At 74.5% G+C, this 114,960-nt stretch carries 95 protein-coding genes and 1 pseudogene (2 of these 96 only partly in view); 48 read left to right on the top strand and 48 right to left on the bottom strand.

What is annotated here, in order from left to right; translation table 11 throughout:
- Positions 1–417, top strand: the end of a protein-coding gene (gene aceB, locus ACH4SL_RS05375) for a malate synthase A (RefSeq protein WP_398442076.1). It extends 1,215 nt beyond the left edge of the window; 417 of the gene's 1,632 nt are visible here — the last part of the coding sequence; its start codon lies off the left edge, out of view; its stop codon occupies positions 415–417.
- A gap of 12 nt (positions 418–429) precedes the next feature.
- Here the strand turns inward: aceB and ACH4SL_RS05370 are convergent, their stop codons facing one another.
- The 6 genes from ACH4SL_RS05370 to ACH4SL_RS05345 form a co-directional block, all read right to left on the bottom strand.
- Positions 430–1,809, bottom strand: a complete 1,380-nt coding sequence (locus ACH4SL_RS05370; RefSeq protein ID WP_398442075.1) for an 8-oxoguanine deaminase — start codon at positions 1,807–1,809, stop codon at positions 430–432.
- Positions 1,810–1,837: 28 nt separating this feature from the next.
- A complete protein-coding gene (gene pucL, locus ACH4SL_RS05365; protein ID WP_398442074.1) occupies positions 1,838–2,728 on the bottom strand; it encodes a factor-independent urate hydroxylase in 891 nt (296 codons plus the stop codon).
- A gap of 4 nt (positions 2,729–2,732) precedes the next feature.
- Positions 2,733–3,077, bottom strand: a complete 345-nt coding sequence (uraH, locus tag ACH4SL_RS05360) for a hydroxyisourate hydrolase (protein WP_398442073.1) — start codon at positions 3,075–3,077, stop codon at positions 2,733–2,735.
- Complete coding sequence (gene uraD / locus ACH4SL_RS05355; protein WP_398442072.1) at positions 3,074–3,586, bottom strand: 2-oxo-4-hydroxy-4-carboxy-5-ureidoimidazoline decarboxylase; 513 nt, start codon at positions 3,584–3,586, stop codon at positions 3,074–3,076. Before uraD ends, uraH begins: the two co-directional genes overlap by 4 nt.
- A gap of 70 nt (positions 3,587–3,656) precedes the next feature.
- The gene (locus ACH4SL_RS05350; RefSeq protein ID WP_398442684.1) at positions 3,657–3,992 is read right to left on the bottom strand and encodes a helix-turn-helix domain-containing protein; all 336 of its coding nucleotides are present in this window, start codon (positions 3,990–3,992) and stop codon (positions 3,657–3,659) included.
- A gap of 59 nt (positions 3,993–4,051) precedes the next feature.
- Complete coding sequence (locus tag ACH4SL_RS05345; RefSeq protein ID WP_398442071.1) at positions 4,052–4,303, bottom strand: hypothetical protein; 252 nt, start codon at positions 4,301–4,303, stop codon at positions 4,052–4,054.
- Positions 4,304–4,420: 117 nt separating this feature from the next.
- On the opposite strand from ACH4SL_RS05345, the gene ACH4SL_RS05340 reads away from it, so the two are divergent.
- Complete coding sequence (locus ACH4SL_RS05340; RefSeq protein ID WP_398442069.1) at positions 4,421–5,173, top strand: N-acetyltransferase; 753 nt, start codon at positions 4,421–4,423, stop codon at positions 5,171–5,173.
- On the opposite strand, the gene ACH4SL_RS05335 is transcribed toward ACH4SL_RS05340, so the two are convergent.
- The gene (locus ACH4SL_RS05335) at positions 5,170–6,489 is read right to left on the bottom strand and encodes an amidohydrolase (protein WP_398442068.1); all 1,320 of its coding nucleotides are present in this window, start codon (positions 6,487–6,489) and stop codon (positions 5,170–5,172) included. The two genes, ACH4SL_RS05340 and ACH4SL_RS05335, sit on opposite strands and share 4 nt — an antisense overlap.
- 134 nt (positions 6,490–6,623) lie before the next feature.
- On the opposite strand from ACH4SL_RS05335, the gene ACH4SL_RS05330 reads away from it, so the two are divergent.
- Complete coding sequence (locus ACH4SL_RS05330; RefSeq protein WP_167984304.1) at positions 6,624–6,809, top strand: thiazolylpeptide-type bacteriocin; 186 nt, start codon at positions 6,624–6,626, stop codon at positions 6,807–6,809.
- 80 nt (positions 6,810–6,889) lie between these two features.
- On the opposite strand, the gene ACH4SL_RS05325 is transcribed toward ACH4SL_RS05330, so the two are convergent.
- From ACH4SL_RS05325 to ACH4SL_RS05285, 9 genes are all read right to left on the bottom strand, one after another.
- On the bottom strand, positions 6,890–8,980 hold the full coding sequence (locus tag ACH4SL_RS05325; RefSeq protein ID WP_398442067.1) for a TOMM precursor leader peptide-binding protein: 2,091 nt from the start codon (positions 8,978–8,980) through the stop codon (positions 6,890–6,892).
- Positions 8,977–9,783, bottom strand: coding sequence for an ABC transporter permease (locus ACH4SL_RS05320; protein WP_398442066.1), 807 nt, complete (start codon positions 9,781–9,783; stop codon positions 8,977–8,979). Before ACH4SL_RS05320 ends, ACH4SL_RS05325 begins: the two co-directional genes overlap by 4 nt.
- Positions 9,780–10,772, bottom strand: a complete 993-nt coding sequence (locus ACH4SL_RS05315) for an ABC transporter ATP-binding protein (protein ID WP_398442683.1) — start codon at positions 10,770–10,772, stop codon at positions 9,780–9,782. Before ACH4SL_RS05315 ends, ACH4SL_RS05320 begins: the two co-directional genes overlap by 4 nt.
- Before the next feature lie 2,090 nt (positions 10,773–12,862).
- A complete protein-coding gene (locus tag ACH4SL_RS05310; protein WP_398442065.1) occupies positions 12,863–13,954 on the bottom strand; it encodes a lantibiotic dehydratase C-terminal domain-containing protein in 1,092 nt (363 codons plus the stop codon).
- Entirely contained in the window at positions 13,951–16,749 is a 2,799-nt protein-coding gene (locus tag ACH4SL_RS05305) for a lantibiotic dehydratase (protein WP_398442064.1), read from the bottom strand. The genes ACH4SL_RS05310 and ACH4SL_RS05305 overlap by 4 nt, the downstream gene beginning before the upstream one ends.
- A 75-nt stretch (positions 16,750–16,824) precedes the next feature.
- Positions 16,825–18,453, bottom strand: coding sequence for a nitroreductase family protein (locus ACH4SL_RS05300; RefSeq protein WP_398442063.1), 1,629 nt, complete (start codon positions 18,451–18,453; stop codon positions 16,825–16,827).
- Between the two features lie 52 nt (positions 18,454–18,505).
- Positions 18,506–20,611: a TOMM precursor leader peptide-binding protein gene (locus tag ACH4SL_RS05295; RefSeq protein ID WP_398442062.1), complete on the bottom strand. Its 2,106-nt coding sequence runs from the start codon at positions 20,609–20,611 to the stop codon at positions 18,506–18,508.
- Between the two features lie 728 nt (positions 20,612–21,339).
- Positions 21,340–23,577 carry a TOMM precursor leader peptide-binding protein gene (locus ACH4SL_RS05290; protein WP_398442682.1) on the bottom strand — a complete coding sequence of 746 codons (2,238 nt, stop codon included), beginning with the start codon at positions 23,575–23,577 and terminating at the stop codon, positions 21,340–21,342.
- Positions 23,578–23,582: 5 nt separating this feature from the next.
- Positions 23,583–24,737: a BTAD domain-containing putative transcriptional regulator gene (locus ACH4SL_RS05285; RefSeq protein ID WP_398442061.1), complete on the bottom strand. Its 1,155-nt coding sequence runs from the start codon at positions 24,735–24,737 to the stop codon at positions 23,583–23,585.
- 666 nt (positions 24,738–25,403) lie between these two features.
- Between ACH4SL_RS05285 and ACH4SL_RS05280 the strand changes: the two genes are divergently transcribed.
- The gene (locus tag ACH4SL_RS05280; protein WP_398442060.1) at positions 25,404–26,150 is read left to right on the top strand and encodes a hypothetical protein; all 747 of its coding nucleotides are present in this window, start codon (positions 25,404–25,406) and stop codon (positions 26,148–26,150) included.
- 18 nt (positions 26,151–26,168) lie between these two features.
- Here the strand turns inward: ACH4SL_RS05280 and ACH4SL_RS05275 are convergent, their stop codons facing one another.
- Together ACH4SL_RS05275 and ACH4SL_RS05270 are read right to left on the bottom strand one after the other, a co-directional pair.
- Positions 26,169–27,827, bottom strand: coding sequence for an AMP-binding protein (locus tag ACH4SL_RS05275; protein WP_398442059.1), 1,659 nt, complete (start codon positions 27,825–27,827; stop codon positions 26,169–26,171).
- 128 nt (positions 27,828–27,955) lie between these two features.
- Positions 27,956–29,629: an AMP-binding protein gene (locus ACH4SL_RS05270; RefSeq protein ID WP_398442058.1), complete on the bottom strand. Its 1,674-nt coding sequence runs from the start codon at positions 29,627–29,629 to the stop codon at positions 27,956–27,958.
- Between the two features lie 140 nt (positions 29,630–29,769).
- On the opposite strand from ACH4SL_RS05270, the gene ACH4SL_RS05265 reads away from it, so the two are divergent.
- The 4 genes from ACH4SL_RS05265 to ACH4SL_RS05250 all read left to right on the top strand — a co-directional run bounded on the left by ACH4SL_RS05265 (position 29,770) and on the right by ACH4SL_RS05250 (position 33,721).
- Complete coding sequence (locus ACH4SL_RS05265) at positions 29,770–30,570, top strand: LuxR C-terminal-related transcriptional regulator (RefSeq protein WP_398442681.1); 801 nt, start codon at positions 29,770–29,772, stop codon at positions 30,568–30,570.
- A gap of 318 nt (positions 30,571–30,888) precedes the next feature.
- Positions 30,889–31,515: a LysE family translocator gene (locus ACH4SL_RS05260; protein ID WP_398442680.1), complete on the top strand. Its 627-nt coding sequence runs from the start codon at positions 30,889–30,891 to the stop codon at positions 31,513–31,515.
- 161 nt (positions 31,516–31,676) lie between these two features.
- Positions 31,677–33,209 carry an MFS transporter gene (locus ACH4SL_RS05255; RefSeq protein ID WP_398442057.1) on the top strand — a complete coding sequence of 511 codons (1,533 nt, stop codon included), beginning with the start codon at positions 31,677–31,679 and terminating at the stop codon, positions 33,207–33,209.
- Positions 33,210–33,460: 251 nt separating this feature from the next.
- A complete protein-coding gene (locus ACH4SL_RS05250) occupies positions 33,461–33,721 on the top strand; it encodes an SAV_915 family protein (protein WP_398442056.1) in 261 nt (86 codons plus the stop codon).
- A gap of 34 nt (positions 33,722–33,755) precedes the next feature.
- Here ACH4SL_RS05250 and ACH4SL_RS05245 read toward each other — a convergent pair whose 3' ends face one another.
- On the bottom strand, positions 33,756–34,601 hold the full coding sequence (locus ACH4SL_RS05245; protein WP_398442055.1) for a GntR family transcriptional regulator: 846 nt from the start codon (positions 34,599–34,601) through the stop codon (positions 33,756–33,758).
- Positions 34,602–34,874: 273 nt separating this feature from the next.
- Here ACH4SL_RS05245 and ACH4SL_RS05240 point away from each other — a divergent pair, with 273 nt between their 5' ends.
- The 6 genes from ACH4SL_RS05240 to ACH4SL_RS05215 all read left to right on the top strand — a co-directional run bounded on the left by ACH4SL_RS05240 (position 34,875) and on the right by ACH4SL_RS05215 (position 43,456).
- Positions 34,875–36,164, top strand: a complete 1,290-nt coding sequence (locus tag ACH4SL_RS05240) for an extracellular solute-binding protein (protein ID WP_398442054.1) — start codon at positions 34,875–34,877, stop codon at positions 36,162–36,164.
- A gap of 112 nt (positions 36,165–36,276) precedes the next feature.
- Positions 36,277–37,221, top strand: a complete 945-nt coding sequence (locus tag ACH4SL_RS05235; RefSeq protein WP_398442679.1) for a carbohydrate ABC transporter permease — start codon at positions 36,277–36,279, stop codon at positions 37,219–37,221.
- A gap of 29 nt (positions 37,222–37,250) precedes the next feature.
- Positions 37,251–38,108, top strand: coding sequence for a carbohydrate ABC transporter permease (locus ACH4SL_RS05230; RefSeq protein WP_398442053.1), 858 nt, complete (start codon positions 37,251–37,253; stop codon positions 38,106–38,108).
- Positions 38,109–38,207: 99 nt separating this feature from the next.
- Positions 38,208–39,728, top strand: a complete 1,521-nt coding sequence (locus ACH4SL_RS05225) for a beta-N-acetylhexosaminidase (protein ID WP_398442052.1) — start codon at positions 38,208–38,210, stop codon at positions 39,726–39,728.
- Positions 39,729–39,905: 177 nt separating this feature from the next.
- Entirely contained in the window at positions 39,906–41,330 is a 1,425-nt protein-coding gene (locus ACH4SL_RS05220) for a cellulose binding domain-containing protein (protein WP_398442678.1), read from the top strand.
- Positions 41,331–41,455: 125 nt separating this feature from the next.
- Positions 41,456–43,456: a sigma-70 family RNA polymerase sigma factor gene (locus ACH4SL_RS05215; protein ID WP_398442051.1), complete on the top strand. Its 2,001-nt coding sequence runs from the start codon at positions 41,456–41,458 to the stop codon at positions 43,454–43,456.
- A gap of 32 nt (positions 43,457–43,488) precedes the next feature.
- Here the strand turns inward: ACH4SL_RS05215 and ACH4SL_RS05210 are convergent, their stop codons facing one another.
- The 7 genes from ACH4SL_RS05210 to ACH4SL_RS05180 all read right to left on the bottom strand — a co-directional run bounded on the left by ACH4SL_RS05210 (position 43,489) and on the right by ACH4SL_RS05180 (position 51,910).
- On the bottom strand, positions 43,489–44,592 hold the full coding sequence (locus ACH4SL_RS05210; RefSeq protein WP_398442050.1) for a winged helix DNA-binding domain-containing protein: 1,104 nt from the start codon (positions 44,590–44,592) through the stop codon (positions 43,489–43,491).
- Positions 44,593–44,939: 347 nt separating this feature from the next.
- Complete coding sequence (locus ACH4SL_RS05205; RefSeq protein ID WP_398442049.1) at positions 44,940–46,262, bottom strand: MFS transporter; 1,323 nt, start codon at positions 46,260–46,262, stop codon at positions 44,940–44,942.
- Positions 46,259–46,867: an ArsR/SmtB family transcription factor gene (locus ACH4SL_RS05200; protein ID WP_398442048.1), complete on the bottom strand. Its 609-nt coding sequence runs from the start codon at positions 46,865–46,867 to the stop codon at positions 46,259–46,261. The genes ACH4SL_RS05205 and ACH4SL_RS05200 overlap by 4 nt, the downstream gene beginning before the upstream one ends.
- A gap of 101 nt (positions 46,868–46,968) precedes the next feature.
- The gene (locus ACH4SL_RS05195) at positions 46,969–48,099 is read right to left on the bottom strand and encodes an XdhC family protein (protein ID WP_398442047.1); all 1,131 of its coding nucleotides are present in this window, start codon (positions 48,097–48,099) and stop codon (positions 46,969–46,971) included.
- A gap of 42 nt (positions 48,100–48,141) precedes the next feature.
- Positions 48,142–50,550, bottom strand: a complete 2,409-nt coding sequence (gene pucD / locus ACH4SL_RS05190; RefSeq protein WP_398442677.1) for a xanthine dehydrogenase subunit D — start codon at positions 50,548–50,550, stop codon at positions 48,142–48,144.
- Between the two features lie 5 nt (positions 50,551–50,555).
- A complete protein-coding gene (locus ACH4SL_RS05185) occupies positions 50,556–51,032 on the bottom strand; it encodes a (2Fe-2S)-binding protein (RefSeq protein ID WP_398442046.1) in 477 nt (158 codons plus the stop codon).
- Positions 51,023–51,910 (bottom strand): FAD binding domain-containing protein, encoded by an 888-nt coding sequence (locus ACH4SL_RS05180; protein WP_398442045.1) that lies wholly within the window; start codon positions 51,908–51,910, stop codon positions 51,023–51,025. The genes ACH4SL_RS05185 and ACH4SL_RS05180 overlap by 10 nt, the downstream gene beginning before the upstream one ends.
- Before the next feature lie 275 nt (positions 51,911–52,185).
- Here ACH4SL_RS05180 and ACH4SL_RS05175 point away from each other — a divergent pair, with 275 nt between their 5' ends.
- Together ACH4SL_RS05175 and ACH4SL_RS05170 are read left to right on the top strand one after the other, a co-directional pair.
- Complete coding sequence (locus ACH4SL_RS05175; RefSeq protein WP_398442044.1) at positions 52,186–53,838, top strand: PucR family transcriptional regulator; 1,653 nt, start codon at positions 52,186–52,188, stop codon at positions 53,836–53,838.
- A 100-nt stretch (positions 53,839–53,938) separates the two neighbouring features.
- Entirely contained in the window at positions 53,939–54,793 is an 855-nt protein-coding gene (locus tag ACH4SL_RS05170; RefSeq protein ID WP_398442043.1) for a hypothetical protein, read from the top strand.
- Positions 54,794–55,133: 340 nt separating this feature from the next.
- Here ACH4SL_RS05170 and ACH4SL_RS05165 read toward each other — a convergent pair whose 3' ends face one another.
- The 7 genes from ACH4SL_RS05165 to ACH4SL_RS05135 form a co-directional block, all read right to left on the bottom strand.
- Complete coding sequence (locus tag ACH4SL_RS05165) at positions 55,134–56,033, bottom strand: NAD-dependent epimerase/dehydratase family protein (protein WP_398442042.1); 900 nt, start codon at positions 56,031–56,033, stop codon at positions 55,134–55,136.
- Positions 56,030–56,998 (bottom strand): cytochrome P450, encoded by a 969-nt coding sequence (locus tag ACH4SL_RS05160; RefSeq protein ID WP_398442041.1) that lies wholly within the window; start codon positions 56,996–56,998, stop codon positions 56,030–56,032. The genes ACH4SL_RS05165 and ACH4SL_RS05160 overlap by 4 nt, the downstream gene beginning before the upstream one ends.
- A gap of 311 nt (positions 56,999–57,309) precedes the next feature.
- Positions 57,310–58,806, bottom strand: a complete 1,497-nt coding sequence (locus ACH4SL_RS05155; protein ID WP_398442040.1) for an AMP-binding protein — start codon at positions 58,804–58,806, stop codon at positions 57,310–57,312.
- A gap of 318 nt (positions 58,807–59,124) precedes the next feature.
- Positions 59,125–59,865: a glycosyltransferase family 2 protein gene (locus tag ACH4SL_RS05150; RefSeq protein ID WP_398442039.1), complete on the bottom strand. Its 741-nt coding sequence runs from the start codon at positions 59,863–59,865 to the stop codon at positions 59,125–59,127.
- Positions 59,862–60,911: a 3-oxoacyl-ACP synthase III family protein gene (locus ACH4SL_RS05145; RefSeq protein WP_398442038.1), complete on the bottom strand. Its 1,050-nt coding sequence runs from the start codon at positions 60,909–60,911 to the stop codon at positions 59,862–59,864. The genes ACH4SL_RS05150 and ACH4SL_RS05145 overlap by 4 nt, the downstream gene beginning before the upstream one ends.
- Before the next feature lie 104 nt (positions 60,912–61,015).
- Positions 61,016–62,710: a protein kinase gene (locus tag ACH4SL_RS05140; RefSeq protein ID WP_398442037.1), complete on the bottom strand. Its 1,695-nt coding sequence runs from the start codon at positions 62,708–62,710 to the stop codon at positions 61,016–61,018.
- A gap of 240 nt (positions 62,711–62,950) precedes the next feature.
- The gene (locus ACH4SL_RS05135) at positions 62,951–63,616 is read right to left on the bottom strand and encodes a GntR family transcriptional regulator (protein WP_398442036.1); all 666 of its coding nucleotides are present in this window, start codon (positions 63,614–63,616) and stop codon (positions 62,951–62,953) included.
- Positions 63,617–63,779: 163 nt separating this feature from the next.
- Between ACH4SL_RS05135 and ACH4SL_RS05130 the strand changes: the two genes are divergently transcribed.
- From ACH4SL_RS05130 to ACH4SL_RS05120, 3 genes are all read left to right on the top strand, one after another.
- A complete protein-coding gene (locus tag ACH4SL_RS05130; RefSeq protein ID WP_398442035.1) occupies positions 63,780–64,595 on the top strand; it encodes an iron-sulfur protein in 816 nt (271 codons plus the stop codon).
- 189 nt (positions 64,596–64,784) lie between these two features.
- Positions 64,785–65,879, top strand: a complete 1,095-nt coding sequence (locus ACH4SL_RS05125) for a DUF2637 domain-containing protein (protein ID WP_398442034.1) — start codon at positions 64,785–64,787, stop codon at positions 65,877–65,879.
- Between the two features lie 167 nt (positions 65,880–66,046).
- A complete protein-coding gene (locus ACH4SL_RS05120) occupies positions 66,047–66,781 on the top strand; it encodes an SDR family oxidoreductase (protein ID WP_398442033.1) in 735 nt (244 codons plus the stop codon).
- Positions 66,782–66,794: 13 nt separating this feature from the next.
- On the opposite strand, the gene ACH4SL_RS05115 is transcribed toward ACH4SL_RS05120, so the two are convergent.
- Positions 66,795–67,250: an ATP-binding protein gene (locus tag ACH4SL_RS05115; protein ID WP_398442032.1), complete on the bottom strand. Its 456-nt coding sequence runs from the start codon at positions 67,248–67,250 to the stop codon at positions 66,795–66,797.
- 305 nt (positions 67,251–67,555) lie between these two features.
- Here ACH4SL_RS05115 and ACH4SL_RS05110 point away from each other — a divergent pair, with 305 nt between their 5' ends.
- Entirely contained in the window at positions 67,556–70,387 is a 2,832-nt protein-coding gene (locus ACH4SL_RS05110; RefSeq protein ID WP_398442031.1) for a fascin domain-containing protein, read from the top strand.
- A gap of 43 nt (positions 70,388–70,430) precedes the next feature.
- Here ACH4SL_RS05110 and ACH4SL_RS05105 read toward each other — a convergent pair whose 3' ends face one another.
- Both ACH4SL_RS05105 and ACH4SL_RS05100 read right to left on the bottom strand, forming a co-directional pair.
- Positions 70,431–72,173: a pyruvate dehydrogenase gene (locus ACH4SL_RS05105; RefSeq protein WP_398442030.1), complete on the bottom strand. Its 1,743-nt coding sequence runs from the start codon at positions 72,171–72,173 to the stop codon at positions 70,431–70,433.
- Between the two features lie 174 nt (positions 72,174–72,347).
- A complete protein-coding gene (locus ACH4SL_RS05100; RefSeq protein ID WP_398442029.1) occupies positions 72,348–73,517 on the bottom strand; it encodes a protein phosphatase 2C domain-containing protein in 1,170 nt (389 codons plus the stop codon).
- Positions 73,518–76,036: 2,519 nt separating this feature from the next.
- Between ACH4SL_RS05100 and ACH4SL_RS05095 the strand changes: the two genes are divergently transcribed.
- Positions 76,037–76,522 carry a DUF456 domain-containing protein gene (locus tag ACH4SL_RS05095; protein WP_398442028.1) on the top strand — a complete coding sequence of 162 codons (486 nt, stop codon included), beginning with the start codon at positions 76,037–76,039 and terminating at the stop codon, positions 76,520–76,522.
- A gap of 55 nt (positions 76,523–76,577) precedes the next feature.
- Here ACH4SL_RS05095 and ACH4SL_RS05090 read toward each other — a convergent pair whose 3' ends face one another.
- Positions 76,578–76,925, bottom strand: a complete 348-nt coding sequence (locus tag ACH4SL_RS05090) for a VOC family protein (RefSeq protein WP_398442027.1) — start codon at positions 76,923–76,925, stop codon at positions 76,578–76,580.
- A gap of 219 nt (positions 76,926–77,144) precedes the next feature.
- Here ACH4SL_RS05090 and ACH4SL_RS05085 point away from each other — a divergent pair, with 219 nt between their 5' ends.
- The 3 genes from ACH4SL_RS05085 to ACH4SL_RS05075 all read left to right on the top strand — a co-directional run bounded on the left by ACH4SL_RS05085 (position 77,145) and on the right by ACH4SL_RS05075 (position 79,205).
- Positions 77,145–77,531 carry a PPOX class F420-dependent oxidoreductase gene (locus ACH4SL_RS05085; protein ID WP_398442026.1) on the top strand — a complete coding sequence of 129 codons (387 nt, stop codon included), beginning with the start codon at positions 77,145–77,147 and terminating at the stop codon, positions 77,529–77,531.
- Between the two features lie 293 nt (positions 77,532–77,824).
- Positions 77,825–78,874, top strand: coding sequence for a LacI family DNA-binding transcriptional regulator (locus ACH4SL_RS05080; RefSeq protein ID WP_398442025.1), 1,050 nt, complete (start codon positions 77,825–77,827; stop codon positions 78,872–78,874).
- Between the two features lie 199 nt (positions 78,875–79,073).
- Positions 79,074–79,205, top strand: a complete 132-nt coding sequence (locus ACH4SL_RS05075; protein ID WP_398442024.1) for a hypothetical protein — start codon at positions 79,074–79,076, stop codon at positions 79,203–79,205.
- Between the two features lie 106 nt (positions 79,206–79,311).
- Here ACH4SL_RS05075 and rsgA read toward each other — a convergent pair whose 3' ends face one another.
- Together rsgA and ACH4SL_RS05065 are read right to left on the bottom strand one after the other, a co-directional pair.
- A complete protein-coding gene (rsgA, locus tag ACH4SL_RS05070; protein ID WP_398442023.1) occupies positions 79,312–80,421 on the bottom strand; it encodes a ribosome small subunit-dependent GTPase A in 1,110 nt (369 codons plus the stop codon).
- 304 nt (positions 80,422–80,725) lie between these two features.
- The gene (locus tag ACH4SL_RS05065) at positions 80,726–82,291 is read right to left on the bottom strand and encodes a discoidin domain-containing protein (RefSeq protein ID WP_398442022.1); all 1,566 of its coding nucleotides are present in this window, start codon (positions 82,289–82,291) and stop codon (positions 80,726–80,728) included.
- Positions 82,292–82,627: 336 nt separating this feature from the next.
- Between ACH4SL_RS05065 and ACH4SL_RS05060 the strand changes: the two genes are divergently transcribed.
- The 5 genes from ACH4SL_RS05060 to ACH4SL_RS05040 all read left to right on the top strand — a co-directional run bounded on the left by ACH4SL_RS05060 (position 82,628) and on the right by ACH4SL_RS05040 (position 89,742).
- Entirely contained in the window at positions 82,628–82,918 is a 291-nt protein-coding gene (locus ACH4SL_RS05060) for a hypothetical protein (RefSeq protein ID WP_398442021.1), read from the top strand.
- Positions 82,919–83,125: 207 nt separating this feature from the next.
- On the top strand, positions 83,126–86,611 hold the full coding sequence (locus tag ACH4SL_RS05055) for a discoidin domain-containing protein (protein WP_398442019.1): 3,486 nt from the start codon (positions 83,126–83,128) through the stop codon (positions 86,609–86,611).
- A 263-nt stretch (positions 86,612–86,874) separates the two neighbouring features.
- On the top strand, positions 86,875–87,705 hold the full coding sequence (modA, locus tag ACH4SL_RS05050) for a molybdate ABC transporter substrate-binding protein (RefSeq protein ID WP_398442018.1): 831 nt from the start codon (positions 86,875–86,877) through the stop codon (positions 87,703–87,705).
- Positions 87,706–87,776: 71 nt separating this feature from the next.
- Entirely contained in the window at positions 87,777–88,616 is an 840-nt protein-coding gene (locus tag ACH4SL_RS05045) for an ABC transporter permease (RefSeq protein WP_398442676.1), read from the top strand.
- A gap of 31 nt (positions 88,617–88,647) precedes the next feature.
- A complete protein-coding gene (locus tag ACH4SL_RS05040; RefSeq protein WP_398442017.1) occupies positions 88,648–89,742 on the top strand; it encodes an ABC transporter ATP-binding protein in 1,095 nt (364 codons plus the stop codon).
- Positions 89,743–89,751: 9 nt separating this feature from the next.
- Here ACH4SL_RS05040 and ACH4SL_RS05035 read toward each other — a convergent pair whose 3' ends face one another.
- Positions 89,752–90,276, bottom strand: coding sequence for a hypothetical protein (locus tag ACH4SL_RS05035; RefSeq protein WP_398442016.1), 525 nt, complete (start codon positions 90,274–90,276; stop codon positions 89,752–89,754).
- Between the two features lie 286 nt (positions 90,277–90,562).
- On the opposite strand from ACH4SL_RS05035, the gene ACH4SL_RS05030 reads away from it, so the two are divergent.
- Positions 90,563–91,282 carry a dienelactone hydrolase family protein gene (locus tag ACH4SL_RS05030; RefSeq protein ID WP_398442015.1) on the top strand — a complete coding sequence of 240 codons (720 nt, stop codon included), beginning with the start codon at positions 90,563–90,565 and terminating at the stop codon, positions 91,280–91,282.
- 106 nt (positions 91,283–91,388) lie between these two features.
- Here ACH4SL_RS05030 and ACH4SL_RS05025 read toward each other — a convergent pair whose 3' ends face one another.
- Complete coding sequence (locus ACH4SL_RS05025; RefSeq protein WP_398442014.1) at positions 91,389–91,880, bottom strand: GNAT family N-acetyltransferase; 492 nt, start codon at positions 91,878–91,880, stop codon at positions 91,389–91,391.
- A gap of 197 nt (positions 91,881–92,077) precedes the next feature.
- Here ACH4SL_RS05025 and ACH4SL_RS05020 point away from each other — a divergent pair, with 197 nt between their 5' ends.
- On the top strand, positions 92,078–92,830 hold the full coding sequence (locus ACH4SL_RS05020; RefSeq protein ID WP_398442013.1) for a maleylpyruvate isomerase family mycothiol-dependent enzyme: 753 nt from the start codon (positions 92,078–92,080) through the stop codon (positions 92,828–92,830).
- A gap of 9 nt (positions 92,831–92,839) precedes the next feature.
- Here ACH4SL_RS05020 and ACH4SL_RS05015 read toward each other — a convergent pair whose 3' ends face one another.
- Positions 92,840–93,226, bottom strand: a complete 387-nt coding sequence (locus ACH4SL_RS05015; RefSeq protein ID WP_398442012.1) for a MerR family transcriptional regulator — start codon at positions 93,224–93,226, stop codon at positions 92,840–92,842.
- A gap of 62 nt (positions 93,227–93,288) precedes the next feature.
- Between ACH4SL_RS05015 and ACH4SL_RS05010 the strand changes: the two genes are divergently transcribed.
- Positions 93,289–94,410, top strand: coding sequence for an alkene reductase (locus ACH4SL_RS05010; protein WP_398442011.1), 1,122 nt, complete (start codon positions 93,289–93,291; stop codon positions 94,408–94,410).
- A gap of 114 nt (positions 94,411–94,524) precedes the next feature.
- Here ACH4SL_RS05010 and ACH4SL_RS05005 read toward each other — a convergent pair whose 3' ends face one another.
- Positions 94,525–94,971, bottom strand: coding sequence for a ricin-type beta-trefoil lectin domain protein (locus ACH4SL_RS05005; RefSeq protein WP_398442675.1), 447 nt, complete (start codon positions 94,969–94,971; stop codon positions 94,525–94,527).
- Positions 94,948–96,189 (bottom strand): annotated as a pseudogene (locus ACH4SL_RS05000) (alginate lyase family protein); the annotation flags it as partial. The pseudogene ACH4SL_RS05000 and the gene ACH4SL_RS05005, both read right to left, overlap by 24 nt.
- A gap of 180 nt (positions 96,190–96,369) precedes the next feature.
- On the opposite strand from ACH4SL_RS05000, the gene ACH4SL_RS04995 reads away from it, so the two are divergent.
- The 3 genes from ACH4SL_RS04995 (at position 96,370) to ACH4SL_RS04985 (ending at position 98,984) form a co-directional block, all read left to right on the top strand.
- Positions 96,370–97,617 (top strand): ThuA domain-containing protein, encoded by a 1,248-nt coding sequence (locus ACH4SL_RS04995; protein WP_398442010.1) that lies wholly within the window; start codon positions 96,370–96,372, stop codon positions 97,615–97,617.
- 180 nt (positions 97,618–97,797) lie between these two features.
- The gene (locus ACH4SL_RS04990; protein ID WP_398442674.1) at positions 97,798–98,184 is read left to right on the top strand and encodes a VOC family protein; all 387 of its coding nucleotides are present in this window, start codon (positions 97,798–97,800) and stop codon (positions 98,182–98,184) included.
- Between the two features lie 44 nt (positions 98,185–98,228).
- The gene (locus ACH4SL_RS04985) at positions 98,229–98,984 is read left to right on the top strand and encodes a class I SAM-dependent methyltransferase (RefSeq protein WP_398442009.1); all 756 of its coding nucleotides are present in this window, start codon (positions 98,229–98,231) and stop codon (positions 98,982–98,984) included.
- Between the two features lie 19 nt (positions 98,985–99,003).
- On the opposite strand, the gene ACH4SL_RS04980 is transcribed toward ACH4SL_RS04985, so the two are convergent.
- Genes ACH4SL_RS04980 through ACH4SL_RS04970 form a run of 3 tightly spaced genes read right to left on the bottom strand, consistent with a single transcriptional unit; the run spans position 99,004 to position 101,580 of the window.
- Positions 99,004–99,546: a GNAT family N-acetyltransferase gene (locus tag ACH4SL_RS04980; RefSeq protein ID WP_398442008.1), complete on the bottom strand. Its 543-nt coding sequence runs from the start codon at positions 99,544–99,546 to the stop codon at positions 99,004–99,006.
- Between the two features lie 10 nt (positions 99,547–99,556).
- Positions 99,557–100,264: a helix-turn-helix domain-containing protein gene (locus ACH4SL_RS04975; RefSeq protein ID WP_398442007.1), complete on the bottom strand. Its 708-nt coding sequence runs from the start codon at positions 100,262–100,264 to the stop codon at positions 99,557–99,559.
- Between the two features lie 35 nt (positions 100,265–100,299).
- Entirely contained in the window at positions 100,300–101,580 is a 1,281-nt protein-coding gene (locus ACH4SL_RS04970; protein WP_398442006.1) for a YihY/virulence factor BrkB family protein, read from the bottom strand.
- A gap of 18 nt (positions 101,581–101,598) precedes the next feature.
- Between ACH4SL_RS04970 and ACH4SL_RS04965 the strand changes: the two genes are divergently transcribed.
- Positions 101,599–103,248 carry an acyl-CoA dehydrogenase family protein gene (locus tag ACH4SL_RS04965; protein ID WP_398442005.1) on the top strand — a complete coding sequence of 550 codons (1,650 nt, stop codon included), beginning with the start codon at positions 101,599–101,601 and terminating at the stop codon, positions 103,246–103,248.
- Positions 103,249–103,275: 27 nt separating this feature from the next.
- Here ACH4SL_RS04965 and ACH4SL_RS04960 read toward each other — a convergent pair whose 3' ends face one another.
- Positions 103,276–104,157: a helix-turn-helix transcriptional regulator gene (locus ACH4SL_RS04960; protein WP_398442004.1), complete on the bottom strand. Its 882-nt coding sequence runs from the start codon at positions 104,155–104,157 to the stop codon at positions 103,276–103,278.
- Between the two features lie 112 nt (positions 104,158–104,269).
- On the opposite strand from ACH4SL_RS04960, the gene ACH4SL_RS04955 reads away from it, so the two are divergent.
- From ACH4SL_RS04955 to ACH4SL_RS04900, 12 genes are all read left to right on the top strand, one after another.
- Complete coding sequence (locus ACH4SL_RS04955; protein WP_398442003.1) at positions 104,270–105,184, top strand: alpha/beta hydrolase; 915 nt, start codon at positions 104,270–104,272, stop codon at positions 105,182–105,184.
- Positions 105,185–105,480: 296 nt separating this feature from the next.
- On the top strand, positions 105,481–106,764 hold the full coding sequence (locus tag ACH4SL_RS04950) for a GAF domain-containing protein (protein ID WP_398442002.1): 1,284 nt from the start codon (positions 105,481–105,483) through the stop codon (positions 106,762–106,764).
- Between the two features lie 173 nt (positions 106,765–106,937).
- Positions 106,938–107,021: a putative leader peptide gene (locus ACH4SL_RS04945; protein WP_322899662.1), complete on the top strand. Its 84-nt coding sequence runs from the start codon at positions 106,938–106,940 to the stop codon at positions 107,019–107,021.
- A 159-nt stretch (positions 107,022–107,180) separates the two neighbouring features.
- A complete protein-coding gene (locus ACH4SL_RS04940) occupies positions 107,181–108,905 on the top strand; it encodes a nitrite/sulfite reductase (RefSeq protein WP_398442001.1) in 1,725 nt (574 codons plus the stop codon).
- Positions 108,902–109,084 (top strand): hypothetical protein, encoded by a 183-nt coding sequence (locus ACH4SL_RS04935; RefSeq protein ID WP_398178299.1) that lies wholly within the window; start codon positions 108,902–108,904, stop codon positions 109,082–109,084. The genes ACH4SL_RS04940 and ACH4SL_RS04935 overlap by 4 nt, the downstream gene beginning before the upstream one ends.
- The gene (locus ACH4SL_RS04930; RefSeq protein WP_398442000.1) at positions 109,081–109,788 is read left to right on the top strand and encodes a phosphoadenylyl-sulfate reductase; all 708 of its coding nucleotides are present in this window, start codon (positions 109,081–109,083) and stop codon (positions 109,786–109,788) included. The genes ACH4SL_RS04935 and ACH4SL_RS04930 overlap by 4 nt, the downstream gene beginning before the upstream one ends.
- Positions 109,789–109,811: 23 nt before the next feature.
- On the top strand, positions 109,812–110,351 hold the full coding sequence (cysC, locus tag ACH4SL_RS04925; RefSeq protein WP_398441999.1) for an adenylyl-sulfate kinase: 540 nt from the start codon (positions 109,812–109,814) through the stop codon (positions 110,349–110,351).
- Positions 110,348–111,283 (top strand): sulfate adenylyltransferase subunit CysD, encoded by a 936-nt coding sequence (cysD, locus tag ACH4SL_RS04920; protein WP_398441998.1) that lies wholly within the window; start codon positions 110,348–110,350, stop codon positions 111,281–111,283. Before cysC ends, cysD begins: the two co-directional genes overlap by 4 nt.
- A gap of 2 nt (positions 111,284–111,285) precedes the next feature.
- The gene (locus ACH4SL_RS04915) at positions 111,286–112,635 is read left to right on the top strand and encodes a sulfate adenylyltransferase subunit 1 (RefSeq protein ID WP_398441997.1); all 1,350 of its coding nucleotides are present in this window, start codon (positions 111,286–111,288) and stop codon (positions 112,633–112,635) included.
- 256 nt (positions 112,636–112,891) lie between these two features.
- The gene (locus tag ACH4SL_RS04910; RefSeq protein WP_398441996.1) at positions 112,892–114,046 is read left to right on the top strand and encodes an aliphatic sulfonate ABC transporter substrate-binding protein; all 1,155 of its coding nucleotides are present in this window, start codon (positions 112,892–112,894) and stop codon (positions 114,044–114,046) included.
- 49 nt (positions 114,047–114,095) lie between these two features.
- Positions 114,096–114,890, top strand: a complete 795-nt coding sequence (locus ACH4SL_RS04905) for an ABC transporter ATP-binding protein (protein WP_398441995.1) — start codon at positions 114,096–114,098, stop codon at positions 114,888–114,890.
- Positions 114,877–114,960: the beginning of an ABC transporter permease gene (locus tag ACH4SL_RS04900; RefSeq protein ID WP_398441994.1), read on the top strand. The gene runs 885 nt beyond the window's last position; only the first 84 of its 969 coding nucleotides appear in the window; its start codon is at positions 114,877–114,879; its stop codon lies beyond the right edge, outside the window. The genes ACH4SL_RS04905 and ACH4SL_RS04900 overlap by 14 nt, the downstream gene beginning before the upstream one ends.

The raw sequence follows: 114,960 nt of genomic DNA, 5'->3' as shown, positions 1-114,960 counted from the left end.
CGCGTGACGGCCGCCCAGCTCATCGACATCGCCTCGCTGGACGCCCGCCCGACCGCCGCGGGGCTGCACAACGCGGTGCAGGTGGGCGTGCGCTACATCGAGGCGTGGCTGCGCGGCATGGGCGCGGTCGCGATCTTCAACCTCATGGAGGACGCGGCCACCGCCGAGATCTCCCGCTCGCAGATCTGGCAGTGGGTCAACGCCGGGGTGGTGCTGGACGACGGGCAGAAGGTGACCCCGGAACTGGTGCGCGAGGTCGCCGCCGACGACCTCGCGGCGATCCGCGCGGACCTCGGCGAGGACGCCTTCGCGGCGGGCCGCTGGGAGGAGGCGCACGAGCTGCTGCTGCGGCTCGCGCTGGACCGCGACTACGTCGAGTTCCTGACGCTGCCCGCCTACCGGCAGCTCGCGGACTGAGCCGCCCTACCCCTACGCCAGGCCCGCCCGTTCCGCGAGACGGCGGGCCTGGACGCGGGTCAGCCGGGCGACCTGCTCCTCGTCGACCCGGGTCAGCCTGCCCTGCTCGACGACGGCCTCGCCGCCCACCAGCGACAGCGTGACGGGGGCCGGGGCCCCCAGCACCAGCGCGGCCACCGGGTCGGCGATCGACGCGTGGCCGAGCCCGTCCAGCTTCCACAGCACCAGGTCGGCGAGCTTGCCGGTCTCCAGCGAGCCGATCTCGGCGGCGCGGCCCAGCACCTGCGCCCCGCCCACGGTGGCCAGCCGCAGCGCCTGGCGGGCGGTGAGCGCCTTCTCGCCCGCGCCGAGCCTGGCCACCAGCAGGGCGTTGCGCAGCTCGGTGTGCAGCTCGCCGGACTCGTTGGAGGCGGTGCCGTCCACGCCGAGGCCGACCGGCACCCCGGCGGCGAGCATCGCGGGCACCCGGGCGATCCCGGCGGCGAGCCGGGCGTTGGAGGACGGGCAGTGCGCGACACCGGTGCCGGTGCGGGCGAAGGCGGCGATGTCGGCGTCGTTCATGTGCACGCAGTGCGCCATCCACACGTCCGCGCCGAGCCAGCCGGTGGACTCGAAGTAGTCGGTGGGGCCCATGCCGAACAGCTCGTGGCAGAACTCCTCCTCCTGCACCGTCTCGCTGCCGTGCGTGTGCAGCCGTACGCCCTTGCGGCGGGCCAGTTCCGCGGCCTCGGTCATCAGCCGGGTCGACACCGAGAAGGGCGAGCAGGGGGCGACGGCGATGTGCAGCATCGAGCCGAACGACGGGTCGTGGTGGGTGTCGATCGCGGCCTCGGTGGCCTTCAGCGCCGCGTCGGTGGACTCCACGGCGAAATCCGGCGGGAGCCCGCCGTCGCTCGTGCCGCGGTCCATGGAGCCGCGCGCGGCGGTGAAGCGCACGCCGGTCTCGGCGGCGGCCCGGATCTCCGCACCGAGCAGGTCGCCGGTGCCGCGCGGGAAGACGTAGTGGTGGTCCGTCGCGGTGGTCACACCGCCGCGGGCCATCATCGCGAGCGACCCGGCGGCGCCCGCGTGGACGATGTCCTCGTCGATCCGCGCCCACACCGGGTACAGCTCCACGAGCCAGTCGAAGAGGTTGCTGTCCTGGGCCATGCCGCGGGTGAGCCACTGGTAGAAGTGGTGGTGGGTGTTGACCAGGCCGGGCGTCACGAGGTGCCCGGTGCCGTCGACACGGCGGGCCGCGCCCTCGGCCGCCCCGGCGGGCGCGGGACCCGCGCCGACGGCCTCGATCACGCCGTCCGCGACGACGACGTGGCCCACCGCGTACTCGGTGTCCGCGGCGTCCACGGTGGCGACGGCGCAGTTCTCGATGACGACGCGCTCTGCTGCGGGCATGAGGGCCCCTTTCCGTTGTGCGGGCCGGTCAGCCGGTGACCGGGAGGCGGGCCTCGGCGCCGTCGCGCAGCACCGTGCCCTCGATGAGCCCGTAGGGGCGGTCGGCGGCGAAGTACACCTCGTCGTCGTTGGCCAGGCCGAAGGGCGCGAGGTCGGCGAGGAAGTGGTGCTTGTTCGGCAGCGACAGCCGCACCTCGTCGACCGCGGCGTCCGCCGTGCTGTTCTCGACGACCCGGGAGCCCATCGCGTACAGCGTCTGCTGGAGCGAGTACGAGTACGTGCCCGCGAAGGCCGCGAGCAGGTCGCCGCGGGCGCGGGCCCAGGCGTCGTCCCACGCCGGGGCCGGGGCGTCCCCGCCGCTCCAGGCGTAGCGCCAGCGGGCGTCGACCTCGGTGGCGAGGACGCGGTCGCGGGTCTCGGGCAGGGTGGTGTACGGGTCGCGGGCGAAGCCCCAGAATTCCGAGTCGGTGGAGTTGAGCACCACCAGGCCGGTGAGCCCGGCCACGACCTGGCACCGCTCGCCGTCGAAGGCGACCTCCGCGGTGCGCACCTCGCCGCCGCGGCGTACGAAGGAGTGGCCGGAGTCGCCCGGGGCGCGCTCCCAGGCGTATTCCTCGACGCGTATCCGGGCGTGGTGGATGGACGTCTGCGCGGTGACGAAATGCCGGGCCAGCAGCAGGCCGAAGTCCTCGGCGGAGGCGATGCCGTACTTCTTGGCGAAGGCCAGCACCGTGTTCTTCATGGTGTCGGTGGGCAGCACGGCGGCGTTGGAGCCGGACAGGTGGACGGCCTCCATCGCGCCGGACAGCGCGACCGAGACGTTGAGGTCCTTCAGGTGGTGGGTGCCGCCGTCGCGGGTGACGCGCACGACGCGCGTCTCCGCCTTGCCGTACTGGGTCTGGCCGAGCGTCGTGGGCATCTCGCTAGCTCCCTCGGTATACGGAGTAGCCGAACGGACTGAGCAGCAGCGGTACGTGGAAGTGCTCGCCCGGGGTGACGGCGAAGGCCACCGCGACCTCGGGGAAGAAGGCGGCGCCGGGCGCGGCGTACCCGGCGGTGTCGAAGGCGAGCCGGGCGTGGGTGGTGCCCGCGGGCAGCGCGGGCAGGCCCGTGCAGCGGCCGTCCGGACCGGTCGCGGCGGTGGCCAGCTCCGTCCAGGGGGCGTCCGCGCCCGCGCGCGCCGAGAGCGTGACGGGCACGTCCGCGGCGGGGCGGCCCGCGGCGGTGTCCAGGACGTGGGTGGAGACGGTGGCGGGGCGGTCGGTCATGGGGCGTCCTCCTGCGGGGCGGCCGCGAGCCTGCCGAGTCTGATGCGGTTGATCTTCCCCAGTTCGGTGCGGACGATCTCGCGTTCGGTGGCCTCGTCGTTGCCGGTACGTTCGCGCAGCGCGGCCCGTATCCGGTCGCCCGACGCGCCGGTGGCGCAGATCAGGAAGACATGGCCGTGCGCCTTCCGGTAGGCCGCGCCCAGTTCCAGCAGCTCGGCGCGCTCCTCCGCCGCCACGCCCGACTGCTCCCGGGCCGAGGCGGCGTCACCGGGCGCGGGCCGTCCGATCGGCGGGTGCGCGGCCATCGCCTCGCGCAGGTCGGCGGCGGTCAGCCGGGACATGGCCGCGTCGCTCGCCGCGAACAGCTCGTCGGCGTGCGCGTACGGCCGCCCGGCGGCCACCTGCGCGCACCACGCGGCGCTCGCGCACACCTCGCGCAGCAGGGCCGCGGCGGCGGCCGCGTCGGCCTGGTTGAGCCGGGAGAGCCCCGGCGGGGTGCGGGAGGTCACACGGGCACGCTAGGAGCCGCCGTGAAGGGGCGTCAACATTTTGTTGAAAACTTCCGGTTACGACTCGCTCTCACGGCCCCTCGGCGGGCGGCGCCGGGGCCGGGCCCTCCCGGTTGAGGTAGTTGTAGACGGTGAAGCGGCTGACGCCGAGGGCGGCCGCGACGGTCTCCACGCCGTGCCGGACGACGAACGCGCCGCGCTCCTCCAACTGCCGCACGACCTGCTGCTTCTCCTTGCGGCCCAGCTCGGCGAGCGGGCGGCCGTGGCGGCGGCGCAGGTCGGCGAGCAGGTGGTCGAGGGAGTCCGCCAGGTGCGGCAGCCGTACGGCGACGACGGGCGCGCCCTCCCAGCTCAGCACGACGTCGTCGGCCCGCGCGTCCGCCGGGGCGAGCAGCTCGCCGCCCATCGCGGCCACGAGCGGCTCCACGGCCCGCGCGAAGGGGTGTTCGGGCCCCTCGGCGCCGCTCACGCCCCGCCCTCGGGCAGCGTGCTGACCTGGAGCGATATCCGGGTCGCCCCGGCGGCGAGGGTCCTGTGCAGCAGCTCGGCGACAGCGGCGACCACCTCCTCGGCGGCCCCCTCCGCGGTGTTGCCGAACGGCCCTACCTCGACGCCCTCCAGCGTCCCGCCCTCCACCACCTCCCGCGCCACCACGGCGTGCGGCGGCGGCACGTCCAGGTCGAACGGCTCGGTCGTGAACTCCAGCCTCAGTCGCACCGGTCCCCTCCTCCGTCGGCGGTGTCGGGCGAGACCCTACGCGACGCCGTACGGCCGCGGCTTCCCGCAGGTGGGGGCGGGTCGGGCCGTCCGCGGGAGCCTGCCAGGATCGACGGCATGAACGACACCGACGCCCTCACCGTCACCCGGATCGCCGACCGCCCGCACCTGGCCGCCCGCGTCTACGAGATCGCCGACACCTGGCCGGTCTTCACCGGGCACGACCTGCTGGCGGGCTCGCTGCTGGGCCGCGTGGTGCACGACTTCCCGGACTACTGCGTCGTCGCGACGGACGGCGACCGCGTGGTGGCCCGCGGCCTCAGCGTCCCCTTCAACGCCGAGCTGGACGGCCGCGAGGAGCTGCCCGACCAGGGCTGGGACCGTGTACTGGGCTGGGCGGTGCGCGACCGCGCCACCGGCACCCCCACCACGGTCGCGAGCGCGCTGGAGATCACCCTCGACCAGGACTACCTGGGCCGCGGCCTGTCCTACCAAATGCTCGACGCGATGCGCCAGGCCGTCGCCCGGCAGGGCCACCGCTCGCTGCTGGCACCCGTACGCCCCAACGCCAAGCACCTGCACCCCCACGTCCCGATGGCCGAGTACATCCGCCGCACCCGCGACGACGGCCTCCCCGCGGACCCCTGGCTGCGCGTCCACGTCAAGGCGGGCGGCACCGTCGAGAAGGTCGCCCCGGCCTCCATGACCGTCAGCGGCTCCCTCCCCCAGTGGCGCGCCTGGACGGGCCTGCCCTTCGACCGCGACGGCGACGTGGTCGTCCCGGGCGCGCTGTCGCCCGTCCACTGCGACATGACCCACGGCCACGCCGTCTACGTCGAGCCCAACGTGTGGGTGCGGCACGCGCTCTAGGGGGTGTCAAGTGCCGTGTGCGCGGCGGCAGTCAGGGCCGTGATGCCCGTCTCCAGGGTCAGCCGCGGGTGGGGGGCGAAGTGCGGGGAGTGGTTGGGGGGGAGGGACGCGAGGCGGGATGCCGGGGTCGGGCCGGGGGCTTCGGACCAGGTGCGGGGGCCGGTCGCGCCGAGCATCCAGTAGGCGGTGCGGATGCCGGGGACGCCGTGCAGGGCGCGGCCCGCCTCGCCGTAGAGGGCGAAGTCCTCGGTGGCGAGGGAGGGTTGCCAGCGGGTGACGCGGTGCGGGCCGAAGGCGGTGTGGTGGGCGGCGCGTACGGCGGCGGTCAGGCCGGGGTCCGGGACGGTGGCGGACGAGCGGCTCAGGACGGTGAAGTCCGGCTCCGGGGGCGCCGGTTCGGGGCCCGCGGCCGCCTCGGCGAGGACGATGCGCCGCACGGCCGCGACCGCGCGGTCAAGGGCCGCCTCGCCGAAGGCCCGTACGGTGACCTCCAGGGTCGCCCGGTCGGCGATGACGTTGCCCGCGCCGGGGGCGCCCGCGCGCAGCGAGCCCACGGTGACCACGAGCGGTTCGCCGGGCGCGGCCTCGCGGGAGACGACCGTCTGGAGCCGCAGCACGACCGCGGCCGCGGTGATCACCGGGTCGGCGGCGAGCTGCGGCGCCCCGGCGTGCCCGCCGCGGCCGTGCAGGACCACCCGGAGCGTCACGCTGCCCGCGAGCAGCGGCCCTTCGGCGTGCGCGACCATGCCCGCGGGCAGCGGCACGAGGTGCTGGGCGAGGACCGCGGAGGGGGCCGGGAAGCGCGTGTAGAGCCCGTCGCCGAGCATGGCGGCGGCGCCGCTGAGCGTCTCCTCCGCGGGCTGCCCCACCGCGAGCAGCGTGCCGCGCCAGCCGTCGGCCCCGGCCGCGAGGGTTTCGGCGGCACCGGCGAGGGCAGCCAGGTGCGCGTCGTGGCCGCACGCGTGCATGACGGGGAGGGTGCCGCCGTCCGGGCCGGGCGCGGTGGCCTCGCTGGCGTACGGCAGCCCGGTGGCCTCGCGTACGGGCAGCGCGTCGAGTTCGGCGCGCAGCATGACGACGGGGCCCGGGCCGTTGTGCAGCACGCCGACCACGCCGTGCCCGCCGACGCCGGCCGCGACGTCAAGGCCCGCGCCGCGCAGCGCGGCGGCGAACCGCGCCGCTGTCCGCTCCTCCGCCCCCGACAGCTCGGGGTCGCGGTGCAGCGCTACGTACAGCTCGGCGGCGCGGGCCAGGACCTCGCGCGGCACTCCGGCCGCGGGGACGCTCGGCGGCGCGGGCAGCGGGCCGTTCGGCATCAGGTGCTCCTCGGGGGACGGGCGTGACAGCGGAGTGACAGCGGCAGGACAGCGGATCGGTCAGTGGACGCGCGTAGAAAAGGGTCGGCCGGTCCGTTCCGGGCCGCGTCCCCCGCCGAGAAGAGGGAGTCACCATGGCGATCGCCAAGCAGGACACGCCGCTCGCGTCGCTGGCCCAGGAGATCCTGGAGCTGGAGTCCGAGACCTTCGAGATCACCGACTACTCGGACGCCAGCGAGGTCATGCTCGGCTCCTCGACCAGCTGCTCCAGCACCAGCACGTGCTCCAGCACCACCAGCACCACCTCCTGCACCGCCTGACGGCTTCCTCGTCGTCCGCCGCTCCGCCACCCGCTGCGTCAGGGTGGCGGAGCGGTCGTGCGTTCCGCGCTCCCGCGGGCTCACGGGAAGGGGTGCGGCACCCGGCGTACCGCGGCTGCGGGCAGGTCGTCGGCGCGCAGCCCGCCCCGCCGCTGGGCGGTCAGCAGCCGCGGCATCGTCAGGGCGCGCTGCCGCGCCCAGCCGAAGTCGATCGGCAGCAGCCTGGGGGCGATCGTGCACACCGTGCGCAGCCCCATCGCGCGCTGCTCGGGCGCGGTCTGGTCGACCACGATCACGTCGCAGCCCGCGGCGGCGAGTTCGGCGGTGAGCCAGCGCACATCCTCGCGCAGGTCCAGGCCGCGCGGGCGCCGCTCCTCCCACTCCGCGTACAGCTCGCCGGGCGTGCGGACGCGCGGCGGCTCCAGGTAGCTGCGGACGTACTCGGCCGTGCGCGGCAGCCCGAAGAGCGCCGCGTGGTCCGGCAGCCGCCGTACGAGTCCGAAGTCGTCGGCCATGGCGTCGAGTTCGGCCGGGCGCTCGGCCACCTGCCGCGGCAGGTGCGGGAGATACGTGAGGATCTCCGACACCGCCGCCTCGATCGCGGTCTCCGGGTCGAAGGCGGCGCCCGCCGCGAAGGCGTACGTGCCGGGGCCGCCGTCGCGGCGCACGGCCAGGCCCGTGACGACGGGGACGGCCAGGTCGATGCGGTTGTCGAAGGCGTGCACGTCGTAGCCGCACAGCGCGGCGCGGTCGGTCATCGCGCGCAGCACCGGGTCGGCGCACGCGCCGAGGTCGATCTCGGTGAGCGGCGCGTTGCCGTACCAGCCGAGCAGGAAGGCGTCGCGCTCGACGAGTTCGAGCAGGCCGAAGAGCACCGCCTCCTCCAGGCAGCTGCCGGTGGCGCAGCCGTTGGAGCACTCGAAGACGAAGTGGTCGGCGGAGGTGCCCGCGCTGTAGTAGACGAGCCGGGCGGGCACGAGCACGGGCCGGTCGTCGCGCAGCGACCAGCCCTGCACCCACGGGATGGGGCGCTCGGGGTCGAAGGGCGCGATCATCGGGTCGTCGCGGTAGGTCTCGGGCGCGTAGAGCCCGCAGTCGCGCGGGTCGAGCGCGCGCTCGCCGAGGTTCGCGTACGAGTCGGTGACCACGCCGCCGCGGGCCCGGCGGTGGGTGCCCGCGTAGCGCTCCAGGCCCTCCAGGAAGGCGAGGTCGCGGCTGGCGGCGAAGGAGTGCGACTGGCCGCTCCACGTCACGTCGGTGAGGCCCGCGTAGCCGCGCATGAAGACGCTGCCCGCGACGGGCGCGGTGGTGGGCGAGGTGACGTCGCTCCAGGTGCCCGCGCCGAGCACGCCGCACACGGGGTTGGCGAGCGCGGCGAAGGGCAGTTCGTACGCGCCGGGCCCCCGCAGCCGGTAGCGGTCGGGGCCGGGCTTGGGGCGGGAGGCGGGGAAGCCGTCGAAGTCGTCGGCGGCGCCGATGGGTTGCCCGCCGGGGGCCGCGCCATGGGGCGCGTGCGGGCAGAGCGGGTCGGCCAGCAGCGGGACGGTGCTGACCTGCCCGGTCTCCAGGTCCAGCCGGGTGACCTGCGGCAGTGCGGCGCCGGGGACGACGGGCGTACGCGTCTGCGCCGGGGCCGCGTTGGCCGCCGCTGCCGCGACCGGTGCGGAATCGCCGGACCGTGGCGCCGCGCCGATTGCCGGGTCCGAAACGCCCGGCGGCGCGGGCGGGTTGGGGCCGCCCGTGGCACGCTCGCGCACCGCCGCGCAGAGCGCGGCCACCGCGTCGACGGTCCAGTCGGGCAGCACCGGCCAGGCGCCCGCGGCCGAGCGGGCCTGGCCGGTCTCCAGGGCCTCGCGTTCGGTGCGGGTGCGCAGCCGCTGCCAGCGGATGGCCAGGCAGCAGCCGCACGCGGTGTGCTCCGGGGCGCCGCCCCACGGGCCGACGAGGACGGCGTCCGCGGTGAGGTGGACGGTCGCGGCGGCGCGGACGGCGGCGGCCTGCGGGGGCTCGGGGCGCAGCAGGTCGTGCCCGCCGACGGCGGCGACACGGGGCACGGGCAGGCCCGCCGCGGCGGCGCGGGCGGTCAGGCGCGCCTCCAGGTCCGCGGCCGCGGCCTCCAGCGGCGGCAACACGGTGGCGGGGGCGGGGCGTTCGGCGGTCTCGGTCGTCATGTCCGGTTGCTCCAGCGGAAGATGCGGGCGGCGATGAGCCCGAAGACGACGGTGAAGGCGAGCAGGCCGCCGCAGTCGATCGCGAGCGACCCCAGCGAGGCGCGCCCGGCGAGCACGTCGGTCAAGCCGTCGTCGAGGTAGCGCAGCGGCAGCACCCAGGAGGCGGTGCGGATCCAGCCGGGCAGCAGGTCGGCCGGGTAGAACGCGCCGGACAGGAACGCCATCGGCACCATCACGCAGTTGGCGACGGCGGCGACCGCCTCGGGGGTGTCGGCGAGGCTGCCGACAACCAGCCCGAGCGCGAGGAAGGCCGTGACCCCGAAGACCAGCAGCGGCAGCGCGAGCGGCCAACTGCCGTCCAGGTGCAGGCCGAAGAAGGGCAGCAGCGCGACCGCGGTGAAGAGCACCGCCTGCGTCAGGCCGACCCCGATCGCGACCAGCAGCCGCGAGCCCAGCACCGTGGGCAGCGGTGTCGGGGTGCGCCAGATGAGCCGCAGGATGTCGTCGCGGCGCCAGTGCATGAGCGCGAACGCCGGGCCGAAGAGCGCCGCGTTGCCGACGCCCCACGCGAGCACGCCGGGCGCCACGTAGTTGATGTACGGCAGGTCGCCGTTGACGGACTGGCCGCGGAAGAGCAGGCCGAAGACGACGAGGAAGACCAGCGGGAAGGCGAAGGTGAAGAAGACGGTGGTGCGGTCGCGTACCGAGGCCAGGAAGGCGGCCTTGGTGAGCGTCCGGTACGCGCCCGGCACCGCCGCGGGTGCGGCGCCGTCCTTCGCGGCCAGGGTGGGGGTGGCGGTCATCGGCGCTGCTCCGTTCCCGCCGCGGCGGTCTGCGCGGCCCGTGCGTCGTCCGGGGCCGCGGGCTCGGCGGCGGGCGGCGGGCTCGCCGTCAGCCGCAGGTAGGCGTCCTCCAGCGTCGCCGTCCTGGTCTGGATCGCGTCCATGTCGACCAGCGCGGCGAGCGCGACCAGCGTGCGGTTGGCGTGGTGCGTCTCGATGACGACCTCGCCGCCCTCCACGAGCACCCGCTCGGCGCCCTCGACGCCGCGCGCCTGCTCCACGGTGATCCGCCCGGCGGGCACGAGCAGCCGGGCGGGCGCGGCCATCGAGCGGATGAGCGCGCCGGGGCTGTCCAGCGCGACGATCCGGCCGCCCGTGACGATCGCGACCCGGTCGCACAGCGCCTCGGCCTCGTCGAGGTAGTGGGTGGTGTAGACGATGGTGCGGCCCTCGCCGCGCAGGTCGCGCAGCACCGCCCACAGCGACCGGCGGGCCTCGGGGTCGAGGGCGGCGGTCGGCTCGTCGAGGAAGATCAGGTCCGGCTGGTGCACCAGCGCGGTGGCGAGCGCGAGGCGCTGCCGCTGGCCGCCCGACAGGTCGTCGACCCGGCTGCGCTGCTTGCCCGTCAGGCCGACCAGCTCCAGGGCGTGCCGGGCGGCGGCCCGGTCGGCGCCGTGCAGCGCGGCGACGGTCTCCAGGTGCTCCCACGCGGTGAGCCGGGTGAAGAACGCGGAGGTCTGCGTCTGGACGCCGATCCGGCGCAGCAGCGCGGTGTTGCGCGGCCAGGGGCTCGTCCCGAAGACGCTCACGGTGCCCGCGTCGGCCTTGCGCATGCCCTCGACGATCTCCACGAGGGTGGTCTTCCCGGCCCCGTTGGGCCCGAGGATCCCGAAGAACTCCCCCTGCGCGACGGTCAGCGACACGTCGTCGAGCGCGCGCACCTCCCCGTACACCTTGGTGACGCCGTCGAGCACGATGGCCGTCCCCTCCGGCCGCGGCTGTGCTGTCATGTGCGCCTTCTCCCGTTTCTCAGGTGTCTCGCCGTCCGGCGGGGTGGATACGTAGGGGGCTGCGCCCGCGGGGCCGCCGTGCGTGCCCGCGGGCGCGCGCGAGGTGGCGGCCGGGGACGGCGGCGCGGGTGCCGCTTCCGCGCGGACGGCGGGCTCCCCAGCCCCGGTGCTGTCGAGGGCGTCCGGCGAGGGCGCCCGCGCAAGATGCCCGCGCGGGTCGCCGTCCGGGCCCGACCCGCCGGGGGCGGCGGCCGGGGTCGCGCGCCCGGGGCCCGCACCCGTCCCACGGGCCGCGCCCGCCGGTGCGGACGCTGCGGCGGGCTGCGGGCGGCGGGCCGCGAAGCGCAGGCCGACGAGCCGCAGCAGCCAGGCCGCGGCGATCACCGCTGCGGGCAGGAAGGCCGACCAGCCGCGCCAGCCCTCCGGCAGGACGGCCCGGCACATCAGGCCGAAGCCCGCGAGCACGGCGAGCGCGAGCAGCGCGCAGAGGACGCCGTACCCGGCGTAGAGCGCGCGCAGCCGCGCGGGGTAGCGCCGCAGCTGGGCCCGGGCGTCCGGTGCTTGCGGACGCCCCGCACCGGCGGCGGGTACGGGGCCGGGCCCTCCGGGTCCACCGGCGGGAGCCGTGCCCGCACGCGGGGCGCCCGGCGCGCTCCCCGTCCCGGCGACGCCGGAACCGTCAGCCCCGCGCCCCGCAGCCGACGCGGGCGACGCCGCACCGCCTGCGGGCGCCGCACCCGGCGCGCTCCCCATCCCGGCGACGCCGGAGCCGTCAGCCGACGCGGGCGACGCCGCACCGCCTGCGGGCGCCGCACCCGGCGCGCTCCCCGTCCCGGCAACGCCGGAACCGTCAGCCGTCCGGGCGGCGGACTGCGCGGCGCCCGGCGCGGCCGGTGGTGCCCCGCCCGCGCCCGCGGGCTCCTCCAGCCCCCGCGGCGAGCGGACCGCGCGGGCCGCCAGGGTCAGGAAGGTGCGGCTCTCGGTCGCCAGGCGGAGGGTGCCGAGGGCGTAGCCGAGGGCCTTGTAGCCGTCGAGCGGGGGGAGGGGGACGAGGTTGAGGAGGGCCATCGCGGTGCCGAGGAGGAGCAGGCCGCCGAGGAAGGGGAGGGCCTGGGCGTGGTCCGGGAGCAGCGCCCAGACCGGCCAGAAGGGCACCAGGAAGAGCAGGTTGGCGACCGCGCCCGCCGCCGCCACCGCGATCTGGCGGCCGCGCCGGGTGAGGAACTGCACGTCCTCGACCTCGCAGTACAGGTACGTCATGACGCCCCACACCCGCCGCAGGCCGATCTCGCCGACCCGCAGCCCGTACGCGCGTGCGACGAGGCCGTGCGCGATCTCGTGCAGCCCCAGGCTCACCCACAGCACGCAGCCGACGGCGGCGAGCGCGACGGGCTGGTGGTACAACTCGCGCGTCTGGTCGATCAGTTCGCCGAGCCGTGCGGCAACGGCGGCGACCACGGCGAGGGACAGCGCGAGCAGCCCGGCGAGGACGGCCCGGCGGCGGGCGAAGCCGGTGGCGGCGTGCAGCCGGTCCATGAGCGCGGGGGTGTCGGCGACCATCCGCGTCCGCCCGCCGAACAGGCTCGCGCCCCACGGGCGTTGACCGGCAGGTGCGGCGGCCCCGCCCCCGTGCACGGCCCCGGCGGGGTAGCCCGGCGTGCCCGCGCCCCGGCCACCACCGCGCACGGCCCCGGCGGCATACCCCGGCGCCCCCGCGGCGGGGCCGGCGCCGTGTGCGCGCCGTCCGGGGCGGGCGGCCGAGGCGGCCTCGGCGTCGCGTGCGGCCGCCGCCGCGGACGGCACCGCCAGCAGCTGCCGCGTGCCGAGCAGCCGCATCATCCGGCCCCACTGCGCGTCCCCGAGCCGCGCGCCGAAGTGCGCGGCGTATTCCGTGCCGATCTCGCCGAGGGAGCGGGTGCCGTCGAGGCGGGCGATGATGAAGTGCTCCTTCGGGCCGACCTCCAGCCGCACTCCGGTCTCGGGGTCCTTCAGGAGGTGGACGACGGCGGGGCCGCGGGTCAGCGGGGGGCCGACGAGGATGCCGGGGCGCAGCGCGGGGCGCGCGGCGAGCAGGGCCGTGGTCGCGGCGGTCATGGCGCCGCCGTGGGGCGGGGCTCGCGCAGCGCGCGGGCCAGGACGTAGGAGAGGAAGGCCTCGTCGCGTACGGACACCGACAGCCGGTTGTTGGTCATGTGCATGTACGGCGACAGCAGCATCGGCAGTGCCTGGCCGGGGTCGTCGACGGGCAGGTCGCGCGTGCCGTCCCAGGAGCGGAAGACGAGGTCGCCGCCCTGGGCCAGGGCCACGACGCGCTCGCGCAGGTCGAGGCAGTGCTCGGCCCAGCCGGCGAGCAGGCTCGGCAGCCGCTCGGGCGCGGGCTCGGCGACAGCGGCGCGGATGTGCTGGAAGCGCTCGGGCAGCGCCTCCATCGTGCGGTAGGCGCGGTCGTAGCCGTCCTGCGCGGTGTAGTTGGTGGTGGCGAAGGCCGAATTCCAGAAGTCGTGGTAGCGGTCGAGGAAGCCGAGCAGCGCGTCCTCCTCGCGCAGCAGGCAGCCGGACATGGTCATCATCAACTGCGCGGCCACGCCCAGCAGTACGGTCCGCAGGTGCAGGTTCATCGAGCCCGCGGCGCCCGAGACCAGCTCGCTGGAGCGCTGGAAGTGCCATTCGGCCAGCTCCACCCCGGCGGGGCCGCCGTACTTGCCGTACTCCGGTTCGTAGGGCTCGGGGCTGAAGGAGTTGTTGGGCCGCAGCTTCATGTGGCCTTCGGTGTCGACCAGGCCCTCGGGCGCGCCGCCGGGGTATTCCAGCGCGAAGAGCGTCTGGTAGAGGTCGGCCATGAAGCCGCCCTTGACCTCGTAGAGCGCCGGGCGCTCGTGCAGGAAGGCATCGATCGCGGCGGTGGCCCGCTCGGCGACCGCGGCGGAGGCGTCCGGCGAGGAGGGGCGCAGCCGCAGCCGGATGTGCGGGCCCTCCAGCCAGTAGTTGATGAAGAACCAGCCCTCCAGCAGTCCTTCCGCGGTGAGTTCGGCGACCAGCGGGCGCGCGCAGCGCTGCAGGAAGGGCCGCGGGCTCGCGGCGTAGAAGACGTGGTAGGCCTGCCACGCGCCGCGCGCCCCCGGCGCGGCGGCGGGGCCGGGGGCCGTGTCGTGGGCGGCGCGGGTGGTGTCCTGGGTGGTCATACGGCGGGCTCCTGCCTTCCTGGCCGGGCCGCGGCGGCGGGGCGCGCCGTGCGGGGGACGATTTCCACGGCCAGTTCGGCGACGTGGTGGCCGCGCGGGGAGCGCACGTGCAGCTCGTCCTCGCCCGGCAGCATCTCCTCGAAGACCGCCTTGTGCCGGCCGCCGTCGGTGAGGGCGTGCAGCGCGAGGAGCGACAGCGGGCTGTCGAAGTCGACGTAGTGCGGCTTGGATCCGCCGAAGACGGCGCCGAAGCCGCCCGCGTCCGCGGCGCGTTCCTCGTGGACGGTGGCGAAGGCCCGGGCGGGCAGGCCGTGTTCGTGCCGCCAGCGCTGCCAGGCGAGGTAGGCGCCGGCCTCGTCCGTGCCCGCCGGGCGGGCCGGCAGCGCGCCGGGCGCGGCCGTCCAGGACCTGCGGTGCAGGACGAGGCTGCGGTAGCGGACCCGGGGCCGTGCCGTCACCCCGGCGCGGGCGGGGGCCTCGGGCACACCGCGCCAGGCGTCGACGGAGGCGCGCGAGGTGGGCGAGAGCAGCAGCAGGGTGCGCGGCACCTCGGGCAGCACCATGGGCACGAGATACCCGAGGTAGAGCGGGACGACCTCGGCGTCCAGCCGCCGGGAGCGCAGGACGAGCCGGTCGGCGTCGTCGTCGTGCTCGGCGTAGAGGTCGTCGAGGTCGATGCGGGCCTCGGGCGGGGCGGTGCTGGTCTCGCCGGGGCAGACGATCTCGTAGTCGGTGAGGCGGCCGTGCAGGTTGAGGTTGGTGGTGGCCGAGCCCGCGGTGATCTCGGCGAAGACCGCGCCGGGCGGCTGCCATGCGCGCAGTTGTGCGCGCAGCCGTTCGGTGAGCCCTTCGGCGGGGACGGCGTCGGGGACGCCGTGCGCGGCGGTGTCGTCGAAGCAGTGGGTGAAGCGGGTGAAGGGGAAGGCGAGGCCGCCGTAGGAGTTGTTGAGCACCACGAGCGGGTCGCCGTCGCGCCGGGCGAGCTGGAGGAAGTGGCTGTGCGGGGCGAACGGGCGTCCGAGGGGGGCGAGTTCCTCGGCAACGGCTGCCACCGTGTCCTCGTCCAGGCGCAGTTCGGGCTCCCCGTCGGGGTGCGCGGCCCAGGCCTCGCGCATGCGGCGGGTGAATTCCGCACGGGCCCGGTCGAGCGCGGCGACCTCGGGCATGCCGAGCCAGTTCTCCTCCGGGGCGGGGCTGCCGTCCGCCGCCCAGGGCGACTTGGTCGAGGTGAATTGCAGGTATTGGGTGAAGATGTCCTCGTGGAAGTCGTGGACGAGCCGCAGCAGGTCGTCGCAGCGCCCGCCGCGCCCGTGGCGGGCGAGGAAGAAGCCCTTGAGGGTGAGCCGTTGCGGGAGCGCCACGTCGAACGCCGGGAGGATGCCGTGCAGTTCGTGCAGCGGGGCGGCGGCCAGCTCCTCCCACGCGGCGAGGTCGGCGGTGACGCCGTCCTCGCGGACGTCCTCGTAGACCAGCGTCTGCGGCAGTGACGGGTTCTGCGCACCGAGGTCGGTCTGCGCGGCGAGCAGGTCGCGGCGCAGCTCGGCGAGCAGCGCGCGGCGGCCGGCGGCGTCGGCGGCCGGGTAGCGGTCGACGAGCGCCGCGGCGCCGTCCAGCCGGGCGGCGAGCGGCTCGGCCCAGGGCCGTTCCAGGGCGCGCAGCGCGGCGGCGAAGGAGCGCAAGGGGTCGGCGGTGTGGACGTCCGTCTCCAGGCCGGTCATCTGGAGGATGCCGAGGTCCAGCAGGGTGGCCGTGTAGTGGGCGGCGTCCTCGGGCGCGGCGCCGGTCTCCGCGGTGAGCCAGCCGGTCAGCTCGGCGTGGCGCAGCCGCCCGCGCGTACGGAAGAGCGCGGTCATCCGCTCCAGGGTGCCGCTGTTGCGCAGGAAGAACAGCCGGTCGTGGGCCGCGTCGAAGCTGACGGCGGCGCTGTCGTCGCCCGCGGTCACCGAGCGGCGCACGTAGCGGATGCGGTCCTCGTCGACCTCCCAGCCCGCCGAGAAGGCGACGGGCAGGTCGCCGCGCCGGACGGGGTCGGCGGCGACCAGCTCGGCGAGGCGGGCCAGCACCACGACGTTGAGCCGCGGGTGGCTCGTCCAGCCGCCGCCGGTGCGCAGCTCGGGCCCGGCGCCCGCGGTGAAGCCGCCCTCGGCGACGGCGGTGAAGGTGCTGAACGGGCTGGTCTTGCACGCCGTGCGGTAGAGGTACGCCAGCAGCGAGCGCTCCTTCTTGCGGGCGCGCTTGTCGGGGACGGGCGCGGTGTCGGCCATGAAGGCGTCGAGTTGGCCCTCCAGCGTCGGCGAGGCCAGCGCGAGTCCGAGCCGCAGCCGCTCCTCACCGGCCAGTTCGCGCAACCGGGCGCGGGCGGCGGCGAGTTCGGCGTCCACCAGCGGGCCGCCCGCACCGCCGAGTTCGCCGAGCCGCAGCCGGGCCTCCAGCCAGCGCAGCAGCAGGCCGCCGGTGTCCTCTCCGGCTTCCGCGGCGAGCGCGCGTACGGCGTCCACGTCCTGCGGCAGGCGGCCGTTGAAGACCGCGCGGCGCAGCGCGAGCACAGCGCGGCGCGGCGCGCCGTCCTGCACCGCTGTCACCAGCGCCGTCAGCGGGTCGTTCAACTCCGCCGCGAGCCGCGCCACTTCGCGCTCGGCGGCGAGCGTCCCGGCGGCCCAGTCGCGGGCTCCGGGGCTGCGCAGGGCGTGCACGGCCTCCACCGGCAGCCCCGCCACGCGCAGCATGAAGCGGCGGTGCAGCTGCCACTCCCGCGGGGTGTTCCCGCTTTCCGGCGCGGCGTCGTCGACGCTCATGCCGCTCCCTTCTGTGCCCGGGCCCGCTCGGCGGCCCGGCCCGTGTCGTCGTCGGATACGTCGCCGTACACGGCGTCAGGCGATCTCGTGGCGGAAACCGGCGGGGCGCGGGCGCTCGTGGCCGATCATCATGATCAGCAGCGGCACCTCGCCGGTCGCGTCCAGCTCCAGCTCCTCGGTGAAGGAGATCGCGTCGAAGCCGAGCGCCACCCCGCAGGACAGCCCGGCGGCGGCCGACGCGGTGTAGAAGGCCTGCGAGATACCGCCGACCACCGCGTTGACCAGCCGGTATCCGCGGTCGCCGACGGCGTCCAGCACCGCGTGGGTGCGGGCGGCGGGCACGACGACGGCGGCGGCCTGCTCCAGGTTGTAGTTGGCCAGGAAGTAGTTCTCCTGGAGGAAGGCGCCCGACGGCCCGGCCTTCAGCAGCCGCAGCGTCCCGTCCCGGGCGTCGTGCAGGTACGTGCCGGGGGCGACGCCGTCCACGTGGTTGGCGAAGACGTAGCTGCGGCTGAGCGAGCCCGCGCCCGGCGTCTCGGCGTCGCTGTCGAGGGTGCCCGCGGCGGCGACCGCGGCCAGTACCGTCGACAGGTCCTCGGCGGGCATCGGCCGCGTGGCCTGGAAGCGGCCGAAGCTGCTGCGGCGGGCGCGCAGCGCGGTGCTCACCGGGGTGTCCAGCGGGCGCGGCGCGGGCAGCGCGACGCGGTCGCCGCCGTCCGGCACCGGCGGTGCGAGCGCGGCGTCCAGGGCGCCGGGTGCCGGGCGCTCGGCGGCGCGGTCGAGGGTCGCGGCGTGCATGCGCCGCACGGTCTCGAAGGTCATGGTGACGCGCGAGCGCTCCTGGTCGGCGTGCCGCACCCGGGGGGCCGCCGCGCTCCCCGGCTCCGGGGCGGCCGCGGGCGGCGCGGCGGCGGGCGCCGGGGCCCCCTCCCAGGCGAGCGGGACGACCGCGAAGACGCCCTCCTCGTCCTGCTCCAGGCCCAGCAGCCTGCCGAGCCGCGCCTCGTCGAACCAGAACGCCGGGCCGAGGCGCAGCCCGTGGGCCGCGGCCCAGATCCGCCAGGTCTGCAGCAGCGCGCCGGTGTCCATCGTCACGACGTGGTAGCAGAAGCTGTTGTACTTGAAGGCGTTCTGCCAGAAGCGCACGCCCAGGACCAGGAAGTGGTCGTGGCCCGCGAGGCGCGCCCCGCCGCCGAGTGCCGCGCGCACCTCGCCGCTCACGTCGCCCGCGAGCAGCCGCCGCACCGCGTGGCGGGGGGTGTCGTAGTAGTAGACGCCGGGCGTGAGCGGGCCGGAGGGCCCGGCGACCCAGTGCACGCCGACCGGGTAGAGACCGCCGCCCGAGGCGCTGCCGCGCGACCAGTTGGCCTGCGTGTACATCGGCAGGGTGCCGAGGTCGGAGTTGGCCTGCACCGCGAGCCGCCGCCCGACCAGGCCGTAGGACTCCTGGAGCATCCCGGCGAGCAGCGGCAGCGTGAAGGCGCCGCCGGTGCCCGCCGGTTGGGTGCCGCCCGGTCCGAACAGGCCGCGCTGCACGCTCGCTTCGGGATCCGTGACCGCCTGCGGCAGCGGGAGGGCGGCAGCGCCGGGGAAGTGCTTGCCCTTGCGCGGCCGGTCGGCCCAGTCGGGTACGAAGTCGGCGGGCTCCATGGGATAACGGCCCCGCCGGACGATGGCGGTCGCGTACTCATGGGCGAATCCCACGGGCGTTTCCTCTCTGCGCGGGCGGTGCGGTGCGGCTGGCGGCTGGGGGCGGTCAGGGGAAGGGGTGCGGTGCCGGGTTGAGGTCGGCGGGGCTCAACTCCCGGTCGCGCAGGCCTGCTTCCCGCAGAGCCGTACGCGTACGGGGCAGGTGGCGGGCGCGCTGGCGGCGCCAGCCGAAGTCGATGGGCAGCAGGCCCGGCACCACGACGCTCACGGTGTGCAGGCCGAGGTCGCGCTGCTCGGGCATGGTCTGGTCGACCACGACAACGTCGAAGCCCGCCTTCGCGACCGCCGCGACGCACGCCCCGACGTCGTCGCGCAGGTCGGCGCCCGGGGCGAGCGCGCCGGGGCCGGTCGTGGCGAGGTCGGCGAGCGCGACGCGCGGGCGGTCGCCGCGCAGCAGGAAGTCGGCGTGGCCGGCCATCTCCGGCAGGCCGTAGAGCAGCGGGTGGTCGTGCAGCACCTGCACGCGGTCGAAGTCGGCGGCCAGCGCGCGCAGCCGCCGCTCGTCGCGGGCGGTCCTGCGCCGCAGGTTGACCGCGTCGGTGGCGATCTCGCACAGCCCGCCCGCGAGCGCGGACTCCGGGTCCAGGCCCGCGCCCGCGCCGAAGCACAGGCGGCCGAGGCCGCCGTCGACGCGCTCGGCGACGGCCGTCACGACCGGGATCGGGAAGCTGACGCGGGTGTCGAAGAAGCGGGCCCGGTAGCCGTACATCGCCAGCCGGTCGATCATCGCCCGGGTCTGCGGGCTGCGCGATCCGCTCGCGTCGATCTCCGGCAGCCGGGCCTGCCCGAACCACGCGAGCAGGAACGCGTCGCGCTCCACGACCTCCATCAGCCCGTGGTAGACGGCCTCGGCCAGACTCCCGCCCGAGGCGCAGCCGTTGGAGCTCTCCTGCACGAAGCGCCGCTCCAGGCCGCCGGGGGCGTGGTAGTAGACCAGGATCTCCGGTACGAGCACGGGCAGTTGGTCGCGCAGCGACCAGCCCCACACCCACGGGATCGGCCGTGCCGGGTCGAAGGGCCGCACGCCGGGCTCCGCGCGGTGGAAGGCGGCGTCGTACAGGCCGCACTGCCGCGGGTCCACGAGCGTGTGGGCGGCGGCGAGTTCGTCGTACGCGGCCACGACGGCGGTGCGCTTGCCGCGCGGGCGCATCCCGGCGAAGCGTTCGAGCCCCTCGAGCAGGCCGACGCGCTCGCTGGAGCGGTAGCGGGGGGTGTGCCCGCCCCAGAAGCACTCGCGCAGGTAGTCGCCCGAGCGCAGCAGGAACGAGCCCACGGTGGAGGACGTGGACGCCGAGATGAGGTCCGGCACCACGGACGGCCCGAGCATGCCCGCCGCCGGGTTGACGAAGGCCTCGAACGGCACGTCGTAGTCGTCCGCCGGGCGCCGCCGGAAGACGTCGGACGCGGGTTTCGGCGCGGGCGCGAGGTCGGGCCGGGCGCCCTCCGCGGTGTCCTGCGGGCGGACCCCGCAGTCCGGGCACTCGGCGTCGGGGACGAAGGCGAAGCGCGTCACGCACAGCGTCTCGGCGTCCACGAGGAAGGCGTACGGGTGCCGCCCGCTGCCCGGCCGCCCGCCGCCCGGTCGCTCGCGGTGCGCGGCGACGAGCGCGGCGACCGCGTCGACCCCGAACGCCGTGCCCACCGGCCCCTCCCCCGCCGCCCGCGTCGGGCCCCCGGTCTCCAGCGCCTCCCGCAGCGCCCGCGCCCGCACCCCCTGCCACCGCCGCACCAGGCACCGCCCGCACCCCGCTCCCCCGCCGGGCACGAACGGCCCGACGAGAACGAGGTGCCCGTAGCGCAGCACGCCTACGGTGCGGTGGGGCGCTTCCGCGCCGGGGGCGTCCGGACCCGCGGGCCGACCCGCGCCGTCCGCCCCCGGGGCGCGTGGTTCCGGGTCGTCCTGCGCCGACCGGCCCGTGGCCTCCGCCTGCGGGCGGGGCGCCGCCCCGTCCGACTCGGCGGTGCCGACCGCCAGCTCGTCCCGTACGCCGAGCGCGCCGACGACCACCTCGGGCCCGTGCCCGCCCGTCAACGAGCGCAGGCTCGCGGCGAGACGGTCCCCGAGGCCGCGGCAGAAGGCATCGAGCGGCCCGCCGTACCCGACACGGGCCCCCTCGGCGAGAACGACGACGTCGTCCGGCCCGCCACGCACCGCGCGTCCTGCCGCGGGCGCCGCATGTGCAGGCCCGACCGCCGCGCGGGCAGGCGCAGGCGCGGATGCTGCGGAGGCAGCCCCGGCCGCCCCGGCGGGAACGACGGCCTCGGACGCGCCGTCCGGCCCGCCACGCACCGCGCCTGCTGCCGCGGGCACCGCATGTGCAGGCCCGACCGCCTCGCGGGCAGGCGCAGGCCCGGACGCTGCGGAGGCAGCCCCGGCGGGAACGACGGCGTCGGACGTGCCGTGCGGCCCGCCACGCGCCGCGCCTGCTGCCGCGGGTGTGTCATAGACAAGCCCAGTCGCCGCGTGGGCGGGCCCGGATGGCGAGGGGGCGGGCGCCGCAGGCCCGGGTGGCGCAAGCACGAGCCCAGACGGCGCGGGCGCAGACCCTGCGGGAACGACGGCCTCGGATGCGCCGTCCGGCCCGCCACGCGCCGCGCCTGCTGCCGCAGGCAGCGCATGTGCAGGCCCGACCGCCTCGCGGGCAGGCCCGGCTGGCGCAGGCGCAGGCGCACCAGAGGCAGGCGCGCCCGGCGCAGACGCAGCCGCCGCAGGAACGGGCGCAGGGCCAGACGCCGCGGAGGCAGCCCCGGCCGCCGCAGGCCCGGCCGCCGCAGGCCCGGCCGCCGCAGGCCCGGGCACCGCAGGCGCGGACCCGGCCGCCGGGACGGCAGGGGCATCCGGGGCCACGGGACCCCCAGCCGCCGCAGGCAAGGAGCGGGTCATGCGCGGGGCTCGGGGAGGGTGAGGAGGACGCGGGCGGTGTGGATGCGGCCCGCGGTCAGGTCGGGGGTGTCGGCCGGGGTCGTGAGGATGTCGCGGCCCGCGGCGCGCAGGGCGGCGGCGGCCTCGGGCCAGGTCGTGTCGGCGGCCGGGGGCGCCTCGGCGGTCACCGCGAGGGCTGCCGGGTCGAGGTCGGCGAGCAGCGGGTCGCCGAGGTCCGGCGCGCCGGTCTGCACGGCGCCGAGCAGGTCGCGTACGGCGGCCAGCAGCGCGTCACGGCGGCGCAGCCCCGCTGCGACGGTCCAGCGCGGCGCGCCGCCCGCCGGGTCGGCGGTCCGGGCGAGCACGACCGGCAGGGCGCCGCCACCGAGGTCCAGGACCTCAAGGCCCGCGCCGAGCCCGGCGGCGGAGCGGAAGAGGAAGGTCAGCTCGGCGTCGTCGCCGTCCTCCTCCGGGGCCAGGAGGCGCACCTCGGCGGTGCCGCGCAGCGCGCGGCGCAGCGTGTCGTGGGCGAGGGCGGTGCGCAGGGCGCGGGCGACGGCGGCGGCCGGCGTCGTCCCGGCGCCGTTGCCCGCCGACGTGGCCTCGACCGTTCGCGCCTGGTTGTCCGGGCCGAACGGCCGCAACGCCGCCGCGGGCACGAGCACCGTCTCGCCGCTGAGCAGCGAGGTGACCGGGCACCAGCGCGCGACCGGCTCGGCGGGCTCGCCCAGCCCCGAGGAGATGGCGAGCGCGTCCGCCCCGACCGTGCGCCACTTGCCGCGCGCGGCCTCCAACTCCGGCCCGGTGAGCGCGTGCCGCACGGGCACCACGTGCTCGCCGTAGACCTCGGCGGCGCGCAGCAGCGCCCGCAGCCGGGCCCCGGCGACGTGGTGGATGTCGAAGGCGGTGATCTCGCGGCGCTCCCGGTGGCCGGTGCCGAGCGCCACCGTGCTCACCTTGAGCGGTGTCTGCGTCCAGTCCTCGTCGGCGTAGGCGCCGAAGACCCCGGCGCGCGGCTGGACGAGCACCGAGCGGCCGGAGATCTCGGCGAGCGCGGCCTGCGCGGCGTCCTCCTCCTCGGCGCCGCTGCCGACCGGCCCGCCGAGCGGCGAGACGGCGCCGTCGCCGGTGGCCGCGGCGCCCGGCAGGTCGGCCAGCCGCACGGGGGTCTCGGCGGTGGGCTCGGCGGGTGCGCAGTGCGGGCAGCGGGGGTGCGGCAGCAGCGGCTCGGCGACGGTGTCGAGGGAGTCGGTGTGCTGGATGAGCAGCTGGTTCTCGGTCTCGGCGGGCAGCACACCGGTGGTGCGGCGGAAGACCTCGTAGCCCAGCAGGTTGCCGACCATCGCGGCGAGCGGCCCGGCCAGGCCCTGGGCGGCCGGGTCGTACGGGCCGCCGGGCGCCGCGGCGCTCCACAGGTCGGCGGCGGCGCCCGGGTCGCCGTTGGCGCCCAGCCGCAGCGCCGCGCAGGTCCAGCAGCCGCTGCCGTCGCGGGTCATGAGCGGGCCGATGACGACGCTGTCGCCGTAGGGCCAGGCGGGCAGCACGGTGCGCCCGGCGGGGATCCCGGCGTCCAGCAGCGGGGCGAGGCGGCGCGGGCCGTGCGGCCCGGTGAGCAGCACCAGGTCGTATCCGTCGAGGTCGTCCCAGGTGGGGGCGCCGGGCGGGAGGTCGAGCAGGGTGACGTCGGCGAGGCAGCCGGCCTCGCGCAGGGCGGCTGCCTCGCCGAGGACGTCGGCGAGACCGCTGCCGGGGCGGTCGAGGGCGCGCGGTACGGCGACGGCGGCGCAGCCGTTGCGTATCAGGCTGAGCGCGGCCCAGCGGGCGACGGCGTCCTCGCCCAGCACCGCGACCCGGGTCTGCCGGAAGCGGCGGAAGCGGTCGGCGGCGCCGTCGGTGTAGTGGTCGATGTAGTCGATCTGGGCGGCGAAGCGCTCGGCGACCGTGTCGCCCACCGCGTCGGGGGCGTCCTGCGCGGGCTCGGCGGCGCGGGCGAAGCCACGCGCGTAGAGCGTGCCGACGAGCTGGACGACCATGTCGCGCTGCTTGTCGCCGAGGCCGTTGCAGAGGTCGGCCACGGTGTGGTCGCCGGTGAGGTGCGGGACGATGACGGTCGCGAAGCGGTAGGCGGAGGGCATGACGACGCTGAAGCCGCCGCGCGCGTTGTGGAAGTGCACGCCGGTGGGCGTCTGGGTGTAGAGGACGTCGCGGCGGATCCGCGGCCTGGTGCCGGCGAGTTCGTCGTAGGTGGACGCCATGTCAGTCACGCCTCCGTGGGGTGCGGTCCTGCGGCCGGGGGCCGCTGCGGTTCGGTGGTGGGGCGCCCGTCGCGGGCGGGCGCCGGGGGCACGGGGCTCCGGTCGCCGGGGGCGGCGGAGGTGCCGGGGGCTTCGGCGCGGGGTGCCGCCGGGGGGCCGGGGGGCTGCGCGACCGGCGGCGGGGCCGGGCCGGGGGTGCTCGTGGCGGGCGGGCCCGCGCCGACGCCGCCCGCCGCGGCCGCGCGGGTGAAGACCCGCAGCAGCTCGTGCACGCGGTAGCGCCCGCGCGGCCCCTCCTCCAGGAGCCCCGCGCCGACGAGGCTGTCCAGCACCAGGCCGCCGTCCACGGCCTCGTCGGGAACCGGCTCGGCGGGCCCGGGGGACGCCGCGGCGCCGGATGCGGGCGGCGGCTCCCGGCGTGGCGGCCGGGTCCCGGCGCTGCCCGGCGACTCACCGCGCAGAATGGCCAGTTCGAGCCGCTGCAACGCGGGGCCCGGGTCGACGCCCAGCGCGCTCGCGAGATGCGACTTCAGCCGCCGGTATTCCGCAAGTGCCTCCGCGCGGCGGCCCGTCCGGTCCAGCGCCTCCATCAACTGCTCGGTGAAGCGCTCGTGCAGCGGATGCGCGCGGGCGGTGGAGCCGATCTCGGCGAGCACCTCGCGATGCCTGCCGCACTCCAGTTCGAGGTCGAAGACACGCTCGATGGCGCGCAGCCACTCCTCCTGGAGCCGCGGCAGCTCGTCGCGGTGCAGCAGCTCCGAGGGGACATTGGTGAGCAGCGGCGGCTGCCACAGCGCCAGCGCGGCACGCAGCAGGCCGAGTTCGGCCTCCGGGTCGGCCGCGTCGTAGGCGGAGCCGAGGAGTTCGCGGAAGCGGACGAGGTCCAGCGTCCCGGCGTCCGCGGTGAGCCGGTAACCACCGGGCACCGCCTCGATCATATTGCCGGAGATGCCGTACTTCCCGAACAGCCGGCGTAAGCGCAGAACGCAGCTGTGCAGCGCGGACTTGCCCTGGGCGGGTGTCTCGTCGCCCCAGATGACGCGCTGCAGGAATTCGACCGAGACCACCGAATTCGCATTCAGCAGCAATGCAGCCAGCAGTGCCGCAGGCCGCGAGGGCTGAAGCACCACGGATTCGCTGCCGTCCGCCACCGCCAGCATTCCGAGTACCGTGAAACGGGTGTGACCTGCGGCTTGCGGCAGCCGCCCCGTATTCTCCGGCGCTAATCCCGTGCTGTTTTTGAGACCGTTTTCGAGCGTGTTGTGCCAGACCACCACACCACCATCCCCGTAGCCCCGTACGACCACGGCCACCGCCTCCCGGGTGTGCTCGGAGGCGGAGCGGACAACCCCGGCCGATCAGGCCGTTCGCGGTCACGGAGGACAGTACGGCAGTGCTCTTTACCTTGGCAAGCAATTGTGGCCGATTTCTTGCCGGCGATCGGCGCGATACGCGCCACCTGCCCGTTCACCGAATCCCGGTGACCAAACAGGACCAACCGGACCGCTCCGCACGGCACGGAAGCGAGTAATCGGACATAGCTCGCAGATATTACGGGCGTGTGTATGCGACGTTAACCAGCCGTTCTTCGCGCGGCGGCTTTACCGGCGGCATCACCAAGTCCCCGTCAATTCAGAGGAAGTACCCTCCGCGGCCAATTCCTAATCCTCGCCGACGGGTACGGGCGGCGGACGGGGGCGCTCGGCGGTCGCGGTCGGTGACGCAGCGTTCCGCCCGGTCGACCCGCGGTCCCGCCAACCGCTCACCCGGAGGCGGGAATTCCTGCACTATGGGGGTGACGACACCGATCGGAAGTGGTGACCGCCATGGCAGCGGAGAGCGTGCCGGTGCGCTGCCCGGCCTGCCGCCGTGACCATACGTACACGGCGCCGACCTACCCCTGCCCGTGCGGGGCGCCCCTGTGCCTGCCGGTGCTGCGCGGCGGTCCCCCGGTCGAGGTCCTGCACCGCTCGTGGGACGAGTCGTGGGTGCGGCTGCGCTGCCCGGGCTGCGGGCGCACCGACCAGTGGCCGCGGCCCGAACTCGGCTGTCCCTGCGGCGCGCTGATCCGGCTCCCCGTCGACCCCGAGGCGGCCGGCGCGCCCGGCCCGCTCCACTCCCCCGGCGGCAGCGCGCCCGCGCCGGCCGGCACCGTACCGCCGCCGACGACCTCCCGGCCGCCCTTCCGCCCGGTCACCATCCGCACCGGGCGGGACGCGCTCACGGCCGCCGCCCAGTACCTGAAGTGGCTCGGCTTCGCCGACGTGCGGCTCGCGGGCGACCGTACGGCCAACGGCATCGACCTGCGCGGCCGGGGCCTGGTCGCCCAGGTCGACCCGAGCACCCAGCCGACCGCGGTGCGCGACGTCGAGTGCCTGTGGCTCAACTGCGCCAACGAGGACGCGGTCGGCGCGTTCTTCTCGCTGGCCGGCTACGCGCACGAAGGGCGGCTGCGCGCGGACCAGTTGGGCGTGCCGCTGTTCGTCATGGACCTCACGGGGACACCGCAGCCGGTCAACCCGGCGGCCGACGCGCTCATCCAGTCCGGCCCGCCCGCGCCCGACCCGTCCTGACGCGGTGACGCCCGGCGCTCAGGGCTCCCCCGGGCCGAAGCCGGTCCGCAGCTCCACCTTGCGGACCTTGCCGCTGACCGTCATCGGGAAGGCGTCCATGACGCGCAGCAGCCGGGGGATCTTGAAGTGCGCGAGCCGCCCCTCGCAGAAGGCGGCGATGTCCTCCAGCGTCGGCGGGTCGGCCGCGTCGCGCGGGATGACGCACACCGCGACCTCCTCGCCGTACGTGGGATCGGGCACCCCGACCACCTGCACGTCGGAGACCTTGGGGTGGCCGTACAGGAATTCCTCGACCTCGCGCGGATAGACGTTCTCGCCGCCGCGGATGATCATGTCCTTGATCCGGCCGACGACCGCGAGGTAGCCGTCCTCGCGCATCACCGCGAGGTCGCCGGTGTGCATCCAGCGCGCGGCGTCCACCACCTCGGCGGTGCGCTCCGGCTCCGCCCAGTAGCCGAGCATCACCGAGTAGCCGCGGGTGCACAGCTCCCCCGCGCTGCCGCGCGGCAGGGTGACACCGGAGACCGGGTCGACGACCTTGACCTCGATGTGCGGCAGCGCCCGCCCCACGGTCGCGGTGCGGTGCCCGACCGGGTCGTCGCGCCGGGTCTGGGTCGCGACCGGGGAGGTCTCGGTCATGCCGTAGCAGATCGACACCTCCGCCATGTGCATCTCCCCCATCACCCGCTTCATGACCTCGACCGGGCACGGCGACCCGGCCATGATGCCGGTGCGCAGCGAGCTCAGGTCGTGGTCGGCGAAGCCGGGCAGCGCCAGCTCGGCGATGAACATCGTCGGCACCCCGTAGAGCGAGGTGCAGCGCTCCTGCTCCACCGCGCGCAGCGTCGCGGCCGGGTCGAAGGAGCGGGCGGGGATGACGACGCAGGCGCCGTGCGAGGTGGCGGCGAGATTTCCCATCACCATGCCGAAGCAGTGGTAGAAGGGCACCGGCAGGCAGATGCGGTCCTGCTCGGTGTAGCCGACCGTCTCGCCCACGAAGTAGCCGTTGTTGAGGATGCTGTGGTGGGACAGCACGGCGCCCTTGGGGAAGCCCGTGGTGCCCGAGGTGTACTGGATGTTGACCGGGTCGTCGCAGCTGAGCGTCGCCTCGGCGGCGGCCGGCAGGTCCTCGTCGACGTCCGCGCCCGCGGCGAGCAGGGCCTGCCACGAGCCGTCGCCGATGTGCACCGTCTCGCGCAGGTCCGGGCAGCTCCCGTGCACCTCGGCGGCCATCGCGCGGTAGTCGGTGCCGCGGTGCTCGGTGGAGGCGACCAGCAGCGAGACGCCCGACTGCCGCAGCGCGAAGGCCAGTTCGTGCAGCCGGTAGGCCGGGTTGACGTTCACCATGATCGCGCCGAGCCGGGCGGTGGCGTACTGCACCAGCACCCACTCCGGGCAGTTGACCGCCCAGATGCCGACCCGGTCGCCCTTGCGCACCCCGCGCCCGACGAGCCCACGGGCCACCTCGTCGACCGCGCGGCCGAACTCCGCGTACGTCCAGCGCCGCCCGCTCGGCACGTCGACGAGCGCCTCCCGGTCCGGGTGGGCGGCGATCGCGCGGTCCAGGTTGCGGCCGACGGTGTCGCCGAGCAGGGCCGTCGTGCCGGTGCCGTGCGCGTACGACGGCTCGGGCCCGCCACGGGAGCGCGGCGCCTCCGGGTGCTCCGGCACGTCCACCCAGGCCTCCCTCGGCTCGCCCGTCGGCCCCGGCGCGCCCGCGGTCCGCCGGTCCGGTGAACACCGTCAAGTGTGACTCGGCTCTCCCCGCCCCGTCGAGTGGAGCGGCGGACCGGCGGCCGGCGCGGTCAGCGGAAGTCCTCCTCGCGGAATTCGGCGCTGCCGTCGTGCATCGTCGCCTCCCGCAGCTCGATCCGGCGGATCTTGCCGGACACCGTCTTCGGCAGCGGCGCGAATTCCAGCCGCCGGATCCGCTTGTACGGCGCCAGGACCGAGCGGGAGTGCGCGAAGATCGCCTTGGCGGTCGCCCCGTCCGGCTCCCAGCCCTCGGCGAGCACCACGTACGCCTTGGGGACCGACAGCCGCAGCTCGTCCGGGGCGGGCACCACCGCGGCCTCCGCGACCGCCTCGTGCTCCAGCAGCGCGCTCTCCAGCTCGAACGGGCTGATCTTGTAGTCGCTGGACTTGAAGACGTCGTCGGAGCGGCCGATGTACGTGATGTAGCCGTCCGTGTCCCGGCGGCCGATGTCGCCCGTGCGGTAGTAGCCGCCGCCCATGGCCTGCGCGGTGCGCTCGGGGTCGCCCGCGTAGCCGGTCATCAGGCCCACCGGGCGGGCGGCCAGGTCGAGGCAGATCTCGCCCTCGTCGCCGGGCTCGCCCGTCACCGGGTCGACCAGCGCGACGGTGTAGCCGGGCGTGGGGCGGCCCATCGAACCGGCCTTGACCAGCTGCCCGGGGGTGTTGGCGACCTGCACGGCGGTCTCGGTCTGGCCGAAGCCGTCCCGGATCAGCACCCCCCACAGCCGCCGTACGTGCTCGATCACCTCGGGGTTGAGCGGCTCGCCCGCCGCGACGACCTCCCGCGGCGGGGTCGCGAGCAGGCTCAGATCGGCCTGGATGAGCATCCGCCACACGGTGGGCGGCGCGCAGAAGCTCGTCACCCCGCAGCGCTCCATCTCCGCCATCAGCCGCGCCGGGTCGAAGCGCGTGTAGTTGTGCACGAAGACGGTCGCCTCGGCGTTCCACGGCGCGAACAGGCTCGACCAGGCGTGCTTGGCCCAGCCCGGCGAGGAGATGTTGAGGTGCACGTCGCCGGGCCGCAGCCCGATCCAGTACATCGTGGCCAGGTGCCCGGCCGGGTACGAGGTGTGGGTGTGCTCGACGAGCTTGGGCTGCGCGGTGGTGCCGGACGTGAAGTACAGCAGCAGCGCGTCGGTCCCGGCCGTGGGCCCGTCCGGGGTGAAGCCGGGCGGGACCGCGTACGCCTCCTCGTACGCCAGCCAGGGCGCCTGCGCGCCGCCCACCGCGATCCGGGTCCAGTCGCCCAGCACCCCGTCGAACTTCGCGGTGTCCGCGGCCCGCACCACGGCGTGCCGGACCCCGCCCCGGTCGATGCGGTCGCGCAGGTCGGCAGGGCCCAGCAGCGGCGTCGCCGGGATCATCACGGCCCGCAGCTTCATGAGCGCGAGCGCGCACTCCCACTGCTCGACCTGGTTGCCGAGCATCAGCAGCACCCGGTCGCCGGCCCGCACCCCGCGGGCGCGCAGCCAGGAGGCGACCCGGTCGGAGCGGTCGGACATCTCCCGGAAGGAGATCATCGCCTCGGTGCCGTCCTCCTCCACGATCCACAGGGCGGGGCGGTCGTTGCCCGCGGCGATCACGTCGAACCAGTCCAAAGCCCAGTTGAACCGCGGCAGTTCGGGCCAGCGGAAAGCCGCCACGGCCGCCTCGTAGTCCTCACGGTGCCGCAGCAAAACGTCCCGAGCAGCCCGGAATGCCCCGGTCGCGTCCGATACGGCCATGTGTCCTCCTCATGCACGTGCTCTCGGTAGCATCGTGCGCGAGTGACGTGGGTCTCACTACCCCCGGACGGGGGTGAGGAGGTGGTGCGGTGGACGGCAGCGCCGGAGAAGCCGTGGACGTACGGGCAGCACTCCTGCGGATGCGCAGGTCGGCCATGCTGCCCGTGACGTTCGGCGGGCTGGTGTCGCAGCCCGGTGCGGCGTACTTCCGGATCACCGAGCTGTCCGGCGCCGACACCGAGTCGCTGCGCGGGCTCCAGGTGCGCACGGGCAACGGCCTCGGCGGCAAGACGCTGGCCCTGCGGCGGCCGTACGCCGTCACCGACTACGGCTCCTCGCGCACCATCAGCCACGAGTACGACGCCGCCGTCGCCGGCGAGGGGCTGCGCTCGGTGCTCGCCGTGCCGATCGTCGTCCACCGGCAGGTCCGCGGGGTGCTCTACGGGGCGCTGCGGGAGGCCTGCATGATCGGCGACCGCCCGCTCGCCGCCGCGATGGACGCCGCCCGCGACCTGGAGCAGGCGATCGTGGCGCGGGACGAGGCGCGGCGGCTGCTGGCGTCCTGCCAGCCGCCGGTCGTCACGGCCAACCCGCGGGCGTGGGAGGAGGTCCGCGACGCGCACCGCGAGCTGCGCGGGCTCGCCGTCCGCATCGGCGACCCGGGGCTGCGGCGCGAACTGCTGGCCGCGTGCGCGCGGCTGGCCTCCGCGGCGGTGCCGGCGGCGCCGGCGCGGCGCGCGCCGGTCGCCCAGCTCACCGCGCGTGAGCTGGACGTCCTCGCGGCGATCGCCTCCGGCGCGACCAACGCGGGGGCCGCTGCGCGGCTGCGGCTCCAGCCCGAGACGGTCAAGTCCTACTTGAAGTCGGCCATGCGCAAGCTCGGCGCCCACACCCGCCTCGAGGCCGTGACCTCGGCCCGGCGCTCGGGCCTTCTGCCGTAGCCCCGCGGGGCCCGCCTCCAGCCCTGCGGGCTGCCGCTTTCTGCCGTCCCGGGACCGTCCCTTTCGTCGTGGCTGGTCGCGCAGTTCTCCCCCAGGCTCCGCCCGGGAGGTGCCCCCACGCGCCCCTGATGGTTACCCTCGCTGCGCAGGGTGAGCGTTTGTAGGGGCGCGGGGAACTGCGCGACCAGCCCACCACCGGCGGACGATCGCGTATGCCACCGCACGTGGCAGCCCGTTGCGAAAACAGGGCGCGCGCAGCGGAAGAGCGCATGTAGCGTGCGAGGCGTGAGCCTCGAAAGAGTGGGCGGCTTCGCCGCGATGTCGGTCGTGCTGGTCCTGATCCCGGGACCGAGCGTCCTGTTCGTGCTCGGACGAGCACTCGCGCACGGGCGGCGCACCGCCCTGGGAAGCGTGCTCGGCAACGCGATCGGCGCCTACGTGCTGAGCGCGACCGTCGCGATCGGCCTCGGCGAGCTCGTGTCGCGCTCCGTCGCGCTGTTCGCCGCACTCAAGCTGGCCGGCGCGGCCTACCTGGTCTTCCTCGGCGTGAAGGCCTTCCGGCAGCGCCGGGTGCTGGCCGGGGCCGTGGGCGGGGAAGGCTCCGCGGAGGGGGCCCCGGCGGCGCGCCGCAGCGATGTGCGTACGCTGTGGGAAGGCTTTGTCGTGGGTGCCACGAACCCCAAGACGATGGTGTTCTTCGCCGCCGTCCTGCCGCAGTTCGTGGACCGCGGCGCGGGCCGCGTGCACGAGCAGATGCTGCTGCTCGGCCTCGTGTTCACGGTCATCGCGCTGCTCTTCGACAGCATGTGGGCGCTGACCGCGTCGGCCGCGCGCACCTGGTTCGCCTCGTCCCCGCGGCGGCTCGCGGCGGTGGGCGGGACGGGCGGCCTGGCGATGATCGGCCTGGGCGTGGCGGTCGCCGTGACGGGGCGCGCCGACTCGTAGGACCTGGTCACGGGGCATGTGATCAGGCGCACACACCGGGCGTCAGCGAAACGTTTGCGTTTCGATAAGGGCCGACGTAACGTCGTTCGAGTACGAAACCGTTTCGTTTTTCCTGCGGTACTGCCGTACAGCCCTACGTCCCAGCCCGGGAGCTCCGCCTGATGTCATCCCAGTCCGCGGCCGACGTCCCCGTCGACCGGCTCACGAAGTCCGCGCCGGGCACCTCCGGCGGCGCGCCCGCGCCCACCGAGCGGGCCAACCACCGCTGGTGGGTCCTGGCCGTCATCGCCATCGCCCAGCTCATGGTGGTGCTCGACGCCACCGTCGTGACGATCGCCCTGCCCTCCGCCCAGGAGGCCCTGAAGTTCTCCGACGGCAACCGGCAGTGGATCGTCACCGCCTACTCGCTGTCCTTCGGCTCGCTGCTGCTCGTGGGCGGCCGCCTCGCGGACCTCATCGGCCGCAGAATCGTCTTCCTCGTCGGCGTGGTCGGCTTCGCGGGCGCCTCCGCCTTGGCCGGCGCCGCCCAGAACTTCGAGGTGCTGGTCACCGGCCGCGCCCTCCAGGGCCTGTTCGGCGCCCTGCTCGCCCCGGCGGCGCTGTCGCTGCTCAACACGACCTTCACCGATGTGAAGGAGCGCGCGAAGGCGTTCGGCATCTACGGCGCCATCGCCGGCGCCGGCGGCGGTGTCGGCCTGCTGCTCGGCGGCGTGCTGACCAAGAACCTCAACTGGCGCTGGACGCTCTACGTCAACCTGATCTTCGCGGTCGTCGCGTTCATCGGCGGCATGATGCTGCTGCGCAAGGGCGCGCCCGCCGACCGGCAGCGGCTGGACATCCCCGGCACCCTGCTGGTCACCGTCGGCCTCTTCGGCATCGTCTACGGCTTCTCCAACGCCGAGACGCACGACTGGAGCTCCCCGCTGACCTGGGGCTTCCTGGGCGGCGGCGCGCTGCTGGTGGCCGTCTTCAGCTGGTGGCAGACCCGGATCGCGCACCCGCTGCTGCCGATGCGCGTGCTGCTGGACCGCAACCGCGGCGCCTCCTTCACGGTGCTGGCCATCTCCGGCGCGGGTATGTTCGGCGTCTTCCTCTTCCTGACGTACTACCTCCAGCTGACCCTGCGGTACGACGCGGTCAAGACCGGTCTGGCGTTCCTGCCGATGATCGGCGCCCTGATGGTCGCGGCGCAGCTCACCACGAACACGCTGCTGCCGAAGTTCGGCCCGCGCTGGATCGTGACGTCCGGCATGGTGCTGGCGGCCGGCGGCATGGCCTGGATGACCAACCTGGGCCTGACCAGCAGCTACGCCGCGAACGTGCTGCCGCCGCTGCTGGTGACCGGCTTCGGTATCGGCCTGGTGATGCCCGCCGCGATGAGCGTGGCCACCGAGCGGATCGCCGAGCAGGACGCGGGTGTGGCCTCCGCGGCCGTCAACACCATGCAGCAGGTGGGCGGTTCGATCGGTACCGCGCTGCTGAACACGCTGGCCGCCAGCGCGCTGACCGCGTACCTGGCCGACCACACCGGCCCGATGGCCAAGGCGAACGCGGCGCTGCACAGCTACGCCACGGCCTACTGGTGGTCGGCGGGCTTCTTCCTGGTCGGCGGCATCCTCGCGGCGCTCATGTACCGCAGCGGGCGCACCACCCCGCCGGCCGGCGGCGAGGCGGTCGCCGCCGTCCACATGTGAGCCACCGGGGCGCAAGCCCCGGGCTCCCCGGAACACCCGGTACCGCCTGAGCGGACGGTACCGGGCCGGGGGCCGGCAGCCGGGTCATCGTGGGGACGGGACACCCGGCGACACCGGCCCCCCAACACACCACCGCCCCGTCGGTCGCGTCCCCCGCGCGCCGGCGGGGCGGTCCCGTGTCCGCGGGCCCCTCACCCGGACGGCCGTCGCGCCACGGGGCGCGGCACGGGCCCGCGGCTACGGTGGAGGCCATGGAAGCCAGCGTGCGGCCGCTGTACGTCCCGGTACGCTCCGGGCCCGCCGGGCTCGTCGTCCGGCTGTGGCGCACCCCCGCGGGGGGCCGTACAGCGGTGGCCTTCACGTCGGACCGGCGGCTGCGGGCGGCGCTGGGGCCCTGCCAGCCGTGGATCCGGCTCTCCCCCAGCGCGCTGCGCCGCCTGTCGGAGCCCCTGGGCGCGACGTCCCTCACGGTGGACCCGCTGCTCTTCTCGCGGCCCGCGGGCGTGCCCTGAGGGCGGCCCTGCGGGACCGCCGCCGAGTGGCCGGCTATCCGGGCTGGACGTCCCCCGAGGTGGTCGCGGGGACCTCGCGGCGGGCACGGAGGTCGCCCGGGGGGATGCCGGGGTGGTGCTCGGCCGCGGAGAGGCGCGGGCCCGCCGCCGGGGGGCCGTCGCCGAGGGCGAGCCGGGAGACGATGCGGTAGCGGTCGCCGCGGTAGACGGAGTGCACGTACTCCACGGGGCGCCCGTCCACGTCCTTGGTGAGCCGCTCGAAGAGCAGCGCGGGCGACAGCACCGGCACCCCGATGAGCCGCGCCTCCTCCTCGTTGGTGACGGTGGGCTCGATGGACTGCACGGCCTCGTGCACCCGCACCCCGTGCCGCTCGCGCAGGAAGTCGTAGAAGTCGCCGGACTCCATGTCGCCGGGGCCGAGTCCGGGCACGAGCGCGGCGGGCACGTGCAGGTACTCGATGGCCATGGGCTCGTCGTCGACGAGCCGCAGCCGCGCGATGTACGTGATCTCCGCCGCCGGTGAGATGTGCAGCCGGCGGCCGACGCGCGCGCCCGCCTGCACGGTGGTGAACTCCAGGACGCGGCTGGCCCAGGTGCCCGACGCCTGCGGCAGGCGGTAGGCGTCGCGGGCCGGCGCGAGTTCCTGGGTGATCTTGGCGCGGGCGACGAACATCCCGCGGCCGTGCTCGCGCACCAGCAGCCCGGTGGTGACCAGTTCGTCCACCGCGGAGCGCAACGTCGGCCGGGAGACGCCGAGTTGCTCGCACAGCGTGCGTTCCGAGGGGATCGGGTCGCCGGGGGCGCAGGACTCGACGAGTTCCATCAGGTAGTCGCGGACCCGTTCGCGTTTCACCGCGGATCGCGACGGCTCGCTCACCATGACGTGTGTCCCTTCCAGTCGACAGCCCGTCGGTGGCCGACGGTGGCTTGTCCACCCTCGTCCGCCGAGGTTATCCAGATGTTGACCAGCGCGCCAGCCGCTGTGAGCAGCCGCAGCGCTGGAGACGACCGTATACGACCCGATTTTCGGGTCGTGCGCAGGGCCTTGACGTGACCAGTGGTCTATGCCACCTTCAGCGCACAGCTCTAGACCACTTGCAAGTGGTAAACACCAGCCCTGCGCTTCCGAGGTGACACCCCCGTGCGTTCTCCTGTGAGATCCAGACTTCTCCCCGCCGCCGCGCTCGCCCTCGCGGCCGCCCTGAGCCTGACCGCCTGCGGCGGCTCGTCCTCCGACTCCTCCGACAAGTCCCCGGGCTCCGCGGGCGGTTCGGACTCCCCGGCGAAGCTCACCGTGTGGTTCATGCAGGACAGCATGTCGGACGCGGTGGTCAGCCGGTTCAAGACCAGCTACGAGGCCGCGCACAAGGGCGTCACCCTGGACATCCAGATCCAGCAGTGGGACGGCATCGGCCAGAAGATCATCAGCGCCCTGGCCAGCAAGGACGCCCCAGACGTGATCGAGGTCGGCAACACCCAGGTCGCCCAGTACGCGGCCAGCGGCGGCGTCACGGACCTCACGGACAAGGTCGCCGACCTCCAGGGCTCGGACTGGATCCCGGGCCTCGCCGACCCGGGCAAGATCGACGGCAAGCAGTACGGCGTCCCGTGGTACGCCGCCAACCGCGTGGTGATCTACAACAAGGACCTCTTCGCCAAGGCCGGCATCACCGCGCCGCCGAAGACCCGCGACGAGTGGATCCAGGACACCACCAAGCTCAACACCGGCGGCAACGACGGCATCTACCTGCCCGGCCAGACCTGGTACGCGCTCGCGGGCTTCGTCTGGGACGAGGGCGGCGACCTCGCGGTCAAGGACGGCGACTCCTGGAAGGGCGCGCTGGACACCCCGCAGGCGCAGGCGGGCATGGCCTTCTACAAGCAGCTCCAGGCGCTCGGCAAGGGCCCCAAGGACGCCGACGAGGCCAAGCCGCTGCAGGCGGACGTCTTCGCCAAGGGCAAGACCGCGCAGATCATCTCGGTGCCCGGCGGCGCCGCGGTCATCGAGCAGGCCAACCCGGCGATGAAGGACAAGATCGGCTTCTTCACGATCCCCGGCAAGACCGCCGACAAGCCCGGCGCGGTCTTCACCGGCGGCTCCGACCTGGTGATCCCGGCCGCGTCCAAGCACCAGGACCAGGCCTACCAGGTGGTCAAGGCACTGGCCGGCACGGACTTCCAGACCGACATGGCCAAGGCGATGAGCTACGTGCCCAACCGCACCTCGCTCGGCTCCGTACTGGCCGGCAACCCGGGCGCGTCGGTCATGGCGGCCGGAGCGGTGAACGGCCACGCCACCCCCAACTCCCCCAACTGGGCGGCGGTCGAGGCGAACAACCCGATCAAGCAGTACATGACGCAGGTGCTCACCGGCGCCGACCCGGCGACCGCCGCCAAGACCGCCGACGACGCGATCGACAAGGCCCTCACGTCCGCCTCCTGACCGCCCGCCCGTAGGTCCGGGCCGCCCGCCCGGACCTCGGCCCCGCCCCGCCGACACCCGAGGAGTCCCCGTGTCCACCGCCCGCTCCGCCGCCGCACCACGGCCGGCCGTCATGGATCCGCCGCCGCCGGCGCCGCCGCGGGCCCGGAAGGGCCGCCGGCGGGGCCGGGCGGTCGCCGCCCTCTGGCCCTACCTGCTGGTCGCCCCGACCGTGGTGGGAGCGGCGTTCCTGCTGGCCTATCCACTGGTCAGGAACATCGTGATGTCCTTCCAGCACTTCGGCCTCGGGGAGCTGATCCGCGGCGGGGCGACCTGGGCCGGCTTCGCCAACTACCGGACGGTGCTGGACGATCCGGAGTTCTGGACGGTCGTGCGGCGCACGGTGTGGTGGACCGCGCTGAACGTCGCGCTGATCATGGTGCTGGGCACGCTGGTCGCCCTGATGCTGGTCCGGCTCGGCAAGCGGATGCGGCTGGCGGTGATGAGCGGGCTGGTGCTGACCTGGGCGACCCCGGTCATCGCCGCCACCACCATCTTCCAGTGGCTCTTCCAGTCCCGTTTCGGAGTGGTCAACTGGGCACTGGTCAAGCTGGGCTTCGACTCCTACCGCGACTACTCGTGGTTCGCGCACGGCACCGCCACCTTCTCGATCCTGGTGGTGCTCGTGGTGTGGCAGTCCGTGCCCTTCGCGGCGCTGACCCTCTACGGCGGCCTGACGACGATCCCCGCAGAGCTGTACGAGTCGGCGCGGATCGACGGCGCGGGCGCCTGGCAGACCTTCCGGCTGGTGACCTTCCCGATGCTGCGGCCGCTGTTCGCGCTCATCACCTCGCTCGAAGTGATCTGGTGCGCCAAGGCCTTCACGCAGATCTGGGTGATGAGCGAGGGCGGCCCGAACGGCGCCACGACGACGCTGCCGGTCTACGCCTTCCAGATCGCCCAGAGCCTGCACAAGTACGACCTCGGCGCGGCCGTCTCCACCCTGACCGTACTGATCCTGCTCGGCGCGCTCGTGTTCAACCTGCGCCGGATGTTCCACCAGGAGGGCGCGCTGTGACCGCTTTGACCACTGGTAAGGCGCCACAGGTGGCACGGGCGCCGCGGGCGCTCCGCCGCCGGCCGCGCGCGAGCCGGCTGCCGCTCAACCTGGCCGCGCTGCTGACCCTGGCGGTCTCCGTCTTCCCCGTCTACTGGATGGTGGTGACCGCTTTCAAGCCGTCCGCCGACATCCAGTCCGACACCCCGTCCTTCCTGCCGCTGCACCCCACGCTCGCGCACTTCCGCACCGCCGTGGACTCCCCCGGCTTCGGCACCTTCTGGCGCAACAGCCTCACCGTGACGCTCGGCGCGGTGCTGATGTCGCTGGTGGTGGCGCTGCTCGCGGCCTTCGCGGTCGGCCGGATGCGCTGGCACGGGCGGCGCGCCTTCCTGCTGATGGTGTTCGTCGCGCAGATGGCGCCGTGGGAGGCGCTGCTGATCCCGATGTACGTGATCGCGCGGGACACCGACATGCTCGACAAGCTGTCGATGCTGACGCTGGTCTACTTCATGACGACGCTGCCCTTCACCATCGTCACGCTGCGCGGCTTCCTCGCCGCGATCCCGGTGGAGCTGGAGGAGGCCGCGCAGGTCGACGGCTGCACCCGGCCCGCGGCCTTCCGCCGAGTGACCTTCCCGCTGCTCGCGCCCGGCCTGCTGTCGACGTCGCTGTTCGGCTTCATCACGGCGTGGAACGAGTTCGCCTTCGCCAACACGCTGATCATCAAGAACCAGGACGCCCGTACGCTGCCGGTCTGGCTGGCGTCGTTCAGCAACGTCTTCGGCACGGACTGGGGCGCCACGATGGCCGCCTCGTCGCTCTTCATGCTGCCGGTGCTGGTGGTCTTCCTGCTGCTCCAGAACCGGGTGACCTCGGGCATGACCGCGGGAGCCGTCAAGGGCTGAACCCTCCCCGCCGCCGCACGCCCGGCCGCCCCCGTACGCCCCCCCGTTCCGCGCTCCCCGCCGAGCGCGCGCCCCGCCCTGCCCTGGAGAGCGACTGCCGTGATCATTCCGCACCCCACCCAATTCGCCCGGATCCCCGGCCACTTCACCTTCGACGAGACCACCGCGGTACGGGCCGACGGCGCCGCGGCCGGCGCGGCCCGGCTGCTGCGCACACTGCTCGCGCCCGCCACCGGGCTGCCGCTGCGGCCCTCCCCGGCCGGCAACGTCGTGCTGGTCGTCGACGACATGCTCGGCGGGCTCGGCGAGGAGGGCTACGGCCTGACCGTCGGCCCCGACGCGGTGCTGCTGCGCGCGGCCCGCCCGGCGGGGCTGCTGCGCGGTGTGCAGACGCTGCGCCAGCTGCTGCCGCCCGAGGCGCTGGCGGCGCAGCCGGTGGCGGGGGTGCCGTGGCGCATCCCCGGCGTGCAGATCACCGATGTGCCGCGCCACCCGTGGCGCGGCGCGATGCTGGACGTGGCGCGGCACTTCCTCCCGGTGTCCTTCCTGCGCCGCTTCACCGACCTGCTGGCCTTCCACAAGCTCAACGTGCTGCATCTGCACCTCACCGACGACCAGGGCTGGCGGATGCCGGTCACCGCCTTCCCGCGGCTCACCGAGGTCGGCGGGCGGCGCGGCGGCGACACCCCGCACGAGGGCGCCTACACCGCGGCCGAGCTGCGCGGCCTGGTCGCGTACGCCGCGGAGCGCGGGGTCACCGTGGTGCCGGAGATCGAGATGCCGGGGCACACCCGGGCGGCGCTCGCGGCGTACCCGGAGCTGGGCAACGTCCCCGGGCGGCAGCTGGACGTGTGGACCGAGTGGGGCGTGTGCGACACCGTGCTCGGCGTCCACGACGAGGTGCTGGACTTCTGCCGCACGGTGCTCGGCGAGGTGCTGGACGTCTTCCCGTCCCGCTACGTGCACATCGGCGGCGACGAATGCCCCGTCACCGAGTGGGAGACGGGCGCGGCGGCGCGCGAGCGGGCGGCGCGGCTGGGCCTGGAGTCGCCCAAGGCCCTGCACGGCTGGTTCCTCGGCCAGGTCGGCGACTTCCTGCTGGCGCAGGGCCGGCTCCCGGTGTGCTGGGCGGAGGACTCGGGCGCGCCGCCCGCGGACTTCACCGTCATGCCGTGGCGGGACGCCGACCACGGGCTCGCCGCCGCCCGGCGCGGCCACGACGTCGTCATGACGCCCTACCGCTCCACCTACCTGGACTACCCGCAGGCCGCCGGCCCCGACGAGCCGCCCGGCCAGGCAGGCGGGGTGCTGGACCTGCGCACGGTGCACGCCGGCGACGTCGTCCCGCCCGACTGGGAGCCGGAGGCCGCCGCCCGGGTGCTCGGCACGCAGGGGCAGCTGTGGACGGAGTACGTGACGACCGCCGCCCAGGCCGAATACCTCGCCTTCCCGCGGCTGGCCGCGCTCGCCGACCGGGCGTGGAACCCGGCCAGCCGCTGGAGCGCCGACTTCCGCCCCGCGCTGCCCGCCCACCAGTCCCGGCTGGACGCGCTGCGCGTGCACCACCGCCGCGACCCCGACGCCGCCCCCGCGACCGTCTCCCCGGCCTCCCCGCGCTGAAGCGCCGGACGCCGCGCGGCCCCCGACCCGCCGGGCCCCGAGCCCGGCGTGCACCATCTCCCTCCCCTCGGCCCACTTGGCCACCGGACCCAACCACCCCACTGGAAAGGGATCACCGTGTCAGGTACGACCGCACGAAGCACCACCGCACGCACCCCACGCCGCCGCCCGGTCCGCATGCGCGCCGCCATGGCGCTGTGCGCGGCCGCCGGGCTCGGCTGCGCGGCCCTCACCGCGCTGCCCGCCTCCGCCGCCCAGGACGCGCTGACCGCGCAGTACCGCACCAGTGCGACGGGCGCGACCGCCGACCAGTCGGAGCCCTGGCTCCAGGTCACCAACACCGGCAGCGCGTCCGTACCGCTCAACCAGGTCACCCTGCGCTACTACTTCAAGTCCGACGGCCCCTCCGTCTCCTACCGCTTCGCCTGCTCCTGGGCCGTCAAGGGCTGTGCGAACATCACCGGCACCTTCGGAACCCTCGCCCACCCCACCGCGACCGCCGACCGCTACCTGGAGATCGGCTTCACCTCGGGCGCCGGCTCGCTGGCCCCCGGCCAGAGCACCGGCGACATGCAGCTGCGCTTCTACCGCGCCGACTGGCAGACCCTCACCCAGTCCGACGACTACTCCTTCGGCGGCAGCCAGACCTCGTACGCGAACTGGCCGAAGATCACCGTGCAGGACAACGGCTCGGTCGTCTTCGGCACCGCCCCCGCGGGCAACGACCCCACGTCGCCGCCCACCACCCCGCCGACGACCCCGCCCACCTCCGGAGGCGGCGGCGACGACCCGGGCGCGCCCGCGCTCTTCGACGACTTCTCCTACAACTCCAGCTCGGACGCGGCCATTTCGCAGCACGGCTGGACGGTCAAGTCCGGCCAGGGCGGCCCCGGCGTGGCGGGCGCGACCTGGGCGCCCGGCGACATCACCTTCGCCGCCGACGGCAGCAACCGCGTCATGGACCTCAAACTCACCACCGACGGCACCGCTTCCGGCACCCGGGAGACCGAACTCCAGACCACCGCCCGGAAGTTCAAGAACGGTACGTACGCGGCCCGGGTCCGCTTCGGCGACTCCCCGGACAGCGGCCCGGACGGCGACCACATCAACCAGACCTTCTTCACCTTCACCCCGCTCAACGCGCCCATGGATCCCGACTACAGCGAGCAGGACTTCGAGTACCTGCCCAACGGCGGCTGGGGCGAGACGCAGAACATCATGTACGAGACGTCCTGGGAGACGTACAACCCCGACCCGTGGAACGCCGTCAACACCCACGGGCAGCAGTACGGCAGCCTCAACGGCTGGCACGACCTCCAGATCACCATCGACAACACCAACATCACCTACTACATCGACGGCCAGGTCGTCGCCACGCACGGCGAGCCCAACCTGCCCGAGACGCCGCAGTGGATCGACTTCAACCACTGGCTCATCGACCTCACGGGCCAGACCAGCAGCACGTCGCGCTCCTACCACGAGCAGGTCGACTACGTCGTCTTCGTCAAGGACCAGGTGCTGACCCCCGCGCAGGTCAACTCCCGCGTCGCCGGCTACCGCACGGCGGGCACCGCGTTCACGGACACCGTGCCCAATCCGTGAGCCATGAGCCGCGCCCGGCGGGTTTCCGTTATCCGCCGGGCGTGGCACCGTCTCCTGTCCGGGGGAGGTGCCGTCCCGGACGGCACCGACGGACCATGGACGACGGAAGATCGGAACGGAGCAGCATGCGCGCAGACGGCCGTGTCGGACCCGACCCCGCGCTGGTGACGGCCGCGCGAGCGGGCGACCAGCAGGCCCTCGACCGGCTGGTCGCGCAGTGCCTGCCGCTGGTCTACAACATCGTGGGCCGCGCGCTCGACGGGCACGACGACGTCGACGACGTGGTGCAGGAGACGCTGCTGCGGGTCGTCCGCGGCCTGGACGGGCTGCGCGACCCGGCGGCCTTCCGCTCCTGGCTGGTGGCCATCGCCGTACGCCAGGTGCGCGACCGCGAGCAGGCCCGCAAGGCGTCCTGGCACCACCAGACGGCTCTCGACGCCGCCGAGCTGATACCCGACCCCGCCTCCGACTTCGCCGCCCTCACCATCCTGCGGCTCGGCCTCACCGACCAGCGGCGGGAGATCGCCGAGGCGACCCGCTGGCTCGACGGCGACGACCGCACGCTGCTCGCGCTGTGGTGGCTGGAGGAGACCGGCGACCTCGGCCGCGCCGAACTCGCGGACGCGCTCGGCCTGTCCAGGCAGCACGCGGCGGTCAAGGTCCAGCGCATGAAGGAGCAACTGGACGTCTCCCGCGCGGTCGTCCGCGCCCTCGGCGCCGCCCAGCCCTGCGACGGGCTGCGGCACGCCGCCGCCGGGTGGGACGGGGTGCCGAGCCCGCTGTGGCGCAAGCGCCTGGCCCGGCACATCCGCGGCTGCGCCGACTGCACCGCGCGGACCGGCGGGCTGCTGCCGATGGACCGGCTGCTGAGCGGGCTGCCGCTGCTGCCGGTGCCGATCGGGCTCGGCCTCGGCCACGCGGCGGGCTCCGGGGCCGCCGCAGGCTCCGCGGCCGGCTCGGGTGCCGTCGACCCCGCGGGCCTCGCAGGGCCCGCGCACACACCCCCCACCCAGGCCGCGTCCCATGCCGCGGCCCCGCGCACCGCTCCGGGGCACCCCCCACGCCGGAGCGGTGCGCGGCACGGACACCGGGCCAGGCCCCGGCTGCTGCACGGCCCCGCCGGGGTGACCACCGCCGCGGCTGGCACCGTCGCCGCGGTCGCGGCGGGCGCGCTGCTGGCCGTCCACCTCTCCGCGGGCGGCGGCTCCGCACCCGCCGCCGACGCCTCCGCCACACCGCGCCCCACGGCGAGCAGCACCGCGCCCGCCGCCGCGCCCACCAGCACCGCGCCGTCCCCCACGACGGCCACGCCCACCCCGAGCCGTTCCTCCGCCACGCCCACCCGCAAGGCCGCCACCCACGCCCCGGCCAAAGCCGCGCCGCCCGCCGCCCCCGCGTCCTCGACCCGCAAGGGCGTCGGCGTCTGGTCCTTCGACGGGGTCGACTCCGCCCTCGGCAAGTCCGGCGCGAGCTGGTATTACACCTGGTCCACCACCCACAGCGGCGTCAGCGGCCCCGGCTTCGTCCCGATGGTCTGGGGCTCGGCGAGCACCGACGCGGCCTCGCTCGCCCAGGCGAAGAAGGCCGGCCCGTACCTGCTGGGCTTCAACGAGCCCGACATGTCCGCCCAGTCCAACATGAGCGTGGACCAGGCGCTCTCGCTGTGGCCGAAGCTCATGGCCAGCGGGAAGGTGCTGGGCAGCCCCGCCGTCGCGTACGGCGGCGACACCCCGGGCGGCTGGCTGGACCGCTTCATGTCCGGGGCGAAGTCGAAGGGCTACCGCGTCGACTTCGTCGCCCTGCACTGGTACGGCGGCGACTTCCGCACCCCCGAGGCGGTCGCCCAGCTCAAGTCCTACCTCCAGGCGGTGTACAACCGCTACCACAAGCCGATCTGGCTCACCGAATTCGCCCTCATCGACTTCTCCGACGGCACGCGCTTCCCGACCGACGCGCAGCAGGCCGCGTTCGTGACGTCGGCGACGAAGATGCTCGACGGGCTGCCGTACCTCCAGCGCTACGCGTGGTTCGGCCTCGGGGCGGACGACACGAAGCCCAGCAGCGGGCTCTTCCGCAGCGGCGCGGCCGAGACGGCCGCAGGGCGGGCGTTCGAGTCGGCGAAGTAGGTTGCCGGGGGCCACCGGCTGTCGCGGGGGGCTTATCCGGCGGTGAACGTCACCTCAGGCGTTGCTTCCGGGTCCGTCGTCGCCAGCAGGCGCAGGGCCTCGGACGTCAGCGATGTGCGGTCGGCCGCGGACAGCGGGGCGAAGTGCGTGACCTCCACCGCCGCCGTGCCCTTCGCCCGCGCAAAGCGCCACGTGCCGGCCACGAAGCCGTCGACCAGGATCGTGCCGCGCACGATGCCGTTCACCGTCATGACCCGCGAGCGGTGCGCCTCCGGCACGATACGGGTCCGGTCGGCGTGCGCCAGCAGGACGTTGTCGAAGTCGGCGACGAAGCGGGCCGTCACCGGCACGTCGGAGTCGGTCAGTTCGGCGTCCGGCAGGTCGTACAGCTCCCGGCCGTCCTCGGCCGTGTACGTGCGCAGGTCCAGCCCGGAGAAGGCGGACTTCAGGCCCGTCAGACCGGACCACTTCTGGAGGTCCGCGGGGGCGGCGGGGCCGAAGGCGGCGAGGTAGCGGCGGACGACGTCCGCGCTGTCCGCCGGCTGCGCCGCCCTCGCCTGCTCGGCCCCGAGCCACTCGTCCAGCAGGCCGTACGTCGTCCCGCCGTTCGCGCCCCACACCCCGCGGGGCGGCAACTGCACGAGGGGCAGCCACGAGCGCAGCGCGTGCACCAGCGCCGCCGGATCCGCGGCGGGGAAGCGGGGCGCGAGCGCCGCGCGCAACTCCGCGGGGGTGCGCGGCTTCTCGCGCAGCAGCGCGCGGCCCTCCGCGGTCAGCGCGGCCTCGTCCACCCCCGCGAGCCCCTTCGCCCACTGCGAGTTCGCGAACGACCGCCGCAGCATCGGTGCCAGCCACGGCCGCAACCCCAACGCGTCCCGCGCCGTGACCAGATGCACGGTGCTGCGCATCATCGCCAGCCGGACGACGCGCCGTTCGGTGAGCAGCCGCCCCAACTCGGCGACGTCGAAGCCGTCGAGCCGGCTCCACAGCCCCGGGTACGGGGAGGAGGGCACCTGCGACTGCATGCCCAGCAGATGCGCGACGACGCCCTCCGCGGTGGTTGCCGGCCCGGCGCGGTGGAGGAGGTGCTGGCGGGTGAGGAGCGTGCGGTTGAGCGTGCGCTGGCTGAGGGGCATGGGCTTTACGGTAGGGGGCGATGCGGACAGGTGCGGTCCGCGTTGGTTGTCTTTGTTTTGCCCGCCCCGCCCACCCGTGCGGGTGCTTGGCCGTCTGCCGGTGCCACCGGTGGGTGGGTCGGGTGCCGCCCCGGGGCACCTCCTCGGAATGCGCGTCCGACCTCATGCGTCGGGTGGCGGCTCCCGGGTGCGCATTCCTGCGGGGGCACCCCGGACCGTCCCCCTCCGGGAGCGTTGGCGGCGTTCCGCCCGGTGGGGGTGAGAAAGACGGGGGCTGCGGCTCCCCGCCGATAGCCACACAACGGCGGGCTCGCCGCCGATGGCGACCGAGCCCCACGGGAAGACCGTCAGTCGACATCCGATCTGCACGGGTGGTGCGGGTGGGAAACACCGCGCCGGAGGCGCCCAGCGCCGGGTGCGGGGGCGAGGGGGCCCGGCCCCGTCGGGAGGTCGCGGACGGTGCGGATTGGGGACAGGGCCAGGATCAGCGCCGCGAGCGGGATGCCCGCCGTCATGACGGCCATCGCGGCGCGGGCGCCGAGAGCCGTACCGAGAGCGCCGCCGAACAGCGCGCCGAGCGGAATCGTGCCGTAGCCGAGGAAAGCCGTGCTCGCGGTGAGGCGGCCGAGGAGTTCGGGCGGGCAGTAGCGCTGCTGGAAGCTCGCCTTGATGACGTTGCCGGCGACGACACCCGCGGTGACGCAGAAGCCGCCGGCCACGAAGAGCAGGACGCCGGCGCCGGGGGTGGTGAGTGGCATGAGCAGGGCGAGGACGGGGACGGCCAGTTCGAAGAGCAGCGTGGCGCGGGCGGTGCCGATGCGGTGGGCGACCCGGCGGGCGGTGAACGCTCCGGCGACGCCGCCCGTGCTCGTGGCGGCGATGAGCGTGCCGACGAGGCCGGGGGGCAGGCCGACGGTGCGGACGAGGAAGACGACCTGCAGGGACTGGTAGCCCATGAGGACCAGGTTGGAGGCGGCTCCGAAGAGGGTGAAGGTGCGGAACCAGGGGTCGCCCGCGATGAGGCGCAGGCCCGCGCGGACCTCGCGGGCCAGCGATCCGCGGCGGCGGGCGCGGGTGGCGCGGGGCTCCCGGTGGCGGATGCCGGCCAGGCAGAGGAGGGAGACGAGAAAGGTCGCGGCATTGGCGAACAGCCCGTTCACCGCTCCGGCGAGCTGCGCGATCACGCCGCCGGAGCCGAGCCCGGCGAATTGCGCGGCGGAGGCGCTGCCGTGCAGTTTGGCGTTGCCCTCGGGCTGGTCGGCGGGCTCCAGGAGGGTGGGGAGGTAGGCGGTGTAGGCGGTCTGGAAGAAGACGGCCGCGGTGCCCGCCAGCAGGGCCACCGCGAGGAGCAGCCCCATGCTCAGCAGCCCGCACCGCGCGGCGAGGGGCGCGGAGGCGAAGAGCGCGAGGGAGAGCGCGGCCGAGGACATCATGACCGGGCGGCGCGGCAGCCGGTCCACCCATGCGCCGACCGGCAGTCCGACGAGCAGCCAGGGCGCCCAGGCGGCGGCGCCGAGCAGCCCGACCTCGAACGTCCCGGCGTGCAGCGTGGAGACGGCGACCAGCGGCATCGACACCCCGGTGACGGACGCGCCGAACTTGCCCGCGGTCTCGCCGCACCAGAGCAGGCGGAAGTCGCGGTGGCGGCGCAGCAGGCCGCCGCGGTTCATCCGGTGCCCCGGGGCCGGCGGGGGAAGGCCTGCAGCTGGACGACGACGGGGAGCGCGTCGGGCGCGGGTTCGGCGTCGGGGGCGGGGGTGTGGCGTGCGACGACGGCCGCGAGTTCCGCGTTGAGCGCCCTGAGCTGGTCGGGTGTGAGCCGCAGGTCGCGCCAGTCGGCGATGGAGCCGGCGGTGCGCCAGTCGGTGTCCCAGTCCTCGTTGACGTAGGCGGTGACGCGGTTGAAGTACTGGTGCAGCAGTTCGTGCAGGTAGACGCCGAAGGCGCCGCGGCTGTCGGGGTCGTCGCGGAAGTCGGCGCTGTTGAGCTCGTTGGTGGTGTCCACCCGGCGCCACCAGCGCTCCCGCTTGGTGCCGCGGCCGACCTCCTCCTCGATGAAGTCGTGCTCGGCGAGATGCCGCAGGTGCCAGCTGACGGTGCCGGTGTTCTCGCCGAGGCGCTCGGCGAGGGTGGTGGCGGTGGCGGGGCCGTCCAGGCTGAGGAGTTCGAAGATCTTCATCCGCAGCGGGTGGGCGAGCCCGCGCAGGCTGCGGGCGTCGATACGGCGGGTGGGCCGCGGGGGGACGGGTGCGTCGGGCGGGGTCGTGTCGGGCATGGGGGCAGTCTAGGGTGCAGAGGATACTCTGCATAGAGTCCTCTGCAGAGGAGTCTCTGCATGATGGGCGGGCCGCGCCCAGGGGAGCCGTACGGGCGCGGTCAGGCGGGCAGGGCGTGGATCGGCGTCGATGCGCCGGTCAGCGGCGCCCCCGTGGCGCCGGTGCGGCACGCCAGGATCTCGGCGGTGATCGACAGCGCCGTCTCCTCCGGTGTCCGGGCGCCGAGGCCGAGGCCGATCGGGGAGCGCAGCCGGGCCAGGGCGGCGGCGGGGACGCCGGCCGCGCGCAGCCGGGCCATGCGGTCGGTGTGGGTGCGGCGCGAGCCCATCGCCCCGACGTAGCCGACCGGCAGGCGCAGCGCCCGGGCCAGGACGGGCACGTCGAAGCGGGTGTCGTGGGTGAGGACGCACACCGCCGTACGGGCGTCGAGGCGGCCCGCCGCGGCTTCGGCGCCGAGGTAGCGGTCGGGGTGGTCGACGACGACCTCGGCCGCGTCCGGGAAGCGCCGCGGTGTGGTGAAGACGGGCCGCGCGTCGCAGACCGTGACGCGGTAGCCGAGGAAGGACCCGGCGCGGGCGAGCGCCGCGGCGACGTCGGTCGCCCCGAACACCAGCATCCGCGGCGGCGCGGCGTGCGACTCGGCCAGCAGCGTCAGCGGCTCGCCGCAGTTGCTGCCGTCCGCGCCGATCACGAAGGTGCCGGTGCGCCCGGCGGCGAGCAGCGCGCGGGTCATGGCGGCCGCGGTGGCGTCGAGCCGCTCGTCGCCGAGGCCGCCCTCGTCACGCAGGTCCGGGCGTACGAGGAGGGCGCGGCCCAGGAGTTCGGCGGGGCCCGCCACGATCCGGGCGAGCGCCGACACCTCGCCCGCGGCGAACGCGGCCAGCGCCGCGGCGACTTCGGGGCGGGCGGCGGGGTCGACGCGCTGGACGAGGACGTCGATCTCGCCGCCGCAGGTCAGGCCCACGGCGAAGGCGTCGTCGTCGGACCAGCCGTAGCGGCGCAGCAGCGGGCGCGCCGACTCCCCCGCGGCCAGGGCCTCCTGGCACAGCAGGTAGACGTCGGCCTCCACGCAGCCCCCGGACACGCTGCCGAGGGCGGCGCCGTCCTCGTCGACGGCGAGCGCGGCCCCGGGCGGCCGCGGCGCGCTGCCGCTGACGGCCACGACCGTCGCCACCGCGAAGGACCGGCCCGCGGCGCACCACCGGTGCAGGTCGGCCGCGATGTCCAGCATCGCGCTCACCTCCTCGGGCGGTCGGTCGTCGGGCGCGGGGGCCTACGGCTGCTGCGTCAGGTGTTCCGGGCGGACCGGGGTGCGGTTCAGGGCGAGGCCGGTGGCCTGGCGGATGGCGGCCAGGATCGCCGGGGTCGAGGACAGCGTCGGCGCCTCGCCCACGCCGCGCAGGCCGTACGGGGCGTGGGTGTCGGCGAGTTCGAGGATGTCGACGGGCATGGGCGGGGTGTCGAGGATGGTCGGGATCAGGTAGTCGGTGAAGGACGGGTTGCGGACCAGCGCGGTCACCGGGTCGACGACGATCTCCTCCATCACCGCCACACCGAGGCCCTGTGTGCTGCCGCCCTGGATCTGGCCGGTGACGGACAGCGGGTTGACGGCCTTGCCGACGTCCTGCGCGCACGCCAGCTCGACGACCTTGACCAGGCCCAGCTCGGTGTCGACCTCGACGACGGCGCGGTGCGCGGCGAAGCTGTACTGGACGTGCCCGTTGCCCTGCCCGGTGCGCAGGTCGAAGGGCTGGGTGGGGCGGTGGCGGAATTCCAGCTCCAGGTCGATCGCCTGGTCGCCGAGGACGTCGGCGAGGGCAGCGAGCACCTCGCCGCCGTCCGTGACCACCTTGCCGTCCTCCAGGAGGAGTTCGGCGGTGGCCCAGGCCGGGTGGTAGGTGCCGAACCTGCGGCGGCCGAGGTCGAACACCCGCTCCCGTACGGCCTCGCAGGTGTGCTTGACGGCGCCGCCGGTCATGTACGTCTGGCGGGAGGCGGACGTCGACCCGGCCGAGCCCACGGTGGTGTCGGCGGGGGCCAACGTGACCTGGGCGACGCCCAGTTCGCTGCGGGCGATCTGCGCCTGCACCGTCACCCCGCCCTGGCCGACCTCGGCCATCGCGGTGTGCACGGTGACGACGGGCTCACCGGCGACGGCCTCGATGCGGACGCGGGCGGTGGAGTAGTCGTCGAAGCCCTCGGAGAAGCCGACGTTCTTGATGCCCACGGCGTAGCCGACCCCGCGCACGACGCCCTCGCCGTGCGTGGTGTTGGACAGCCCGCCGGGCAGGGCCCGCAGGTCGGCGCCCTCGGTGGTCTCCCACTGGCGTTCGGGCGGCAGCGGGCGGGCCTTGACGCGGCGCAGCAGTTCGGCGACGGGCGCGGGGGCGTCGACGACCTGCCCGGTGGGCATGACCGAGCCCTGGCTCATGGCGTTGCGGCGGCGGAAGTCGACGGGATCCAGGCCGAGTTCGGCGGCGAGCTTGTCCATCTGGGCCTCGTAGGCGAAGCACGCCTGGACGGCGCCGAAGCCGCGCATCGCGCCGCAGGGCGGGTTGTTGGTGTAAAGAGCGAGCGCCTCGATGTCGACGTCGTCCACGACGTAGGGGCCGACCGCGAGCGAGGCCGCGTTGCCGACGACGGCCGGTGAGGAGGAGGCGTACGCGCCGCCGTCCAGGACGATGCGGCAGCGGACGTGGGTGAGCTTGCCGTCCCGGGTCGCGCCGTGCTCGTAGGCGAGTTTGGCGGGGTGTCGGTGGACATGGCCGAAAAAGGACTCGAAGCGGTTGTAGACCATCTTCACCGGCTTGCCGGTGCGCAGCGCCAGCAGGCAGCCGTGGATCTGCATCGACAGGTCCTCGCGCCCGCCGAAGGCGCCGCCGACACCGGACAGCGTCATCCGCACCTTGCGCTCGGGCAGGCCCAGGACGGGGGCGATCTGCCGCAGGTCGGAGTGCAGCCACTGGGTGGCGACGTAGAGGTCCACGCCGCCGTCCTCCGCGGGCACCGCGAGGCCCGACTCGGGGCCGAGGAAGGCCTGGTCCTGCATACCGAAGACGTATTCGCCGCGTACCACGACGTCGGCGCGGGCGGCGGCCGCGGCCGCGTCGCCGCGCACGACCGGCTGCCGGTGGACGACGTTGGGGTGCGGGACGTGCGCCGCGTAGTGGTCGCCGCGGTCCTCCCGGTCCTCGTGCACGAGGACCGCCCCGGGGGCGGTCGCGCTCGCCTCGTCCGTGACGACGGGCAGCGGCGCGTAGTCCACGCGGATCTTCGCGGCGGCGCGGCGCGCGGTCTCCGGGTGGTCCGCGGCGACGAGCGCGACGGGCTCGCCGTGGTGGCGGACCTTGCCGACCGCGAGGACGGGCGTGTCGCGCAGCTCCAGGCCGTAGTGGCGCACCTCGGTGGGCAGGTCGTCGTGGGTGAGCACGGCGTACACCCCGGGGGTCGCGAGCGCCTCGGAGATGTCGATCGCGGTGATCCGCGCGTGCGCGACGGTGCTGCGCAGCGTGTGGCCCCACAGCATGTCCTCGTGCCACAGGTCGGAGGCGTACGCGAACTCGCCGGTGACCTTGAGCGTGCCGTCCGGGCGCAGCGTCGACTCGCCGACGCCGCCGGCCCGGCCGGCGCTGGACTGGGTGAGGCCGGCGGGGGTGAGGCGGGTGCCGTGCGCGGGGGCCATCGCGCTCACCCGGCCTGTCCGGCGCGGGCCGCGGCGAGGCGGACGGCGTCGAGGATCTTCTCGTAGCCCGTGCAGCGGCACAGGTTGCCCGACAGCGCCTCGCGGATGTCGGCGTCCGACGGCGAGGGGTTGCGCTCCAGCAGCTCGTCGGCGGCGACCAGCAGGCCCGGCGTGCAGAAGCCGCACTGCACGGCCCCGGCGTCGACGAACGCCTGCTGGACGAGCGCGAGTTCGCCGTCCGGCCCGGCCAGGCCCTCGACGGTGTCGACCCGGCATCCCTCGGCCTGCCCGGCCGCGACCAGGCAGGAGCACACCAGGACGCCGTCCAGGCGCACCGTGCACGAGCCGCACTCGCCCTGCTCGCAGGCGTTCTTGGCGCCCGGCAGGCCGAGCCGCTCGCGCAGCACGTACAGCAGGGTCTCGCCCTCCCAGACGTCGTCGGCCTGCCGCTGCCGGCCGTTGACGGTGAACGTCACGCGCACGTCCTGCTCCCCCTCTCGTCGCGGTACTGCCGCCAGGTCCATTCCAGGGTGCGCCGGGCCAGCACGCCCAGCGCGTGCCTGCGGTACGCCGCGGTGCCGCGCACATCGTCGATCGGGCTCGCGGCGGCGGCCACCAGAGCGGCGAACTCCGCTGCCGCGGACGGCGGTACGGGCCGGCCGCTGTCCCACAGCCCCTCCTCGTCGAGCACCGCGGCCAGGAACTCCTCGGCGGTGCGGGCGCGGACCGGGGTCGGGGCGGCCGAACCGATGCCGGTGCGGACGGTGCGGGTGTCCGGGTGCAGCGCGATGCCGAAGGCGCACACCGCGATCACCATCGCGTTGCGCGTGCCGACCTTGGAGAACTGCTGCGGGCCGGTCGCCCTCGCCACGTGCACGGCGCGGATCAGCTCGTCGGGCGCGAGCGCGTTGCGCTTCACGCCGGTGTAGAAGTCGTCGATCGGGATCATCCGGCTCCCCCGCACCGACTCCGCCTCGACCCGCGCGCCCGCCGCGAGCAGCGCCGGGTGGGCGTCGCCCGCGGGCGAGGCGGTGCCCAGGTTGCCGCCGACGCCGCCGCGGTTGCGGATCTGCGGCGAGGCGACCGTACGGCTCGCGAGCGCCAGGCCCGGCAGCTCGTCCCCCAGATGGTCGATGACGTGGGCGTACGGGACGGTGGCGCCGAGCCGTACGTCCGCCCCGGCGCTCTCCCACGCCGCCAGCTCGGCGATCCGGCTCAGATCCAGCAGCTGCCGCGGCCTGCGGTGGTCGTAGGTGATCTCGACCATGACGTCGGTGCCGCCCGCCAGCGGCACCGCCTCGGGGTGGGCGGCCTTGGCGGCGAGCGCCTCCTGCCAGGTGGCAGGGCGCAGGAAGTCCATGCGGTGCCTCACTCTTCGTCTCGGCGCGGGCGGCGGCTCTTCCTGTCCTGTTACACGCTGCGTACGCCCAGTACACGGCGGGTGGGCCGTACGGGTGCAGTCACCGAAACCATGAAGCGCTCGGCTGGCCGCGCCCCCCGTCTTGTAGATTCCTCTGAAAGAGACCGTGCGGAAACCCCACGGTTTCCCACCGGCCACACCGGGCGCCGACCAGCCACGCCGCGCGCCCGCGGCGGCACCACACCGGACCACGCACGACAGGACAGGGCGACACGATGCGGCTGCGCGCGCTCCTCGACACCGGAACCCTCGGCCTGCGGCTGCTGGGCGGCGAGGCCGAACTGGACCGCACCGTCCGCGGGGTGATGACCACGGACCTGCGCGACCCCAGCCGCTACCTCAGCGGCGGCGAGCTGGTGCTCACCGGGCTGACGTGGCGGCACACGCCCGCCGACAGCGAGGCCTTCGTCCGGCTGCTGGCGGCCGCCGGGGCCGCCGCGCTCGCGGTCGGCGAGGCCGAGCTGCGCGCCGTCCCCGACGACCTGGTCGAGGCGTGCGCCCGGCACCGGCTGCCGTTGTTCGCCGTCGACGAGCGGGTGGCGTTCGCGACCATCACCGAGTACGTGGCCCGGCAGGTCTCCGGCGAGCGGGCCGGCGACCTCGCGGCCGTCGTCGAGCGCCACCGGCGGCTGATGTCGTCGGGCCCCGCGGGCGGCGGCCCGGACGCCGTGCTCGACCTGCTCGGCAGCGACCTGGACCTGCGGGCGTGGGTGCTGTCGGCCACCGGCCGGGAGATCGCCGGGCCCGGCCGCCCACTGCCCCCGCACCTGGGCGCCGAACTCGCCGGGGCGCAGCAGGCCGCGGCCCGCACCGGCCGCCGCGGGCCCTACCGGATCGCGGTGCAGGGCCGTACGTACTCGCTCTTCCCGGTGCACGCCGGCGCCGCCGGCACCGACCCGCGGGCCCGGGTGCTCGCCGACTGGTTCCTCGCCGTCGAGGCCGACGCGGGCGACTGGCCCGACGAGCGGCTCGACCTGCTGCGCGGCGTCACCCAGCTGATCGCCGTCGAACGCGACCGGCGCGACGACGCCCGCGCCGTCGGGCGGCGGCTGGCCGGCGAGATCTTCGACCTGGTCGCGGGCGGCGGCGCCCCCGCCGAGACCGGCGCCCGGCTGCGCGCGGCCGCCCCCGTCCTCGCCCCCGGCGCCGGGGGCGCGACGTACTGGCAGATCGTCGTCGCCGCCGTGGACTGGCCCGGCGGCGGCCCCGCCGCGGGACCCGCCGCGCAGGCGCTGCTCGAAGAGGTGCTGGCCGGTCCCGCCGACGCGGGGCCGGGCCGCGTCGCCGTCGCCCACGCGGAGGGCCAGGCCATGGCGCTCGTCCCGCTCGCCGGGGCCGCGCACGCCCCCGGCGAGCCCGGCGGCCCGCACGAACCGCTCACCGCCGACTCCCTGCACGCCCTGCTGCGCGGCCCGCTCGCCCGCGGCCTCGGCGACGAGGGCCGCCTCACCGCGGGCGTCAGCGCCGCCGTCTCCTCCCCCGAGGGCCTGCGCGGCGCCCTGGAGGAGGCCCGGCACGCCCGCCGGGTCGCCGCCGCCCGCCCCGGCACCGTCTCGGTCGCCGGGCACGAGGAACTCGCCTCGCACGTCCTGCTGCTGCCCTTCGTCCCCGACGACGTCCGCCGCGCCTTCACCGCCCGCCTCCTCGACCCGCTGCGCGCCTACGACCGGCGGCACCGCTCCGACCTCATCACCACCCTGGAGGCCTTCCTCGACTGCGACGGCTCCTGGACCCGCTGCGCCACCCGGCTGCACCTGCACGTCAACACGCTGCGGTACCGCATCACCCGCATCGAGCAGCTGACGGGCCGTGACCTGTCGCGCCTCGAAGACAAACTGGACTTCTTCCTGGCGCTGCGGATGAGTTAGTGATCCCGTTCACAAGATGTGATCTCCGACCCCTTGGCGGAAGCCCCCGCCGCGTGCTGAACTTCGGCCACCGGCAGGCACGCGGACAACTGCCGTCCACATGAACCCGATAGCGCACCGCCGGGGGGTCGGCGCGGACGTCCACGTTCCTGCACTGCTGCACGGCACGCACAACTCGCACTGGCTCGACGACGCGCTTGGGGGAGAAGTGGCGGAAACCGCCCTGTCGGAATCTGTGGTCGGAACACCTGACGTCTGGCGGCTGCGCGCCCGCGGCTGCTGGGCCGAAGCCGCGGCGCTGCTCGCACCGCACTGCGCGAACGACCCGGGGGCCGCACGTCAGCGGGCGGAGATCCTCATCGAGGGCTGCTTCTACCACCTCGACGGCTGGGCCGAGGCCGAGGACGCGCTGCGCGTCGCCGAGGCGATGGCCGGCACCGACGAGGAACGCGGCGCCGCCGCCTCGGAACGCGGCTACCTCGCCTACGGCGCCACCCTCCACCACGTACGCGACCGCGCCGACGAGGCCCGCTCCGCCTTCGGACGCAGCGCCGCGCTCCTGTCGCCCAGCTCGCCCGGCCGCCCGCTGCTCGACTTCCGCCGCGGGCTCGTCGCCGAGCACATCGCCGCGAACCCCGCCGCCGCCCGCGCCGCCTACCGCCGCGCCCACGCAGGCGCTGTCGCCCACGGCAACACCTTCCTGACGTCCTTCACCTGGCGCCACCTCGCCGGCCTCGCCGCGGCGGACGGCGACATCGCCGAGGCCCGCCACGGCTTCGCGGAATCCCTCCGCCTCCGCGTCACCCTCGGCCACCTCGTCGGCACGGCCCCCGCGCTCCTCTCCCTCGCCGAGGTCTCCCCCGACGACGAGGCCGCGCCCCTCCGCGCGGAAGCGACCCGCCTCTTCACCCTCCTCGGCGCGATCCCCACCTGGCTGGCCCCGTCGCTGCGCTGAGCTTGCGCGGGGGGACGCGCCGGGTTGCCACGTACGGTGGCCTACGCGACCTTCCCGCCGCGGGGGCTTGTCGCGCAGTTCTCCCCCAGGCTCCGCCCGGGAGGTGCCCCCACGCGCCCCTGAGGTGATTGCCACTTGGCGTGGCATGGTGCCTTTCCGCCCGGTGGGGGCTGAGCGCGCAGTTCCCCGCGCCCCTGGTTTGTTGCCCTGCGCCGCATGAGCGGACCCTTACCGCGCAGGGCACCCGTTTTTCAGGGGCGCGGGGAACTGCGCGAGCAACCGCCCACCGGCAGAAGGTCTCGGCACGCACAGCACGGGGCAGCCCGGAGAGCCGGGGGGCTCACGGGGCATAGGAGGCCAGCGTGTGGCTGGGGTTCCAGCCGGAGGCGATCGCTCGGGAGATGTCGAGCACGACACCGCGGGCGAGCTGGTCGACCGCGTACCGCGTGAGCGCGGGCTCCCGGGCGGGCCGGGCACGGGCCAGGAACTCGGCGCCGCGCGCGGTGGCGCGGGCCACCGCCACGGGCACGTGCCGCACCCTCGCCCGTACGCCGTGGGCAAGGAGCACGCGCCGCACCGCCTCGTCCCGCCCGTACGCCGCCGCGTCGGCGATGTTGTACGCGCCCGGCGCCCACCCGCCCGCGGCAAGGCACGCCTCCGCCAGGTTCTCCACAGCCGTGAGGCTCAGCCGCACGTCACCGCCGGGCAGCAGCAGCACTCCCCCGCGCACGCGGGCCAGCAGCCGCGGCACGAGGTGCGGGTCGCCGGGGCCGTAGACGGCCCGGGGCCGCAGGACGACCGCGCCCGCCGCGAGGGCCAGCGCCTCGCCCGCCGCCTTCGTACGGCCGTACGCGTTGAGCTGGTCGCGCACCGGATGGTCCTCCCCGACCGGCACGCCCGACCGTACGACCGGCGCGTAGACGCTCGCGCTGCTCACCCACACCACGGGCCGCCCGGCGGCGGCCCGCAGCAGCCGCGCGGTGCCCGCCACGTTGACCGCGTGCATCACGGCCTCCGCGGCCGAGCCCGGCACGGGGTCGCCGACGGCCGCCGCGCAGTGGACGACGAGGTCCGCCCCGCCCAGGTCCGGCACCTCCCGCGCCGCGTCCCACGGCACGTGCCGCCCGACGGGTCCGGGCCGGCGCCCCACGCACAGCACCTGTGCGCCCCGCGCGGCCGCCCCGGCCGCGACGTACGCCCCGCAGAAGCCGCTCGCGCCGGTCACGGCGACCGTGGTCACCGCCCCGACCTCAGTACGAGCGTGCGCCAGCCGGGCAACGCCGCCCGCCGGTCCACCCGCGCCCGGACGACGACCGGACGGTACGGCGCGAGCGCGGCGAGCACGTCGTCCGTCTGCGCCCGCGCCAGCCGTGCCCCGGGGCACGCGTGGCTCCCGGCGCCGAACACCAGGTGCGCCACCGCGGGCGGCGCGGGATCGCGCACGTCCGGCGGTTTCCGGTGGGCGAGCACGGCGTGCCGCGCGACGAGCAGGAGGCGGTCACCGCGGCGCACCGGGCAGCCGCCGAGCTCCGCGTCCGCGGCGGCCACCCGCGGCAGCACCGGCGAGGGGGCGGTCGCCCGCAGCAGCTCGCTCACGAGGACGGCCCGCGTCCCGGCCGCCTCCGCGTACCCCCACCACCCCGCGTCCGCGCACCACGCCGCGGCCCGCGGCACCGCGGCGACCGTCGTGTTCACCCCGGCCACCGCGAGCACGGCGGGCAAGCCCTCCGGCCCCAGCAACGACGTCAGCCGCGCCGCCGCCCGCGCCGCCCTCCTCCCCGCGAACGCCCGCCGCAGGCCCGGCAGTTCGGCCCGCACAGCCGCCGCGGCCGCCGCGCTCGCCGCCTCCGCCACGGCCTCCGGCGGCGCCGTCACCCCCAGCAGCGCACACACTGTGGCGCCGGCCATCTCGCGGGCCAGCGCCACGACATCGACGTCCTGCCCCGCGGCGAGCGGCGCGAGGCGCCGGTCCAGGACCGCACGCCACACCGGCCGCAGCCGCTCCACCCCCGCGGCCCCGAGCCCCTCGGCGACGGCCCGCCTGCTGCCCCGGTGCTCACCCCCGTCCTCGTCGAACAGCCCCCCACCAGCGCTCAGTTCGCGCACCGCGCCGCCCGTGGTGCCGACCGCGCCGCGATCCAGCGGCACACGCGTGAGGGCCTCCCGGTAGGCCTCCGCACCATTCACCACGACGGTGCTCCCCACCCGCGTGACGTCCTTCCCCCGAACTCCCGCGAGCAGGGCGAACATCACGGGATGAGCCCTCCCGTACACCCGCCGATCCCGCCGCCGAGCGGCCCTTTCTCCCATGAGCTCCCTTTCCTCGTCCCTGGCCCCACCCGGCGCCCGGCGCCCAGCGCCTCCGGCGCGGTTTTTCCCACCCCCACCACCCGTGCAGATAGTGGGCGGGTGCACGCCCACCTGTGGGGCGCATTCGCCGTCGGGGGCTCCCCGCAGTGCCTCGTTCTTCCTCCACCCCCCCCGGGCGGAACGACGCCAACGCGACCCCACCCGCCTCACCGGCCCAGCCGCTCCGCGGCCAGACGCGCCGCCGCCCCCCGGTCCGGCTTACGCGACCTCCCGCCCAGCGGAACCTCCGCGAGGACGACCGCGTCCGGGCGCGCCGTCCCCATCCGGGCGAGCGGCGCCGCCAGAGCCGCGCGCACCGCCCCCTCGTCCGCTCCGGCGACGGGCTGGACGACGGCCACCAGCCGCTCGTCGCCGTCGCCTGCCGGGACACCGACCAGCAGCGCCAGCTCCACACCGGCCACGTGCAGCGCGGGCTCGTACAGGCCCGGGTAGATGTTCTCGGCGTCCCGGAGCACCATGTCCTTCATCCGCCCTTCCAGCACGATCCGCCCACCGGCGTCCACGCTCCCCCGGTCGCCGGTCGCGACCCACTCCTCCGCGGTCTCGCCCAGGTAGCGGTCCCGCGCTCCGGGTCCGGCCAAGAGCAGTTGCCCGGCCGCGTCCGTACGGGCGCGTACGCCGGGCAGCGGGGCGCCGACGAGGTCGCCGGGGCCCTCGTACGCGGCCTTCTCCGCCTGCTCGACGGCGGCGGCCGGGAAGAGTTCGGTGAGCGCGTAGACGCCCCACGCCTCGTCGGCGCCCGCGCGCCGGACGCGGGTGAGGAGGTCGGCGCTCGCGGGCGCGGAACCCGTCCACACCCGGCCGGTGAAGGCGGCCCCCTCCGCGAGCACCCGCCGCAGCTGAGGTGGCGTCAAATACGTCGCCTGCGGGGCGAGTCGCCGCAACTGCCGCGCCAGAGCGCGCGGCGATCGGGCGGGCAGGGCGACGGGCGCGCCGGAGGCGAGGGAGGGGACGAGGACGAAGAACGTCCCGCCGAGCACAGGCCGGTCCGCGACGGGGCGGACGAGTCCGGCGACGGTGCGCATGCCGGCGGCGAGCGAGGCGCGGGTGTGGACCACGGCGCGCGGCTGCGAGGTCGTACCGGAGGTGAAGACGATCGCGGCATCCCCGTCCCCGTCCACCGGCCGCGGCAGGACGCCCGACCGCGCACCGTCGTCCAGCGGGGCCGCACATCCCGGCCACCGCGGCCCGACGGTGGCGACGGGCCCCAACTCGGCCAGGTCCGGCAGCGCCAGTTGGGCCCGCCGCGCGAGCGGCCGCGCCCACCCGGCGACCGCCTGCGCGGTGGCGTCGGCGAGCACGACATCGGGCCGCGCCAGCACCAGCCGCGCCCGCAGCACATCGGGCCCGGCTCCCGGGTCCAGCACCGCCCCGCGCGCCCCGAGCCGGTGCACGGCCAGCAGCACGGCCAGCGCCCGCGGCCCCGGCCGTACGGCAACCCCCACCGTCCCGCCCACCCCGACGCCCCACGCATGCAGCGCCCGCGCGTACCGCTCGGCCAGGTCGGCCAGTTCCCCCCGCGTGACGGCGGTCCGTACGCCCCCGTTCCGCCCGGCCCGCAGCACGGCGGGCCTTTCCGGCGCCTTGCGCAACACCCGCGCGAGTTCGTCCAGCACGTCCCCATCCCCCTTCTGGTCAGCCACCACTCAGCACCATCCCCGCCCTACCCCCACCCCCACCGGCGGGACAGCCGCCGACGACACCTGGGAGGGGGCCGGTGCGGGGTGCCCCCGCAGGAATGCGCTTCCCCGTACCTCACCGCCTACGTACGAGGTCGAACGCGCATTCCGAGGAGGTGCCCCGTGGCGGCCCCCGACCCCACCCCCGCACGGAGCGCGCGATGCCCCGCCGGGTGACACCGGGGGCGCGAGGAACTGCGCGACAAGCCCCCACCGGCAGAAGGTCGCGCGACGAACCGCAACAGGCCACCCCTCAGCGCCCCCACCCCCCACAAGGACACGTCACCGCGGATCCTCCCCCCACCGCCCCGCCCCGCGGTCGAGGTACCAGCGAGCCGTCCCCACCACCCCGTAAGCCCGCAGCCTCCGCGTCGAGTTCTCGACGACCATCCCCCGCGCGTGCACGATCGACGCGGTGTGCCGCCGCACCCGGTTGAGGAAGAGGCGATCCGTCGGCGACGGACGCCTCGGCATGCCCCCCACCGCTTCGTAGAGCGCCGCGGTGACGGCCATGTTGTTGCCGGCGTGCATGCGGTACGGCGCGAGGTAGCCGCGGCCGCGGCGGTGCGCGGGGCGGAGGCGCCCGAAGAGCGCGGCGAGGCGCACCAGTACGCGGAAGGCCGCGCGCCCGAGCGCCCCGTGCTCGTCGCGGCGCGCGTCGATGCGGCCGCAGACGAGCCCCGCGCCCTGCCGGAGCGCGATGCGCGCCGCGGCGGTCCAGTCGGGCCGCGGCAGGCAGTCCGCGTCGGTGCGGGCGAGCAGCGTGGCCCCGCCCCGTATCGCGTAGCGGAAGCCGGTGTCGACGGCGCAGCCGACGCCCTTGTCGGGTTCGTGCAGGACGTGCACGGGGAAGGGGGCCCAGCGGGCGAAGTCGCGGGCGAGGGCGGACGTGCCGTCCGTGGAGGCGTTGTCGACGACGACGAGGGTGAAATCCCGGTCCCGCTGCGCGGCGAGCGCTTCGAGCGTGCCGCCGATGCGCGCGGCCTCCTGGTAGGCGGGGACGACGACCCACAGCGCGCTCATGCCTTCTCCCACACCATCGACATGACGCTCGCACCGCCGCCGAGCCCGACGAAGAGCACCCGGTCGCCGGCCGCGAGCCCGCCGTGGACGCGGTCGAGCTGGACGCCGAGGGTGGCGCTGGCCATGTTGCCGAGTTCGGGGACGGTGACGACGAGCCGGTCGCGCGGCACCCCGGTGAGTTCCACGAAACGGTCCAGGTAGGGCAGGGTGACCTGGTGGACGAGGACGTACCGGAAGTCCTCCCAGCCCAACCCGGTGCGCTCGCGCATGCGGTCGAGCACGCGCATGCCGAACCGCTCGAAGACGGTGCGCAGTTGGCGGCCGTCGCCGTGGAAGTAGGTGTGCTCGTCGCCGCGCGGGTGGCGCGAGCCACCGCCGGAGATGCCGCCGAGCGGCCAGTGCTCCGAGCGGGTCTCGGTGTCGACGTCGAGGATGCCGCCGCGCGCGACCGGTTCGACGACGACGGCGGCGCCCGCGTCGCCGAAGGTGTAGCCGGCGAAGCCGTCCTTGAGCTGGTCGGGGCCGGAGGGTGCGTGCCGTACGGCGCGGCTGGGGGTCTCGCCGGTGACGACGAGGGCGCGGCGGGCGCGCCCGGCGAGGATCATCGCGCGGGCGGTGTCGATGCCGTTGACGAAGCTGTTGCAGGCGTTGGTGACGTCCAGCGCGTGGGCGCTGGAGCCGAGTTCGGCCTGCACGATGTGGGCGGTGGCGGGTTCGACGACGTCGCGGGTGGCGGAGGCGAAGACCAGGAGGTCGAGGTCGCCGGGGGCCAGGTCCGCGCGGGCGAGTGCGGTGCGGGCCGCGCGGACGGCGAGCGTCGAGGCGTACTCGCCTTCCCCGGCCGCGCGGCGGGTGGCGATCCCGGTGGCCCGCTCGACCATCCGCGGCGGCAGCCGCAGCCCCGCGGCCGCGCTGATCCGCTCCTGCAACTCAGCTGAGCTGACGCTCCGTTCGGGCAGCCATGCGGCTGCCGCGGTGATGCCCGCCCGTATCGCGTGGGGCGTCGCGCCCGCGCGGAGCGCGGTGGTCTGGAGGTCCGATGCCATGCCGCGATGCTATGAGCCGATTCGAACGTCTTGCCTGAGTACGCGTACTCAACCGCCGTACGTCACGGGCTCTTTGCCGGTGGCGGTCCGCGTGGGCGGGTGGCTCACCTGCTGAGGGTCGGGGCGCCGAGGACGAGATCGCCCATCCGGCAGTGGGGGTTGGGCTCGGTGTCGGTGAAGACGATGGTCAGGCGCAGGACGCCGGTGACCTCCAGGTCGATCGAGGCAGGATCGCCGACGTCGACCTGACTGGTGTACAGCTGCTGGTTGTCGACGTAGATCGTGACGACCGCGGCGGTGTCGAAGGAGTCGTCGTCGATGCCGGCGACCATGGTGAGGCGGTTCCAGTCGCGCGCGAGGTTGTAGGAGATCGATCCCTGGCAGCGGGCCTCCGGCCCCTGGTCGACGACGAGCGCGGTGTCGTAGTGCTTGGTGTCGATGGTTCCGCTGCCGGTCCGGAGGGAGCCGTCCGCGTCCTTGGCGACGGGCTGCAGCTCGGTCAGGGACAGGGTGGGGGGCAGCGTCGGCGAGGGCGGCTGCGTGGTGGGCGCGGTGGTGGGAGTCCCCGCGGGGGCCGAGGACGCCGCCGGGTTCGCGGGTCCGCTGGAGCCGGTCCGCGGGATGTCCCCGCCCTTGGCGGATTCGTCGCCGCCGGAACCGCGGTTCGCGACGAGGTAGACGACGAGCGAGACGACGATCAGCGCGGCCAGTACGGAGAAGGCCGGCAGCGCCGGGCGCCGCCCGCGCGGGGCGGGCGGGACCGGGGCGGGTGGGTGCGGGGTGCCCGGCCGGTACGGCTCGGTGGGCTGCGGCAGGGTCCCGGGCGCGGCCGGGTAGGCGGACGGCGGCGGCGCGGAGGGGACCGGCGGGGCGGCGCGGAGCGTGGCCTGCTGCGACGGCCCGGTGCTGACGACGGACTGGCGCAGCGCCGCGACCCACGACGACAGGTCCGCCGGCCGCCGGTCCGGGTCGGCCGCGGCGATGGCGCACAGCCGCTCGCGGGTGTCCGCGGGCAGCGCGGCGAACTGCGGGAGCCCGCCGAGGGCCTGCGCCAGCTGGTCGGGGGCGATCGGCGGGGCCTGGCCGCTGAGCAGGAAGTAGGCGATGCCCCCGAAGGCGTAGCGGTCGGTGGCCGGGGTGCGCTTGCCCTCGAAGACCTCGGGCGCGGCGTATCCGGGGGTGAACCAGACCTGGGCGGTGCTGCCTTCGGCGGTGAGTTTGCTGAGCCCGAAGTCGACGAGGGTGGTCTGGCCGCGGTCGTCGACCATGACGTTGCCGGGCGAGAGGTCGCCGTGCACGACGAGCCGGCGGGACGGGGTGGCGAGCCCGGAGTGCAGGAAGTCCAGCGTCTCGGCCAGTTGCGCCAGGACGGAGGCGACCTCCCGCCAGTCCTGCGCCGACGCGAAGTCGTGCCCGGCGCGCCAGTCGCGCAGGTCGAGCCCGTCGACGTAGTTGAGCACCAGGACCAGCGCGCGGCCGCTCACCGCGGCCACCTCGCCCGAGCGGTGGACGGGCTGCGCCTCGAAATACTCCCGCACGCCGACGACGCCGGGGCGGTGCACGAAGCGCAGCAGCTCCGCCTGCTCCTTCCACCGGCGGCCGATCCGCGTGAACTCCTCCTCCGTGACGGTGGCGGCGGTGTCGAAGATCTTGAGGACGACCGGTTCGGTCTCCCCGGCGAGTTCGAGTTCGGCGAGGTAGAGCAGTGCCTCGCCGCCCCGGCCGATCGAGCGGACGAGCCGGTAGCGGTCCGGTTCCGTCTCCGGACCGATCCGATGAGACGTGTCCGCTTCGGTCACGACGCCCCCACCCCACGCGCTCGAAGAACCCCGGCCCCGGGAATGCCGCTCACCGGCGGTGACGACTGTAGTGCGGCCGAGGGGCCCGCGGTGGGCGTTCTCCGGCCAAGGGGCGCACTTCCACCCGGAGGCCCGAATTCCGCCGGGGCACCCTTGCGCCGCAGGTCAGACGGCCGCGGAGCCCTCGCGCGCGCACCGAAGCCGGGCGGCTCAGGGGCAGGCGGCTCAGGGCCGGGCGACTCAGGGGCAGGCGGCGAGGTGGGCGCGCAGCAGGGGCTCGGTGGGGGCGCCGGAGGCGAGCGCGTCGAGCAGGGCGTCGTGGTGCGCGGCGTGGGCGCGCAGGTCGGGGCGCGGGCCGTCGGCGGGCCACTGGGCGCTGCGGTGCAGGCCGTCGGCGACGTCCAGCAGGTGGGTGTTGCCCATGGGCCGCAGCAGCGCGCGGTGGAAGGCGCGGTCCGCCTCCGCGTATCCGGCGCGGTCCCCGGCTTCGGCGGCCGCCGTCGCGGCGCGGGCGAGCGGCCGCAGCTCGGCCCAGCGCGCGGCGGGCTCGCTGCGGGCCAGCGACTGCACGACGGGTATCTCGACCAGCATCCTGACCTGCGCGATCTCCGCGAGGTCGGCCGGTGTGCGGCGGGTCACCCGGAAGCCGCGGTTGGGCAGCACCTCGACGGCGCCCTCCTGCGCCAGCAGCTGCATGGCCTCCCGGACGGGCGTGGCCGACACCCCGTAGCGCCCGCCGAGCGCGGGTGCGGAGTGCACGGAGCCGGGCGGCAGCTCACCGGTGAGCAGCGCGGCCCGCAGCTCGGCGAGGACCTGCCCGCGGACGGAAGTGCGCTCCGGCATCCGCCGCGGCGCCGGCAGCGGTGTCCGGCCGCGGCCGCCCCGCAGGGACGCCGGACTGTCCATGAGCCGCTCCGCCTCTCCACTCTCGTCGCCGGGCGCCCCGGTCGGGGCGCCGCACGCCCCCTGGGTCACCCCTATGGCGTACTGCGATGAGCATAATCGCCGCACCTACAGGCTAAGGTAAGCCTTACCTCTGCTGATCTTCGGCTCCCCGGAGGGCCCGCTCATGCCCGTGACCAGCACCGCCTACGCCCGGCTCGCCGCGGCCTTCCCCGGCCTGCGGGTGGCCGAGGGCGCGCCGCGCTCCGGCGGCGGCTGGGTCGGTGCCGCGGAGCTGGCGGCGGGCGGTACGACCCTGGACGCCTTCGCCGGGCACGCCGCCGACGAGCTGGCCCGGGAGTACGGCCGCGCGCCGCGCCCGCACGTCGCGGCCGCGCTCGCCCTGCACCGCTACGCGTGGCCCGCGTGCCTGCTCTTCACGGTGCCGTGGTTCCTGCACCGCCGGGTGCCGCGGCTGCCGGTCACGGAGGTGTCCTTCCACCGTGTGTCCGGCGCCATGACCGTACGCACCGGCGCCTTCGCCTGCCTGCCGGACGACCCGGCGGCGGGTCTGCCGGGCGCGTGGACCGTACCGTCCGAGGCGGCACTGCGGGGCGAGCTGCGGGCGGCGGTCGCCGAGCATCTGGCGCCGCTGCTGGACGCGTTCGGGCCGCGGATGCGGCGCGGGCCGCGGGCGCTGTGGGCGATGGCGACCGACGAGATCACCGAAGGCCTGTATTACGTCGCGGGGTTGATGGGCGAGGAGGAGCGCGCCGTCGCGGAGCTGACAAGGCTGCTGCCGGGCGGCACCGCCCCCTACGCCGGCGGCGCCGGCTTCCGCGCCGCCCCGCACGCGGGCAACGGGGGCGCTCCGGCGGGCGGTTGCGAGCGCGACCGGCTCACCTGCTGCCTCTTCTACACCGTCAGCCCCGAGCAGAGTTGCGTTTCGTGCCCGCGCGCGACCACTTCCGACCGGATCGGGCGCCGCGCGACGGCGGCCTGAGCGGCCGCGCTACGATCTCGCTCAACTAAACTGCTCTGGCACGCGGGTTCGAGCAAACGTCCCTCTTCACGGGATTTCGCCGGGACTCTTGTGCCATATCGTCTGCACTCACCCGCGCTCTTCGCAAAGATGTCGGCGTACGCCGTCCCGCGGCCCGAGCGCGACGGGAAGCGACTCTAGGAAACGCATATGAGAGACATATCGCTGGACTGGGTGCTCTCGGGCATCGTCGGCCTGGTCGTGCTCGCGGCATGCGCGGTCGTGTTCCGCACCCGCCGCACGCAGAGCGCGGAGGGGAAGCCCGCGGACTCCTGGGAGCGCAGCGAGGAGCGCCGCCGCCGCAAGGAGGCGATCTACGGCAGCGCGTCGTACGTGCTGCTGTTCTGCTGCGCCGCCGTCGCGGCCGCGCTCTCCTTCCACGGCCTGGTGGGCTTCGGCCGGGAGAACCTGAACCTCACCGGCGGGTGGGAGTACCTGGTGCCGTTCGGCCTGGACGGGGCGGCGATGTTCTGCTCCGTGCTGGCGGTCCGGGAGGCCAGCCACGGTGACGCGGCGCTCGGTTCGCGCATGCTGGTGTGGCTCTTCGCGGGGGCCGCGGCCTGGTTCAACTGGGTGCACGCGCCGCGCGGCATGGGCCACGCGGGCGCGCCGCAGTTCTTCGCCGGCATGTCGCTGTCCGCCGCGGTGCTCTTCGACCGCGCCCTGAAGCAGACCCGCCGGGCGGCGCTGCGCGAGCAGGGCCTGGTGCCGCGCCCGCTGCCGCAGATCCGCATGGTGCGCTGGCTGCGCGCCCCGCGCGAGACCTTCGCCGCGTGGTCGCTGATGCTGCTGGAGGGTGTGCGCTCGCTGGACGAGGCGGTCGAGGAGGTCCGCGAGGACAAGCGGCAGCGGGAGAGCAACCAACTGCGCCGCCGCGACCACGACCGGTTGGAGCGGGCCAAGATCAAGGCGCTCAGCCGGCAGGGCCGTTCCTGGCCGCGCGGCGGTGGCGGCGGCCGTCAGGTGCCGGTGGAGCTGCCCGCGACGAGCCTGGCCGGCTCGGGCTCGGCCGAGGGCGCGTCGGAGCCCGCCATATCCGCTTCCGGCACCCCCTCCGCCGACCTGCCGGTCCGCGCGCTGCCCGCGCTCCAGCCGGTACGCGACGAGGCCGCGGAGACGTCCGGCACCGCGGCGGGCGGCGGGTCCTTCCCGATCGACCTGACGGCCGAGGACGACACCATGACGCTGCCGCGACTGGACTCGCTGGAGCGCAAGCTCGCCGAGATGGAGCGGCAGTTCGGCTGACGGCGGCCGCACCGACGACCGCGCGGGACCGCGTACGGGCACTGGCCGCCCGTACGCGGTCCCGTCGCTTTTCCGCCCGCAACGAACTGTGAGCGCGGCCAGGGCGGTTGGGGCTAGCGTCGGTCGTCTGGCTCGGCAACCGGAGGGCGGCGGCAGTGGATCAGGGTGTGAAGGGCAGAGCGGCGGTCGTCACGGGCGGTTCGCGCGGTATCGGCCGGGCCGTCGTGGAGCGGCTGTGCGCGGACGGGGCCGAGGTCGTCTTCGGCTACCGCAGCGACGGGCGCGCGGCGGCGGACGTCACGGCCGCGGTACGCGCGGCGGGCGGCCGGGCGCACGCCGTCCGCGTCGACCTGGCCGACCCGGAAGGGCCGGAGGAGCTGATGCGCACCGCGGAGGAGCGGCTCGACGGGCTCGACATCCTGGTCAACAACGCGGCGCTCTCGCACAGGCCGACCACGCTCGCGGAGACCGGCACCGACCTCTTCGACGCGGTGCTGGCCGTGAACACCCGCGCGGTCTTCCTGACGCTGCGGTACGCGGCCCGCCGGATGCGCGACGGCGGCCGGATCGTCACCGTGTCGTCGGTCAACACGGCGCGGGCCGCGCGCGGCATCGGCGCGTACGCGGCGAGCAAGGGCGCGATCGAGCAGCTGACCGCGGTGGCCGCGCAGGAGTTGGGGCCGCGCGGCATCACGGCGAACACCGTCTCCCCCGGCGCGACGGACACCGACCTGCTGCGCTCGGTCAACCCGGCGGAGGCACTGGAGGCCGTCGCCGGCATCACCCCGCTCGGCCGGCTCGGCCTGCCGTCCGACATCGCGGCCACCGTCGCCTTCCTCACCGGCCCCGACGGCCGCTGGATCACCGGCCAGAACCTGCGCGCGACGGGCGGCCTGGCCTAGCCGGGCGTACGGCTCAGGCGGCGGCCGCCGCGTCGATCTCGAACCACACGACCTTCCCGGCCCCCCGCGCCTGCACGCCCCAGGTGTCGGCGAGGGCCTCGACGAGGAGCAGGCCGCGGCCCGACGTGGCGTCGTCGGAGGGGCGGCTGCCGCCGGGCGGGCGGCGGCCGAGCGAGTCGTGCACCTCCACCCGCAGCTTGCGCGCCGGGCCCGGCGAGAGCGTGGCCGTCAGGACGGCCCCGCCGCCGGTGTGCTGGAGCGCGTTGGTGACGATCTCGGTGGCGAGCAGTTCCGCGGTGTCGGCGAGCGCCGGTACCCCCCACTGGCGCAGGTGGTCCCGCAGGCGTCTGCGGGACTCCGCGACGGCTCGCAGGTCCGCGCGCCGGACCGCGTATCTCAGACGGTTCCCCGTGCTGTCCGTGAGCCTCCCCCGTTCTGGTCCGGACCGATTCCCCCCTGACAGAGGCATGCCCCGCGTGCACCCTGTCCAGTCCTGTGACGAGCGCGACGGCACGGCACCCGGGACGGGAGCGGGGCGTGAGCGGCGCGGCGAGGCCTTCCGGGGCGGCGGGGTGCCAACGGGGTTTGCGCCAGCAGACGTTGATAGGTCGGATGTATGACGTGTCGATGTCTTGACACGACCCCGGCCTCCCGCCACTGTGTGGCCCATTCACCCCTCGCCATCCATGGGTGAATGCGCCTGTACCACAGGTCTTCTCTCCTCAGGAGGAACCACTCGTGAACCGAAAGCCCCACACTTTCGGCCGACGCCGAATGATCCGACCACCAGCCCTCGCTGCTGCGGCCCTGCTCGCGGGCGCTGTGCTGGTCCCCGCCGTCTCCCCCACGGCCGCTTCGGCGGCGACGGCGACCACCGCCTGGCAGAACGGCAGCTACCACGTGGACACGCCCAACGTGGTGCGCCGTTCCGACATCGTGCTGGGCTCGCCCAACTCCCAGGCCGCGCAGTCGCTGCCGCTCGGCAACGGCTCGCTCGGCGTGGCCGCGTGGGCGGCCGGCGGCTTCACCGCGCAGCTCAACCGGGCCGACACGCTGCCGGGCCGCAAGTCGCCGGGCCAGGTGCAGATTCCGGGCCTGTCCAAGCTCACCGGCGCCTCGGACTTCAAGGGCACCCTGGACCTCTACACCGGTGTGCTCACCGAGTCCGGCGGCGGCATGACGCTCAAGGCGTGGGTGTCGGCCACCAAGGACGAGCTGGTCGTGGACGTGACCGGCGCCGACCCGAACGCCGCGCAGTCCGCGACCGTCAGCCTGTGGTCGGGCCGCAACCCGCAGGCCGCCGCGTCCGGTGCGATCGGCACGCTCGCCGAGACGTGGGTGGACAACCAGGAGGCCGGCGCCTCGGGACGGACGTTCGGCTCGCTCGCCGCACTGTCGGCCGGCGGCCGCAACGTGTCCGCGCAGGTCGTCAACAGCACCCAGGTGAAGGTCAACTTCACGCCCAACACCGACGGTTCGTACCGCGTGATCGTCGGCTCACCGACCTGGACGGGCGGCAACGCCGGCAGCACCGCGTCGAGCCTGCTGGGCTCGGACGCGAGCGCCGCCGAGTCGTCGCTGCTGGGCTCGCAGCAGTCGTGGTGGGCCAACTACTGGGCGAACACCGGCATCCTGGAGGCCAACTCGGCCGACGGCCAGGCCCAGTACATGGAGTCGCTGCGCACGATCTACCTCTTCATGGAGGCCGCCTCGATGCGCGGGACGATCCCGGGCAGCCAGGCGGGCGTGGCCGACATGTTCAACTTCGGCCAGGACCACCAGAACTGGACGCCCTCGGCGACCTGGCTGTGGAATCTGCGCACCCAGATCTCGGCGAACATGTCGTCGGGCAACTTCGCCCTCAACATCCCGATCTTCAACCTCTACCAGAACAGCCTGGCCGGCATCGAGGCGTGGACCAAGCAGCAGATGGGCGGCCTCCCCGGCGCCTGCGTGCCCGAGGTCATGCGCTTCAACGGCAACGGCGGCGACCCGGGCGCCGGCGCCAACGCGGCGTGCAGCCAGCCCGGCAGCCCCAACTGGAACGCCCTGAACGTCACATCGGGCGCGGAGATCAGCCTGTACGTGTGGCAGCAGTACCAGGACACCGGCGACCTGAACTTCCTGCGCACCTACTACCCGCTGATGAAGGACTCGGCGGTCTTCCTGCTCGCCTACCAGAAGGTCGGCTCCGACGGGAAGCTGCACGCGGTCGCCAACGCGCACGAGACCCAGTGGGCGGTGCAGGACCCGACCACCGACCTCGCGGCGGACGCGGCCCTCTTCCCGGCGGTGATCAAGGCGGCGCAGCTGCTGAACACCGGTGACACCGCCCTGATCAACCAGCTCACCACCGCCCAGGGCCAGATACCGGACTGGGCGCGTACGGACTACGGCCGCACACAGGTGCTGCCGCCGTCCGCGGACGCGCAGGGCAACGACATGATCGCGGACTCCTACCAGCCGACCGCGACCATCAGGAACAGCGAGAACATCGGCCTGGAGCCGGTGTGGCCGTACAACCTGATCACCGACGCGCCGGGCGCGCTGCACGACCTGGGCGTGCGCACGTACAACCACCGGCCGGTGACGGGCGGCAACGACTGGAGCATGGACGCGATCGACGCGGCCCGGCTGGGGCTGGCGAGCGAGGTCGCGGCCAAGCTGGTGTCCATCACGCAGGGCCACCAGGTCTACATCAACGGCCTGGCCGACCTCGGCAACACCGTGGGCACGGAAGGCTACATCGAGCAGATCTCGGGGGTCGCCACCGCGCTGAACGAGGCGCTGGTGCAGGACTACGACGGGCTGCTGCGCATCGCACCCGCGTGGCCGTCCGGCTGGGACGTCAGCGGCACGGTGTCGGTGCAGGGCAACACCAAGGTCGATGTGCAGGTGCAGGGCGGCACCCCGGTCACGGTCGCCATCCAGGCCGGGTCGTCGCAGACCATGCGCGTGCGCAGCCCCTGGCCGGGCCAGGCGGTCCAGGTCGTGAACGGGTCGTCGGGCGCGGTCGTGGTGTCGTCCACCACCGCGGGCACCATCAACGTACCCGTCTCGTCCGGACAGTCCTACCTGGTCGAGCGCACCGGCACCCCGACAAGCTCGCTGCCGTACGCGCAGGTCGGCGGATCGCCCGCGACCGCCGCCAAGCACCTGGGCAACGTGCAGATCGGCCTCGACGGCGGGGGCGGCACCAGCCCCGGCAACGGCAGCGTCATCAGCCTGCGGGCGCACGCCAACGGCGACTACGTCACGGCCGAGGACGCCGGGGCGTCGCCGCTGATCGCCAACCGCACGGCGATCGGGCAGTGGGAGCAGTTCGACGAGATCGACGCGGGCGGCGGCTACATCGCGCTGCGCGCGCACGCCAACAACAAGTACGTCACCGCCGACAACGCGGGCGCGGCGCCGCTGCTGGCGAAGGTCGACGCGGTCGGCACCTGGGAGCAGTTCCAGCTGATCCACAACGGTGACGGCAGCGTCAGCCTCAAGGCACGCGTCAACGGCGACTACGTGACGGCGGAGAACGCGGGCGCGGCGGCGCTCATCGCCAACCGCACCGCGATCGGCCCCTGGGAGGAGTTCGACCTGATCACCAACTGAGCGGTCCCGTACCGCAGGCAGCGTGCCGCGCCCGGCAACAGCTCTACGGGCGCGGCACGTTGCGCAGGTTCGAGCGGGCCATCTGCACCATCTTGCCGACCCCGCCGTCCAGCACCACCTTGCCTACCGACAGCGCGAAGCCGCCGACCTGCTCGCCGGTGATCTTCGGCGGGAGGGACAGCGCGTGCGGGTCGGTCACCACGTCCACCAGCGCCGGGCCCTTGTGCCGGAAGGCGTCCCGCAACGCCGAGCGCAGCTCCTTGGGCTTCTCCACCCGCACCCCGTACGCGCCCGCCGCCCGCGCCACCGCCGCGAAGTCCGGGTTGTGGTTGGTCGTCCCGTACGCGGGCAGGCCCTCGACCATCATCTCCAGCTCGACCATGCCGAGCGAGGAGTTGTCGAACAGCACGACCTTCACCGGCAGGTCGTACTGCACCAGGGTGAGGAAGTCGCCCATCAGCATGCTGAAGCCGCCGTCGCCGGACATCGACACGACCTGGCGCCCGCGGTCCAGGAACTGCGCGCCGATCGCCTGCGGCAGCGCGTTGGCCATCGAGCCGTGCGTGAACGAACCGATCACCCGGCGGCGGCCGTTGGGCGTCAGGTAGCGGGCCGCCCACACGTTGCACATCCCGGTGTCGACGGTGAAGACCGCGTCGTCGTCGGCCTCCTCGTCCAGCACCGAGGCCACGTATTCGGGGTGGATCGGCCGGTGCTTGTCGACCTTGCGGGTGTAGGCCTTGACGACGCCCTCCAGCGCGTCGCTGTGCTTCTTCAGCATCCGGTCCAGGAAGCGCCGGTCGGTCTTCTCCCGCACCTTCGGCGTCAGGCAGCGCAGCGTCTCGCCGACGTCCCCCCACACCGCGAGGTCCAGCTTCGAGCGGCGGCCGAGGTGTTCGGGCCGCATGTCGACCTGGACGATCGCCACGTCGTCGGGCAGGAAGGCGTTGTACGGGAAGTCCGTGCCGAGCAGGATCAGCAGGTCGCACTCGTGCATCGCCTCGTACGCCGCCCCGTAGCCGAGCAGCCCGCTCATGCCGACGTCGTAGGGGTTGTCGAACTGGATCCACTCCTTGCCGCGCAGCGCGTGCCCCACCGGTGACTTGACGCGCTCGGCGAAGGCCATCACCTCGTCGTGCGCGCCCGCCGTGCCGCTGCCGCAGAAGAGCGTGACCCGCCGGGCGCCGTCCACCATGCGGGCCAGCGCGTCCAGTTCGGCGTCACCGGGCCGAACGGTGGGGCGGCGGGTGACGAGCGCGTGCTCGATGCTGCGCTGCGGCGCGGGGTGGGCGGCGATGTCACCGGGCAGGCTGATGACCGACACCCCGCCGCGGCCCACCGCGTGCTGGATCGCGGTCTGGAGCACCCGCGGCATCTGGGCGGCGCTGGAGATCAGCTCGCTGTAGTGGCTGCACTCGGTGAACAGCCGGTCCGGGTGCGTCTCCTGGAAGTAGCTCGTGCCGATCTCGCTGCTGGGGATGTGGGAGGCGAGCGCGAGCACCGGGGCCATCGAGCGGTGCGCGTCGAAGAGCCCGTTGATGAGGTGCAGGTTGCCCGGCCCGCAGGACCCGGCGCACGCCGCGAGCCGCCCGGTGAGCTGCGCCTCCGCGCCCGCCGCGAACGCGGCGGTCTCCTCGTGCCGGACGTGCACCCATTCGAGCGAGCGCGTGCGCCGCACGGCGTCGACGACGGGGTTGAGGCTGTCGCCCACGACCCCGTAGAGCCGCTGCACACCCGCGCGTACGAGGATGTCGATGAACTGCTCGGCCACGGTCTGCTTCGCCATACGTCCATCTCCGCACGAGCACGGCAGTGCCGCATCCGCGGAGGCCGCGGGGCGGGGCGGCTCCGGGAGAGCGCTCACCCGGCGGGGGCCGGGGTCACGGGCCCCGAGGTAGGGGAGAGCGCTCACCCGACCCGGGCCGTCCGGGGGCGGACGGCCCGGGCCGGGCGCCGGACGTCAGGCGTCCCAGACGGTCGCCGCCGTGCGGTCGTCGGCGTAGCCCTTGACCCGGGTCTGGACGTCGGCGAGGTAGCCCGCGAGGCCGGGCGCGCGGCCGCCGCCCCAGCGCTCGGCGAGCAGCGTCGCCAACTCCGGTTCGCCCCGCAGGGGTTCGGCCAGCCCGGCGCTGCACATGAGCAGGGCGTCACCCGGCTGCGCGGACGTCGCCCGGAAGCGGAAGGGCGATCCGGAGTCCTCCGGGGCGACGTCCAGGTCCTGCCACGCGCCGTCCCGCACCCGGAAGAGCCCGCCGTCGCCGACGCCGAAGAAGAGCCGGATCGGGCACCGCGGATCGACCGGCAGCAGCAGGCAGCGCAGGGCCGCCGTATAGGCGCCGTCCTCCAGGCCCAGGTCCTCGCCGCGGGCCCGCAGCCGCCCGTAGCAGCGGTCGGTGAGCCGGTGCAGGCCCGACTTGAGCGCGCCGCGCCGGCCCGCCCGCAGATCACCGGCCAGCCGCTCCCTGCTACGGCCGACCGCCCCGGCGATCCACCGCACGGCGTCCTGCGCGGCGCGGTGCGCGTCGTCCGCGGCCCGCGCGCCGCTGGCCATCGCGACCAGCAGCAGGGCGTCGTCGCCGGTGCCGAAGCGGGCGGTGAGCAACGCGTCGCGGCGCGGCTGGCCGCGGTAGCGGGCGGAATCCCCGCGCAGGCTGACCGTACGCAGCGTCATGCCCGCGTACTGCGCACCGTCCAGTACGGTGTCGGGCACCAGGCCGTCCAGCCCCTCGGGGTCGGCCTCGGGCCAGGCGGTCGGCTCGGCCGCGTACGTCGGCGGGCCGCCGCCCACCACGGCCGCGGCCGGTTCCTCCTCCGCCGCTGCCACCCACCCGGGCGGCAACTCGGGTGCCCATCGCACGCCCCCCTCCGCGTACGCCGTCTCCCCCCACGCCGCGGCTTCGGCGGGCGGCGGCAGCTCGGCCCGCGCGGCGGGCGGCTCGATCGCGGCTGGCCCCGACGGCGGGGCGGGCGCGGCACCGGGGCTCACGCCACCGGCCGCGGCGGGGCGCAGGGCGGGCGCGCCGGTGGGGTCGGCGCCGGTCTCCGGCTCGCCCACGGCGGGGGGCACCGCCCGCGCGGGAGGCGCGAACGCGTCGGCCAGCGACCGGTAGGGCTCACCCGCGCCGGGCACCCCCGACCCTCGCGCCGGCACCGGACGCGCAGGACCGGACCGCGGATCCGCCACCGCCCGCCCGGGAGGCCCGACCGGCTCGGCCGACGGAGCGTACGGCTGCGGCACCTCGTGGCCGGGCGCCTCGCCCTGCGGTCGCTGGGGCTCATGGCCCGCAACGCCGGGCTCGGGCGGGGGCGGCGCGATCGGCGCGGGGGCGGCGTCGGGGGCGGGCGCGGGTGCCACGGGCGATGCCAACACGGGGGCAGGAGGCGACGCGGGGGGCTTGGACGCGGAGCCCTGCTCAGGAGGCGAGACGGGTGCCACGGATGGCGCCGGGGCGGGGGCGGGAGACGAGGCTGGCGCCAGGGGCGACGCGGACGCGGAACCTGGGCCAGGAGGCGAGACGGGTGCCATAGGCGGCGCCGGGGCGGGGGCAGGAGCTGACGCGGGCGCCACGGACGGCGCGGACGCGGAACCCGGCCCAGGAGGCGAGACGGGTGCCACGGATAGAGCCGGGGCGGGGGCGGGAGACGAGGCTGGCGCCAGGGGCGACGCCGGCGCGGGGGCAGGAGGTGACGCGGGGGCCACGGAGCCCGGCTCAGGAGGCGGGGCGGGTGCCACGGACGGTCCCGGCAGGACAGGCGGTGCGGGTTGCGCGGCGGGGGCCACCGTCCCGGCGTCGCTCGCGGACTGCGTCGGCTGCGGCGCAGGGGCCACCGCCCCACCCTCACCCGCAGGCTCCGCGGACCGCGGCCCAGGCGCCACCGGCTGCGGCGCAGCGGCCGCCGGCCCGCCACCCTCACCCGCAGACTGCGCGGGCTGCGGCGCGGACGGCGCCTGCTCGGGCGACGGTACGTCAACGGCGGGCGGGGTGCGGTAGGGGTTCTCCTCGGGAGTGACGACGGGAGGGCGCGGCGGGGCGTACGGGCCGCGTTCGGCGGGGGCCGGGGACGACCAGGGCTCCGCCGGGCTGAACGTGGCGTCAGGTCCCGGCGCGGGCGGGCGCTCCTGCTGCGCGGGGAAGCGCGGGACGGGCCATCCCGCGGGTGGTGCCGACGCCCACGGTTCCGCCGGGGCGGGCGGCGCGGCGCCCCACTCGGGGGCCGGGGCCTCGTCCGGCGCCTCCCCGCGCGATTCGGGCACCGGCTCGGGTCGCGGCTGCACCGGACGGCCCTCCGCGCTTCCGGGTCGCGGCGACCACACGGGCCAGCGGCGCTGCATGTCGGGCCCGGCTCCGGGCTCGGGCGGCCCGGCCTGCGCGCCCGGCTCCTCGCCGCGGTTCTCGCCCGGCGTGGGGAACATGGGGCGGGCCGCCCACGCGTCCCACGGCGGCACCTCGGCCCCAGGCACTTCCGGCACCTCCTCCGGCGCGCGGCCACCCGCACCGGAGGCGCCGTACGAAGCAGGGCCCGGCTCACTCGCGGACCCCGGCGCACCGCCCCGCGCGTACCCGGCGGACGGCGGCGCGCCCTCACCCGCCGCGGAGGCCGCCACCCCCGCCGTCCCGGGCCCACCTGACGCCGGAACCTCCGGCGTAACGAACGCCTGCCCACCCGGCGCGGAAGCCCCGGACGCACCCGGCGGGACGGACCCACCTGGTGCGGAGGATCCCGCCGCTTCGGGCCTCCCGGGCCCACCCGGCGCACCGCCCCGCGCGTACCCGGCGGACGGCGGCGCGCCCTCACCCGCCGCGGAGGCCGCTGCCCCCGCCGTCCCGGGCCCACCCGACGCCGGAGCCCCTGGCGGAACGGACACTGGCCCACCCGGCGCAGTCGTCCCCGCCACCCCGGGCCCACCCGGCGCGGGAGCCCCCGGCGGAACGGACACCTGTCCACCCGCCGTAGAAGCCCCCGGCGGAACCGCCCGCCCCTCACCCGTCACCTGCGCGGCGCCCGGCGCCGGAGCCACCGGCGAGTCCACCCGCTCCCCGCCCGGCGCCGGAGCCACCGGCACCGCACGCCCCGGCAACCGCACGACCGGCACCCGCGGCGTACCTCCCGCGGGAGCACCGCCGCCCGGCTCCACCGGCCCCGGCTCCTCCGCCCCGCCGGGCCCACCCGGCGGAACCGGCGCACCCGGCTCCGGGGACGGGGCGCGGGTCGGGCGGGGCCAGGAGGGCGGGGGCGGCGGGGGGACGGGGCGGCGCAGCCGGAGCGTTTCGGCAGGGGGCGACGCGGGCGGCGGCGGGGACATCGCGCTGAGCGCCGTGTCGAAGTGCTCGTCGACCGAGTCCGGCGCCGGACCCCCCGCGCCGCCCGCGCCGCCGGCCTCCTCGTCGTACAACTGCCGCCACCAGTCGTCTTCTTGACGCTTCGGTGAGTCCCCCTGCTGCCTCATGCCCTTATTGTCCACCGCCCGGCCCGCCGGGAAACGTGGAATCGCCGCACCGCGCGCCGCCCCTTACCGCCCGCTCCCCCACCGCACCGGCCCCACCAGCACCATCGCCCACGGACCGCGGACCGCGGCCCGCACCCGTACGGAGGTGCCAACCGCCACCCGCGGCGGCGGGAAGCGCGCGGATCCGGCAGGGTGGGGCCATGGGGACCGCACAGACGGGGCTGATCGGCGTCGTGATGCTGCTCGGCCTGGTGTGCGTGCCGGTGCCCGGCGTTCCGGGCACGCTGCTGTGCTGGGCGGCGGTGCTGTGGTGGGCGACGTCCGAGCACACGAGCCTGACGTGGGGCGTACTCGCCGGGGCCACGGGGGTGCTGGCGGTCGCCCAGATGGTGCTGTGGCTGCTGCCGAACCGCCGCATCCGCGCGTCCGGCCTCGCCTGGCGGACGGTGATCGACGCGGGGGCGGTCGCGATCGCCGGCTTCTTCCTCGTTCCGGTGCTCGGCGCCGTCCTGGGCTTCGTGGGCTACCTGTACGTGTCCCAGCGCGTCCGGCTGGGCGGCGGCCACCGTGCCGCGTGGGGCGCGACGCGTACGGCGATGCGCGCGGTGGGCACGTCCGTGCTGGTCGAGCTGCTGGCGTGCCTGCTGGTCGCGGGTACGTGGCTGGGCGCGGTGATCGCCTCCTGACCCGGGCCCGGGTCGGGAAGCGGGCGGCGCCGCGCCGCAACGGCCCAGCGGCGGCTCAGCCGTGCGAGAGGACGTTGACCACTTTCCCGCTGGGGTCGCGGACGAAGAAGCGCCGTACGCCCCACTCCTCGTCCTGCAGCGGGTGCACGATCTCCGCACCGCTGCGCAGCACGCGGGCGTAGACCTCGTCCACGTCGTCCACCTCGACGCTGATGTCCGGGTTCACCGGCGCGGTCGCGTCGGCGGACATCACGCTGAGCTGCGCGGCCGGCTCGGCGGAGGAGGCGAACGTCATGATCCAGCCGTGGTCCATGACCGGCTCCAGGCCGATCAGCCCGTAGAACTCCCGGCTCTGTTCGGCGGCCAGGGAGTGGACGACGGTCACCACACGGCGTACGGCCACGGTTTGCTCCCCTCGACGGGCGGTCAGGGCGAGGCCCGGCAGGCCCGGACCCCCGCCCATTCCACCACGCCCACCCCCACCCCGCCCCGCCCGCCTCTGCCCGGACATCTCCTCTCCCTCCCCCGCAGATCCGGCGGCATACTCCGTCCGACCGAGGCGACACGCCCTACGTCGCGGGCCCGATGCGGGTCCGCCCCGGGCGGTGGCAGGGTGATCGGCATGACGAAGCCGAACACGCGAACAGAACTGGTCGACGCCGAACTGGCCTACCTGCGCGGCCAGCACCTCGGACGACTCGCGACGGTGGACGCGAAGGGCCGCCCGCAGAACAACCCGGTGGGCTACTTCCTCCGTCCGGACGGCACGGTCGACATCGGCGGCTGGTCGATGGGCACCACGAAGAAGTGGCGGAACATCGCCGCGAACGAGAACGTCTCGCTCGTCGTCGACGACATCGCGAGCGTGACGCCCTGGCGGGTGCGCGGCGTGGAGATCCGCGGCACGGCCGAGCAGGTCGTGGGCCCGCACGACCTGGGGGCGCAGATGAGCCCCGAGCTGATCCGGATCACCCCGTACGCGATCATCAGCTGGGGCCTGGAGGACTGAGGGCCCCACCCCCGGACCCGCCGCCGACCCGCCCCCGCCTCGCCGCCGGTCCCAGGCCCGGCCCTCCCCGGCCCTTCTCCCAGCCCGCCCCGCCCCGCCGCCCCCACGATTCCGGCGCCGCTCCCTCCGGCTCCGCGCCGGAAGCCCTTCCCCTTCCCCCCGCCTCTGCCAGGACAAAGCTCACGCTATGAAATAAGAGAGCGCTCTCACGCACGCCCGGTGACCCGTTACGCTGTCGGTGTCCGTACCGATCCCGGGATTTTCTGTTATCCGCGTGCGAAGGAGCCCTCCTCGTGTCCGACCCGACGTTCGCGGCCCGCCCGACTCTTGAGGAAGTCGCGGCCCGGGCCGGGGTCTCGCGGGCGACGGTCTCGCGGGTGGTCAACGGCAGCGAGGGCGTGCGGGCGCCGCTGGCCGAGCGGGTGCGCGCGGCCGTCGACGAGCTGGGGTACGTGCCCAACCAGGCCGCCCGCACGCTGGTGACCCGGCGCAACGGCGCGGTCGCCGTCGTCGTGGCCGAGCCGGAGACGCGCTTCTTCGCCGACCCCTTCTTCGCCCAGCAGGTGCGCGGCATCAGCAAGGAACTGACCGTCCACGACAACCAGTTGGTGCTGCTGCTCACCGAAGGCACCGCCGACTACGAGCGGGTGGGCCGCTACCTGGCCGGCGGCCACGTGGACGGCGCGCTCATCTTCTCGCTGCACGACGACAACTCGCTGCCGGAGATGGCGCGCCGGGCGGGCGTGGCGACCGTGATAGGCGGCCGGCCCGGCTGGCCGGACGCCGTGTCCGGGCCGACGACGCTGTACGTCGACTGCGACAACCGCGGCGGCGCGCGCGACGCTGTCCGCCATCTGCTGGGCCTGGGCCGCCGCCGTATCGCGCACATCGCCGGTCCGCTGGACCAGACCGCCTCCATCGACCGCCTCGACGGCTTCCGCGACGTGCTGCCCACCACCGAACCCGCGCTGATCGCCGAGGGCGACTTCACGCCCGAGGGCGGCGCCCTCGCGATGGAGCAGCTGCTGCGGACCGCTCCCGACCTGGACGCCGTCTTCGCCGCCTCCGACGTCATGGCGTCCGGCGCGCTGCGGGTGCTGCGGCGGCGCGGGCTGCGGGTGCCGGAGGACGTGGCGGTCGTCGGCTTCGACGACATCGTCTCGGTGGCGGAGTGGACCGATCCGCCGCTCACCACCATCCGGCAGGACATCGAGGAGATGGGCCGGATGATGGCGCGGCTGCTGCTGCGCGCCCTGGAGTCGCCGTCCGGCGACGGGGTCGCCCCGGTCGCGCTCGCGCCGATCGTCACCCCCACCCAGCTGGTGGTGCGCGCTTCCGCCTGACGGGTCGCCGCGGACCGGGGGTAGGGCGTGGACCGACGGCTCGTCACCGTTTGTACGGGGCCGCCCCGTTCGGGTACGGGCCGGTGAAAGCGGTTGCGGGCGACGTGGGTTGGGAACGCCGGGCAACGGGAAGGTCACGGTCGGGCAGCGAAACGTGAGGGAGCGGTGAAGGCCGCTCCGGAGGACGAGGAGGACTGCCATGGCCTACTCCGTGATTCTCGGAGTCGTGATAGTCGCGCTCGTGGTGGCCGTCGTCATCGGCTCGTTCTGGAGCGCGGGCAGCCCGATCACCCCGCGACGCCGCCAGGAACGGGACGGCGGCACGGGGTGAGACGGAGCTCCCCCGGACGGGGCCGGTTCCTGCCAAGTGGCCGCGTCCGCAGGTGAGTTCAGGGATCCGGGGGCTCCGTGGCAACGGGCCCCCGTTCCCCCGGGCCTCAGACCGTGCGGCGGTGGCCACCGCCTCCGCCGCGCTTGCGCTCGTACATCTCACGCCCCGCCGCCGAGCGCATCTTCCACTCGCGCCGCATCTCCGCGCGCAGCCGCTGGTCGGTGCGCGAGGCGATCCAGGCGTTCTCGCGCAGCAGCTTGCGGTAGCTGTCGAGGCGCCGGTGGGTGAGGCGGCCGTCGTCGAGTGCGGCCCGGACGGCGCAGCCCGGCTCCGTCTCGTGCGCGCAGTCCTGGAAACGGCACTCCGCGGCCATCTCCTCGATCTCGGCGAAGACCTGCCCGACGCCCTGCTGCGCGTCCCACAGGCCGACGCCGCGCAGCCCCGGGGTGTCGACGACGGAGCCGCCGCCGGGCAGCACCCGCAGGTCGCGGGTGGTCGTGGTGTGCCGGCCCTTGCCGTCGGCGTCCCGGGTGGCCTGCACCTCCTGGACGTCGTGGCCGACCAGCGCGTTGGTCAGCGTGGACTTGCCAGCGCCGGACTGCCCGAGCAGCACGGAGGTGCCGTCACCGATCACCGCGGTGAGCGCGTCGAGCCCCTCGCCGGTGGCGGAACTGACCACCAGCACGTCCACGCCGGGCGCGGCGGCCTCGGCGTCGGCCCGCAGGAAAGCGGTGTCGGCGACGGTGTCGGCCTTGGTGAGCACCACGACCGGCCGGGCACCGCTCTCCCAGGCCAGCGACACGAAGCGCTCCAGCCGCCCGAGGTCGAGGTCGGCGGCGAGCGAGACGCACACCACCGCGTAGTCGGTGTTGGCCGCCAGCACCTGCCCCTCCGAGCGCTTGGAGGAGGTGGAGCGGACGAACGCGGTGCGCCGCGGCAGCAGCGCCCGGACGAACAGCGGGTCGCCCGCGGCGTCGACGGCGGCCCAGTCACCCGTGCACACCACCTTCATCGGGTCGGGCGGCATCACCAGCGCGGTGTCGGCCCGGACCGGTCCCGCGGGGGTGGCCAGGTCGCACTGGTCGCGGTCCACCCGCACCACCCGCCCGGGCACCAGCCCCTGCGCGGCGTACGGGGCGAACTCCGCCTCCCACACGTCGTCCCAGCCGTAGGGCGTGAGGGCGTGCGAGGAGGCGTCACGAAAAGCGAAAGTCAAGGGGGAACCCTTCGAAAGGGTGGCCCCGGCAGCGGCGCGCCGAGCGCGCGCGAAGAGGAAGGAAGGTCAGCCGGAGACCACGGGAGTGCATGGCACGATCTGCTGAATTGGGGCAGCGCCCAGCGCAATGACAGCCATCGGTCCACACCTCCTCGCTCGCTCGAACGGCCGGCACGGGAGCCGCGACCGGTCCCGTACGAACACGTGTGACGGTAGCGCGCCGCTCGGCCGCGCGCCACCGGATTTGCCGGCCGCGGGTCGGGCCGCCGCGCCCGGGAGGGGAGCGGCGGCCCGACCTGCGGAATCAGGGGGTGACCGCGATGTTGGTCAGGCCCTTGCCGCCGCTGGAGGTGTTGGAGGAGAAGACGACGTTCTTCGTGGCGCAGCTGCTGTTGTCGGTGACGTTGATCGCGTAACCGGGGGCGGAGCCGAGGGTGAAGGTGTTGGCGGTGAAGGTGTTCCCGCAGCCGTACGGGTCGTAGACGTTGTGGACCTGGAAGCCGTCGGTGTAAGGGTCGGAGACGGTGTTGTGGTCGATGACGTAGTTGTCGCCCTTGACGTCGATCGTGGAGTCACCGGAGTTCTGGTTCTGCTCGCCCGCGCCCTTGAGGGTGTTGCCGCGGACGACACCGTCGTGGGTGCCCTCCTTGATGTCGATGCCCTCGGCGGCGACGTTGGGGCCGATCGTGTTGTCCAGCACCTGCACGTAGTCGGAGGCGTCCACGCCCGTGGGGCCCGCGTACTGGTCCCAGTTGCTGTTCGCGGAGCCGATGTAGACGCCCTCGCCGTAGTTCGGGTGGGTGGTGCCGGTGTCGTGCACGGTGGAGTTCTGGATCAGGCCGTGGTCGCTGCCCGAGCGGAAGTGCACCCCTTCGTAGCCGATGGTGTCGACGGTGACGCCGTCGAGCGTGACGTGCGGGGAGGCGTCCATGACGATGCCCTTGTTGCTGTCGGTCACCCGGATGCCGCGGACCTGCCAGTAGGGCGCGTTGTCGAGCCACAGCCCGTAGCCGTTGCCGCCGTTGGAGGAGAGCACTGCCTTCGCGCTGCCGGTGATCACGATGGGCCTGGACGCCGTCGCCGGGACGGCGGCGGTGAACTGGCCCGCGTACGAACCGTCCGCGAGGGCGATGGTGTCGCCGGGCTGCGCGTCGGCGAGCGCCGAGGTGAGCTGGGCGGCGGTGGCGACGTTCACGGTCCGGCCCGAGCCCGAGGTGGGCGGCGTGGTCGGCGGGGTGGTGGGGGGCGTGGTCGGCGGGGTCGTCGGCGGCGTGGTGGGAGGTGTCGTCGGCGGGGTCGTTCCGGTCCCGGGGGTGCCGTAGACCTCGAACTCGTCGACGGTGAAGCCGGTCGCGCCGGAGACGTAGTGCTGGTCGTACAGCTCGATCCAGCGGGTGCTGACACCGGCGGGCAGGGCGACGGTGGTCGTGCCGCCGGTGCCGTCGGTGACCTGCGTCTGGGTGTGCCAGGACGTGCCGTTGGGCGAGGTGCGCACCTTGAAGGAGGTCGCGTAGCCGCTCCCCCACACCACGCTGACGTGGTCGACGGCGGTGGTGGCGCCGAGGTCGACCATCAGCTCCTGCGGGGTGCCGGTGGCGCTCTGCCAGGAGGTCGAGGTGTCGCAGTCCACGGCGGCGGCCGGACTGCCCGCGGCCGTGCTGGTCGCGCTCGCCGCCTTGCCGCAGGCCAGGTCGCCGCTGATGGTGGCGGCCGCGGAGGTCCCAGCCATGGCCAGGCCCGCCAGGCCCGCGGCGAGGAGGGCGCCGACTGCGGCCGCGGCGCCCGCCGCGTATCCGCGGCGTCGGGACGTACGGTGCCGGGCGGCGGTGCGCTCCGGCCTTGAGGTGGTGGGGGTCATCTCAGTCCTCACTCGTGAGTTCATATAGATGAACGAGAGATACATCCATGGACATCCATGTGACCCCAGAAGCTAGGTCCACCCCCACGGAGCGTCAAGCCATCGCGCAGAAATCGCCGCGACCTGTGAAGTCGGCACAGGAGAGGCCCGGTTGACGTCAGCACGCCCTCACCACAGGGCGTTCTCGTCCGTGAACGCGCCGCCGTGGGCATCGCGGTCGCCACCCACGGCGGCGCCACGCCCTCCGCCCTCGACGACACCGCCACCGGGCGCTGTGCGCACCGGCCCTTCCCCGCCGGTACGCGCAACCCCCTGGCCCGCCCCCGGCCCCGTCCCTACCCTGGAGCCATGGCCCACGCGAAGACCTCGCACGCCCGCCCGCCCCGCCGGGTGCGTACGTCCGTGGCCGCCGCGCTGCCCGCCGTGGCGGCCGTCGCGCTGCTGGCCGGCGGGTGCGGGGAATCGGGGGCGGGCGACGGCTGCCCCGCCGCGCGCGACACCGCTTCGGCGGGGCTCGCGACGAGCCACCGCAGCACGCAGGACCCGACCGCCGCCGCGTCCTACTGGACGGAGGAGCGGATGCGCAGCGCGATCCCGATGCCGATGCCGACGAATGACGGAGGGCGCTGCGGGTCCTGACCCGGCGGCACATCGCGACCGCGGCCGCCTCGGCCGCACCGCACTTCCTGTGCACAGGCATTGACACCGCTTCACAGCTCCGTGAAACTCCCCCGGGAGAGCGCTCTCCAAGCTTCGTACGAGGCCCAACCCCCCATGGAGATGCATATGAGCCTCCTGTCCCCCTTCCGGCGGGGCGTCCGGCGCAAGAGACCTTTACTGACCGCGATGGTGGCCGCCGTGGTCGCCGTGGCCGGGGCGATCACCGCCACGGCCGGCACCGCGCACGCCGCCCCCACACTGCTGTCGCAGGGCAAGACCGCGACGGCCTCCTCCACCGAGAACGCCGGCACCCCCGCCTCCGCGGCCGTCGACGGCAACACCGGCACCCGCTGGTCCTCCGCGGCCAGTGACCCGCAGTGGCTCCAGGTCGACCTGGGCGCCACCGACACCCTCAGCTCCGTCTCGCTCAACTGGGAGACGGCCTACGCCACGGCGTTCAAGATCCAGGTCTCCGACAACGGCCAGACGTGGACCGACGCCTACTCCACCACGACCGCGACCGGCGGCCAGCAGTCGATCCCCGTAAACGCTTCCGGACGCTACGTCCGGATGTACGGGACCGCCCGCGCCACCGGATACGGCTACTCCCTGTGGGAGTTCCAGGTCTACGGCAGCACCGGCGGCGGCACCAACCCCGGCGCGTGCGGCACCGCCAACGCGGCGCAGGGCAAGACCGCGACGGCCTCCTCCACTGAGAACGCCGGCACCCCCGCCTCGGCGGCCGTCGACGGCGACACCGGCACCCGCTGGTCCTCCGCCGCGAGCGACCCGCAGTGGCTCCAGGTCGACCTCGGCTCGTCGCAGACGGTGTGCCAGGTGGTGCTCAACTGGGAGGCCGCGTACGGCACTTCCTTCAAGATCCAGGTCTCGGACAACGCGCAGACCTGGACCGACATCTACTCGACGACCACCGGCCCCGGCGGCGTCCAGACCCTCGACGTCTCGGGCACCGGCCGCTACGTGCGGATGTACGGCACCGTGCGGGCGAACGGATACGGCTACTCCCTCTGGGAGTTCCAGGTCCACACCACCTCCGGCGGCGGCACCACCACGCCTCCCCCCACCGACCCCGGCGGCGGTGACTTCTCCGGCACCGTGATCTCCGCCTTCAAGCAGGTCACGGCGTCCTCCTACGAGGGCGGCAACGCCCCGGCCGCCGCCCTCGACGGCCGGACGACCACCCGCTGGTCCAGCCTGGCCACCGACAACCAGTGGCTCCAGGTCGACCTGGGCGGTACGGGCACCATCAGCGGCCTCGTGCTCAACTGGGAGTCCGCGTACGCCACCGGCTACCGCATCGAGGTCTCGGACAACGGCACCTCGTGGACGCAGGTCTACGCGACCACCACCGGCAAGGGCGGCGTGGAGAAGCTGCCCCTGACCGGCAAGGGCCGCTACGTGCGCTTCACCGGCACCGCCCGCGCCACCGGATACGGCTACTCCCTGTGGGAGTTCCAGGTCTACGGCACGGTCGACACCTCCACCGCGACCCCGCCGCTGCTGTCCGGCCCGACCAAGGCCCCGGCCACCACGGGCCAGTTCCAGCTGTCCGCCCCCGCGGACAAGGCGATGGTCACCACCACCCGCCGCCCGCAGCTGAGTTGGAACGCGGTCTCCGGCGCCGCCCACTACGAGGTGTGGCTCAACATCAGCCGCACCGACTACGACTGGACGGCGTCCGGCAACCTGCTGGACCTCTACACCAAGGTGGCCGAGCCCACCGGCACGACGTACACCCCGAGTTGGGACATCACCGACCGCTGGACGTACAAGTGGTACGTGGTGGCCGTGACCGGCTCGGGCACCAAGACCACGTCCAACATCCGGCAGTTCAGCGTCTACCTGCCGGACGTCGAGCAGGTCTCGGACGGCGTCAACCTGATCAACGGCGCCCGCGACCTCAACAAGGACGGGCAGATCGAGCCGTACGAGGACTGGCGGCAGCCGGTCGACGTGCGGGTCAACGACCTTCTCAGCCGCATGACGCTGGAGGAGAAGGCCTACCAGATGTTCTACAACGTCCAGAGCTACCCGATGTCCGGCTGGCACTTCGGGCCGGCGCAGCCGGGGGACCTGGACACCGTGCTGAAGTCCACGGCCGCGACCCGGCTCGGCATCCCGCCGGTCTCCGCCGGTGACACGACCGCGGGCTACCAGACCACCTACCCGCTGCAGAGCACGCTGTCGGCGGGCAAGGACTACCCGCTCGACTACAAGCTCGGCGACATGCAGCGCAAGGAGGAGCTGGAGGTCGGTGCGCGCGGCACCCTGTCGCCGCTCGCCGAGGTCGGCACCAAGGTGCTCTACCCGCGCATCCAGGAGGGCGGCGGCGAGAACGCCGACGTCGCGGCCGCGCAGCTCAAGGCGCTGGTCGCGGGGCTCCAGGGCGGTCCCGAGCTCAACCCGTCCTCGGTGCTGGCCACGGTCAAGCACTGGCCGGGCGAGGGCGCGGGCGGCGAGGCGGGCATCGTCTACGACGCGACGACGATCAAGTACCACATGATCCCGTTCCGGGCGGCGATGGAGGCCGGCGCGGTCAACATCATGCCGGGCTACGCGGGCAGCTCGTACCTCGACCCGGGCGGTCCGGGCGCGGGCGACAGCGCGAAGATCCTCACCTACCTGCGGCAGAACATGGGCTACACCGGTCTGATCACCACGGACTGGCTGCCGTCGGGTGCGTGGGTCAACGCGGCGAACGCCGGTTCCGACGTCATGGGCGGCGCCGACCCCGGCGCCGAGGGCTTCACCATGGGGTCCTTCGAGCAGAACGTGCCGCAGTCCCGGATCGACGACGCGGTCAAGCGGATCCTCACGCTCAAGTTCGAGCTGGGCATCTTCGAGCACCCGTACGGCGACCCGGTCAACGGCCCGTTCCGCTTCCACCAGCCGTCGTACACGCAGCTGGCCAACCAGGCCTCCCGCGAGTCCAACACCGTGCTCAAGAACGACGGTGTGCTGCCGCTCAAGCTCAACTCGGGCGACAACATCGTGGTGGCCGGCGACCGGGCGACCGACGGCGCGGCGTGCTGCATCTGGTCCAGCTACTTCCACCCCGACTACGGATCGCTGGACCAGCTCGACGCCCTGAAGGCGAGAGCCGGGCAGAACGGGGTGAACGTCTCCCAGGGCACGGCGACCAATCCGAAGGTCGCGGTGGTGTACGTCGGCGAACCGTCGTACACCCACGCCACGGCCTGGCCGGACACCCAGCCGTACCTGCCGGCCGACCAGCTGGCGCTGATCCAGAACTACAAGAACCAGGGGCTCAAGGTGGTCGTCGTGCTGACGCTGCCGCGGCCCATCGTGATCAGCGACTGGAACAACCTGGCCGACGCCATCGTGATCACCTATCGCGGCGGCGAGGAGGTCGGGCCCGCGACGGCGAGCCTGCTCTTCGGCGACTACACCCCGCACGGCCACCTGCCCTGGCAGCTGCCGCGCAGCCTGGACCAGATCCTCAAGCCGGGCGGCGGCGACGTGCAGGCCGACGCCAACGAGGCGTGGGACCTGCCGTACGACCTCGGCGCGACCGACGCCGAGCGGGCGGACATCCGAGCGAAGATCGCCGCGGGCCAGACCGTGCCGCCGACGTACGGCAACCCGCTCTACCAGTACGGCGCCGGGCTGACGAGCTGGGCGACAGGCTGACCGAACGGGCCCGGAGCCGGACGTGAGCCGGCTCCGGGCCCCGGCCCGGTCCTGACCGCCGGCCGCGTCCCCGGGTCGTCCCGTCCCGGTGGCGCGGCCGGTTCCGTTGCCGGCCCCCCACCGGCGTCCTCACCGCAGGCGCGAGGGGCGGTGAGCAGATCGTTTGGAATCTGCAATACGGACAGCCGCTTCTGCCTCGCAACTGCGGACTTATGATCGTCCCCGTGTCCGCACCCCGCGTGCGGCAGAGAGGACGACATCCTGTGACATTCCGTTCCGCACGACGCCGTACGCTGCCCCTCGCCGTGGGCGGCGCCGCGCTGCTGCTGGCGCTCACCGCCTGCTCCTCCTCGGACTCCTCCTCCGACGCGTCGGACTCCCCGGCTCCCTCGTCGACGGCGAGCGCGTCCCCGAAGGTCAGCGGTACGGTCACGGTCTTCGCCGCGGCCTCGCTCAAGGAGACCTTCACCGAGCTGGGCAAGCAGTTCGAGGCCGCGTACCCGGGCACGAAGGTGACCTTCAACTTCGGCGGCAGCGACACCCTCGCCGCCTCGATCACCTCCGGCGCCCCCGCCGACGTCTTCGCCGCCGCGAGCCCGACGACCATGAAGACGGTCACGGACGCGGGCGACGGCAAGGGCGACCCGTCCACCTTCGTGCGCAACCAGCTGGAGATCGCCACGCTGCCGGGCAACCCTCAGCACATCGCCACGCTCAAGGACCTCACGAAGTCCGGCCTCAAGGTCGCGCTGTGCGCCAAGACCGTGCCGTGCGGCTCCGCCGTGCAGAAGGCACTCACCGCGAGCAGCCTGAAGCTCACCCCGGTGTCCTACGAGCAGGACGTGAAGTCCGCGCTCACGAAGGTGGAGCTGAAGGAGGTCGACGCGTCGGTGGTCTACCAGACCGACGTCAAGGCAGCGGGCGGCAAGGTGGACGGCGTGCAGTTCCCGGAGTCGGCGGGCGCGATCAACGACTACCCGATCGTGGAACTGGCGCACGCGCCCAACTCGGCGGGCGCGCAGGCCTTCATCGCGCTGGTGAAGTCCGCGGAGGGCCAGAAGGTCCTGGCCGAGGCGGGCTTCCTGAACCCGTGAGCGTCTTCTCCGCCGGCGGCGGGGCCGGGCCCGAGCCCGGCCCCGGGGCCGCCTTGCCGGAGGCGCCGGGGCTGCCGTACGGGGGCGGCCCCGGCAAGCGGGAGGCCGCCCGGCGCAGGCGGTTCCGGGCCGGGCGCGCGCCCGTGGCACTGGCGGTGCCCGCCGTCCTCGCGCTCGCGTTCCTGCTGCTGCCGCTCGCCGCGCTGCTGATCAGGGCGCCGTGGCGGAGCATGCCGGACCAGCTCACCAGCGCGGCCGTCTGGCAGGCGCTGCGGCTCTCGCTCCAGACGGCGACGCTGGCCACCGCCGTGTCCCTGGTCTTCGGTGTGCCGCTCGCCTGGCTGCTGGCCCGCACGTCCTTCCCCGGCCGGCGGCTGGTGCGCGCGCTGGTGACACTGCCGCTGGTGCTGCCGCCGGTGGTCGGCGGCGTGGCGCTGCTGCTGGCCCTGGGCCGCAACGGGGTGGTCGGCCGCTGGCTGGACTCGTGGTTCGGGGTCACGCTGCCCTTCACCACGTCCGGCGTCGTCGTGGCCGAGACGTTCGTGGCGATGCCCTTCCTCGTGATCACCGTCGAGGGCACGCTGCGCGCCGCGGACGTCCGCTACGAGGAGGCCGCGGCCACGCTCGGCGCCTCCCGGCTGACCGCCTTCCGCCGGGTGACGCTCCCGCTGATCGCGCCGGGCGTCGCCGCGGGCGCGGTCCTGGCGTGGGCGCGGGCGCTCGGCGAATTCGGCGCGACCATCACCTTCGCGGGCAGCTTCCCCGGCCGCACCCAGACGATGCCGCTGTCCGTCTACCTCGCCCTCCAGGACGACCCGGCGGCCGCGATCGCCCTGAGCCTGGTGCTCCTCGCGGTGTCCCTCGCGGTCCTGGCGGGCCTGCGGGAGCGCTGGACGGGGGGTGCGCTGTGAGGGCGCGCACCGCACGCCGACGGGAGGCGTCATGACGGCCGCCACTCCCCCGGCCCTGCTGACCGGCGAGGGCCTCGACGCCCACCTCGTCGTCGGCCGCGCGGACTTCACCCTCGACGTCGAGCTGTCCGTACGGCCCGGCGAGGTGCTGGCGCTGCTCGGGCCCAACGGGGCCGGGAAGACCACCGCGCTGCGCGCCCTCGCGGGGCTCGCCCCGCTCACCGGGGGCCGTCTGCGGCTCGACGGCGAGACGCTGGAGGAGCCCGCGGTACGCCGCAGGGCCGCGCCCGAGGACCGCCCGGTCGGCGTGATCTTCCAGGACTACCTGCTCTTCCCGCACCTCACCGCGCTGGAGAACGTCGCCTTCGGCCCGCGCTGCCACGGCGTGCCGCGTGCGGCGGCCCGCGCGCTCGCCGCCGAACTGCTGGGCCGGATGGGCCTCGCCGACCACGCCGGAAAGAAGCCGCGCCGGCTGTCCGGCGGCCAGGCCCAGCGGGTCGCGCTGGCCCGCGCGCTGGCGACGAACCCGCGGCTGCTGCTCCTGGACGAGCCGCTCGCCGCCCTCGACGCGGGCGCCCGGCTCGACGTACGGGCCGAGCTGCGGCGCCACCTCGCGGCGTTCGAGGCGGTCGCGGTGCTGGTCACGCACGACCCGGTCGACGCGATGGTGCTCGCCGACCGGGTGCTGGTGATCGAGGGCGGGCGGCGCGTCCAGGAGGGCACACCCGCGGAGGTCGCCCGCCGCCCCCGTACGGACTATGTCGCCCGCCTGGTCGGCCTCAACCTCTTCCGCGGCGACGCCGCGGGCCGCACGATCCACCTCGCGCCGGGCCTCACCCTGCCCCTCGCCTCGGAACTGGAGGGCCCCGCCTTCGTGGCCCTCCCGCCCTCGGCGGTGACCCTCCACCCCTCACGTTCCGCCGCCGCGGAGTCCGGTGCGGCGGTGTGGCCCGTGACCGTACGCACCCTCGAATCCCACGCCGACGCCGTCCGCGTCCACCTCACGACCGCCGACGACGCCCTTCCCCTGACCGCCGACCTCCCCACCCACTCCCTCGCGTCCCTCCCCCTGGAACCCGACGCGCCGGTGTGGGCGGCACTGCCGGAGGCGGAGGCATACGCGTGAGGCAGCCACTCAGTCCCGACAGAAGGTGGGGGACGCGTTCCCCCAGAGGTCCGTCCCGCTGAGGGGGTTGTGCGGCAGGCTCCCCTGGAAGGTGCGCACCAGGAATTCGACGATGCCGCAGTCGAAACGGGTCACCGCAGGCTCGCGCGGACCGTGGTGCCTGCGGAAGGTGACGACGCGCCACTCGTCCGGCTCACCGGTGGTACTCCAGAAGGCGTTGTCGCCATCGGGCGTGTAGCCCCACAGGACCAGACCGCCCTGCACCAGATACTCCGGCTCGATTCCTTCCAGGCCTTCTTGCTCAATAGCCGCGGTCGAAAGGACCCCAAAGGTCTCTCCGACCTCGGAGGCCCGGACCGGGGCCAGGATTCCGAGGTAGTCCGAAATCAGCCCCGGTCCGTACGTCTCCATCAGCCAGAGGAAATCCGCGGGCAACGGCGTCCCGTACGCGTGCACGATCTCGTCCGGGGCAGGGGGAACCCATTTCTCGGCGGGCGGCTCCAGCAGCCGCAGAAGCTCATCTCGTGTGGACATCGCATTCCCTCTTCGCCCGGACGACCGACTACCGCCGATGCTGGCACACACGTACGACACTCCGGTTCGGACCGCGCCCGGTGGCGCCGGCCGTCGGCTCGTCCCACCGGGCGAAAACCCTTTGGCGGGCGGCAGCCGCCCCTGCTAATCTCGCCGAGGCCGTGCAGGAGAACGAGGAGGTGGTACCCGTGAACGCAGTATCGACATGGGTGCTCCCCTCGTGGGCCACGGTCGGGCGGTAGGTCGCCCGGGAGCGCCGTCACGCGCACTCCCGAAAGGCACGACCGTGCATTTCACTTCCGAACAGCTCCTTGACGACGGTGTCGTCGTACGCGATTTCACCCTCGGCGAGATCCCCGGCACCCTCTGGACGACCGGGTCCGCGCCCGCTCCGCTGATCCTGATGGCCCACAACAACGGCCTGCCCAGGCGGGAGCCCCGCCTCGTGGCCCGCGCCCGGATGACCGCGGCGTACGGCTACGCGGTGGCCACCATCGACGCCCCCGGCTGCGGCGAGCGGCCGCGTTCGGCCGCCGCCGAGCAGGCCCGCGCCGAGCTGCGCCGGGCGATGCAGGCCGGCGAGCCGGTCGACGAGATCTTCGAGTCCCTCGTGGCGCCGCTGGTCGCGAACGCCGTCCCGGAGTGGCGGACGGCCCTCGACGCGCTCCTCGCCCTCCCCGAGGCCAACGGCCGCGTCGGCTACTCGGGCTGGACCGCCCTCGGCATCGCCCTCGCGGTGGCCGACCCCCGCATCGAGGCCGCCGGCTTCTTCGCCGGGGGTTACGTCCCGCGCGCCCAGCGCGAGCAGGCCCCCGAGGTCACCGTCCCGCTCCTCCTCCTGCTCCAGTGGGACGACGAGGGCAACCCGCGTCAGCGCGCCCTCGACCTCTTCGACGCCTTCGGCAGCAAGCAGAAGACCCTGCACGCCAACCTGGGCGGCCACCTGGGCACCCCGTCCTTCGAACGGGAGGACGGTGACCGCTTCTTCGCCCGCCACTTGAAGTAACTCGCACCCGCCGGGCCGGCGCGTCCTCGCCGGCCCGGTCAGGCGGCGGGACCGGGGTCCTTGCGGCGGCAGCGCCCGCAGGCCGCGGGGGCCGGGGGCCGCGAGGTCATGAGCCGCCCTCCAGGCCGCGGCGGTAGGCCAGCCCGGGTCTCCCGGAATACTCCCGCTCCCCGACCACCGCGAACCCCGTCCGCGCCAGCACCGCCCGCGAGGCGGTGTTGTCGAGCGTGGTCCCCGCCCGCAGGGACCTCAGCCCGTACCGCCCGCCCGCGAGCCCGCACACCTCCCCCACCCCCCACGTCGCCAGGCCCCGCCCGCTCGCCCGCTCCGCGATCCGGTAGCCCAACTCGGCCTCGCCGTCGGCCACATCGACGAGGTTGACCCGCCCCAGCACCTCGCCGCCGTCCCCGACGACGACATGGAAGTAGCACTCCCCGACCTCCTGCTCCGCCAGCCGCGCCCGCAGCATCTCGCCGAAGTACGCGAAGAAGTCGTCCCCCCGGTCGGGGACGGAGGCGGCGAAGTAGGCCCGGTTCTCCACCTCGAAGGCGAGCAGCGCGGCGGCGTGACGAAGGTGGAGCAGCTGGATCTCGGGCATGGCCAGCACTATAGGCACCGGGTCAGCCGCGCCGAGGCGTCTCGCCCTCTGATATCCCGGATGCGCGTGCGTCTCCGGCACTTTTCTCCAACTCCGCATTATCAACGGAGAGTTGACGCCCGTGAGGCTGCGCGTACCGCCGCCGGGCATCGCCGCAGGCGTGACGCCGGGCCCGCTGCCAGGGCAGAATCCGCAGCATGCACACGATCGACTACGTCGCCCACCTGCAGCGGGAGGGCGAACTCCTCGCGGACGCCGCCGCGGAGGCGGGCGAGCACGCACCCGTGCCGACCTGCCCCGGCTGGACGACCGGCGACCTGGTCCGGCACACGAGCACCTTCCACCGCTGGGCGGCCCGCATCGTGGCAGAGCGGCTGCACGGTCCCGTCCCCGAGGATCCGATGCCCGCGGAGCCGGTGGGCGAGGCGCTGCTGCCGTGGTTCCGGGAGGGGCACGGCGAGCTGGTCCGTACGCTGCGGGCGGCCGGTCAGGAGACGGACTGCTGGGTCTTCCTGCCCTCGCCCGCGCCCTCGCCGGTGGCGTTCTGGGCCCGGCGGCAGGCGCACGAGACAGCGGTGCACCGGGTGGACGCCGAGTCGGCACGCGGCGGGGAACTCTCGCCACTGGAGCCGGAGTTCGCCGCCGACGGCATCGACGAGCTGCTGACCGGCTTCCACGCCCGCGCGCGCAGCCGGGTACGCACGGAGCGTCCGCGCGTCCTGCAGGTCCGGCCGACCGACACCGACGCGGCATGGACCGTCCGCCTCACGGCCGACGCGCCCCCGCGTACCGAACGCTCCGTGGACGACGCCCCGGCCGACTGCGAGCTGACCGGCCCGGCGCAGGACCTCTACCTCATGCTGTGGAACCGGCTGCCGCACGACGTGGCAGCGATCACCGGCGACACCGCCCTGGCCGCGCTGTGGCGGGAGACCTCGGCCATCACCTGACACCGGTGCTCAGGACGGCGGCGCCTGCGCCGTGGTGCTCCAGCGCTCCTCCGCCATGTGGATCACTTCGTCGAGGACGTCGCGCGAGCGGATGAAGTCGGTGATCGTCCGGTCGATGCGCTCGCGTTCCTTCGTGAGTTCGTCGACGAGTTCGGGGGTGGCGATCTCGCTCGGGCCGCCGTCGTCGCGCATGCAGGGGAGCAACTGGGCGATCTTCTTGCTGGACAGCCCCGCCGCGTAGAGGGTCTGGACGCGGATGACACGGTCGACCGCCCAGTCCCCGTAGTCGCGCTGCCCGCCGGGGGTGCGCTCCGGGCGCAGGAGCCCCTGGGTCTCGTAGTAGCGCAAGGAACGCTCGCTCACCCCGGTGCGCCTGGCCAGTTCGCCGATCCGCATACCCCACCTCACCTGATGACGACTTGAACCTGACATCAATGTCATGTTCTACCGTCCGGGACATGACGAACACACCCGTTTTCCCGAGCCTCTTCGACGCCACCCGCCTCGGCGGCCTGCTGCTGCCCAACCGCCTGGTGATGGCCCCGATGACCCGCAACCGGGCCGCGGCCGACGGCACCCCAGAACCGGTCATGGCAACCTACTACGCCCAGCGTGCCACCGCCGGGCTGATCATCGCCGAGGCCTCCACCCCGAACGCCGTGGGGCGGACCTACCCCAACATCACCGCGATCCACAGCGCCGGGCACGTCGCCGGATGGCGGCGCGTCACCGACGCCGTGGCAGCCGCGGGCGGCCGGATGTTCCTGCAACTGCAGCACGGCGGGCGGGTCGGGCACCCCGACACCAGCGGCTTCGTCCCGCTCGCGCCGTCACCCGTCCCGCTGCCCGACACGATCCACACGCCCACCGGGCAACAGCCCGCGGTCGTGCCGCTCGCCATGACCACCGCGCAGATCCGCAGCACGGTCGCCGACTTCGCCGCCGCCGCCCGCAACGCCATGGACGCCGGTTTCGCCGGCGTCGAGGTGCACGCCGCCAACGGCTACCTCCTGCACCAGTTCCTGGCCCGCAACACCAACCGGCGCACCGACGCGTACGGGGGTGAGGTCGCGCACCGCGTCCGGTTCGCCGTCGAGGTCGTCCGGGCCGTCGCCGACGCGATCGGCCCCGAGCACGTGGGCGTGCGCGTCTCCCCGGGTGTGACGGTCAACGGCATCGACGAAGGCGACACCGAGCAGATCTACCCCGCCCTCCTCGACGCCCTCGACGGCTGGGACCTGGCCTACCTGCACGTCGTCTTCGCCGACCCCGGCCGGCCCCTCTTCCAGGACATCCGCAAGCGCTGGACCGGCACCCTGATCGCCAACCCCGTCCTGGGCTGGGGCACCCCGCTCCCCCCGGACGGAGGCAAGGCGGCCGCCGAACGCCTGCTCACCGCCGGCGCCGACCTCATCTCCCTCGGCCGCTCCTTCCTCGCCAACCCCGACCTGGTCGAACGCCTTCGCACCGGCGCCCCGATCACCCAGGTGAAGGACCACGGCCTGATGTACACCGGCGGCGCATCCGGCTACACGGACTACCCCACCCTCCCGCCGGCCCCCGAACCGGCCGCGGCCTGAAGCCCGGTGGGGTGCACGCCCGTACCGCGCCCCGGACTCCGCATTCGCGTGCCCGGCTGTCGCCGGTGGCGCCCCGCGGCCGCGACCGCGGTCGCGGGGCGCCACCGGGCGGGGTCAGGTGGTGGGCAGGTGCCAGACCTGGTTGGTCGCGCCCGTGCAGGACCAGATCTGCAGGCGGGTGCCGTTCGCGGAACTCTTGCCCGTCGCGTCAAGGCACTTGCCCGACTGCGGGTTGACCAGGGTGCCTCCCGTGCCGGGCTGCCAGACCTGCGAGCCCGTCCCGTTGCAGTCGTACAACTGCACCTGCGTGCCGTTCGCCGTACCCGCCGCCGACACGTCCATGCACTTGCCGAGCGCCTGGAGGCTTCCGTCGGAGGCCACCGTCCAGGTCTGCGCGGAGGTGCCGTTGCAGTCGTAGAGCTGGACGGCCGCACCGTTCGCGCTGCTCGCACCCGCGACGTCCACACACTTGCCGCCCAGACCCGTGACCGCACCGGAGGTGGCGGACGGCGGCGGGGTGGCGCCGCCGGGGGCGACGTCGGGGTTGTCGGCGTTGGTCAGGGTCTCCCACGCCACGAAGAGGTTGTTCGTGCCCGCGGGGCGCCGCGATTCGGTGAGGGTCTGGGTATTGGTCATCGCGATGCCCATGCGGTTGTGCAGGGCGTTGAAGCCGACCTCGGTGACCGGGCCGAGGCCCAGGTTGAGGCTGCCGCCGCAGAGCCAGGACGGCGGGGTCGCGCCCAGTTCGTACTTCGCCTGGAAGCCGAGCGCCTGCTGGAGGCGCGGGCCGACCTGCGGGTAGAGGTCCTGGCCCTGGATGTACGCGGTCTCGGCGACGTCCGAGATGGACGCGATGCCGTAGCCGGTGTGCGTGAAGTCGCGGCAGGTCTCCTGCGTGAGACCGTCGACGAAGGTGGACTGGCCCTGCCAGTAGCCGATGATCTGCGCCGCTGTGGTGAGCCCGCTGCCCGGCACGGTCTTCGGCAGCGCGCCGTCCGAGCTGAGGTAGACGTACGCCGGGACGCGGTTGAGGTAGCGGGCGATCGCCCGGTCGTAGGAGGAGGCGTCGTCGAGGAAGACGGAGATGCCGACGGCGGCCTCCATCATCGTCAGCTCCCAGTTGCCGTTGCTGTTGGAGCCGTTGATGACCTCGGGCAGGTAGACGGTGCGCAGCATCGTCGCGAAGCGCCCGGCGTTCGGCCAGCCGCCGGTGTACGTGTACTTGATGATCTCGGCGGCGCGCGGCCACACCGACCCGGCCCAGCCGGTCTGCAGCGGGGCGTTGCTGTTGGTGTGCGTCGTGATGGTCGCCGACCAGGCGTCCATCAGCGCGACGGCCTTCTGCGCGTAGGCGGAGTTGCCGCTGATGTACCAGGCGAGCGCGTCGGTGTACGCGGCGATGGCGTCCTCGCGCTCGTCCGTACAGCCGTTGTTGGGGTTGGAGTACGGGCCGCAGTCGACGCTCGCGCGCGGCTTGGGCGTACGCGAGAGGGAGGCGTACGAGCTGGAGATCATCTGGTTGTACGCGGCCGCCCAGGGCGCCGCTCCGGCCTGCACCTTGCCGCGGACGAAGTCGAGTTGGGACCGGCTGACCATGACTCCGGGATGAACGAACGACGTCGGCGCGGCCGCGGCCGCGGGTGCGGCAGCGGCGGCCGGCCGGGCGGCCGCGGGGGCCGATTTCGCCGCGGCCGGGGTGGCGGCGGTCGCGGCGCCGGTACCGGTCACCAAGGCAGCGACCGTTGCGATTGCCGCTCCGAAGGCGACGAGTGCGGGCATTCTACGAAACCGGTTACTTCGCTGCGTGGCGCGTCTCATGAGGACTCCTCGAACGCGAGGGAAGGTGGGGGGATTTCGTCGGTGGTATGGACCATAGGTCATTGACATGAACACCGTCTAGACCTTTGAATCCCCCTACAGGCGCACGTCCCCCCACCGTCGCGCACAGGAAGGCCACCGATGGTCCCCATCCGCACCGCACGACCCCGCACGGCGATACGCCTGCTGGCACTCGTCGCCCTGCTGCTCGCCGCGCTGACCGCGCCGTTCCACCGCGCCCACGCGGCAACGCCGTTCAAGATCCTCGCGTTCTACGACGGCACGTACGACGCGGCGCACATCAGCTTCGTCCACGAGGCGAACTCCTGGTTCCCGCAGCAGGCCGCGGCCAACGGCTTCTCGTACACCGCGACCAACGACTGGAACCAGCTCAACACCGCGAACCTGGCGAACTACCAGGTCGTCATGTTCCTCGACAACTACCCGCACACCGCGGCCCAGCAGAGCGCCTTCCGCGGCTACATGGAGGGCGGCGGCGGCTGGATGGGCTTCCATGTCGCGGCGTACAACGACCAGACGCCCAGCGACTGGTCCTGGTACCACGAGACCTTCCTCGGCACCGGCACCTTCAAGTCCAACAGCTGGGGCCCGACGTCCGAGACGCTGCGCATCGAGGACCCGAACCACGCGGCGACCGCGGGCCTGCCGTCCACGATCACCTCGTCGGTGAGCGAGTGGTACAGCTGGCAGCACGACCTGCGGCAGAACCCGGCCATCGACATCCTCGCGTCGATGGACCAGTCCACCTTCCCGATCGGGACCGACCCCAACCAGACCTGGTACAGCGGCTACTACCCGATCGTGTGGAGCAACCGCAACTACAAGATGATCTACAACAACTTCGGCCACAACGCGATGGACTACGCGACGAACACCACCCTGTCGTCGACCTTCGCGAGCCCCCAGCAGAACCAGCTCCTGCTCCAGGGCCTGCGCTGGCTCGGCGGCGCGTCCGGCCCCGTCACCCCGCCCCCCGGCGGCGGCAGCGGTGCGGTCACGGGCCTGGGCGGCAAGTGTGTGGACGTCGCGGGTGCGAGCAGCGCGAACGGTGCGGCCGTCCAGCTCTACGACTGCAACGGCACGAACGCCCAGTCCTGGACGGTCGGTTCGGACGGCACGCTGCGCGCCCTGGGCAAGTGCATGGATGTCGCGGCGGCGGGTACGGCGAACGGCACGCAGGTGCAGTTGTACGACTGCAACGGGACGGGCTCGCAGGTCTGGCAGCCCGGTACGGGCGGTGCCCTGGTCAATCCGCAGTCGGGCAAGTGCCTTGACGCGACGGGCAAGAGTTCCGCGAACGGCACCCGCCTGCAGATCTGGTCCTGCACGGGCGCGACCAACCAGGTCTGGCACCTGCCCACCACCTGACCCCACCCGGGGAGAAGAGACCGCGCCGCCGCGGAGCATGGGTGCGCATTCGCGGCGGCGCCTTCCCCGGGCCGGACGGACGGGCGTCCGTTTCGTTCAGGACCGGCACGGACGGGCGTCCGTTTCGTACAAGACCGGCCCGCGCCCGCGGGCTAGCGTCGGGGCATGAACGCACCTCACGTGACTCCGCGCCTGGACCTGATCGGGATCGTCGCCTCCGACATGGCGGCCTCCCTGCGCTTCTACCGGCTGCTGGGCATCGACCTGCCCGCGGCCGCCGACGAGGAGGCCCATGTCGAGGTCACCCTCGCGGGCGGCCTGCGGCTGGCCTGGGACAGCGTCGCGACCGTCAGGTCCTTCGATCCCGGGTGGCAGCCGGCCCGCGGCAACCACGTCGCACTCGCCTTCGACTGCGGCACCCCCGCGGGCGTGGACACGCTGTGGGACACCCTGACGGGGGCGGGCTACGAGGGTCACCTCAAGCCGTGGGACGCCTTCTGGGGGCAGCGCTACGCCGTCGTCCACGACCCGGACGGCAACCCGGTCGACCTCTTCGCCGCGGTCTGAGAACGCGCTTGTGCGGGCCCGCCCGCCGCGCCAGGATCGGTCGCATGAGCCGTCCCTACGACGACGAGCGGCTGGCCGGTGCGTACGACGCGGGCAACGGCATGCCGGAGCGGTCCCTGCGGGCCTGGGTGGAGCTGATCGCCTCCTACGCGCCGCGCCCGGCGCCCGCGGTCGTCGAGGTCGGTGCGGGGACGGGCGTGTTCTCCGCCGCGACGGCCCGCTGGATCGAGGGCGCCACCGTGCTGGCCGTGGACCCCTCGGAGGCGATGCTCGCGCAGGCGCGACAGCACCGTGCGCATCCGGCGGTGCGCTACGTGGCGGGGTCGGCGGAAGCGGTGCCCGCCCCGGCGGGCAGCTTCGACCTGGCCCTGCTCTCGCGGGTGATCCACCACCTCCCGGACCGGCCGCGGGCGGTGGGCGAGCTGGCGCGCGTCGTGCGCACCGGCGGACGGGTGGTCGTCCGCACCACCTTCCGCGAGCGCCTGGACTCGGTGGTCTACGACCACTGGCCGCTGCTGCGCGAGGCCGACGAGCGGCGCTTCCCGGGCGAGGCGGAAGTCGTCGCGGACTTCGCCGCCGGTGGGTTCGCCCTGGTGGAGACGGTCTCCTTCGCGCAGCCGGTGACGGCGAGCCTGCGCGAATACCACGACCGGCTGGTCACCCGGCCCCAGTCCAAATTCGGCCACCTGACGGCGGAGGAATTCCGCGCGGGGCTCGCGTCGCTGGCGGACGCGGCCCGCGCCGGTGGGGCGGGGCCGGTCCTCGAACGCTACGACGTGGCCGTGTTCTCGCCCGCGTGACGGCGGGGGCGGGGCCCGGTCAGGGCTGCGCCGGGGGCTGCCACTCGTGGGCGAGGAGGCCGAGGACGACCTCGTCCACGAAGCCGCCCATCACCCAGGCCGCGGAGCGGAGCACACCCTCGCGGACGAAGCCGTTGGTCTCGGCGGCGCGCAGCATCGCGGGGTTGTCGGCGAGGGTCTCGATCTGGAGCCGGTTGAGGCCGCGGACGACAAAGCCGTAGTGGCACAGCACCGCGACCACGTCCTTGCCGTAGCCCTTGCCGCGGGCGGACGGCAGGAGGCTCAGACCGATGTGGGCGTAGCGGCTGTGGTTGTCGATGCCCCACAGGTTGGCGTGGCCGACGAGTGTGCCGCCGGCCAGTTCCACCACGGAGAACGGGACGTTCTTCGGGTCCTGGTCGTCCGTCACGAACCGGGGGTCCTTCGTGCCGGGCGCCGCCGGGCGCCAGGCCTCTCCCTCGGAGCGCGACGCGGTGGCCACGTCGTCGAAGAGCTCGGCCCGCAGGATCGGGATGTCCTCCTCGTGCCGGGCCCGCAGCCCGACCGTACGGCCTCGTAGCATGTGCGCCTTCCTACCCGGCGGGGGCGGCGGGCGGCAACCGGATTAGCTCGCCGAGCGGGACGCCCGCGAGCGCCCGGACCTCGCGGGCCAGATGGGGCTGGTCGGCGTAGCCGGTGTCGGCGGCGACACGGGCGAAGGGGACACCGGCGCGGGCGAGGGCCAGGGCGCGCTGGAGGCGCAGGACGCGGCCGAGGGTGCGCGGCCCGTAGCCGAAGGCGGTCTCGCAGCGGCGGCGCAGCTGGCGTTCCTCGAGGCCGCACGCGGCGGCGACGCCCGCGACGGACCGGCCCGCGGCGAGGGCGGCGGTGATCGCGGCGGGCAGCGGGTCGGCGGGCGCGGCCTCGGCCGTCCGGGCGACGGCCCACGCTTCGAGGGCGGCGACGGGGCCGGCGTCGGCGCGTTCGGCGAGGCGCCGGGCGCGGGCGGCGGGCCAGAGGTCGGCGAGCAGCACCCGGCGGTCGCGCACCTCGGCGGCGGGGGCGCCGAGGAGGGCGGGCGCGGTGCCGGGCGCGAACCGCAGACCGGCGAAGGTGCTGCCGGGGCGGGCGGTGGCGACGTACGCGGCGGTGTCGGGACCGGCGACGAGCAGGGTGCCGTCGTGCCAGATCAGGTCCATGCAGCCGTCGGGCAGCACACGGTAGGGGTCGCCGCCGCCGTCCGTGCGGCTCCACACGGTGACGCCGGGGACCGCGCCCGGCCGCTCGCGATATCCGCCCACGTCACCATGATGCCGCGGCCCGACGGCCGGGGTGCTCAGTGGTTGCGGTGCTCGTCCCACTGCTGGGGCTGCGGCGGGAAGGGCGGTGACGGCGGCGCGGGCGGCAGCCGGGGCGGGGCCGTGGGGCGCGGCGGGGCGAGCGGGCGGGGGCGGCGCGGCGGGTCGAGCGGTTCGGGGCGCTCGGGGCGGGGGCGGCGGGCGCGCAGCCGGGAGCGGAAGTCGGCGTGCGGGAGGACGTCCACCCAGCGCTCGGGGTATTCGGCGGGCGGATCGTCGTCGTCGGCGTCCTCAAGATCCCCGGCCGCGGCGGCCTGCCGGGCGCGCCGGGCGGCGGCGCGGGCGACGACCTCGGCGGCGACGGCCTCCTTGCGGCGGTTGTTCTCCTCGCGGGCGGCGGCGGTGGCCAGCGAGGGCCACACGCGGTCGACGGCGGCGTTGACCGCGGCGCCGACGAGGACGGCGAAGGCGCTCACGCCGATCCACAGCAGGACGGCGATGGGCGCGGCGAGGGAGCCGTAGATGGTGTGGCCCTCGACGGCATGCCCGAGGTAGATCCGCAGGACGAAGCTGCCCAGCATCCACATGAGCAGTGCGACGAGCGCGCCGGGCACGTCCTCGTACCACGGCGACCGGACGGGGACGGACACGTGGTAAAGGGTGGTGAGGAAGGCGACCGAGGCGAGCAGCACGGTGGGCCAGTAGAGGACGTGGACGGTGCCGGTGACGCCGGGGATGAGGTCGTCGACGGCGCCGGGGCCGACGACGACCAGCGGCAGCACGGCCGCGCCGAGCACGAGCGCGACGACGTAGAGGACGAGCGACATCAGCCGGGTCTTGACGATGCCGCGGCGGCCCTCCAGCCCGTACATGATGGTGATGGTGTCGACGAAGACGTTGACCGCCCGGGAGCCGGACCACAGGGCGATGACGAAGCCGATCGAGATCAGGTCCGGGCGGCGGCCGTGGAAGACGTCGTCGACGAGCGGTTTGACCAGGTCGTTGACGCCCTTGTCGGACAGCACCGTCCCGGACGCGCTGAGGATGTTGTGACGTATGTGGTCGATGGTGTCGAGACCGACGACGGTGTCGACGTAGCCGAGCGCGCCGACCAGGCCGAGCAGCAGCGGCGGCAGCGACAGCAGCACGAAGAAGGCCGCCTCGGCCGCGAGGCCGGTGACGCGGTACTCCAGGCACGAGTCGACCGTGTCCTTGAGCAGCAGCCAGCCGACCTTCCGCTTGGAGACGTTGCGGTAGAGCACCCGGGCCCGCCGCCAGCGGCTCGGACGCCGGTGGCTTCTTTCTTCTGCTGCTTGCACCCCCTTACGTTAGCTGGCATGACTGCCGTCACCCACACGGTCACGAACCAGGCCCCGCCCCTGGTCGGCCATGACGTATACAGCACCGACACCGCGCTGACCGAGGCCGTCGCCCGCCATGCGGACCCGGCCCTGCTCGCGGAGGTCACCGAGGAACTCGTCCGGCTCGGCGAGGCCGCCGGTTCCGCCCAGGCGCAGCGGTGGGGCGAGGAGGCAAACACCTACTCCCCCGTGCTGCGCACCCACGACCGCTACGGCAACCGCGTCGACGAGGTCGACTTCCACCCGTCCTGGCACCGGCTGCTCGGGCACGCGATCACCGCGGGCCTGACCGACGCCTGGTCGCGGCCCGCCGGGCACCTGCGGCGGGCGGCCGGCTTCCTGGTGTGGTCGCAGGTCGAGGCCGGGCACGGCTGCCCGGTGTCGATGACGCACGCCGCGGTGCCCGCGCTGCGTACCGACCCGGCGCTGGCGGCGGAGTGGGAGCCGCGGCTCGGCTCGCACTCCTACGACCCGCGGCTGGTGGCGCCCGGCGAGAAGCCGGGGGCGCTGTTCGGGATGGGCATGACCGAGAAGCAGGGCGGCTCGGACGTGCGTGCCAACACCACCCGGGCGGTGCCGCTCGCCGAGCCGGGGACGTACGCGCTGACCGGGCACAAGTGGTTCTGCTCGGCCCCGATGTCGGACGGCTTCCTGGTGCTGGCCCAGGCATCCTCTTCCGACAGGGGCGGGCTCACGTGCTTCCTGCTGCCGCGCGTGCTGCCGGACGGGACGCGGAACGTCTTCGCGATCCAGCGGCTCAAGGACAAGCTGGGCAACCGCTCCAACGCCTCCGCGGAGGTCGAGTTCCGCGACTCCTGGGCCCGCCGGGTCGGCGAGGAGGGCCGCGGGGTCGCCACGATCATCGGGATGGTCGCCGCGACCCGGCTGGACTGCGCGCTCGGCTCGGCGGCGCTGATGCGGCAGGCCGTCGCGCAGGCCGTGCACCACGCGACCCACCGGGAGGCCTTCGGCGGGCCGCTGATCGGCAAGCCGCTGATGCGCAACGTGCTGGCCGACATGGCGCTGGAGTCGGAGGCCGCGACCGCCGCGGTCATGCGGCTCGCGGCGGCGTACGACACGGACACCGAGCAGGAGCGGGCCCTGCGGCGGCTCGGGGTGGCCGTGACCAAGTTCTGGGTGACCAAGCGCTGCCCGGCGGTCGCGGCCGAGGCGCTGGAGTGCCTGGGCGGCAACGGCTACGTGGAGGAGTCCGGGATGCCGCGGATCTTCCGGGAGTCGCCGCTCAACTCGGTGTGGGAGGGCTCGGGCAACGTCCAGGCGCTGGACGTGCTGCGGGTGCTGGGGCGCGAGCCGCTGGCCGTGGAGGCGTTCCTGACCGAGGTGGGGCGGGCGCGGGGCGCCGACCACCGGCTGGACGCGGCGGTGAAGGACCTGCTGACGGAGCTGGGCGACCTGGAGGGCGTGGAGGCGCGCGCCCGCCGGGTCGTGGAGCGGATGGCGCTCGTCCTCCAGGGCTCGCTGCTGGTCCGGTACGCCCCGGCCGCGGTGGCCGACGCCTTCTGCGCGTCCCGGCTGGGCGGCGAGTGGGGCTCGACCTTCGGCACCCTGCCCTCGGGCCTGGACCTCGGGCCGCTGCTGGAGCGGGCGGCGCCGGTGGCGGGCTGAGCGGGGCTGCCGCGCGGGAAGGTACGGCTACGGCGCCGGTACGGCCGCGGGTCCGCCGCGGTGGCTGCGGTGCGCCGTGGCCGGGCCGAGGACGCCGAGCAGGGCGAGGGCGTCCACGCCGGGCGAGCCCGGCGGCGGTGTGAAGACCAGCAGCCGCTGGTCCTGCGACGGCGTGAGCAGCACCTCGTAGTCGAAGGCGATCGGCCCGACCTCGGGGTGCAGCACCCGCATCCGGCTGCGCTGCTTCACCGCGACCTCGTGCGCGTCCCACAGCCCGCGGAATTCCCCGCTGGCCTCCCGCAGCCGGGCGACCAGGGCAGCCGCCGTGGCGTCGTTCCCGCGGCGCGCGACGGCCGCGCGCAGGTCGGCGACCATCTCCCGGCTGTGCGGGGCGTGCTCCTCGGGCGGGAAGCCCGCGCGCACGGCGGGGTCGGTGAACCACCGCCAGGGGATGTTGCGCTCCCCCTCGGCGACCGTGCACACGCAGCCGAACAGCGCCTCGGCCAGCGCGTTCATCGCCAGCAGGTCCCCGAGGTCGCCGACGAGCTGCGCCGGGGTCTGCGTCATGTGGTCCAGCAGGTAGCGCAGGCTGGGGCGTACGTGGAGTCCCGCGGACTGCCGCAGCGGCGGCGGGTGGCCCGCGAGCAGGTACAGGTGGTCGCGCTCGTCCGTGGTCAGGCGCAGCCCGCGGGCCAGCGAGGCGAGGATCTGCGTCGAGGGCTGCGGGCCGCGGGCCTGTTCGAGCCGCATCACGTAATCCGCGGACATGCCCGCGAGCTGGGCGACCTCCTCGCGGCGCAGCCCGGGGGTGCGGCGGTGCCGCCCGACCGGCAGGTCGGCCTCCTCCGGGCGCAGCCGGTGGCGTGACCGGCGCAGGAAGTCGGCGAGTTGCTCGCGGTCCATCTGCATGCCCCCATCATGCAACGGGGCGGGGCGGGTGCGGCCGGGTGTCCCTAGGACGGCCCGTCCTAGGCGAAGCGCTCCGATTTTCCCCGTGGAGCGGCGGCGGCACGGTGGGGGCATGACACAGACCCAGATCACGAACCTCCAGGACATGCTGCGCAACCGCCCCGCCCTGGACCCGGACCTGACCCTCGCCGAGCAGCGGGAGTTCTTCGAGCAGATCACGTCGACCGCCGTGCTGCCGGCCGGCACCGCCACCACCGAGGGCCGGCTCGGCGGGGTGCCGGTCGTGCACACCACCCACCCGGAGACCGGGAGCGGCCCGGACACCCCGGTCGTGCTGTACCTGCACGGCGGCGGCTTCGTCGTCGGCTCGGCCCGCTCGGGCACCGCGCTCACCGCGGGCCTGGCCTCCCGGGTACGCGGCCGCGGGGTCTCGGTGGACTACCGGCTCGCGCCCGAGCACCCCTTCCCCGCCGCGGTGGAGGACACCCTCGCCGTCTACCGGGCTCTGCTGGACGAGGGCACGGCGCCCTCGCGGGTGGCCTTCGCGGGCGACTCGGCGGGCGGCGGCCTCGCGCTCCAGGCGCTGGTCGCCGCGCGGGAGGCCGGGCTGCCGCTGCCCGCGGGCACGGTGGTCTTCTCCCCCTGGTACGACCTGACGCTCTCCGGGGCCTCGATCACCTCGCGGGCCGGCGACGACCCGATCCTGACCGCGCACATGCTGCGCCGCTACGCCGCCGACTACCAGGGCGGGGCGTCCGGTGTGCCGGCGCTCGACGACCTGCGGGGGCTGCCGCCGCTGCTGGTGCAGGCCGGCTCGCACGAGATCGTGCTGGACGACGCGGTGGCCCTGGCCGCCCGCGCGGCGGCCGACGACGTGCCGGTCGGGCTGGAGATCACCCCCGGGGCGACGCACGTCTTCCAGCGCTTCGCCGGCTCCGGACTGCTCGACGAGGCCGACGCGGCGCTGGATTCCGCGGGCGCCTTCCTGCGCCGCGCCCTCTCCCCGGTGCTCGCCGCGGCGGCGTGACGGGGGCGGCGTGACGGCGACGGCGGGTCCGGCGGTCGTATACGAAGGACGACCGGCGTACGCGGCCGGGGCCCGCGCGCGGGCCCCGGCCCTGCGGGACGGAAGGTCCCCGGCCGGGGGTGGCGCCGCGCCGACTCGGCACCACCCCCGAAGGTGACGCGGCGTCACTGTCCGTCGGTAAGCGCTCTCGGCGCAACCGTTGCACACCGTTGCACCAAACCCCGGCGGCCCGGGGCCGTACCCGGGCACCATGGGCAGCGGGAGCTGCGGGGGCACCCCGGCGGGACGGAGGCGGCGTGGCAGACCGGCCGATCGGCTACGGGCGGCTCGACGGGTCGGACCTGACGAGGTCGCCGCACCTGCTCGCCTCGGTGCGGGCGGCCACGCTCGCCGGGGACACCCCGCCCGAGGCGCCCCGCGCGGTGATCGGGGCGTCCTGGGCACGGACGCTGGGCCACGGGGTGGATCCGGACGTCGGGCGGCACAACGGGCTGCTGGCCGCGGAGGAGATCGAGCACCGCCGGCACGGCAGCCCGCTCGGCGAGGTGCTGCCGGTGCTGGCCGACGGCCTGGTCTCGGTCGCGGACGCTGCCTGGCACATCATGGTCGTCACCGACGCCGAGGGCCGGGTGCTGTGGCGCGACGGCAGCGTCGCGGTGCGCCGCAGCGCCGACCGGCTGGGCTTCGCCGAGGGCGCGTCCTGGTCGGAGGACGTCGTCGGCACCAACGCGATCGGCACCGCGCTCGTCACCCGCAAGCCGCTCCAGGTGCATTCCGCCGAGCACTTCGTACGCACCCACCACGGCTGGACGTGCGCGGCCGCCCCGCTGCACGACCCGCGCGACGGGCGGCTGCTGGGCGTGGTGGACGTGAGCGGGCCCGCCTCGACCGTGCACCCGGCGACGCTGTCGCTGGTCTCGGCGGTCGCCCGGGTCGCCGAGGGCGAGCTGCGGGCGCGGCACTGGGCGGCGGTGGAGCGGCTGCGGTCGGTCGCGGCGCCGCTGCTCGCCGGGATCGGCGGCCGGGCGGTGGTCGTGGACCGCAACGGCTGGACGGCGGCGGCGACCGGGATCGCGCCGGCCGAGCGGATCGCGCTGCCGGCGGCGGTGGCCGCGGGGCAGGTGTGGCTGCCGGCGCTGGGGCTGTGCGGGATCGAGCCGCTGCCGGGCGGCTGGCTGGTGCGGGTCGGCGAGGGCGAGCCGGCGCCCGCGGGCGGCCGGGTGGTGGTGGACGTGAGCGGTCCGGCGTCCTGGACGGTGACGGTGGCCGGCCCGGCGGGCCGCTGGGCGCTGCCGCTCAGTCCCCGGCATGCGGAGCTGCTGTACGTCCTGGCGGTGCACCGGGCGGGGCGGACGGCGGCGGAGCTGGCGGGCGACCTGTTCGGCGACCCGACCCGTACGGTCACGGTGCGGGTGGAGATGTCCCGGCTGCGGCGCACGCTCGCGGGGGTGCTGGCGCACCGCCCGTACCGCTTCGCGGAGGAGGTGGAGGTCGAGCTGCTGGGCCCGCGCCGGGCCGCCGACCTGCTGCCGCACTCGGTGGCGCCCGCGGTGCTGGCCGGCCGCGCCCCGCGCGGCTGAGCCCCGGTCGCACCCGGTAGCCTCTCCCGCGCTTCCCACCTGCGCGTCGTCCGCGCTTCCCGGGCCCTCGCGGGGACGTGACGTGCGCCATAGTTTGCCGCATAGTGAGATGATGACGTCCACATGGTGGATAACGGTGGACTCCCCCGAGACGTGCGTGCCACGCTTCCGTCATGTCTCGCACTGGAATCGCCTTGGTAGGTCGGCCGCACGTCGACTTCTGCCGCGTTTCCAGCGCCATCTGTCCGGCGGGCTGACCGCACAGCTGCACCGCTCCGCCATCCCCGCCGTCGTGGATGCACGGGAGTTCCCCTGTGTCCGCGGCCGTCGTACCACCGCTCTGCGTTTCCCCAGGCCACAGGGTACTTCCGCGCCGTCAACGACCGTATTCGAGCCTGTCAGAAGGACGCATCGCCATGGCATCCAGCCCCGCCGACACCCCGCAGCCGCCCGCCGGGACGCCCAGGACACCCGCCGCGTCGCGCCGCAAGTCGACGCGGCACCGCGGTGAAGGCCAGTGGGCCAAGGGCCACTTCACTCCGCTCAACGGCAACGAGCAGACGAAGAAGGACGATGACGGTCTCAACGTGCGGACGCGCATTGAGACGATCTACGCCAAGGCCGGCTTCGACGCGATCGACGGCGCGGACCTGCGCGGACGCATGCGCTGGTACGGCCTCTACACGCAGCGCCGCCCCGGGATCGACGGCGGGCGCACCGCGATCCTGGAGCCCGAGGAGCTGGACGACCGCTACTTCATGATGCGGGTCCGCATCGACGGCGGCCGGCTGACGGTGGCCCAGCTGCGCGTCATCGGCGAGATCTCGCAGGAGTTCGCGCGCGGCACCGCCGACATCACCGACCGGCAGAACGTGCAGTACCACTGGATCCGCATCGAGGACGTGCCGGAGATCTGGCGCCGGCTGGAAGCGGTGGGGCTGTCCACGACCGAGGCGTGCGGCGACACCCCGCGCACCATCCTGGGCTCCCCGGTCGCGGGGATCGCCGAGGACGAGATCATCGACGGCACCCCGGCGATCGAGGCGATCAAGACCCGCTACATCGGCAGCAAGGAATTCTCCAACCTGCCGCGGAAGTTCAAGACCGCGATCTCCGGCTCGCCGCAGCTCGACGTGGTGCACGAGATCAACGACATCTCCTTCGTCGGTGTCGAGCACCCCGAGCACGGTCCGGGCTTCGACCTGTGGGTCGGCGGCGCGCTGTCCACCAACCCGCGGCTGGGCGAGCGGCTCGGCGCGTGGGTGCCGCTGGACGAGGTGCCCGACGTGTGGGCCGGGGTGGTCGGCATCTTCCGCGACTACGGCTACCGCCGGCTGCGCTCCCGCGCCCGGCTGAAGTTCCTGCTGGCCGACTGGGGCACCGAGAAGTTCCGCCAGGTGCTGGAGGAGGAGTACCTGGGGCGCCCGCTGCTCGACGGCCCCGCGCCGGAGACCCCCAAGGGGGTCTGGCGCGACCACATCGGGGTGCACCGGCAGAAGGACGGCCGCTTCTACGTGGGCTTCGCCCCGCGCGTCGGCCGGGTCGACGGCGCCACCCTCACCAAGATCGCCGAGCTGGCCCAGGGCCACGGCTCGGACCAGGTGCGCACCACGACCGACCAGAAGATGATCGTCCTGGACGTCGCCGAGGACCAGGTCGACTCGCTCGTCTCGGGCCTGGAGTCGCTGGACCTCCAGGTGCGCCCGTCGCCCTTCCGGCGCGGCACCCTGGCGTGCACCGGTATCGAGTTCTGCAAGCTGGCCATCGTCGAGACCAAGGCGCGCGGCGCCTCGCTCATCGACGAACTGGAGCGCCGCCTGCCGGACTTCGACGAGCCGGTCAACATCAACATCAACGGCTGCCCCAACTCCTGCGCCCGTATCCAGACCGCCGACATCGGTCTGAAGGGCCAGCTGGTCACCGGCCCCGACGGCGAGCAGACCGAGGGCTTCCAGGTGCACCTGGGCGGCAGCCTCGGCCTGACCGCGGGCTTCGGCCGCAAGGTGCGCGGCCTGAAGGTCACCGCCGCCGAACTGCCCGACTACGTCGAGCGGGTGCTCACGCGCTTCCGGGCCGAGCGCACCGACGGCGAGCGGTTCGCCCAGTGGGCGGCGCGCGCCTCCGAGGAGGCGCTGTCGTGAGCGAGCGTGCCGCCCCGTTCTACTGCCCCTACTGCGGCGACGAGGATCTGCGCCCCTCCGAGGAGGGCGGGCACGGCGCCTGGGAATGCCGGGCATGCTCCCGTGCATTCAAGCTGTCGTTCCTCGGGCTGCTGGCCAGGAGGCCGGCCGCCGATTCCCCGCAGGGAGGCGCTTCGTGACCACCGCTTCTTCGTACCCGGCCGACCAGTTGCAGCAGCTCGCCGAGCAGGCCGGCCGCGACCTGGAGGACGCGTCCGCGCTCGACGTGCTGCGCTGGGCGGCCGACACCTTCGGCCCGCGCCTGTGCGTGACGTCGTCGATGGAGGACGCCGTCGTGGCGCACCTCGCCTCGCGCGCGCTGCCCGGCATCGACGTGGTCTTCCTCGACACCGGCTACCACTTCGAGGAGACCATCGGGACGCGCGACGCCGTCGCGGCGGTCATGGACGTCAACGTCATCACCGTCACGCCCGAGCAGACCGTCGCCGAGCAGGACGCGCAGTACGGCCCGAAGCTGCACGACCGCGACCCCGACAAGTGCTGCGCGCTGCGCAAGGTCGCCCCGCTGGAGCGGTCGCTGGCCGGCTACGACGCGTGGGCGACCGGCCTGCGCCGGGACGAGTCGCCGACCCGGGCGAACACCCCGGTCGTCAGCTGGGACACCAAGCGGCAGAAGGTCAAGATCGCCCCGATCGCCCGCTGGACGCAAGAGGACGTCGAGGCCTACGTGGCCGAGCACGGGGTGCTCACCAACCCGCTGCTGACGGACGGCTACGCCTCCGTGGGCTGCGCGCCCTGCACCCGCCGGGTACTGGAGGGCGAGGACGCAAGGGCCGGACGCTGGGCGGCGTTCGGCAAGACCGAGTGCGGGATACACCAGTGACGGCCACTTCGCAGGAGGCTTCGATGAACGCGGGCGCCACCGTCTGGCTCACCGGCCTGCCGAGCGCCGGCAAGACCACGATCGCCCGCGCGCTCGCGGCGCGGCTGGCGGCCGACGGCCACCGGACCGAGGTGCTCGACGGCGACGAGATCCGCGAGTTCCTCTCCGCGGGCCTGGGGTTCAGCCGCGAGGACCGGCACACCAACGTGCAGCGGATCGGCTTCGTCGCCGAACTGCTCGCCTCGCACGGGGTGCTGGTGCTCGTACCGGTCATCGCGCCGTACGCCGACAGCCGCGAGGCGGTACGCAAGCGGCACCAGGCGCAGGGCACCGGTTTCGTGGAGGTGCACGTGGCCACGCCGGTCGACGTGTGCGCGGTGCGCGACGTGAAGGGCCTCTACGCCCGGCAGGCCGCGGGCGAACTGACCGGGCTGACCGGGGTGGACGACCCCTACGAGGTGCCGGAGACCCCCGACCTGCGGATCGAGACGCACGGCAGCACCGTCGAAGAGTCCGCCGCAGCGGTGCACGCGCTGCTCTCCGAGAGGGGTCTGACGACATGAGCACCATCGCGACGCACACCGAGCAGCGGGACAGCCCGTACGCGCTGACCCACCTGGACGCGCTGGAGTCCGAGGCCGTCCACATCATCCGCGAGGTCGCGGGCGAGTTCGAGCGGCCGGTGATCCTCTTCTCCGGCGGCAAGGACTCGATCGTCATGCTGCACCTGGCGCTCAAGGCGTTCACGCCCGCGCCGGTGCCGTTCTCGCTGCTGCACGTCGACACCGGGCACAACTTCCCGGAGGTGCTGGACCTGCGCGACCGCACGGTCGCCGAGCACGGCCTTCGGCTGTACGTGGCCAAGGTGCAGGACTACATCGACGACGGGCGGCTGCGCGAGCGCCCCGACGGGCTGCGCAACCCGCTCCAGACCGTGCCGCTGACCGAGGCCATCTCCGGGCACCGCTTCGACGCGGTCTTCGGCGGCGGGCGGCGCGACGAGGAGAAGGCCCGTGCCAAGGAGCGGGTGTTCTCGCTGCGCGACGAATTCTCCCAGTGGGATCCGCGCCGCCAGCGCCCCGAGCTGTGGCAGCTCTACAACGGCCGGCACGCGCCGGGCGAGCACGTGCGCGTCTTCCCGCTGTCCAACTGGACCGAGCTGGACGTGTGGCAGTACATCGCGCGGGAGAAGATCGAGCTGCCCTCGATCTACTTCGCGCACGACCGCGAGGTCTTCCGGCGCAACGGGATGTGGCTGACCGCCGGCGAGTGGGGCGGTCCGAAAGCGGCCGAGCCGGTCGAGACCAGGACGGTGCGCTACCGCACGGTCGGCGACATGTCCTGCACCGGCGCGGTCGACTCGGACGCGACCACGCTGGACGCGGTGATCACCGAGATCGCCGCCTCCCGGCTGACCGAACGGGGTGCCACCCGCGCCGACGACAAGATGTCGGAGGCGGCCATGGAGGACCGCAAGCGCGAGGGGTACTTCTAGACATGAGCGTCTCCACCAGCCCGCTGACCGCCGAGGAGCTGTCGGCGACCACGCTGCTGCGGTTCGCCACCGCCGGATCCGTCGACGACGGCAAGTCCACCCTGGTCGGGCGGCTGCTGCACGACTCCAAGTCGGTGCTCAGCGACCAGCTCGAAGCCGTCGAGCGGGCCTCGCAGGTCCGCGGCCAGGAGGCCCCCGACCTGGCGCTGCTCACCGACGGCCTGCGGGCCGAGCGCGAGCAGGGCATCACCATCGACGTGGCCTACCGCTACTTCGCGACCGCGCGCCGCCGGTTCATCCTGGCCGACACGCCGGGCCATGTGCAGTACACCCGCAACATGGTCACCGGCGCGTCGACCGCGGAGCTCGCGGTGGTGCTCGTCGACGCGCGCAACGGCGTGGTGGAGCAGACCCGCAGGCACGCCGCCGTGGCCGCGCTGCTGCGGGTGCCGCACGTGGTGCTCGCGGTCAACAAGATGGACCTGGTGGACTTCGCGGAGCCGGTCTTCGCCGCCATCGCCGAGGAGTTCACGTCGTACGCCGCCTCGCTCGGGGTGCCGGAGATCACCGCGATCCCGATCTCCGCGCTGGCCGGCGACAACGTCGTGGAGCCGTCCGCGAACATGGACTGGTACGGCGGCCCGACGGTGCTGGAGCACCTGGAGACCGTGCCCGTCAGCCACGACCTGACGGACTGCCCGGCGCGCTTCCCGGTGCAGTACGTGATCCGGCCGCAGTCCGCCGAGCACCCGGACTACCGCGGCTACGCGGGCCAGATCGCGTCCGGCATGCTGCGGGTCGGCGACCCGGTGACGGTGCTGCCCTCGGGGCGTACGACGACGGTCTCCGGCATCGACGCGCTGGGCGTGAGCGTGGACACCGCGTGGGCGCCGCAGTCGGTGACCGTACGGCTCGCCGACGACATCGACGTCTCGCGCGGCGACATGATCGCGCCCACCGCCTGCGCGCCCGCCGTCACCCAGGACATCCGGGCGACGGTGTGCCATCTGCACGAGCGCCCGCTGCGGATCGGCGAGCGGGTGCTGCTCAAGCACGGGACGCGGACGGTCAAGGCGGTCGTCAAGGCCATCCCCTACCGGATCGACCTGTCGCACGGGCTCGCCCACGAGAACACCCCGGCGGCGCTGGAGGTCAACGACATCGGCGCGGTGCTGCTGCGCACCGCCGAACCGCTGCCCGTCGACGCCTATGCGGAGGCCCGGCTCACCGGCGCCTTCCTGCTGATCGACCCCGCGGACGGGACGACGCTGACCGCCGGCATGGCGGGCGAGGCGTTCGCGGAGCCCCCGGCGGCCGCGGCGGCGGCCGACGACGAGGGCTGGGACTTCTGATCATGGCTCAGGAAGCCTTTTCCGGATTCGCGAAGGAGGGCGGGCGCGTCGGCAGCGGCTCGCTCGGCTCGGGTACGGGCGGGGTCGCGCGATGTGCGGGCTGACCCGCACGACGGCGGTCCACGGCATGTCCGTGGCCGCCGGCGCACGCCCCATGCGCGCTCCGCGCGCCCCGATGCACCACTTCCGAAGACCTGACGAGCTTCCGGCCGCGCCCTAGCGCGCGACACGCCGGGCCCGACGAGAGGACACACCCGTGTCTGCGCACCTCCGACCCGCGTCCCGCCCCACCGCCCGCCGCCACAGACTCATCGCCGTGGCCGCCGCCCTCCCGCTGTTCCTCGGCTCGCTGGCCGCCTGCGGCTACGGCTCCGACAAGAAGTCGGACGACGACAGCTCCGCCCCGGCCGCCGCGGCGTCCGGCAGCAGCACCCCCGCCGCCAAGCTCTCCGCCGACGAGGTGAAGATCGGCTACTTCCCGAACCTGACGCACGCCACCGCGCTGGTCGGGCTGAAGGAAGGCTTCTTCCAGCAGGAGCTGGGCGACACCAAGATCAAGGAAGCCACCTTCAACGCGGGTCCCGCCGAGATCGAGGCGCTGAACGCCGGGTCCATCGACATCGGCTGGATCGGCCCCTCCCCCTCGATCAACGGCTACACCAAGTCCGACGGCAAGAACCTGAAGATCATCTCCGGGTCGGCGTCCGGCGGCGTCAAGCTGGTGGTCAACCCCAAGAAGATCAAGACGCTCGCGGACGTCAAGGGCAAGAAGATCGCCACCCCGCAGCTCGGCAACACCCAGGACGTGGCGCTGCTGAACTGGATATCCACGCAGGGCTGGAAGGTCGACGCGCAGTCCGGCAAGGGCGACGTGTCGGTGGTGCGCACCGACAACAAGATCACCCCGGACGCGTACAAGAACGGCTCCATCGACGGTGCGTGGGTGCCGGAACCCACCGCGTCGAAGCTCGTGAGCGAGGGTGCCAAGGTGCTGCTCGACGAGAGCACGCTGTGGCCGAACAAGCTGTTCGTGATCACCAACGTGATCGTGTCGCAGAAGTTCCTGGCCGCGCACCCGGACGTGGTGGAGGCCGTGCTGCGCGGCTCGGTGAAGACCAACGCGTGGATCAAGGGCAACTCCGACAAGGCCAAGGCGGACGCCAACGCCGAGCTGGAGCGGCTGACGCAGAAGGCGCTGCCGGCGGACATCCTCGACCCGGCGTGGGCCTCGCTGCAGGTGACCGACGACCCGCTGGCCTCGACCGCCAAGTCCGAGGCCGACCACGCGGTGGCCGCGGGCCTGCTGGACAAGCCGAAGCTGGACGGCATCTACGACCTCACGCTGCTCAACAAGGTGCTGAAGGCCGCGGGACAGCCCGCGGTGAGCGCCGCCGGACTCGGCAGCGAGTGACGGGCCGCGGGTCCGCGTGACAACCGAACCGAGAATCCCAGGAGGTGACATGGCCGACACTCTCACCGGTGCCGAGGAGCAGGCCGTGGAGAGCGCCGCGCACGCGGCCCGGCTCGACCATGTGTCCAAGGCCTTCGGCGGGCCCGGCGGCCGGCAGCTCGTGCTGGACGACATCACGCTCGATGTCGCCCCCGGCGAGTTCGTCTGCCTCCTGGGCGCCTCGGGCTGCGGCAAGTCCACGCTGCTGAACCTGGTCGCCGGACTCGACAAGCCGTCCGCCGGGAGCATCACGACTCCCGGCGGCCGGCCGGCCCTGATGTTCCAGGAGCACGCGCTCTTCCCGTGGCTGACGGCGGGCAAGAACATCGAGCTGGCGCTGCGGCTGCGCGGTGTGCCGCGCGAGGAGCGGCGCCCGGAGGCCGAGCGGCTGCTGTCGCTGGTGCGGCTCGGCGGCGCGTACGGCAAGCGGGTGCACGAGCTGTCCGGCGGCATGCGGCAGCGCGTGGCGCTGGCCCGGGCGCTCGCCCAGGACAGCCGGCTGCTGCTGATGGACGAGCCGTTCGCGGCGCTGGACGCCATCACACGCGACGTGCTGCACGACGAGCTGACCCGGATCTGGTCCGAGACCGGCCTGTCGGTGCTGTTCGTGACGCACAACGTGCGCGAGGCGGTACGGCTGGCCGAGCGGGTCGTGCTGCTGTCCTCCCGGCCGGGCCGGATCAACCGCGAGTGGCGGATCGGCATCCCGCAGCCGCGGCGGATCGAGGACGCGGACGTGGCGGACCTGTCCGTCGAGATCACCGAGGAACTGCGTGGGGAGATCCGCCGCCATGGCCAGCACTGAGACAGAGCCGACGCCCGGTCCGGGCACGCAGGACGCCGCGGGCCCGCTGGACAAGACGCAGGACAAGGCG

The organism is Streptomyces sp. NPDC021020, assembly GCF_044333285.1.
GTDB lineage: Bacteria > Actinomycetota > Actinomycetes > Streptomycetales > Streptomycetaceae > Actinacidiphila.
This window is presented reverse-complemented; position numbering and strand designations above follow the sequence as displayed.

Bases quoted from the DNA above. Each gene is read 5' to 3' on its own strand.
- ACH4SL_RS05265 (WP_398442681.1), top strand. From the start codon at position 29,770: ATGCGCAGGTCGGCCATGCTGCCCGTGACGTTCGGCGGGCTGGTGTCG.
- ACH4SL_RS04965 (WP_398442005.1), top strand. From the start codon at position 101,599: ATGACTGCCGTCACCCACACGGTCACGAACCAGGCCCCGCCCCTGGTC.
- ACH4SL_RS05320 (WP_398442066.1), bottom strand. From the start codon at position 9,783: ATGACCGCCACCCCCACCCTGGCCGCGAAGGACGGCGCCGCACCCGCG.
- ACH4SL_RS05150 (WP_398442039.1), bottom strand. From the start codon at position 59,865: ATGAGCGCGCTGTGGGTCGTCGTCCCCGCCTACCAGGAGGCCGCGCGC.
- ACH4SL_RS05260 (WP_398442680.1), top strand. From the start codon at position 30,889: ATGTCGGTCGTGCTGGTCCTGATCCCGGGACCGAGCGTCCTGTTCGTG.
- ACH4SL_RS05255 (WP_398442057.1), top strand. From the start codon at position 31,677: ATGTCATCCCAGTCCGCGGCCGACGTCCCCGTCGACCGGCTCACGAAG.
- ACH4SL_RS05115 (WP_398442032.1), bottom strand. From the start codon at position 67,250: ATGCCTCTGTCAGGGGGGAATCGGTCCGGACCAGAACGGGGGAGGCTC.
- ACH4SL_RS05035 (WP_398442016.1), bottom strand. From the start codon at position 90,276: ATGTCCACACGAGATGAGCTTCTGCGGCTGCTGGAGCCGCCCGCCGAG.
- pucL (WP_398442074.1), bottom strand. From the start codon at position 2,728: ATGCCCACGACGCTCGGCCAGACCCAGTACGGCAAGGCGGAGACGCGC.
- ACH4SL_RS05340 (WP_398442069.1), top strand. From the start codon at position 4,421: ATGAACGACACCGACGCCCTCACCGTCACCCGGATCGCCGACCGCCCG.
- ACH4SL_RS05055 (WP_398442019.1), top strand. From the start codon at position 83,126: ATGGTGGCCGCCGTGGTCGCCGTGGCCGGGGCGATCACCGCCACGGCC.
- ACH4SL_RS05305 (WP_398442064.1), bottom strand. From the start codon at position 16,749: ATGAGCGTCGACGACGCCGCGCCGGAAAGCGGGAACACCCCGCGGGAG.
- ACH4SL_RS05180 (WP_398442045.1), bottom strand. From the start codon at position 51,910: ATGGACTTCCTGCGCCCTGCCACCTGGCAGGAGGCGCTCGCCGCCAAG.
- ACH4SL_RS04905 (WP_398441995.1), top strand. From the start codon at position 114,096: ATGGCCGACACTCTCACCGGTGCCGAGGAGCAGGCCGTGGAGAGCGCC.
- ACH4SL_RS04985 (WP_398442009.1), top strand. From the start codon at position 98,229: ATGAGCCGTCCCTACGACGACGAGCGGCTGGCCGGTGCGTACGACGCG.
- ACH4SL_RS04980 (WP_398442008.1), bottom strand. From the start codon at position 99,546: ATGCTACGAGGCCGTACGGTCGGGCTGCGGGCCCGGCACGAGGAGGAC.
- uraH (WP_398442073.1), bottom strand. From the start codon at position 3,077: ATGACCGACCGCCCCGCCACCGTCTCCACCCACGTCCTGGACACCGCC.
- ACH4SL_RS05130 (WP_398442035.1), top strand. From the start codon at position 63,780: ATGCCCGTGACCAGCACCGCCTACGCCCGGCTCGCCGCGGCCTTCCCC.
- ACH4SL_RS05290 (WP_398442682.1), bottom strand. From the start codon at position 23,577: ATGGCGTCCACCTACGACGAACTCGCCGGCACCAGGCCGCGGATCCGC.
- ACH4SL_RS04960 (WP_398442004.1), bottom strand. From the start codon at position 104,157: ATGCAGATGGACCGCGAGCAACTCGCCGACTTCCTGCGCCGGTCACGC.
- ACH4SL_RS05015 (WP_398442012.1), bottom strand. From the start codon at position 93,226: ATGCGGATCGGCGAACTGGCCAGGCGCACCGGGGTGAGCGAGCGTTCC.
- ACH4SL_RS05110 (WP_398442031.1), top strand. From the start codon at position 67,556: ATGATCCGACCACCAGCCCTCGCTGCTGCGGCCCTGCTCGCGGGCGCT.
- ACH4SL_RS05285 (WP_398442061.1), bottom strand. From the start codon at position 24,737: ATGCTGGCGGTGGCGGACGGCAGCGAATCCGTGGTGCTTCAGCCCTCG.
- ACH4SL_RS05330 (WP_167984304.1), top strand. From the start codon at position 6,624: ATGGCGATCGCCAAGCAGGACACGCCGCTCGCGTCGCTGGCCCAGGAG.
- ACH4SL_RS05025 (WP_398442014.1), bottom strand. From the start codon at position 91,880: ATGCCCGAGATCCAGCTGCTCCACCTTCGTCACGCCGCCGCGCTGCTC.
- cysD (WP_398441998.1), top strand. From the start codon at position 110,348: ATGAGCACCATCGCGACGCACACCGAGCAGCGGGACAGCCCGTACGCG.
- ACH4SL_RS05075 (WP_398442024.1), top strand. From the start codon at position 79,074: ATGGCCTACTCCGTGATTCTCGGAGTCGTGATAGTCGCGCTCGTGGTG.
- ACH4SL_RS05095 (WP_398442028.1), top strand. From the start codon at position 76,037: ATGGGGACCGCACAGACGGGGCTGATCGGCGTCGTGATGCTGCTCGGC.
- ACH4SL_RS05195 (WP_398442047.1), bottom strand. From the start codon at position 48,099: ATGCTGGACATCGCGGCCGACCTGCACCGGTGGTGCGCCGCGGGCCGG.
- cysC (WP_398441999.1), top strand. From the start codon at position 109,812: ATGAACGCGGGCGCCACCGTCTGGCTCACCGGCCTGCCGAGCGCCGGC.
- ACH4SL_RS05370 (WP_398442075.1), bottom strand. From the start codon at position 1,809: ATGCCCGCAGCAGAGCGCGTCGTCATCGAGAACTGCGCCGTCGCCACC.
- ACH4SL_RS05125 (WP_398442034.1), top strand. From the start codon at position 64,785: ATGAGAGACATATCGCTGGACTGGGTGCTCTCGGGCATCGTCGGCCTG.
- ACH4SL_RS05135 (WP_398442036.1), bottom strand. From the start codon at position 63,616: ATGGACAGTCCGGCGTCCCTGCGGGGCGGCCGCGGCCGGACACCGCTG.
- ACH4SL_RS05220 (WP_398442678.1), top strand. From the start codon at position 39,906: ATGCGCGCCGCCATGGCGCTGTGCGCGGCCGCCGGGCTCGGCTGCGCG.
- ACH4SL_RS05105 (WP_398442030.1), bottom strand. From the start codon at position 72,173: ATGGCGAAGCAGACCGTGGCCGAGCAGTTCATCGACATCCTCGTACGC.
- ACH4SL_RS05235 (WP_398442679.1), top strand. From the start codon at position 36,277: ATGGATCCGCCGCCGCCGGCGCCGCCGCGGGCCCGGAAGGGCCGCCGG.
- ACH4SL_RS05020 (WP_398442013.1), top strand. From the start codon at position 92,078: ATGCACACGATCGACTACGTCGCCCACCTGCAGCGGGAGGGCGAACTC.
- ACH4SL_RS05270 (WP_398442058.1), bottom strand. From the start codon at position 29,629: ATGGCCGTATCGGACGCGACCGGGGCATTCCGGGCTGCTCGGGACGTT.
- ACH4SL_RS05060 (WP_398442021.1), top strand. From the start codon at position 82,628: ATGGCCCACGCGAAGACCTCGCACGCCCGCCCGCCCCGCCGGGTGCGT.
- ACH4SL_RS05215 (WP_398442051.1), top strand. From the start codon at position 41,456: ATGCGCGCAGACGGCCGTGTCGGACCCGACCCCGCGCTGGTGACGGCC.
- pucD (WP_398442677.1), bottom strand. From the start codon at position 50,550: ATGGCCCCCGCGCACGGCACCCGCCTCACCCCCGCCGGCCTCACCCAG.
- ACH4SL_RS05010 (WP_398442011.1), top strand. From the start codon at position 93,289: ATGACGAACACACCCGTTTTCCCGAGCCTCTTCGACGCCACCCGCCTC.
- ACH4SL_RS05175 (WP_398442044.1), top strand. From the start codon at position 52,186: ATGCGGCTGCGCGCGCTCCTCGACACCGGAACCCTCGGCCTGCGGCTG.
- ACH4SL_RS05210 (WP_398442050.1), bottom strand. From the start codon at position 44,592: ATGCCCCTCAGCCAGCGCACGCTCAACCGCACGCTCCTCACCCGCCAG.
- ACH4SL_RS05325 (WP_398442067.1), bottom strand. From the start codon at position 8,980: ATGACGACCGAGACCGCCGAACGCCCCGCCCCCGCCACCGTGTTGCCG.
- ACH4SL_RS05335 (WP_398442068.1), bottom strand. From the start codon at position 6,489: ATGCCGAACGGCCCGCTGCCCGCGCCGCCGAGCGTCCCCGCGGCCGGA.
- ACH4SL_RS04955 (WP_398442003.1), top strand. From the start codon at position 104,270: ATGACACAGACCCAGATCACGAACCTCCAGGACATGCTGCGCAACCGC.
- ACH4SL_RS05040 (WP_398442017.1), top strand. From the start codon at position 88,648: ATGACGGCCGCCACTCCCCCGGCCCTGCTGACCGGCGAGGGCCTCGAC.
- ACH4SL_RS05145 (WP_398442038.1), bottom strand. From the start codon at position 60,911: ATGGCATCGGACCTCCAGACCACCGCGCTCCGCGCGGGCGCGACGCCC.
- ACH4SL_RS05310 (WP_398442065.1), bottom strand. From the start codon at position 13,954: ATGACCACCCAGGACACCACCCGCGCCGCCCACGACACGGCCCCCGGC.
- ACH4SL_RS04945 (WP_322899662.1), top strand. From the start codon at position 106,938: ATGTCTCGCACTGGAATCGCCTTGGTAGGTCGGCCGCACGTCGACTTC.
- ACH4SL_RS05315 (WP_398442683.1), bottom strand. From the start codon at position 10,772: ATGACAGCACAGCCGCGGCCGGAGGGGACGGCCATCGTGCTCGACGGC.
- ACH4SL_RS04940 (WP_398442001.1), top strand. From the start codon at position 107,181: ATGGCATCCAGCCCCGCCGACACCCCGCAGCCGCCCGCCGGGACGCCC.
- ACH4SL_RS05245 (WP_398442055.1), bottom strand. From the start codon at position 34,601: ATGGTGAGCGAGCCGTCGCGATCCGCGGTGAAACGCGAACGGGTCCGC.
- ACH4SL_RS05250 (WP_398442056.1), top strand. From the start codon at position 33,461: ATGGAAGCCAGCGTGCGGCCGCTGTACGTCCCGGTACGCTCCGGGCCC.
- ACH4SL_RS05170 (WP_398442043.1), top strand. From the start codon at position 53,939: ATGAACCCGATAGCGCACCGCCGGGGGGTCGGCGCGGACGTCCACGTT.
- ACH4SL_RS05205 (WP_398442049.1), bottom strand. From the start codon at position 46,262: ATGAACCGCGGCGGCCTGCTGCGCCGCCACCGCGACTTCCGCCTGCTC.
- ACH4SL_RS05085 (WP_398442026.1), top strand. From the start codon at position 77,145: ATGACGAAGCCGAACACGCGAACAGAACTGGTCGACGCCGAACTGGCC.
- ACH4SL_RS05350 (WP_398442684.1), bottom strand. From the start codon at position 3,992: ATGGGCGGCGAGCTGCTCGCCCCGGCGGACGCGCGGGCCGACGACGTC.
- ACH4SL_RS04915 (WP_398441997.1), top strand. From the start codon at position 111,286: ATGAGCGTCTCCACCAGCCCGCTGACCGCCGAGGAGCTGTCGGCGACC.
- ACH4SL_RS05200 (WP_398442048.1), bottom strand. From the start codon at position 46,867: ATGCCCGACACGACCCCGCCCGACGCACCCGTCCCCCCGCGGCCCACC.
- ACH4SL_RS04995 (WP_398442010.1), top strand. From the start codon at position 96,370: ATGGTCCCCATCCGCACCGCACGACCCCGCACGGCGATACGCCTGCTG.
- ACH4SL_RS05280 (WP_398442060.1), top strand. From the start codon at position 25,404: ATGGCAGCGGAGAGCGTGCCGGTGCGCTGCCCGGCCTGCCGCCGTGAC.